Source organism: Clostridium tepidiprofundi DSM 19306, from assembly GCF_001594005.1.
GTDB classification, from domain to species: Bacteria; Bacillota; Clostridia; order Clostridiales; family Clostridiaceae; genus Clostridium_AC; species Clostridium_AC tepidiprofundi.
In genome coordinates, this window is sequence record NZ_LTBA01000008.1 from 1 (window position 1) to 89,978 (window position 89,978).

The 89,978-nt window shown below is 29.4% G+C and carries 84 protein-coding genes and 1 riboswitch; of the genes, 9 read left to right on the plus strand and 75 right to left on the minus strand.

Translation table 11 applies throughout. The features are described from left to right. The first annotated feature begins 226 nt into the window (after positions 1-226). Positions 227-970, plus strand: a complete 744-nt coding sequence (locus CLTEP_RS05195) for a tRNA 2-thiocytidine biosynthesis TtcA family protein (RefSeq protein ID WP_066823649.1) — start codon at positions 227-229, stop codon at positions 968-970. A gap of 566 nt (positions 971-1,536) precedes the next feature. On the opposite strand, the gene CLTEP_RS05200 is transcribed toward CLTEP_RS05195, so the two are convergent. Beyond that, the gene (locus tag CLTEP_RS05200) at positions 1,537-2,283 is read right to left on the minus strand and encodes a hypothetical protein (protein ID WP_066823652.1); all 747 of its coding nucleotides are present in this window, start codon (positions 2,281-2,283) and stop codon (positions 1,537-1,539) included. A 119-nt stretch (positions 2,284-2,402) separates the two neighbouring features. Here CLTEP_RS05200 and yyaC point away from each other — a divergent pair, with 119 nt between their 5' ends. Then, entirely contained in the window at positions 2,403-2,942 is a 540-nt protein-coding gene (gene yyaC / locus CLTEP_RS05205) for a spore protease YyaC (protein ID WP_066823656.1), read from the plus strand. Positions 2,943-3,000: 58 nt separating this feature from the next. Here yyaC and mreB read toward each other — a convergent pair whose 3' ends face one another. The 27 genes from mreB to CLTEP_RS15160 all read right to left on the minus strand — a co-directional run bounded on the left by mreB (position 3,001) and on the right by CLTEP_RS15160 (position 28,060). After that, positions 3,001-3,990, minus strand: a complete 990-nt coding sequence (gene mreB, locus CLTEP_RS05210) for a rod shape-determining protein (protein WP_066823658.1) — start codon at positions 3,988-3,990, stop codon at positions 3,001-3,003. 120 nt (positions 3,991-4,110) lie between these two features. Next, a complete protein-coding gene (spoIIID, locus tag CLTEP_RS05215) occupies positions 4,111-4,359 on the minus strand; it encodes a sporulation transcriptional regulator SpoIIID (RefSeq protein ID WP_066823659.1) in 249 nt (82 codons plus the stop codon). A 112-nt stretch (positions 4,360-4,471) separates the two neighbouring features. Beyond that, entirely contained in the window at positions 4,472-5,293 is an 822-nt protein-coding gene (locus CLTEP_RS05220) for a M23 family metallopeptidase (protein WP_066823661.1), read from the minus strand. Positions 5,294-6,464: 1,171 nt separating this feature from the next. Next, positions 6,465-7,538, minus strand: coding sequence for a stage II sporulation protein D (spoIID, locus tag CLTEP_RS05225; RefSeq protein ID WP_066823663.1), 1,074 nt, complete (start codon positions 7,536-7,538; stop codon positions 6,465-6,467). Positions 7,539-7,761: 223 nt separating this feature from the next. Further along, positions 7,762-9,021: a UDP-N-acetylglucosamine 1-carboxyvinyltransferase gene (gene murA / locus CLTEP_RS05230; RefSeq protein ID WP_066823665.1), complete on the minus strand. Its 1,260-nt coding sequence runs from the start codon at positions 9,019-9,021 to the stop codon at positions 7,762-7,764. A 29-nt stretch (positions 9,022-9,050) separates the two neighbouring features. Continuing rightward, positions 9,051-9,839: a hypothetical protein gene (locus CLTEP_RS05235; protein ID WP_066823667.1), complete on the minus strand. Its 789-nt coding sequence runs from the start codon at positions 9,837-9,839 to the stop codon at positions 9,051-9,053. A 315-nt stretch (positions 9,840-10,154) separates the two neighbouring features. Continuing rightward, entirely contained in the window at positions 10,155-10,415 is a 261-nt protein-coding gene (gene atpC, locus CLTEP_RS05240) for an ATP synthase F1 subunit epsilon (protein ID WP_242863875.1), read from the minus strand. A 55-nt stretch (positions 10,416-10,470) separates the two neighbouring features. Beyond that, positions 10,471-11,862: a F0F1 ATP synthase subunit beta gene (gene atpD / locus CLTEP_RS05245; protein WP_066823671.1), complete on the minus strand. Its 1,392-nt coding sequence runs from the start codon at positions 11,860-11,862 to the stop codon at positions 10,471-10,473. Positions 11,863-11,901: 39 nt separating this feature from the next. Beyond that, on the minus strand, positions 11,902-12,906 hold the full coding sequence (atpG, locus tag CLTEP_RS05250; protein WP_066823673.1) for an ATP synthase F1 subunit gamma: 1,005 nt from the start codon (positions 12,904-12,906) through the stop codon (positions 11,902-11,904). Positions 12,907-13,018: 112 nt separating this feature from the next. After that, positions 13,019-14,578: a F0F1 ATP synthase subunit alpha gene (atpA, locus tag CLTEP_RS05255; RefSeq protein WP_066823676.1), complete on the minus strand. Its 1,560-nt coding sequence runs from the start codon at positions 14,576-14,578 to the stop codon at positions 13,019-13,021. A gap of 12 nt (positions 14,579-14,590) precedes the next feature. Continuing rightward, entirely contained in the window at positions 14,591-15,127 is a 537-nt protein-coding gene (locus tag CLTEP_RS05260; protein ID WP_066823678.1) for a F0F1 ATP synthase subunit delta, read from the minus strand. Further along, the gene (locus CLTEP_RS05265) at positions 15,127-15,609 is read right to left on the minus strand and encodes a F0F1 ATP synthase subunit B (protein WP_066823680.1); all 483 of its coding nucleotides are present in this window, start codon (positions 15,607-15,609) and stop codon (positions 15,127-15,129) included. Before CLTEP_RS05265 ends, CLTEP_RS05260 begins: the two co-directional genes overlap by 1 nt. Positions 15,610-15,641: 32 nt before the next feature. Further along, positions 15,642-15,884, minus strand: coding sequence for an ATP synthase F0 subunit C (gene atpE, locus CLTEP_RS05270; RefSeq protein WP_066823682.1), 243 nt, complete (start codon positions 15,882-15,884; stop codon positions 15,642-15,644). Positions 15,885-15,971: 87 nt separating this feature from the next. Then, positions 15,972-16,655 carry a F0F1 ATP synthase subunit A gene (locus tag CLTEP_RS05275; RefSeq protein ID WP_066823684.1) on the minus strand — a complete coding sequence of 228 codons (684 nt, stop codon included), beginning with the start codon at positions 16,653-16,655 and terminating at the stop codon, positions 15,972-15,974. An 86-nt stretch (positions 16,656-16,741) separates the two neighbouring features. Further along, positions 16,742-17,149 (minus strand): ATP synthase subunit I, encoded by a 408-nt coding sequence (locus CLTEP_RS05280; protein ID WP_066823686.1) that lies wholly within the window; start codon positions 17,147-17,149, stop codon positions 16,742-16,744. Positions 17,150-17,369: 220 nt separating this feature from the next. Further along, the gene (locus tag CLTEP_RS05285) at positions 17,370-18,545 is read right to left on the minus strand and encodes an acetyl-CoA C-acetyltransferase (RefSeq protein ID WP_066823687.1); all 1,176 of its coding nucleotides are present in this window, start codon (positions 18,543-18,545) and stop codon (positions 17,370-17,372) included. A 296-nt stretch (positions 18,546-18,841) separates the two neighbouring features. Further along, a complete protein-coding gene (locus CLTEP_RS05290) occupies positions 18,842-19,870 on the minus strand; it encodes an MraY family glycosyltransferase (RefSeq protein WP_066823689.1) in 1,029 nt (342 codons plus the stop codon). A gap of 116 nt (positions 19,871-19,986) precedes the next feature. Beyond that, entirely contained in the window at positions 19,987-20,475 is a 489-nt protein-coding gene (locus CLTEP_RS05295; RefSeq protein WP_066823692.1) for a deoxycytidylate deaminase, read from the minus strand. Positions 20,476-20,852: 377 nt separating this feature from the next. Next, positions 20,853-21,482, minus strand: coding sequence for a uracil phosphoribosyltransferase (gene upp, locus CLTEP_RS05300; protein ID WP_066823694.1), 630 nt, complete (start codon positions 21,480-21,482; stop codon positions 20,853-20,855). A 19-nt stretch (positions 21,483-21,501) separates the two neighbouring features. Beyond that, on the minus strand, positions 21,502-21,951 hold the full coding sequence (rpiB, locus tag CLTEP_RS05305) for a ribose 5-phosphate isomerase B (protein WP_066823696.1): 450 nt from the start codon (positions 21,949-21,951) through the stop codon (positions 21,502-21,504). 46 nt (positions 21,952-21,997) lie between these two features. Then, on the minus strand, positions 21,998-22,453 hold the full coding sequence (locus CLTEP_RS05310) for a low molecular weight protein arginine phosphatase (RefSeq protein WP_066823698.1): 456 nt from the start codon (positions 22,451-22,453) through the stop codon (positions 21,998-22,000). Positions 22,454-22,578: 125 nt separating this feature from the next. Continuing rightward, a complete protein-coding gene (locus CLTEP_RS05315; protein WP_066823701.1) occupies positions 22,579-23,628 on the minus strand; it encodes an L-threonylcarbamoyladenylate synthase in 1,050 nt (349 codons plus the stop codon). 25 nt (positions 23,629-23,653) lie between these two features. Next, on the minus strand, positions 23,654-24,373 hold the full coding sequence (locus CLTEP_RS05320) for a ZIP family metal transporter (protein WP_201786592.1): 720 nt from the start codon (positions 24,371-24,373) through the stop codon (positions 23,654-23,656). A gap of 153 nt (positions 24,374-24,526) precedes the next feature. After that, positions 24,527-25,606, minus strand: a complete 1,080-nt coding sequence (prfA, locus tag CLTEP_RS05325) for a peptide chain release factor 1 (RefSeq protein ID WP_066823703.1) — start codon at positions 25,604-25,606, stop codon at positions 24,527-24,529. 105 nt (positions 25,607-25,711) lie between these two features. Next, positions 25,712-26,563 (minus strand): peptide chain release factor N(5)-glutamine methyltransferase, encoded by an 852-nt coding sequence (gene prmC / locus CLTEP_RS05330; RefSeq protein WP_066823706.1) that lies wholly within the window; start codon positions 26,561-26,563, stop codon positions 25,712-25,714. A 3-nt stretch (positions 26,564-26,566) separates the two neighbouring features. Beyond that, positions 26,567-27,469, minus strand: coding sequence for a DUF1385 domain-containing protein (locus CLTEP_RS05335; RefSeq protein ID WP_066823708.1), 903 nt, complete (start codon positions 27,467-27,469; stop codon positions 26,567-26,569). Between the two features lie 3 nt (positions 27,470-27,472). Continuing rightward, positions 27,473-28,060, minus strand: a complete 588-nt coding sequence (locus CLTEP_RS15160; protein ID WP_066823710.1) for a thymidine kinase — start codon at positions 28,058-28,060, stop codon at positions 27,473-27,475. 355 nt (positions 28,061-28,415) lie between these two features. On the opposite strand from CLTEP_RS15160, the gene rpmE reads away from it, so the two are divergent. After that, complete coding sequence (gene rpmE, locus CLTEP_RS05345) at positions 28,416-28,631, plus strand: 50S ribosomal protein L31 (protein WP_066823718.1); 216 nt, start codon at positions 28,416-28,418, stop codon at positions 28,629-28,631. A 149-nt stretch (positions 28,632-28,780) separates the two neighbouring features. On the opposite strand, the gene rho is transcribed toward rpmE, so the two are convergent. From rho to CLTEP_RS05440, 19 genes are all read right to left on the minus strand, one after another. Next, on the minus strand, positions 28,781-30,256 hold the full coding sequence (gene rho / locus CLTEP_RS05350) for a transcription termination factor Rho (protein ID WP_066823719.1): 1,476 nt from the start codon (positions 30,254-30,256) through the stop codon (positions 28,781-28,783). 393 nt (positions 30,257-30,649) lie between these two features. Next, a complete protein-coding gene (locus tag CLTEP_RS05355) occupies positions 30,650-32,248 on the minus strand; it encodes a CTP synthase (protein ID WP_066823720.1) in 1,599 nt (532 codons plus the stop codon). A gap of 369 nt (positions 32,249-32,617) precedes the next feature. Then, positions 32,618-32,911, minus strand: coding sequence for a ribose-5-phosphate isomerase (locus CLTEP_RS05360; RefSeq protein WP_084364668.1), 294 nt, complete (start codon positions 32,909-32,911; stop codon positions 32,618-32,620). 101 nt (positions 32,912-33,012) lie between these two features. Beyond that, a complete protein-coding gene (locus CLTEP_RS05365; protein WP_066823724.1) occupies positions 33,013-33,993 on the minus strand; it encodes a sigma-54 interaction domain-containing protein in 981 nt (326 codons plus the stop codon). A gap of 97 nt (positions 33,994-34,090) precedes the next feature. Continuing rightward, complete coding sequence (locus tag CLTEP_RS05370) at positions 34,091-34,522, minus strand: YwiB family protein (RefSeq protein ID WP_066823726.1); 432 nt, start codon at positions 34,520-34,522, stop codon at positions 34,091-34,093. A gap of 18 nt (positions 34,523-34,540) precedes the next feature. Then, positions 34,541-35,524, minus strand: a complete 984-nt coding sequence (locus CLTEP_RS05375) for a DUF814 domain-containing protein (RefSeq protein WP_066823728.1) — start codon at positions 35,522-35,524, stop codon at positions 34,541-34,543. 27 nt (positions 35,525-35,551) lie between these two features. After that, positions 35,552-36,583, minus strand: a complete 1,032-nt coding sequence (locus tag CLTEP_RS05380; RefSeq protein WP_066823732.1) for a D-alanine--D-alanine ligase family protein — start codon at positions 36,581-36,583, stop codon at positions 35,552-35,554. A gap of 297 nt (positions 36,584-36,880) precedes the next feature. After that, positions 36,881-38,260, minus strand: a complete 1,380-nt coding sequence (gene ypeB / locus CLTEP_RS05385) for a germination protein YpeB (RefSeq protein ID WP_066823734.1) — start codon at positions 38,258-38,260, stop codon at positions 36,881-36,883. Between the two features lie 158 nt (positions 38,261-38,418). Beyond that, positions 38,419-39,159, minus strand: a complete 741-nt coding sequence (gene spoIIR, locus CLTEP_RS05390; protein WP_066823737.1) for a stage II sporulation protein R — start codon at positions 39,157-39,159, stop codon at positions 38,419-38,421. Between the two features lie 89 nt (positions 39,160-39,248). Further along, the gene (locus CLTEP_RS05395) at positions 39,249-40,427 is read right to left on the minus strand and encodes a Ger(x)C family spore germination protein (RefSeq protein ID WP_066823741.1); all 1,179 of its coding nucleotides are present in this window, start codon (positions 40,425-40,427) and stop codon (positions 39,249-39,251) included. Continuing rightward, positions 40,428-41,519 carry a GerAB/ArcD/ProY family transporter gene (locus CLTEP_RS05400; RefSeq protein ID WP_066823871.1) on the minus strand — a complete coding sequence of 364 codons (1,092 nt, stop codon included), beginning with the start codon at positions 41,517-41,519 and terminating at the stop codon, positions 40,428-40,430. A gap of 14 nt (positions 41,520-41,533) precedes the next feature. Further along, positions 41,534-43,003 carry a spore germination protein gene (locus CLTEP_RS05405; protein ID WP_066823743.1) on the minus strand — a complete coding sequence of 490 codons (1,470 nt, stop codon included), beginning with the start codon at positions 43,001-43,003 and terminating at the stop codon, positions 41,534-41,536. A 22-nt stretch (positions 43,004-43,025) separates the two neighbouring features. Then, on the minus strand, positions 43,026-43,223 hold the full coding sequence (locus CLTEP_RS05410; RefSeq protein ID WP_084364669.1) for a CLC_0170 family protein: 198 nt from the start codon (positions 43,221-43,223) through the stop codon (positions 43,026-43,028). A 1,124-nt stretch (positions 43,224-44,347) separates the two neighbouring features. After that, entirely contained in the window at positions 44,348-45,190 is an 843-nt protein-coding gene (ispE, locus tag CLTEP_RS05415) for a 4-(cytidine 5'-diphospho)-2-C-methyl-D-erythritol kinase (protein ID WP_066823745.1), read from the minus strand. A gap of 241 nt (positions 45,191-45,431) precedes the next feature. Beyond that, the gene (locus tag CLTEP_RS05420; RefSeq protein ID WP_066823747.1) at positions 45,432-46,100 is read right to left on the minus strand and encodes a coiled-coil domain-containing protein; all 669 of its coding nucleotides are present in this window, start codon (positions 46,098-46,100) and stop codon (positions 45,432-45,434) included. 657 nt (positions 46,101-46,757) lie between these two features. Continuing rightward, the gene (locus tag CLTEP_RS05425) at positions 46,758-48,314 is read right to left on the minus strand and encodes a DUF3794 and LysM peptidoglycan-binding domain-containing protein (protein ID WP_066823750.1); all 1,557 of its coding nucleotides are present in this window, start codon (positions 48,312-48,314) and stop codon (positions 46,758-46,760) included. Positions 48,315-48,404: 90 nt separating this feature from the next. Further along, positions 48,405-48,641, minus strand: coding sequence for a Veg family protein (locus tag CLTEP_RS05430; protein WP_066823753.1), 237 nt, complete (start codon positions 48,639-48,641; stop codon positions 48,405-48,407). 194 nt (positions 48,642-48,835) lie between these two features. After that, positions 48,836-49,753: a sporulation peptidase YabG gene (yabG, locus tag CLTEP_RS05435; protein ID WP_066823756.1), complete on the minus strand. Its 918-nt coding sequence runs from the start codon at positions 49,751-49,753 to the stop codon at positions 48,836-48,838. Between the two features lie 508 nt (positions 49,754-50,261). After that, the gene (locus tag CLTEP_RS05440; protein ID WP_066823759.1) at positions 50,262-51,266 is read right to left on the minus strand and encodes a CotS family spore coat protein; all 1,005 of its coding nucleotides are present in this window, start codon (positions 51,264-51,266) and stop codon (positions 50,262-50,264) included. Between the two features lie 193 nt (positions 51,267-51,459). Between CLTEP_RS05440 and CLTEP_RS05445 the strand changes: the two genes are divergently transcribed. After that, on the plus strand, positions 51,460-52,584 hold the full coding sequence (locus tag CLTEP_RS05445) for a glycosyltransferase family 4 protein (protein ID WP_066823762.1): 1,125 nt from the start codon (positions 51,460-51,462) through the stop codon (positions 52,582-52,584). Positions 52,585-52,626: 42 nt separating this feature from the next. Here CLTEP_RS05445 and CLTEP_RS05450 read toward each other — a convergent pair whose 3' ends face one another. From CLTEP_RS05450 to CLTEP_RS05470, 5 genes are all read right to left on the minus strand, one after another. Further along, a complete protein-coding gene (locus CLTEP_RS05450; RefSeq protein ID WP_066823764.1) occupies positions 52,627-53,019 on the minus strand; it encodes a NifB/NifX family molybdenum-iron cluster-binding protein in 393 nt (130 codons plus the stop codon). A 106-nt stretch (positions 53,020-53,125) separates the two neighbouring features. Next, positions 53,126-54,139, minus strand: coding sequence for a CotS family spore coat protein (locus CLTEP_RS05455; RefSeq protein ID WP_066823767.1), 1,014 nt, complete (start codon positions 54,137-54,139; stop codon positions 53,126-53,128). A 13-nt stretch (positions 54,140-54,152) separates the two neighbouring features. Beyond that, on the minus strand, positions 54,153-54,905 hold the full coding sequence (locus CLTEP_RS05460; RefSeq protein WP_066823770.1) for a hypothetical protein: 753 nt from the start codon (positions 54,903-54,905) through the stop codon (positions 54,153-54,155). Positions 54,906-54,908: 3 nt separating this feature from the next. Then, positions 54,909-55,100 carry a hypothetical protein gene (locus CLTEP_RS05465; protein WP_066823773.1) on the minus strand — a complete coding sequence of 64 codons (192 nt, stop codon included), beginning with the start codon at positions 55,098-55,100 and terminating at the stop codon, positions 54,909-54,911. Next, positions 55,097-56,113 carry a CotS family spore coat protein gene (locus tag CLTEP_RS05470; protein WP_066823776.1) on the minus strand — a complete coding sequence of 339 codons (1,017 nt, stop codon included), beginning with the start codon at positions 56,111-56,113 and terminating at the stop codon, positions 55,097-55,099. Before CLTEP_RS05470 ends, CLTEP_RS05465 begins: the two co-directional genes overlap by 4 nt. A 140-nt stretch (positions 56,114-56,253) precedes the next feature. On the opposite strand from CLTEP_RS05470, the gene CLTEP_RS05475 reads away from it, so the two are divergent. Further along, positions 56,254-57,381 (plus strand): glycosyltransferase family 4 protein, encoded by a 1,128-nt coding sequence (locus CLTEP_RS05475; protein WP_066823779.1) that lies wholly within the window; start codon positions 56,254-56,256, stop codon positions 57,379-57,381. Between the two features lie 182 nt (positions 57,382-57,563). Here the strand turns inward: CLTEP_RS05475 and CLTEP_RS05480 are convergent, their stop codons facing one another. The 5 genes from CLTEP_RS05480 to CLTEP_RS05500 all read right to left on the minus strand — a co-directional run bounded on the left by CLTEP_RS05480 (position 57,564) and on the right by CLTEP_RS05500 (position 62,601). Continuing rightward, positions 57,564-58,040: a GNAT family N-acetyltransferase gene (locus CLTEP_RS05480; protein ID WP_066823782.1), complete on the minus strand. Its 477-nt coding sequence runs from the start codon at positions 58,038-58,040 to the stop codon at positions 57,564-57,566. A gap of 16 nt (positions 58,041-58,056) precedes the next feature. Continuing rightward, entirely contained in the window at positions 58,057-58,686 is a 630-nt protein-coding gene (locus CLTEP_RS05485; RefSeq protein WP_066823877.1) for an epoxyqueuosine reductase QueH, read from the minus strand. Between the two features lie 131 nt (positions 58,687-58,817). Next, on the minus strand, positions 58,818-59,963 hold the full coding sequence (locus CLTEP_RS05490; protein WP_066823785.1) for a Ger(x)C family spore germination protein: 1,146 nt from the start codon (positions 59,961-59,963) through the stop codon (positions 58,818-58,820). Between the two features lie 42 nt (positions 59,964-60,005). Then, entirely contained in the window at positions 60,006-61,124 is a 1,119-nt protein-coding gene (locus tag CLTEP_RS05495) for a GerAB/ArcD/ProY family transporter (RefSeq protein ID WP_066823795.1), read from the minus strand. Beyond that, a complete protein-coding gene (locus tag CLTEP_RS05500) occupies positions 61,117-62,601 on the minus strand; it encodes a spore germination protein (protein ID WP_066823798.1) in 1,485 nt (494 codons plus the stop codon). The genes CLTEP_RS05495 and CLTEP_RS05500 overlap by 8 nt, the downstream gene beginning before the upstream one ends. A 231-nt stretch (positions 62,602-62,832) precedes the next feature. Here CLTEP_RS05500 and CLTEP_RS05505 point away from each other — a divergent pair, with 231 nt between their 5' ends. Continuing rightward, complete coding sequence (locus CLTEP_RS05505; RefSeq protein WP_066823800.1) at positions 62,833-64,020, plus strand: class I SAM-dependent rRNA methyltransferase; 1,188 nt, start codon at positions 62,833-62,835, stop codon at positions 64,018-64,020. A 512-nt stretch (positions 64,021-64,532) separates the two neighbouring features. On the opposite strand, the gene CLTEP_RS05510 is transcribed toward CLTEP_RS05505, so the two are convergent. The 3 genes from CLTEP_RS05510 to CLTEP_RS05520 all read right to left on the minus strand — a co-directional run bounded on the left by CLTEP_RS05510 (position 64,533) and on the right by CLTEP_RS05520 (position 67,779). Then, positions 64,533-65,006, minus strand: coding sequence for a GNAT family N-acetyltransferase (locus CLTEP_RS05510; protein ID WP_341372115.1), 474 nt, complete (start codon positions 65,004-65,006; stop codon positions 64,533-64,535). 140 nt (positions 65,007-65,146) lie between these two features. Continuing rightward, positions 65,147-66,532: a radical SAM/SPASM domain-containing protein gene (locus CLTEP_RS05515; protein ID WP_066823806.1), complete on the minus strand. Its 1,386-nt coding sequence runs from the start codon at positions 66,530-66,532 to the stop codon at positions 65,147-65,149. 377 nt (positions 66,533-66,909) lie between these two features. After that, positions 66,910-67,779, minus strand: a complete 870-nt coding sequence (locus CLTEP_RS05520; RefSeq protein WP_066823809.1) for a YitT family protein — start codon at positions 67,777-67,779, stop codon at positions 66,910-66,912. A gap of 432 nt (positions 67,780-68,211) precedes the next feature. Here CLTEP_RS05520 and CLTEP_RS05525 point away from each other — a divergent pair, with 432 nt between their 5' ends. Next, positions 68,212-68,376, plus strand: a complete 165-nt coding sequence (locus CLTEP_RS05525; protein WP_066823814.1) for a small, acid-soluble spore protein, alpha/beta type — start codon at positions 68,212-68,214, stop codon at positions 68,374-68,376. Between the two features lie 128 nt (positions 68,377-68,504). Here CLTEP_RS05525 and CLTEP_RS05530 read toward each other — a convergent pair whose 3' ends face one another. The 11 genes from CLTEP_RS05530 to CLTEP_RS05580 all read right to left on the minus strand — a co-directional run bounded on the left by CLTEP_RS05530 (position 68,505) and on the right by CLTEP_RS05580 (position 79,398). Continuing rightward, entirely contained in the window at positions 68,505-69,008 is a 504-nt protein-coding gene (locus CLTEP_RS05530; RefSeq protein WP_066823817.1) for a DIP1984 family protein, read from the minus strand. Further along, positions 69,005-69,988 carry a TIM barrel protein gene (locus CLTEP_RS05535; RefSeq protein ID WP_066823820.1) on the minus strand — a complete coding sequence of 328 codons (984 nt, stop codon included), beginning with the start codon at positions 69,986-69,988 and terminating at the stop codon, positions 69,005-69,007. The genes CLTEP_RS05530 and CLTEP_RS05535 overlap by 4 nt, the downstream gene beginning before the upstream one ends. Before the next feature lie 20 nt (positions 69,989-70,008). Beyond that, positions 70,009-71,220 (minus strand): ABC transporter ATP-binding protein, encoded by a 1,212-nt coding sequence (locus CLTEP_RS05540; protein WP_066823822.1) that lies wholly within the window; start codon positions 71,218-71,220, stop codon positions 70,009-70,011. After that, complete coding sequence (locus CLTEP_RS05545) at positions 71,221-72,261, minus strand: FecCD family ABC transporter permease (protein WP_242863874.1); 1,041 nt, start codon at positions 72,259-72,261, stop codon at positions 71,221-71,223. A gap of 307 nt (positions 72,262-72,568) precedes the next feature. Further along, complete coding sequence (locus CLTEP_RS05550) at positions 72,569-73,591, minus strand: ABC transporter substrate-binding protein (RefSeq protein ID WP_066823828.1); 1,023 nt, start codon at positions 73,589-73,591, stop codon at positions 72,569-72,571. A gap of 149 nt (positions 73,592-73,740) precedes the next feature. Further along, a riboswitch (cobalamin riboswitch) is annotated at positions 73,741-73,913 on the minus strand. 55 nt (positions 73,914-73,968) lie between these two features. Then, the gene (locus tag CLTEP_RS05555; RefSeq protein ID WP_066823831.1) at positions 73,969-74,766 is read right to left on the minus strand and encodes a hypothetical protein; all 798 of its coding nucleotides are present in this window, start codon (positions 74,764-74,766) and stop codon (positions 73,969-73,971) included. A 211-nt stretch (positions 74,767-74,977) separates the two neighbouring features. Next, complete coding sequence (gene speB / locus CLTEP_RS05560) at positions 74,978-75,826, minus strand: agmatinase (RefSeq protein ID WP_066823835.1); 849 nt, start codon at positions 75,824-75,826, stop codon at positions 74,978-74,980. Then, the gene (gene speE / locus CLTEP_RS05565) at positions 75,813-76,667 is read right to left on the minus strand and encodes a polyamine aminopropyltransferase (RefSeq protein WP_066823838.1); all 855 of its coding nucleotides are present in this window, start codon (positions 76,665-76,667) and stop codon (positions 75,813-75,815) included. The genes speB and speE overlap by 14 nt, the downstream gene beginning before the upstream one ends. A gap of 28 nt (positions 76,668-76,695) precedes the next feature. Then, complete coding sequence (gene speD, locus CLTEP_RS05570) at positions 76,696-77,109, minus strand: adenosylmethionine decarboxylase (RefSeq protein WP_201786595.1); 414 nt, start codon at positions 77,107-77,109, stop codon at positions 76,696-76,698. A 272-nt stretch (positions 77,110-77,381) separates the two neighbouring features. After that, positions 77,382-78,833 (minus strand): aminotransferase class I/II-fold pyridoxal phosphate-dependent enzyme, encoded by a 1,452-nt coding sequence (locus CLTEP_RS05575; protein WP_066823845.1) that lies wholly within the window; start codon positions 78,831-78,833, stop codon positions 77,382-77,384. Positions 78,834-78,858: 25 nt separating this feature from the next. Then, positions 78,859-79,398 carry a helix-turn-helix domain-containing protein gene (locus CLTEP_RS05580; protein WP_066823850.1) on the minus strand — a complete coding sequence of 180 codons (540 nt, stop codon included), beginning with the start codon at positions 79,396-79,398 and terminating at the stop codon, positions 78,859-78,861. Positions 79,399-79,647: 249 nt separating this feature from the next. On the opposite strand from CLTEP_RS05580, the gene CLTEP_RS05585 reads away from it, so the two are divergent. After that, positions 79,648-81,543 carry a type I glutamate--ammonia ligase gene (locus CLTEP_RS05585; RefSeq protein ID WP_066823852.1) on the plus strand — a complete coding sequence of 632 codons (1,896 nt, stop codon included), beginning with the start codon at positions 79,648-79,650 and terminating at the stop codon, positions 81,541-81,543. A gap of 62 nt (positions 81,544-81,605) precedes the next feature. Continuing rightward, complete coding sequence (locus CLTEP_RS05590; RefSeq protein ID WP_066823853.1) at positions 81,606-83,036, plus strand: spore germination protein; 1,431 nt, start codon at positions 81,606-81,608, stop codon at positions 83,034-83,036. Positions 83,037-83,149: 113 nt separating this feature from the next. Here CLTEP_RS05590 and CLTEP_RS05595 read toward each other — a convergent pair whose 3' ends face one another. The 4 genes from CLTEP_RS05595 to CLTEP_RS05610 form a co-directional block, all read right to left on the minus strand. Then, positions 83,150-84,136: a lysylphosphatidylglycerol synthase domain-containing protein gene (locus tag CLTEP_RS05595; RefSeq protein ID WP_066823855.1), complete on the minus strand. Its 987-nt coding sequence runs from the start codon at positions 84,134-84,136 to the stop codon at positions 83,150-83,152. Between the two features lie 195 nt (positions 84,137-84,331). Continuing rightward, positions 84,332-85,510 carry a DegT/DnrJ/EryC1/StrS family aminotransferase gene (locus CLTEP_RS05600; RefSeq protein ID WP_066823865.1) on the minus strand — a complete coding sequence of 393 codons (1,179 nt, stop codon included), beginning with the start codon at positions 85,508-85,510 and terminating at the stop codon, positions 84,332-84,334. An 817-nt stretch (positions 85,511-86,327) separates the two neighbouring features. Continuing rightward, the gene (locus tag CLTEP_RS05605) at positions 86,328-87,539 is read right to left on the minus strand and encodes a WG repeat-containing protein (RefSeq protein ID WP_066823867.1); all 1,212 of its coding nucleotides are present in this window, start codon (positions 87,537-87,539) and stop codon (positions 86,328-86,330) included. Positions 87,540-88,064: 525 nt separating this feature from the next. After that, a complete protein-coding gene (locus tag CLTEP_RS05610) occupies positions 88,065-89,348 on the minus strand; it encodes a WG repeat-containing protein (RefSeq protein WP_084364673.1) in 1,284 nt (427 codons plus the stop codon). Between the last annotated feature and the right edge of the window lie 630 nt (positions 89,349-89,978).

Consider the following 89,978-nt stretch of genomic DNA (forward strand, 5'->3'; position numbering starts at 1 on the left):
AATTAGCTATATAATTTTGGTAATAATCAGAGGTTGGGACGACCTTGTTAGCTTGGGTAAACTTGCTCCATTGGGAGTATTGACCAAGAAGCCCCCACTTCAACGAAGTAAGTGGAGGGTAGTTCACACTCTATTAATATATTATATACTTGAATTTTTCTATTCACTTAGTGCAATAAATATATTATAATTATCTACTATAAACAATCTGTTATTGGAGGTAACAATGCAAAAATTATTAAGTAAATTAAGAAGATGTATTAATGATTACAAATTAATTGATGAAAACGATAAAATTGCAGTAGGTTTATCTGGTGGAAAGGATAGCCTTACTTTATTGCAGCTTTTAAAAGCTTATCAAAGATTTTCTCCAGAAAAATTTGATATTATTGCTATTACTTTAGATACAGGAAATGGTGCTGATTTCAAACCACTAGTTGATATGTGTAATAATTTAGACATTGAATACCATATTATCAAAACAGATATCAACGAAATTGTTTTTAATATCAGAAAAGAAAAAAATCCCTGCTCATTATGTGCAAAAATGAGAAGAGGTGCATTAAATGATACTGCAAAACAACTTGGATGTACAAAAGTTGCCCTTGGTCATAATAAGAATGATGCTATAGAAACTCTTTTAATGTCTATGTTCTATGAAGGTAGAGTAAGCTGTTTTTTACCTAAAACTTATTTAAGCAGAATTGATATTACTGTTATTAGACCTATGCTTTACATAAATGAAAGAGAAATAAATAGCCTAGCTAGAAAACGTAACTTCCCAATAGTAAAAAATCCTTGTCCTGCAGATGGAAACACCAAAAGACAATTCATGAAAGAACTAACATATAACTTAGAAAAAGATTTCCCTAATTTAGAAGATAGATTGCTCGGTTGCTTAACTAATACAAAACAACTTCAAATTTGGGAGAAACCTTCAAACAATGAGGAAACAGGTGATAGGAATTAGGCACTAGGACTTAAAGCAAGTTTGCTAGGCTGCTAGAGGGCTAGTGGGCTAGTGCAAATTTGTAACTTGAAAACTAGCATCTATTTAAGAACAAAGTTCTAGGTATTAGTTTTCATCAAAGTCACAATCTGCTCTGGCGACTGGTTACTGGTGATTGGCAACTATTTATTAGTCTCCAATCTCTAGTCCCCAGTCTCCAGTACAGATTTGCCATCTGTATACCAGTATCTGTTTTAGGTACTAAGAGCTAAAATAAGTTTGCTAGGCTGCTAGAGGGCTAGTGGGCTAGTGCAAATTTGCAACTTGAAAACTATTATCTACTTAAAAACAAAGTTTAAATATTAATATCCATCAAAGTAACAATCTGCTTTGGTGATTGGCGATTAGTGACTTTGTCTTAATCTCCAGTCTCCAGTGCAAATTTGTAACTTGATTACTATACACTTATAGCTAGCCACTAGCCAACTTGTAACTGGCAATCTTCTTTTTGAAGAAATTGCGTAGCAATTTCAACCTTTACTATTCACTATTCACTACTCTCTAATTTAAGTTCCCTATTCACTATTTTAGGGTTTTTTATTTTTTTGCTCAACCGCATCCATATCAATAAATCTATCTGCAATATCTCTTATCTTTTGGTAATCTTTATCTGATAATCTTATTTTCAACAGATGTAATGCATCTATTATACCTTGTTTTTGGTTTTGTGATTTTAATAGTTTTTCTATTCTAATATAATCCTGAACATTAAGTTTCTGTGCAATTTCAAATAATCGCATTTTATCCTTCATTGTTAAATTACCTATTATTTGTGAAGTCTGAACTTTAAAAACCGGTTTTTCTTCAGCATATTCATTTTTTATATTTTTAGCTGAAATATCATAATCATCTATTTTTTTCATTTTAGAATTTGTCTTATATTTTCTATATACATTACTTTTAGTGTTATCATAACCAGTATTTATCCCTATATGTGCTAATTTATTATGTGCTTTACAACCAAAATACTTTAATTCTTTATCTGAAATTATTAATTTAACATTCATTGAATCATAACTAATATATTTTACATTGTTTTGTGTATCTTTTGCATATTCACATTGATTTATACTATGCTTATCTACTTTATCTGACATTTTTAGCTGTTTATTATCCTCAAAAACCTTTGAATCTTTGCTCTTGTTCAATTTCCTCTCACTAAATTGTGAATCCGATCGATTAACTGAAAAATAATTAGCATCATTTTCTACTAAACAAGTTATACCTACTGTTATAGCAAACAGTAAAATTCCAACAAAAATATATTTTCTCATAACTACACCCCGTTTAAATTCTTATATAATTAATTATTCCATTTTTTATATTTTTTATACTTTTTTCATAATATAGTATTAATTATTTTCATATAGATTATAGAGGGAGGTGTAGTTCATTGAATAAAATCAAATGTCATTATAGTGATCCTTTATCATATTATAAAATAGCATATTTCTTAAAAGATTATATTGACAACAATACTTTAATTATGTGTATTGGTACAGATAGATGTATTGGAGATTGTCTAGGACCATTAGTAGGAACTTTTCTCAAAGAAAACTCTTTTCCTTTACCTGTTTTTGGTACCGTAAATAATCCAATACATGCTCTTAATATAAGTGAAAATGTAAAAAAAATAAGAACAAAATATACAGATTATAAAATAATAGGCATAGATGCTTGTTTAGGAGATGCTGATTCAATAGGGGAAATACAAGTTAGAGATTTTCCTATTCATCCTGGAAAAGGTGTTGGAAAGTCACTCCCTCATATAGGTGAAGTTTCTATAATAGGAATAATAGATTCTAGCGAAAATAATGAATTATTTTCGAACAGAAATATTCGTTTAAATCTTGTCATGAATATATCAAAAGTAATTACTCATGCTATAATACACTCATATTATTTATACTCTCTAAATAAAGAAACAAGCTAAAAGCAAATTATATAGCTTGATAGCTTGTTTATATTGATAACACACCATATTTAACTAATTAATAATTATTTTCTAAAGCCTTACCTGTTCCAAGTGCAACACATGAAATAGAATCTTCTGCAACATATACTGGAACTTTAGTATACTCTTGAATAAGTTTATCTAAACCATTGAGCAATGCACCACCACCAGTCATAACAATACCTTTATCTGATATATCAGCAGCTAATTCAGGTGGTGTCTTTTCTAATACCGAATGAGTACATTCAGCAATAGCATTAACTGCCTCACTTAAAGCTTCTCTCATTTCTTCAGAAGTAACTTCGATATTTTTAGGTAGACCAGTTATTAAATCTCTACCTCTTATCTCTTTTGTTTTAATTTCATCAGTTTTATAGGCGCTACCAATATTAATCTTTAAGTCTTCTGCCGTTCTTTCCCCTATCATTAATTTGTGTTTTTTTCTTATGTATTTAATGATAGCCTCGTCAAATTCATCTCCTGCCACCTTTATAGATTGTCTAACAACCATACCACCTAAAGAAATAACAGCTATATCAGTAGTTCCACCGCCTATGTCTATAACCATATTACCACTTGCTTTTGTAATATCCAAACCTGCTCCTATAGCAGCTGCGACTGGTTCTTCAATCAAATCTACTTTTTTAGCACCAGCATTTCTAGCAGCGTCTTCAACTGCTCTTCTTTCTACCTCAGTAGCCTCGCAAGGAACACAAATCACCACTCTAGGAGCAGATAATCTTCGTCCACACGCTTTTTGGATAAAATGCTTTAACATTTTTTCAGTAATATCATAATCAGATATCACCCCATCTCTTAATGGTCTTATAGCAATAATATTTCCTGGTGTTCTACCAATCATTTGCCTTGCTTCTTCCCCAACAGCTAATACCTTATTATTTTCTGCCTTGTTAATAGCTACAACCGAAGGTTCCTTAAGTATAATACCCTTACCCTTAATATATACTAAAACTGTAGCCGTTCCTAAATCAATTCCAACGTCAGTACCCATACCAAAAAAAAACATAGCTTTTCACTCCTGCTCTAATATATTATAATAATATACTCTCTTAGAACTATAAATTGTTCCTCTGTCTAATATTATATACGTTTTTTAGACTATAATAAACATATTTTATAAATTTTTTTAGAGCGATTTATATTTTAACTTTGTAGCTCTTCCACCTCTTATATGTCTTTCAGCTTTGTTTAATTCTAGTACGGATTTTGCTTCATGAGCAATCTGAGGATTTAATTTAGGAAGTCTTTCAGTCATATCTTTATGAATGGTACTCTTGCTTACTCCGAACACTTTAGCTGTTTTTCTAATTGTGGACTTTGATTCTATTATATATTTAGCTACTTCTAATACTCTTTTTTCAATATAGTCTTTCAAAGTACTTCCTCCTTATATATTCTACTACAATAATATGCAACAAGATAATTGAAAATACATTTCAAAATAGTCACTCTCCATAAAGTTACGGAAAGTGACTAAAAACTGAATATTATTTTCCCTTTTCTTCTTTTTCATAAGTTACATATTTAGCTGGATCAATAAATCTGTTTGCATTGCTCAGTTCTTCATAACTTCCCTTGCCTTGAAGTATGGAAAAATGAAGATGTGCACCATATTTTTCATATGCAGATCGCAAAGTTGTATTTCCAACTTTTCCTATTTCCTGACCTTTTTTTACTTTCTGTTTTTCCTTTACTTCTACATTTTTATCTAAATTAGAATAAACAGTTTTTAATCCATTTCCATGATCAATAACAACCATTGTTCCATAACTCTTTAGATTTTCACCAACCTCTTCAACAATTCCATCGGCAGCAGCAAATACTGGAGTTCCAACATCTGCTTTAATGTCTATTCCAAGATTCTCTCTATAAATAATGTTTCTTTCACTACTTCCAGTAGCATAGTATTCTGGAATCTCAGAATATGCTCTCGCCAATGTGCCTTTAACAGGATTGATAAATTCAAGCCTCAAAGGTTTTGAAACCGATGTTGTCTTTGGAAGAACCTTCCCGCTATTGTGAATTTCAATCTTAACATTAGCTTTTGTTTCATTATTTGCAACAGTTTTATCATTTTTATCAGTATTTTCTACAAGTAAAGCATTATCTGGTCTATTATTTATATCCTTTGTATTATTCTCAGATAATTGTTTATTTGTAGATGATGGATTAACTGCTACCTTTTTATTACCTATAGTTATTGCGGCTATCACAGCAACTACACATAAGCAAACAAATAAAATTACATAGAATCCTTCTTTCTTGAAAAATTTTTTACCTTGATTATTATTATTTGGTTTATTTTCCATTACAAACACCTCCTGTTTGTAATTTTGGCCATTTGTAAGCAAATAATACATGTATTATGAAATTTTTTTCTTTTTTTGCTTGTACATTTTTTTGTAAAAAAATAACCCGCACTTTAATAAGTGCTAGGACTTAAAGCAAGTTTGCCAGGCTGCTAGAGGACTAGAGGGCTAGTACAGATTCGTAACTTGATTACTATATACTTATAATCACCAAATGTTTTTATATACATTTAGGAAATCGTGTAACGATTTCAACATTAACTGGTAACTAGCCACCTGGAAAACTAGCACTCTTATATTAATTTTCATCAAAGTCACAATCTGCTTTGGTGATTGGCGATTTGCGATTAGTGACTTTCTTTTAGTCTCCAGTCTCCAGTACAAATTTGTAACTTGAGAACCAGTATCTGTTTAGATTCTAGGTGCTAGGAGGAAGAACAAAGTACTGGTATTTATTCTCCGACTAAATCACAATCTGCTTTGGTGATTGGTGATTGGCGATTAGTGACTTTGTATTAGTCCCCAGTCTCCAACCTCCATAGTACAGATTTGCAATCTGCATACCAGTATCTGCATTTAGGTACTAGGTACCAGGAGGTTAAAGAAGGTACTAGGTGCTAGGACTTAAAGCAAGTTTGCTAGGGTACTAGAGGGCTAGAGGGCTAGTACAGATTCGTAACTTGATTACTATATACTTATAATCACCAAATGTTTTTATATACATTTAGGAAATCGTGTAACGATTTCAACATTAACTGGTAACTAGCCACCTGGAAAACTAGCACTCTTATATTAGTTTTCATCAAAGTCACAATTTGCTTTGGCGACTGGTTACTGGAGATTGGCGATTTTGTTTTAATCTCCAGTAACCAATACAGATTTGTAACTTGACAACTAGCGTACCAGGAATTAGGTACTAAGTACTAGGTTAAATCCAGTTTGCTAGACAACTGGTCTGCTAGTGTAGATTTATAACTTGATTACTATATAATTATAATCAACATATGTTTTTTGTATTGTATTTAAGAAATCGTGTAACGATTTCAGCATTAACTGATAACTAGCCACTAGCCCACTGGTAACTAGCAATCTTTATTGAAGAAATTGCGTAGCAATTTCAACCTTTACTATTCTTTATTCTCTATTCACTATTATCTATTCAAGGTTTTTCCTATTCTGTTAAGTATTTAATATGCGTTATATCAACGCCTTTATAATAATGTTTTAATATTTCAATATAGTTCTTTCCACTCTTAGCCATAGCATTTGCACCCCATTGGCTCATGCCAACACCGTGGCCATATCCCTTGCATGTTATAGTCATATAATTAGAACTAAAATTTATATTAAAATTAGCAGAAGTAAGTCCAAACATATTCCGGAATTTAAAACCTGTTACTATGATATTACCTATTCTTATTTTCTTAACACTTCCGCCTTCTGATCTTTCTAATATTTTTACATTTTGAGGTAAATTGTATTTATAAATATTAGAATTAGAATAATATTTATTAATAGTTTTAACCACACTATTATAGCTAAATTTAAATATGGTATGATATTTAGGAGCATTTTCTTCACCAGGACTAGATACACTCCTTAAGTACGGTACATTAACCGAAAAAACTTCACTTGCATCTTCAGTTCTGCCACTACTTGTAGAAAAATAGAATGGCTGTCTCACAATTTTGTCATTGTAAGTTAAAATCATGCCCTTTGTTGAATCTACAGCTTTGCATATCTTATTCCAATATTCTTCTCGTTTATTCTTTGACCATGCTTTCATTATACTTGCTTTACTTATATAGGCTTGACAATTTACAGTATCATCTATATCTGCTCCTTTGGCTCTAGGATATTTTTTGCCTCCAGCACTTTCCATGTGGTCTAAAGCATAAGTTCTTGCCGCAATAGCTTGTGCTTTTAGTGCTTCTATTTCAAAGCCCGCAGGCATTTCTGCAGCAACAACTCCCTTAATGTATTCCTCTAAATTCATTTTTTCTATTCTTTTCTCTTTTGTTAAATATACTTCTATGACTGGATTTATAGTTAAATCACCAATACCATTATCTCTATATTTAACTGTGCTTTCCTTTATTTCAAAATTATTTTGGTTATATGAAATCGTTTTTTTTGTTCTGTATATTTTACTAAGTATTGATACCGATAAAAGGAATATCAGTATAACTATTAAACTTACTAACAAAGTATTTCTTATTCTGATATAATCATAATTATTTTTCATGTATTTCTCCTTTTAATGTTTTTAAAAAGATTTACTATATATAAATAATTATTTTTATATCGTATAAAATATTACAATTTCACTCCATTAAAATATTACAATTTCACTCCATTAAAATATTACAATTTCACTCCATTAAAATATTGCAATTTCATTCCATTAAAATATTGCAATTTCATTCCATTAAAATATTGCAATTTCATTCCATTAAAATATTACAATTTCATTCCATTATTCTTTCTATGTTTGCTCCTAAGCCTTTCAGTTTCTTTTCAATTTCAACATACCCTCTATCAATATGGTATATATCGTTTATTATTGTATTTCCTTCTGCAACTAATCCTGCCAATATCATTGCTGCACCTGCTCTTAAGTCAGTGGCTTTAACCTCAGTTCCCGTTAATTTATTTACTCCTCTGATTATTGCACTTCTTCCATCTATTTTTATGTCTGCACCCATTCTTTTCAGTTCTGGTGCATGCATGAATCTATTCTCAAAAATAGTTTCTGTAACAACACTTGTTCCTGGTAATACACTTAGCAAACTCATAATTTGTGCCTGCATATCTGTTGGAAAACCCGGATAAGGCATTGTTTTTATATCTACAGGCTTCAATTTTCTTGTTGCATCCACAATAACACTGTTACCATAAATGTTAAGTATTACCCCCATTTCGCTGAGTTTTGCAATTATAGGTCTCATATGCTCCTGATTTATTCCATTTATCTTTATAGCACTATTAGTTATAGCTGCTGCAACCATAAAAGTTCCTGCTTCAATTCTGTCAAATATAGGTCTATACACCACACCTTTTAATTCTTTTACACCAAAAATTTTAATAGTATCTGTTCCCGCCCCTATTATTTTTGCTCCCATAGCATTTAAAAAATTTGCCAAATCCTCTATCTCTGGCTCTGCAGCACAATTTCCTATAATAGTTTCTCCATCAGCAAGTACAGATGCCATAATTATATTTTCTGTTGCTCCAACTGATGGGAAATCAAGATAAATTGTGTTACCTATTATCTTGTTAGCCGAAGCATCCACAAATCCATGACCTAAATCAATCTTAACTCCTAAAAATGTAAAACCTTTCAAATGCAAATCTATAGGTCTTGTCCCAATATTACAACCTCCCGGCAAAGTTATCCTAAATTTTCCAAAACGAGATAGCATTGGTCCCATTATAAGAAATGAAGCTCTCATTTTTTTAACTAATTCACTAGGCGGTTCAATATTTTTAACATTTTCAGTATTAATTATTAATCTTTCATTTAAAATATCTATATTTACATCTGCATTTAATGTCCTTAAAACTTCACATAAAACAAATACATCTTCAAGCATAGGTACATTTTCAATAATATTAGTGCCTTTACACAATAAACATGCTGCTATTATTGGGAGTACTGAATTTTTTGCAGTACTTATTTTAACTTCTCCATTTAGCTTTTTACCACCCTTGACTAATATCTTTTCCACTATATTCATCCTTTCATAAATACTCAGCTTTAATAAGAAACAAAAATCTCTGGAACTCCAATTATCAAATAAATACCTGAATTATAATTACATACCGCAAGATTAATATCAATACAATGATTATCTATCTTTTCTCTTCTAAACATTTTTGTATACGCTGTTGTTGAATATCCATTATATAATTTCAAGCTTTTAATATTTAAAGCACCTACTTGCCTAAGTATTCTACAAATATTATTGTTAATACATTCAACATCACAATCTCTATTAATTTGCTTTGCTCGTATGTACCAATTAAAATCTAAATAATATTTTTCATTAACATTCAAAGTGCTTATTACATTATTTTTTAATGTTATCAAATCCTCTCCTGATATATGTTTAACAGTATTTGCGGAAACTGATTGAATATGTGTATTGCTCATTGGCACATGTTTTATAATTTCTATGGAAGTCTTATACATATTATTTTGTTTTATACATTCAATACACCCTTGTATGTTTTTGTTCTTAAATTGCAAACAATCACATATATTATTATTAATAATACTAGTAATATCACTCTTCCCTATATTTAAAACATTTTTCAATGCATCATATATAATTTTGGAATTATCACATGTTAAAAATTTAATTTTAATTCCATAATCAACAATATTACAATTGGACTCCCTAATAACGCTGTCTATAAAATTTACACTTTGTTGAATATTGCTTGAATTATTTCTTAAAGTGTTTTCTGATGCATTTGGCGAAGAATAATTTACAAAAATAATCATTATAACAAATAACAATAAAAAATATCTTGTTTTTTTCATTAATACCACCTGCCCTCTTTTAATTATTGTCATATTCAGCCAATTTATTCACTATTATCGATTTAGGCAATAACTATAAATGTGCAAATTTCAATCCATTAAATGTAAAATAACATTTTAGTGCGATTTTCAAGCATCATCTAGTACAGAAATTAAGTATTACAAATTGAGTTATAAAGTCATTTGTAACTTGTTGTAATGATTTTTGCTCATTTAAAGGCAGTAAAAATGATTATCCAAAATATTTTTATATTACCAATATATATATAGATGCTATAAAACGTGAAAAGTAAAACCGTAAAGAAACAATTTTCTTTACGGTTCAGACTTCCACTTACATTCATCACACAATATAACTATTTTATTATTAATAACTTTCAATATACCCTGTGATATTGAAAATTCTTTTTCTCCTCCATCTGAAGATACAAAACGCACTGTTGATGGAATCAATACTGTTATTAATGGAGAATGGTTTGGTAGTATACCTAAACTACCATTTATATCTGTTACAAAAAGTTTTGATATTTCTCCACTGTAAAAAGTACTCTGAGGTGTTAATACACTTATATCCATTTTTCCCAAAAGAACCACCTATTTCATTAATCTTTTTTTACTTCATTAATCTTTTTTACTTCTTTGACTTTGCTTTTTCAACTACATCATCTATGCTTCCTGCAAACAAAAAAGCACTTTCTGGTAAATCATCATATTTCCCCTCTAATATTTCCTTGAATCCTCTTACTGTTTCATTTATCTTTACATACTTACCTTTCATTCCAGTAAATTGTTCTGCAACAGTAAATGGTTGCGATAAAAATCTCTGTATTCTCCTTGCTCTGTTAACTACTTTTTTATCCTTCTCTGAAAGTTCATCTATACCTAAAATAGTAATTATATCTTGTAATTCTCTGTATCTTTCAAGAATATGTTTTACTCTTACAGCAGTTTCATAGTGTTCTTTGCCTACTATTCTTGAATCCAATATTTTTGATGTCGATTCAAGTGGATCAACAGCAGGATATATGCCTAGCTCAACTATACTTCTTGAAAGAACAGTTGTAGCATCTAAATGAGTAAATGTAGTAGCTGGAGCTGGATCTGTAATATCATCTGCTGGAACATAAACTGCTTGAACAGATGTAATAGACCCTTTTGATGTTGAAGTAATTCTTTCCTGGAGAGCTCCCATTTCCGTTGCTAGGGTAGGTTGATAACCAACAGCACTTGGAATTCTCCCTAACAGTGCTGATACTTCCGATCCCGCTTGAGTAAATCTAAATATATTATCTATAAAAAGAAGAACATCTTGACCCTGCTCTCTAAAGTATTCCGCCATAGTAACTCCAGTAAGAGCTACCCTCATTCTTGCACCTGGTGGTTCATTCATTTGTCCAAATACTAAAGCTGTTTTCTCAATTACACCTGAGGAAATCATTTCATTGTATAGGTCATTACCTTCTCTTGTCCTTTCACCAACACCTGTAAATACGGATAATCCTCCATATTCCTTTGCAATGTTATTTATAAGTTCTTGTATTAAAACTGTCTTACCTACACCAGCTCCTCCAAATAAACCTATTTTACCCCCTTTGGGATACGGAGCTAGTAAATCTATAACCTTTATACCTGTCTCAAATATTTCAGGCTTAACTGCTTGTTCTTCGAAAGATGGTGGTTTTCTATGTATAGAATAATACTCTTCTGTCTTAATATCTTCTTTGCCGTCTATTGTCTTGCCAAGTACATTAAATAATCTTCCTAAAACTTCTTTCCCTACTGGAACCATGATAGGTTTACCAGTGTCACAGGCTTTTACTCCTCTTTTTAAACCTTCTGTGCTTTCTAGTGCTATTGTTCTGACGATATCATCACCTATATGCTGTTCAACTTCAGTAATTATTTTTCTATTTCCTAAATCTATCTCAATAGCATTATATATATTGGGAAGTCCTTCTGATTCAAATTTTATGTCAATTACAGGTCCAACAATTTGTACTACATTACCTACCTGTTCATGCATAACCTCATCACTCCATCATATATCAATTTTAACTATATACTAGCTTTGAACCTCTGCTCCACCTATTATCTCCTCTATTTCTTGGGTTATTGTGTTTTGCCTTATTCTGTTATACCTCTTTTTAAGTTCATAAAGCAAATCGTTTGCATTTTTAGTACCTGACTCCATAGCCTCCATTCTAGAACTTTGTTCACTTGCTTTAGCATTAATCATAAAATTTAATAATTTCTGTTCTAAATAAGCATTTATTATATAATCTCCTGCTTTGTCATCTAAATCATTGTCATAAATAATCCGTATAGAATCGTTTTTCCCTTTTTCTTCCTCTTTATTATACTTGTTATCTTTGTCATGTCTGTTATTTTTGTTACCTTCATTATCTTCACTATCTTTATTATTTTTATTATTTTTAATATCTTTAATATCTTCAATATCTTTAATATCTTTGTAGTCATCATTATTAATAGGTAATATCTTTTTTAAAACAACTTCTCTTTTAATAACAGATAAGTATTTAGAGTAAATAACATATATCTCTCCAATTTTTCCTTCATCAAATAATTTTTTACACATTTCCGATATGGTTTTTGCTTCCTCTATGGTTGGAATATCTGGCACATCAACATACTCAGCAACAGTAGTATATCTAAATCTATTAAAAAATATCTTTCCTTTTTCACCTAACGTAATTATACTTGGAGCTTCTTTCAATTCTTTTAACTTGTAAATAGTAAAATTTAAAATACTCGAATTATAACTACCACACAACCCCATATCAGATGTAATAATTATGTATAACTTATTTCTTACACCATTGCCAAATACATAACGTTTTATTCCTTCATAATATCCTTGATTTGAAATTTCCATCATATCTTTCATTATTTCTTCCATATATTCGTTGAATTTATTATTGCTTTCAATATACTTCTCAATTTTTTTGACTTTTGATGAAGCAACCATTCCCATAGCATTTGTTATCTTTTTTATATTTTTAATGGATTTAATTCTCTTTTTTATTAAGTTTAGTTCTGAACCTGACATACATAATCATCTCATTTTTCTATGGTTTTTAAGTATTATTTTTTAATATCATTTTTTAATATTATTTTTTAACAACATCTTTATATATGTTACTTTTCCCATATTTTTTACATTACTTTTTTTCTATATTGCTTTTTTCTGTACTATTTTTTTCTATATCATTTCTTCGTAAAAATTCTTCCTTAAACTCTTTAATAATATCATTTATTTTATTTTTCATATCATCACTCAATTTCTTTTCTTTAATCAATGTTTCTTCAACATCTCTATAATGATCATCTACATAAACAAATAATTCATTTTTAAACTCTCTTATTTTTTTTACAGGTATATCCATTAAATAATCATGAATTGAAGCATATAATATAATAATCTGCTTATCAATCGACATGGGATTACCTTGCTCCTGCTTCAATATCTCCATCAATCTTTTGCCTTTTTCTAGCTTTTTTTTCGATTCATCATCTAAATCTGTTCCAAATTGAGCAAAAGTTGCTAGTTCTCTGTAGTGAGCTAGTTCTAATCTCAATGTACTTGATAGTTCTTTTATTGCTTTTATCTGGGCATTTCCGCCAACCCTCGATACAGAAATACCAGCATTAATAGCAGGTTTTTGACCAGAATAAAACAATTCAGATTCGAGAAAAATCTGACCGTCTGTTATAGAAATTACATTGGTTGGTATATATGCTGTTACATTTCCTTCAAGAGTTTCAACTATAGGAAGTGCTGTTATTGAACCCCCTCCTAATTCATCTGAAAGCCTTGCCGCCCTTTCTAATAATCTTGAATGAAGATAAAACACATCTCCAGGATATGCTTCCCTGCCTGGTGGTCTCCTTAATAGCAATGCCATAGTTCTATATGCTACAGCATGTTTCGATAAATCATCATAAACAATTAAAACATCCTTTCCATTGTACATAAAATACTCACCCATACTACATGCTGCATATGGAGTTATAAACTGAAGGGGAGCACTGTCAGCAGCAGTCGAAGAAACTACTATACTGTAATCCATTGCTCCATTTTTGTTAAGAGTGTCTACTATTTGAGCAACTGTCGATTGTTTCTGGCCAATTGAAACATATATACATACTACATCATGTCCCTTTTGATTCAATATAGCATCAACCGCAATTGCCGTTTTTCCAAGCTGCCTGTCTCCAATTATGAGTTCTCTCTGCCCTCTTCCTATTGGTACCATAGCATCTATGGCTAAAATACCTGTTTGAAGTGGCTCAGTAACGGACTTCCTTTGTATTACACCAGGTGCTTCCCTTTCAATAGGATATTTTTGAGAAGATTTTATATCTCCTTTTCCATCTAAAGGCTCACCTAAAGGATTAACCACTCTACCTATAAGAGATTCTCCTACTGGTACTTCAACAAGTCTGCCACATCTTTTTACTATATCACCTTCTTTTATTCCCTCTTCAGAACCAAGCAAAACACAGCCAACATTGTCTTGCTCTAGATTTAATGCCATACCATAAACACCAGTATTGAATTCTAATAATTCTCCTTCCATACAATCTTTTAATCCATATACCCTTGCAATTCCATCTCCAATTTGTATAATAGTACCTGAATCAACAATCTCAATTCCTACTTCATAATCTTCAATCTCTTTTTTTATAATTGACGTAATCTCCTCAGGTTTAATATGCATTCCATCATCTCCTCATATAGAGAGCATACTCTTCTTTATTGCATTAAGTTTAAATATTATAGTATCATCAATAACATCATTGCCTACCTTTAAATAAACACCACCAATGATATCTTTGTCTATTTTTTCTAAAATCATTATTTCCTTATCGTACTTTTTTTCTAATATTTTTTTTAAATTTTCTTTTTCTATTTCTGTAAGAGGTATTACAGTTATTACCTCTGCCTGCATCTTATTATGTCTTTCCAGATATATTCTCTCCATTTGCTCTAATTTTTCTTCAATAAACAAAATCCTTCCTTTTTCAATCAATATGAGTAAAAATGATAACAACTCATCATCAATATTACCTTTGAATATCTTTTTGAATATTTGTTTCTTTTTAGCAGTATTTATCTTTGGATGTTCAATCACTGTATGCAATTCTTTATTATTATTTATAAAATAAACAATATTTCTTAAATCATTCATATATTCTTCAACTTTTCCTTTTTCTTCTGCTATTTCATATAATGCCAAAGCATATCTTTTATCCAAATATTCATACATCAATGCATACCTACCTTATCTATAAACTCTTCTATTAATCTTCTATGTTCACTCTCGTTTAGCGTTCTTTCAAGTACTTTTGCCGTTAATACAACTGATAAATCTACAACTTGCTTTTTTATTTCACTCTTTGCTTTTTCCTGTTCAATCTTTAATTCTTTCTTTGTTCTCTCCATTATCAATTTTTGTTCTTCTTTGGCATCTTCAATAATCTGAGAATACACTTTTTCTGCCTTTTGTTTATAACTATCTAATATATCTCTACCTTCTTTTATTGATTTATTTAAATTTTCCTCACTTTCTCTTTTTCTCGCTTCTGTTTCACTCTTCTCTTTTTCTAGCTGATTATATTGATTTTCAATTTCTTGCCTACGCTGATTAATAAAATTACCTATCTTGTCAAAGAAAAAATGTTTAAGAACCAAAAACAATATTCCAAAATTAACTATTGCCGCAATAACTTTGCTTGGAACTATACTCATTTCCAAAAATCCCCTTTACCTATATATAACCACTATTTAACTCCAACAAATATCAAAAGTATTGATATTAATAAACTATATATGGCTGTTGCTTCCGATAATGCACCACCTATAATAAGCATAGTCATTATCTTACCACTAGCTTCAGGTTGTCTTGCTATACTCTCAACCGCTTTTGCAGTCGCATTACCAGTCCCTATTCCACCCCCTATACATCCAATAGCAGCTAATCCTGCCCCTAATGCAGTCATTCCTAAAACAAACTCTTTACCCATTATAATAATCGGCCACAGAAACTGTAAAAACTGTAACCTATCCTCCCTTCATTTATTTTGCTTTATATTTTGCAGTTTTTAGTCAATTTAATGTTCTGCTATAATCTTTAGATTTATCATTGAAAGCATCACAAAAATAACCATTTGCAATACACCATCAAACAAATCAAAATATGTATGAAGTATTACAGGAATACCCATTTCCATAAACCATGATAATTTTCCAAGTGCAGAATAAGATAAATCAACAATAATACTTGCTGCAAGCATATTTCCAAATAATCTTAAACTGAGTGATACTGGAAAAACAAATCTCTCCATAATATTTATTGGTGTAAGAACCCACAATGGCTTTACATATCCTGCAAAATACCCCTTTACCCCTACTCTTTTAATAGCATAGAATTGAATTACTAAAAAGCTTATAAGTGCCAATCCTAACGCTACATTATAATCTGCAGTTGGTGGTTTAATACCAAATAACCCTGTTAAATTCATAAAAAGAATATAAATTGCCATGGTTCCAAAAAAAGATACAAAACCAATATATTCTTCTCCAAGATTATTTACAATAACTTTGCTTATCGATTCATAAAATATCTCTGCAGCAGACTGCCCACACTTAGGTATTTTATATAAGCGTTTACTTAAAACAATTAAAATAATAATTATTATAGCCATGACAACCCATTGTGTAACCAAACTATATGTAATATCAAATGGTAATTTTCCAAATAATAAAATAGTTCTTATGGGAATTTCTGTTTCCATAGTATCACTTCCTAATACTTTTACATTACCTTTATAGTACCTTCACAATGCCACATTCACAGGATTTTTCCAATCTACTAATCTTTTTACATGACCTTTCTACTACCTAAAAATAAACCTATAAATTGAGAACTATAACCTGAAATATAAGGTATAATATTGTATTTGTTTTGCTTGATAAGCACAATTGCAACAATACAAACAATAACTACTCTCATAATAAATCCAGCTATAATATAGACTATTTCTGTTTTTTTATTGTTATTTTTTAGATTATTTTTGTTGTTCTTGTTAATTAATAATTTTTCAGTTACTGATACATTTATAAAAAACGTCACTAAACTCACCGATAACCCTAATACATAAGAATAGTAATAGTGACCAAAGAAATAAAACACCAATAATGTGATAATAATACCAATAATTAAGTTACTTAACACTACACTTTTCACCATATTATTTACTGAACTACTTACTGAATTTTTAAAATACATATACACCTCCAAATCATTTTCCTACTTTATTTTCTGCAAAAATTAATTATATATTCCTTTCCATACAAAAAAATCTCTGAATTTACATCAGAGATTTTTTTATTACAGTTCTATATTTAATGTTTATACCATAAATAAACAAATTTCATAAATGAGCAAATTTCAATCCATTAAATGTAAAATAACATCTTAGTGCAATTCTCAAAATTGATAAATGTATCTATCTTTCAATTATTATTGAAGTTCCCATTCCTCCTCCAATACAAAGCGTAGCCAATCCTCTTTTCGATTCTCTCTTTTGCATTTCATATAACAACGTAACAAGTATTCTTGCTCCAGAACATCCAATTGGATGACCAAGTGCTATTGCTCCTCCATTTACATTTACTTTATTCATATCAAATTTTAAATCCCTAGCAACTGCAATACTTTGTGCTGCAAAAGCTTCATTTGCTTCAATTAAATCTATATCATCAATAGATAAATTAGCTCTTTCAAGTGCTAACTTGGTTGCTCCAACAGGACCATACCCCATAATAGATGGATCTAACCCTTTAGAACCATAAGAAACTATCTTAGCTAATGGTTTTATACCCAATTCTCTAGCTTTATCTGCACTCATAATAACTAATGCAGCCGCACCATCATTAATTCCAGAAGAATTCCCCGCAGTAACAGTTCCATCCTTCTTGAATGCCGGTCTTAACTTTGATAATCCTTCTACAGTTGTTCCAAACCTAGGAAACTCATCAGTATCAAATACAATATCACTCTTTCTAGTTTTAACAACAACAGGAACTATTTCGTCTTTAAATTTACCCTCTTTTATTGCTTTTTCTGCTAATTGCTGTGATCTTGCAGCGAATTCATCCTGTTCTTTTCTAGAAATATTCCACTTTTCAGCAATATTTTCAGCCGTTATTCCCATATGGTAATCATTAAAAGACTCCCATAATCCATCCTTTATCATTGTATCGACAATTTTTCCGTCTCCCATTCTTTGTCCCCATCTAGAAGTTGGAAGCACATATGGTGCTAATGACATGTTCTCCATTCCACCTGCAACAACTACATCTGTATCTCCTGCTTTTATCATTTGCGCCGCTAATGATACTGCTCTCAATCCTGAACCACATACCATATTTAATGTAAAAGCAGGTGTTTCAACTGGTATACCTGCTTTTACAGCTGCTTGTCTGGCAGGACTCTGCCCTTGTCCTGCCTGAAGAACATTACCCATTATAACATTCTCTACATGTTCTGGCTTTATGTTTGCTCTCTTGATTGCTTCTTTAATAACAATAGTTCCTAATTCAATCGCTGGAACATCTTTTAATGTTCCTCCAAATTTACCTAAAGCCGTTCTAACTGCACTAACAATTACTACTTCTTTCATAATAAATTTGCCCCCTTTTATTTTAATTTTAAAAGTCCGTTAACCACTTATTTCACATTAATTATATCATTTTATTATTAAAATAGAAATATTGTTATAAATATAACGTACAGGCTTACCATATATATATTGCAAATCGTTAAATTATAAAATTCATATTCCTATCTAGTGCAACCTTTACTAAGGTAAATAAACTAGCTGAAGTATCTTATTTGCACATATGTTTTTTTGTTAATTTATATAATTATGAAAGTCTGCACTAGAAAATTATTCTTTTTTAAAACTTTGTAAATATACTATTCTTTATGCTGAAAGAAGTTGTTTTTCCATGCAACAAATGAAATAATCAGTATTACTATTGTCACCAAAAAATACGACCTTTGAGTGCTCATCTGCATAGCTATTATTGAAATTCCGCCTAATATAGCACTAATCAAATACATAACAATTACAGTTTGTTTTTGAGTTAATCCAATATCTAAAAGTCTATGATGCAAATGTCCCTTGTCAGCTTGCATTATAGGCTTACCATTTATTTTTCTTCTAATAATTGCAAATAAAGTATCGTAAATTGGCACTCCAAATATTAATATTGGTACTCCTAATGCAAATGCAGTTGCTGATTTAATAGTTCCTTCTATAGAAATCGCTGCAAGCAAAAATCCTAACAGTTGTGAACCCGTATCTCCCATGAATATAGTTGCAGGGTAAAAATTATACGGAAGAAATCCAATCAAAGCACTCGATAAAATAGATGTAAGTATAGCAGCTTCAACTCTTCCATTTAAAATTGAAATAATGAATAAAGTTACTGAAGCTATGAGTGCAATTCCTGCAGATAAACCATCTAAACCATCTATAAGATTAAAAGCATTCGTAACTCCCACAACCCAGAAAATAGTAAGTGGTACAGATAACCTGCCTAAATCAATAAAAAATGAAGTGCTGCTTACAGGATTCGTTACCTTTCCTATCCTAACACCATATATAATTAGTATAGTTGCAGCAAAAAGCTGTATAAAAAGCTTTAAAACAGGCTTAATATCTCTCAAGTCATCAATAAAACCACCAAAAGTTATTATGGTAGCACCTAATACAATACCAACCTCTGATGATGTCATGTGCCCATTTTTTAAAATCACTCCAATAATGAATGATATATAAATCGCAAGTCCTCCTAAAAGAGGAACTGGTTTTTTATGTATTCTTCTATTGTCCTTAGGAACATCAATTGCATTTATTTTAATAGCAATTCTTTGAACTATAGGTGTAACAATAAAAGAAATAATTGGTATAACCAATGTCATCATAGATAACTTATTCATAAAAATCATCCTGTCCTATTTAAATTTACACGGTCATCAAACTTTCTGTACTCTAGATTAATAAGTTATTGTTTTATATTCAAATTTAATAACCTATAGTTTAGTGAACTTACAGTCTAATAACCTATTTCTTCAGTCAAAGAATCATCATTTTCAATCCAATCACTTATTTCTATAATTCTATAATCATTATCAGTATCTCTAATAACAATCTTTTCTATTCCAGCATTGATTATCATTCTTTTGCACATAGTACACGAATTCGCATTTTTCACTAATTCCTTTGTTTTAGCATCTTTACCAACTAAATATAATACAGCTCCAATCATATCCCTTCTTGAAGCACTTATTATGGCATTTGCCTCAGCGTGTACAGAACGACATAATTCATATTGAGTACCTCTAGGTACATTCAATTTTTCTCTCATACAAACACCAATATCACAGCAATTTTTTCTTCCTCTAGGTGCACCAGTATATCCAGTAGAAATAATTTCATCATTTTTCACTATTATTGCACCATAATTTCTTCTCAAACATGTTCCTCTTTCTAAAACGGTTTCTGCAATATCCAAATAATAATTATGTTTATCTCTTCTACCCATTATAAGCACTCCAATCTTTACTATGACTTATCAAGTCATAAAATTCATATTTTTGTCTAGAAAATTATGCGATTTTAAGAACTTTGCAAGTATATATAATTAATCATTTCAAAAAAAGAACAAATTAAATGTAGTTATTTTTTTAATACCTTACATAATATCATAATTACAATGGTACCCTTGTGTCCTATTATGCCACCCAATAAAAAAAAGTGCAATACCCTAGAGATAATGCACTTAATTAATTATGTATGTCATACTAGCAACTTTTCTAAAATTATATTTGTAAACAAATTATAAATTTTAGAACTTGATAAGTATAGTCTAATATTTTATATTTTATATTTAATATTTTATATTTAATATTTTATATTAAATTATTTTGTACCAAAAAGTCTATCTCCTGCATCTCCTAATCCTGGTACAATATATCCATGTTCATTTAATTTTTCATCAATAGCTGCCACATAAATATCAACATCTGGATGTGCATTCATAACTGCTTTTACTCCTTCTGGTGCCGCTATTAAACACATTAATCTTATATATTTTGCTCCTCTTTTCTTTAATGCATCAATGGCATCTATTGCAGAGCCTCCAGTTGCAAGCATAGGATCTGTTACTATTACATCTCTTTCACTAATATCTTGAGGCAATTTACAGAAATATTCTACTGGCTGAAGAGTTTCTTCATCTCTGTACATTCCAATATGACCTACTTTAGCTGCTGGAATAAGCTTTAGCATACCATCTACCATTCCTAAACCTGCCCTTAATATTGGTACAATGGCAAGTTTTTTACCAGCTAACGTTTTACATTTTGTTTTACATATAGGTGTTTCTATTTCAATCTCTTGAAGCTGCATATCACGTGTTACCTCATAAGCCATAAGCATAGCAACTTCTTCAACAAGTTCTCTAAAATCCTTTGAACCTGTATTTTTATCTCTTATAAATGCTAACTTATGTAATATTAATGGATGAGCTATTTGTGTTACTTTACTCATATTGAATCCCTCCTAAAATTTATTTTGAATATTTTTTTTCAATTTCTGTTATTTTGTTAACTCTTCTTTCATGTCTTCCACCTTGGAATTCAGCATTTAAAAACGCATCAACAATATCAAGCGCAAGTCCAACTCCAACTATTCTTCCTCCTAATGCCAATATATTTGCATCATTATGCTCTCTTGTAGCATGGGCACTAAATGTATCATGACATAGTGCAGCTCTTATTCCTGGAACCTTATTCGCAGAAATACTTATTCCAATACCAGTACCACATACTAAAATACCAAAATCATAGTTTTTAGATGCTACCTCCTCAGCTACTTTTAATGCGAAATCAGGATAATCACATGATTCTTCTGTATAAGTACCAAAATCCTTGATTTCTATACCTTTCTTCTCTAAGTGTTTAATGATATCTCTTTTTAATTCAATTCCTCCATGATCACTGCCTAATGCAATTTTCATAATCACACCTCCATTTTTTGTATTATAAAAAAAGAAGACAATGGTATTACAAAATACTTTTATCTTCTTTCAACTTGTCTATTAGTAGCTCTAAGCTATTTTTTAAATCATTAAAAGTTTCTGAATATACTTCAATATCTCCTCCAAATGGATCTAGTATATCACCATTTTGTCCTATAAATTCCTTCAAAGTAAAAATCTTTTGTCTATATATCGAAAAAGAATTAATCAAAAAATACTTTATGCTTTCAGTCATAGTTAAAACCAAATCTGCCTTCTCCAGCATATCTGAAGTCAACTGTACTGAAACTCTATCACTAATATCTATATCAAGATTTTTCTGTATAACATATGCAGCATTATATGAAGTCTTACTGCCAGGAACTGCTGCGACCCCCGCTGAAAATGCTTCCATATTGTCATGCTCTATCATATTGTTAAATAAAACCTCTGCCATGCAACTTCTGCATGTATTTCCAGCACATACAAATAACACCTTCATATAACCCTCCAAAACAATATAGTTTAAAAATCAAACATACTACTCTTTTAAATATGCTCCTCTAATACATCTACAATAATATATCTCCAAAACTATACACTATAAAAATCAATATACTGTAAAAATCAAACCTGTATTATATCAAATCCAGCAGATTTTTTTAATCTATTCATAATTGCTGCACCAAATCCAACTTCTTCAAAAGCTTCTGATAAAATAACATCAACATCCATATCATCAAATTTCCTTAGTGCTGCAAATAGATTTTTGCCTATATCATCAATATTTTCTCTACTACCTAACGACACAATATTTCCACTTTTATAATAATGCCTAGTTTCATCTGTTGCCATAATTCCTACTCGTTTATTGCTATCTATATAATTTTGCACCATTTCATTAATTTTTGCAATAGTTTTTTGTAAATCACCACAAATTATTTTAACAGGTGCTTTAGGAGCGTAGTGCCTATATTTCATTCCAGGTGCTTTAGGTCTAAAATTATCTTTAGGCTTTGATAAAATAGCTTTATCATAATATACATTTTTATCAACTTCTTTTAACATTTCAATAGTAATTCCACCCGGTCTTAAAATACATATATTCTCAGAAGTACAATCAACAATAGTTGATTCAACACCTACATCACTGCTTTCACCTCCTAAAATATAATTTACTTTCCCTCCTAAATCTTCTATACAGTGCTTAACATCTGTTGGACTAGGTCTACCTGATATATTAGCTGACGGTGCTGCTATTGGAACTTTAGACTCTCTAATCAATTCTCTAGCAATTACATTAGATGGCATTCTAATTCCTATTGTATCCAATCCTGCACTAGTTGTATATGGAATTATATTTGATTTTTTTAATATTAATGTTAATGGACCAGGCCAAAATTTATGTATCAATTTATATGCAATTTCAGGTATTTCTTCTACATATTCACTTATATCAAAGTCCGATACATGAATTATTAGAGGATTATCTTGAGGTCTTCCTTTAACTTCAAATATTTTTTTTACAGCTTCCTCATTCAATGCATTCGCACCTAATCCGTAAACAGTTTCAGTAGGAAATACTACTAATCCACCAATCTTTATTACTTCTGACGCTTCCTTTATTGCTTCATAATCTATATTATATTCACTCATAATAGATACTTTTGTTTCCATAATAATCACCTCAAACTTTTTAATACTATATAATTTTTATTATAAATATTCCAAATATAATTCCTATCAATATACCTATTGAGCTTAATTTTTTTCCACATAATGTTTTAGATTCTATAAACATCTTCCTTAAAACAACATATAACATTATACCAGCTGCAATAGATAAGCAATTGCCTAAAATATAATCTGAAATGTCTCCTATAAAAATTCCAATCCAAGCACCTACAGCAGTCGGCAAAGCTGTCAAAAATGTGTATAATAATATTTTACTTCTCCTAATATTTGTAACCATCAAAGGTGCTGCAACTGCAATTCCTTCTGGAATGTCATGAATTGATATCAATATACTCATTTTCAATCCTAAATTATCACCTGCTGAAAATCCTAATCCCATGATAATACCTTCTGGAAAATTGTGCAACATGAGACCTAATGCAACTAAAAAAGCAATCTCTTTAAAAGTATTATTCTCATTCTTGCTAATATTGTCAACCAAAAATATTATTATAATACCAATTACCATAAAAAACACAGCATTTATTAAAGTAATTCTTTGAGTTGCTTCTGGAATCAATTCTATTATAGTTATGCTAAGCATTAACCCACCAGCAAAACCAATTGCACTACCTAAAAATTCATTTGATGGTTTTCTTATACTTATTCCAAACAATGCTCCTATCATAGTACCTACTAGTGAAACCGCTGTAGAAAAAAACACAATATATATTGTTCCTATTTTCAAAATAAATTCCCCCAAGAATAAAATATTTATAATATAAGTTTATTTCTATCCTTGGAAAATATTTCATAATGATATTTAATTTAATTAAAAAAGAGGCCATACTAAGTTAAAAATCATGACCTCTTAAAACACAAATACTTGTTCAACTAATTATTAAAATTCTGCATTGCCCAACGATTTCATTTTTTCAGATTGCTCTGCTGTAATCAATGCATCTATAACCTCATCTATATCTCCATTAAGGAAAGACTCTAATTTATACAAAGTCAACCCTATTCTATGATCTGTAATTCTTCCTTGTGGGTAGTTATATGTTCTTATTCTTTCACTTCTATCTCCAGTTCCAACCTGACTCTTTCTATCATCTGCAATTTCTTTATTTCGTTCTGCTTCCGCTATTTCAAACAATCTTGCTTTTAATACCTTTAAAGCCTTTTCTTTATTCTTAAGCTGTGACTTCTCGTCTTGACATGAAACAACTAATCCAGTTGGAAGATGTGTTATTCTAACTGCTGAATCTGTCGTATTAACACACTGTCCCCCATGACCAGATGCTCTAAATACATCAATTCTTAAATCATTTGGATTTATTTCAACATCAACATCATCAACCTCTGGAAGTACAGCAACTGTAGCTGTAGAAGTGTGAATTCTACCACTTGATTCAGTATCTGGTACTCTTTGAACCCTATGAACTCCACTCTCAAACTTAAACTTACTATACGCACCATTTCCCTTTACCATAAATACAACTTCTTTGAAACCACCAATATCAGTTTCATTTGCACTCATCATTTCCACTTTCCATCTATTTTTTTCAGCATATTTAAGATACATTCTGAAAAGATTAGCTGCAAATAATGCTGCTTCCTCCCCTCCGGCACCTGCTCTTATCTCAATAAATACATTCTTAGAATCATTAGGATCTTTAGGAAGCAAAAGCATTTTTAGTTCATTTTCTATATTTTCTTTATTTGCGGAAAGCTCTTTTATTTCCTGTTGAATCATTTCCTTCATTTCTCTATCCGATTCTTCTTTTAACATTTCTTTATTATCGTTAAGAGCTTCTAATGTATCTTTGTATTCTCTGTATTTTGTAACTATAATTTCTAATTCTGCGTGTTCTTTGCACAACTTCTGCCATTCTTTCTGATTAGCCATTATAGAAGGATCACTTATCTTATTTGAAAGCTCATCATATTTATTTTCTAAAAAATTCAACCTATCCAACATAGCATCTATCACTCCGTATAAAAATTTTCACATTCTTGTATTATATCATAGTATAGTGTCTTTCACAAGAATAGCACACCAAACTTTTAGAGAACCTATGAGTGTCTAGCTCTTAATTCCTATTACAACTCTATCATTGCCACTTAAATCCTTAACACATCTAATATCAACAAAGCCATTCGATTTAAGTATATTTTTAACTTCTTTATTCTGATCATATCCAATTTCATATGCAAGCACACCGTTTTTCTTTAAAACTTTCAAACTCTGTTCAGTTATCTTTCTATAAAATTCAAGCCCATCTTCACCACCACACAATGCAGTATATGGTTCATAGTCTTTGACATCATCCATGAGAGTTGGTATTACATCTTTCCTTATATAAGGTGGATTTGATACTATCATATCGAACTTCAATCCATTAACTATTGCCTTTTCCAATAAATCACTTATTTCAACTTTAGTGCTTTTAGCTAATTTTAAATTATTTATATTTTCTTTTGTCACTTCGTAAGCTACCTCTGAAATATCATATAATGTGACTTCTACATTTTTAAAATAATTTGCAATAGAAAGCCCAATAGCACCACTTCCACAACAGACATCACAAATGTTTTTGATACCTAATTCTTTAATATATTTCATTGCTTCCTCAACAAGTATCTCTGTATCAGGTCTTGGTATCAGTACACCTTGCTTAACTTTGAAATTTATACCCATAAATTCGCATTCACCCAAAATATATTTAACTGGCATTTTGTCTTTTCTAATATTCACTAACCTAAAAAATTCATCTTTTTCACGTTTTGAAAGTTCAAAATCTTTGTTCATAGTTATAAATAATTTATCTTTCTTAATAACACTACACATCAGTAATTGTGCATCAAGCATATACGTTTCAATATTTTGCTCTTTTAATATGTTATATGCTTTAATCAATGCCTCTTGAATTTTCATAAATTATTCAATCCCTTCAGCAGCTTTCAATGCTTTAATAGCTACTTCTAATTGTTCTAAATCCGGCTCTCTTGTAGTCAGTTTTTGAAGCATTAGCCCAGGATATGCAAAAAATTTGGATAATTTGCTTTGGCTCTTACCCATCCATTTAATAATTTCATAAGTAACACCAGAAATTATAGGAAGTAAAACTATTCTATATATTATTCTTTCCAAAAGAGAATTAAATCCAGTTACCGCAAAGATAATTATACTAACTATCATAACCAAAAAAAGAAAATTCGTTCCACATCTAGGATGCAGCCTTCCATATTTTGAAGCATTCTCTGGTGTTAACTCATCTTCATTTTCATAACAAAAAATAGTTTTATGTTCTGCACCATGATACTGATATACTCTATTTATATCTTCCATTTTACCAATAAAATAAATATACAAAATAAAAATTATAACCCTAATTACACCTTCAATAATGTTTAAAACCAATGTATTGTTTATGTTTATTTTTCTAAACAATCCTGCCGAAAATGTAGGCAATATAAAAAAAAGCAACACAGCTAAAACTAATGAAATAATTAATGAAAGTCCAACAATAACATCATTTGCCTTATCCTTAAATATTTTTTTGAAGTATTTATCAAATTTTGAAGGTTCATCAGTTTCCTCAAAAAATGATGCTGAATAATTCAGTGATTTTATTCCTATAACAAGAGACTCAATAAGTGTAACAAACCCTCTAATGATTGGTATACCAAAAAATTTATTTTTTTTAGTAATAGGCTCTATGTCCTCTTTACTAACAATAATGTCACCATCTTCTTGTCTCACTGCAGTTGCCACACCATATTTTCCCCTCATCATGACACCTTCTATTACAGCTTGACCACCAACATCGGTCTTCTTCATGTTTTATTCCTCCTCATCCATAGGAACTATATGACAATTTCTGCATCTTGCCTCATACGATTCATGTGCACCTATGAGTACTATAGGATCAGAATACTTTGCAGGTTTCCCATTAATCAACCTTTGGGTTCTCGTAGCAGGATTTCCACACACAACACATATAGCACTAATTTTATCAACATACTCAGCAATTGCTAATAATTTAGGAATATTGCCGAAAGGTTCACCCCTAAAATCCATATCCAATCCAGCACAAATAACTCTAATATTATTATCAGCTAATCTTTTTACAATTTCAATTATATTATCGTCAAAAAATTGAATTTCATCTATGGCAACAACTTTTGTATCTTTATCTAAATTTTTTATAAGTTCTTCACTATTCTTCACTGGAATAGCTTCTACTTTATCACCACAATGTGAAACAACATCTTCTTTGCTATACCTATTATCAACGGCATGCTTAAAAACCTGTACCTTCTGTTTAGCAATTTTAGCTCTTCTAACTCTTCTAATGAGTTCTTCTGATTTCCCACTATACATAGGTCCAACAATCATCTCTATTGAACCATAATTTGTAAATAAATGCATTTTACACCCTCCATATACTCAATTCTAATGCAACCATATCTATTGTAACAAATATTGATAATATTATAAAGCTGTTCATTCGTCAACCACAAAATTACTGAACTTCAATTCGTAATATGCAATATAAATATTTAATATCATATATTTTTTATTAATATTCACTATAAAAATCTCTGCATACTGCATTTTTTCGTTGTAATATGTATGATAAAAATCTAAATTACGAATTGAAGTTACTGAAAAAATAATTTGAAAAATAAAATTCGTATTATTGACTAAAGCTATATATACATGTTAAAATAAAATAGTTGACGAGACGGGTATACGATAATTTCTTGAAAAAGAGGTGAAGAAATTGAAACAGAATATCCATCCTGAATATCATGAAGATGCTGTTGTAAAATGTGCATGCGGTAACACTTTCACAACAGGCTCTGTTAAAAAGGAACTTAAGGTTGAAATTTGTTCTAAATGTCATCCATTCTTCACTGGAAAACAGAAAACTGTTGACGCTGGTGGAAGAATTGATAGATTCATGAAGAAATTCAACATTAAGATTGACGAAGAATAATAATCAAAAAGAAAAAATTTGTATTTTTTCTCAGATTGTTGGAAAGCCCATGTTCTTAAAAACATGGGCTTTTTTCATTCACGATAAATTATTTTTTATTATTAAAAAACTGTTGACAAAATTCATCTGTCAACAGCATAAAGCAAATATCAGTACCTATTTCTATTTTTATCCTTATCTTTATCTTTTATTAAAATTTCAATATTCTTACTTAATATTTCAATAAAATCTTTATTACTCCTAGTTTTTGATAATAAGTTAATTAACTTTTCAGTAACAACCTCTACACTTTCATTTCTATACATGTATTTTCTAATATTATATGCAACTTCATACTCTTCTTTTGAAAGCAATAAATCTTCTCTTCTTGTACCAGACTTATATATATCTATTGCAGGGAATATTCTTCTTTCTTGAAGTTTTCTATCTAGATGAACTTCCATATTACCAGTTCCCTTAAACTCTTCAAATATCATTTCATCCATTCTACTTCCTGTCTCCACAAGTGCTGTTGCAAGTATAGTTAAACTACCACCTTCTTCAATATTCCTTGCAGCTCCAAAGAATTTTTTTGGCATTATAAGCGCTCCTGGATCAAGTCCTCCTGATAATGTTCTGCCAGTAGGCGTTATAGTTAGGTTATATGCTCTAGCCAATCTTGTTATGCTATCAAGTAATATAACTACATCCTGCCCCTGCTCAACCATCCTTTTTGCCCTTTCCAATACCATATAAGCAACCTTTGTATGATGCTCAGGTTCTTCATCAAAAGTAGAATAGATTACCTCTCCATTTATGCTTCTTTGCATATCAGTAACTTCCTCTGGTCTTTCATCAATAAGCAATACTATAAGTTTAGTTTCAGGATTATTAGAAGTTATACTTTTTGCTATTTTCTTCAAAATAGTAGTTTTACCTGCTTTAGGTGGTGCAACAATCAGCCCTCTCTGTCCTTTACCAATAGGTGAAATAATATCCATTAATCTTGTTGATAAATCAATTGAGCTTGTTTCAAGTGAAAGTCTTTCTTGTGGATAGATAGGCGTCAATTTTTCAAAAGGTTTCCTTCCTATCGCTCTTTCAGGATTTTCTCCATTAACTTCTTGTACATACAATAGCGCTTTAAATTTTTCACCTTCTTTAGGTATTCTTACTTTACCTTTAACTTCATCTCCAGTTTTTAAATTAAATCTTCTTATCTGGGAAGGTGATACATATATATCATCAGAACTTGTCAAGTAATTCTGTCCTCTTAAAAATCCATAGCTGTTATTTTCAATAATCTCAAGAACACCTTTAGCACTATCAGAATCATTAATCATCTCTCTTAGTTCTTCTCTCTTGCTTGTTTCTTCCTGCCTGTATGAAGCTGTATCTTTAACATCTTCTTTAGTCTTATTTTCTCTTTCTATCAATTTCCCTTTATTTAAATCATCATTATCACTTTTTGAAGTAATCTTTTCCCTTAAAACCACTCCATCCTTAACAATAGCTATTGAAGATGTCCTATTAATTTCTTCTATTAATTCAGCTTTTTTATATTTAAAAACACTCTTTATTCCAAGCCCTTTCGCAATTTCTCTTAATTCACTTAAATTCTTTTTTGAAATATCTATTTGTTCCACTCATGTTACACCCAGAATAAAATCATAAGAAATTATTCAGGTGTTTCCTCCTCTCTACTTAAAATAAACATATCATACACTTAAACTGTTTTACTAATCTATAAGATTCTCAATTCTACAAATAGGAAATTGAAGCTTTTTGCTTCAATTGGAGTAGAGTCTCCATCTGAATTTCTAATGTTTTGCTTTAACAAAACAAACTTACTGGCGAATGATTTCATCAATTGATAAAATACCGGGAATCAATAAAAGATAAAAACAGAATCTTGAAATGCTATACATTTAAATTGTACCCTGTTATTATATTCTAATTCATAAATCTAAAAAAAACAATAACAAAATCAAAAATAGGCATATTTTTATGAAATATGCCTATTTTATAAATATCTATACTTATTTTTTTAACGCTGCAGCAATAAACTTTCTAAATAGTGGATGTGGTCTATTTGGCCTTGATTTTAATTCAGGATGAAATTGTGTTGCTACAAACCATGGGTGTTCTTCAATTTCAACTATTTCTACAAGTCTCTCATCTGGACTCAAACCTGTTAATTTCAATCCATTTTCCGTTAACACTTTTCTATATTCATTATTGAATTCATATCTGTGTCTATGTCTTTCATAAATATTCAATTCATCATATGCATTATAAGCATTACTAGAATTTAAAAGCTTACATGGATATAATCCTAATCTCATAGTACCACCTTTTTCATCAACATCCTTTTGTTCTGGCATCAAGTCGATAACAGGATATTGTGTATTAGGATTTATTTCTGAACTATTTGCTCCATCTAATCCAACTACATTTCTAGCATACTCAATAACAGCACATTGCATACCTAAACATATTCCTAAGAAAGGCACTTTATTTTCTCTTGCATATCTAATAGCTTCAATCTTACCTTCTATTCCTCTATCTCCAAATCCACCTGGAACTAATATACCATCTACATCCCCTAATATTCTTTCTGCATTATCTCTTGTAACATTTTCAGCATCTATCCATTTTATTTCAACATTTGCATCATTTGATATTCCACCATGATTGAGTGCTTCAACAACAGATATATATGCATCATGTAATTGAACATACTTACCAACAAGTCCTATTTTAACTTTTCCTGAAAGATTCTTTATCTTATCAACCATTTCAATCCAATCACTATTATCAATATCATTACAATTCAAATTAAGTTTCTTACAAACCAATCTATCTAATCCTTCATTATGTAATAAAAGTGGTACTTCATACAAATTATCCGCATCCAAATTCTGAATTACATCATTAGCACTAAGATTACAAAACAATCCTATCTTCTCTTTCATTTCTTGGCTTACTTCTTTTTCGGATCTACATACAATAATATCTGGCTGAATACCAATGCTTCTAAGTTCTTTTACAGAATGTTGAGTTGGCTTTGTTTTTAACTCTCCAGCTTTACCTAAATAAGGCACTAAAGTTACATGTATAAAACAAGTATTTTCTCTTCCAACTTCATATTTTATTTGTCTTATAGCCTCTAAAAATGGAAGTGATTCTATATCACCAACAGTTCCACCTATTTCTGTGATTACAACATCAATATCCTTCTCTTTTGCAACTCTATAAACTCTCTCTTTTAATTCATTGGTTATATGTGGAATAACTTGTACTGTTGCTCCTAAATAATCTCCCCTTCTCTCTTTAGAAATTACTGACCAATAAACTTTTCCTGTTGTAACATTACTATTTTTACTTAAGTTTTCATCTATAAATCTCTCATAATGTCCTAAATCCAAATCAGTTTCTGCACCATCATCTGTTACAAACACTTCTCCATGTTGATATGGACTCATAGTACCTGGGTCAAAGTTTAAATATGGATCAAATTTTTGTATAGATACCTTTAATCCTCTATTCTTTAGCAATCTACCTAATGAAGCTGCTGTAATACCTTTTCCTAGTGAAGATACTACACCACCTGTTACAAATATGTACTTAGTACTCATTTATATTACTCCTCCCTTTGAAATCATAATTTTTACAAGTTATAACATACAAAATACTACTAGTAAGCAAACTCGTTTTGCTAAAGCAAAACATCGGAACTTTCACGTTGAATTCTACTCCACATAAAGCAAAACACTTCAGTCTACCACTTATAGAAATATAAGTCTTATAGAATCGAACAAATCTATCAAAAAAATATGTAATTCTCTTGACAACTATCAAAATCGTTATTATAATAGTAACTACCCTATAAAATAGAATGGTGTTTTTATGTTCTTTTTTAAAACATATTAAACATATTAGCACATTTTTTTATATATGGCTAGTCTTTTTTTTGCTTTTTGAAAACTTTTTTGCAGTAAAAATATTTACTTCATTTGTTCTATTATTTTTTGTGTTTTGAAATACATTGCTCTAAAATCTCTATTAATCAATAATTTTTCCTCTGCCTTTTTTATACCATATGTGACTATCCTTTTATTCTTAATGTAAAAATCTTCATTCAATCTATTTACATCTAAACAATTATATTTTTTCATTAGGAAGAACATAAGATATCTGCAATTCTTATCTTCCAATATTTTGACTAACTCCTCTTCTCTTATACCCTTAATAGCACAAATAGCTTCTATTATCTTTTCATAATCATTTTTTATAAACACAATCATTATCCTCTCTATATTAAATTATAGAAACATATCTTAATTATTATCCAAAATTCTAATTTAATATACACGATTATGCATATATAAAAAGATATAGACTAAGAATCGCCTATATCCTTCACAAATAGGTTATATTTTTTAATTTTATATTGTAGAGTTTGTCTTGGTATACATAAATATTTTGCCGTTTCTGAAATATTATTATTACATATTACCAATGCTTCTTTTATTTTTTGCTTTTCAAATTTCATAATATCATATTTCAAACCTTTATTTTCACAATTATCAAATTCACCATATTTACATTTTTCAAAATCATTTAAATGTAAAATATCACCATCACATTCGTTAAAAGCAGCTTCTATATCATGTTCTAATTCTCTAATATTTCCATGCCATTCCCTTAGAATAAATTTCTCTAATACATTTTTATCTATACCTTTTATATTCATTTTAAACTTACAATTAAACTTGTCTATAAAGTAGTTAACCAATACAGGAATATCTTCTTTCCTTTCTCTAAGAGGCGGTAAATCTATTCTCACAACATTTAACCTATAAAACAAATCCTTTCTTAGTTTACCTTTTTCAACCAGAAATTCAGGATTTTCATTCACCGAAGAAATAATCCTAACATCAATTTTTTTTATTTTACTGTCACCTACTCTCATAATCGTGCCTTCTTGAAGGGTTCTCAAAAACTTAGCTTGAAGTTCAACAGGCATAGAATTTAATTCATCAAGATACAATGTCCCTCCATCGGCAGCTTCAAAAATACCTTTTCTTGCTTCAGCCCCAGTAAAACTTCCCTTTATAGTCCCAAATAGAACACTTTCAAACAATTCATTAGGTATTGCGGCACAATTTTGTGCAATAAATGGCTTATTTCTTCTACAAGAATTATTATGTATTGCTTGTACAAACAATTCTTTACCCGTTCCTGTTTCACCATAAATCAAAACAGGCGAATTTGTATTAGCTACTTTAAGTGCTTTATGTTTTGCATTTAGTATTCTTTCATTTTTACCTATTATATCCGTAAAATCATATTTACAATAATAAGACGATTTATCAAACATATCAATCCCAGCTCCCCTAGAAAAAACAAATTAATGAAGTTCCTTTTCTTCAAATCTGTTTACAAACAATAAGTCAATAATTATTTAGAGAAATAAATTAATTAAGTTCCTTTTCTTCTGCCTTAATTTCCACAACCAACTCTGTTGGTAATGGTTCCTGCCCCGCAACAGACATATTATATTTTGCTAAAATTTTCCCACCATTATCATTAACATCAATTGAGATATCATCAATATCTATCAAAAGTTCCAAAGTTCCATGAGGAGTATTGTATAAAACAACATCATTAAGATTTTTCTTAAAAGTCATTTTTGTATTCGTAGAACCTTTTCTCAATAATATAAAATTATCATTACTTATTTTTATTGTAGTAGTGGTTCCTTCCATCCCTGATATTTCTGTTTCTTCATATACAGCATAATAATGATTATCCTTTTTATAGAAACTCCCTGGCGTTACCACTTCTATAACATCATCTTTTTTATCATCCTGCTTACTTATTATTGATATTAGTGCCTTTTTTTTCATATAGTTCCTCCATATTCATTATTTTATTATATACCTATTTATTTCTTCATCTTTAGCTGGATTTATTTTTATTATATTATTTAATTCATTTGAGTAATTACCATATTTTATATACAAATTTTTTTCATCTTTTCCTTTTGAATACCTACCTGTTATCTTAGCTGCAAATTCTATGTCTTCTTTTGTTGGCTTACCAATAATTACAGACATAGAGCCCTTAAAATCTCTTGCAAGAAATATAATATCTTCTTTTGTAATATATTTCTTCAATTCCTCTGCTTCCAATGCTGTTCTAGTTGAAATAATTTTTGCGTTACGTGATACTCTAAAATGCCTTCCTAATTTCAGCATCTCAAGCTCTCTCTTGCTTATATTATCGTTGAATTTTAAAAGTTCCTCTAATCTTCTTGCATAGTTAGGCTCCGTTAGTTTGCATCCACCAGCTGGTGATGGATAGTCAACTATACCCCATTTTTCTGCTAATTCCATTTGCACTTTTCTATTTCTTCCAGATATATCAAGAAGCTTTTCTCTATCAACCAATCCCTTTAATTCCATTTCAGTTGGTTCCAAATTCTTAGCACACAATGGTCTTAATATTTTTTCTCCTATTCCCGATTCCTTCTTTACAAGATTCAATGATGCCTTGTTTTGAGACATTGGTCTTTGTCCAACAACCTCACCAGTAACAATAAAATCAGCATTATATTCTTTTAATAATTTACTACAATATTTCATCATCATAGCATGACAATCTATACATGGATTCATATTTTTACCATAACCATGCTTAGGGTTTTTTACCATTTCGAAGTGTTCCTTTGAAATATCTATTACTTTTAGAGGGACATCTATTTGTTTAACCATCCTTTTAGCATTGCTTTCATTAAAGAAGTACGATTTAAAACATATTCCTATTACTTCTATACCTTGATCTTTTATTAGTTTTGCTGCTAAAATACTGTCTAATCCACCAGAAATCATCGCTAATGCTCTTGTCATATGTATACTCCTTTCAAATTGTTCAAATCATATATTTTTAGATGAAATAGCAAGTTCAAATAATTCATCAATTAATACATCATATGGTTTTCCACTTGCTTCCCATAGTTTTGAGTACATACTTATCTTTGTGAATCCAGGTATTGTATTCACCTCATTAGTATATATTTCGTCAGTATTTTTATCAACAAGAAAATCAACTCTTGCCATTCCACGACAATCTAAAATTTTATACACTTCAATTGCTCTTTGCCTTATTTCATTTATCTTCTCATCAGACAATCTTGCTGGAATAATTAATTCTGAATCCTCGCTCTCATATTTTGCTTCATAATCATAAAACTCTTTAGACGGCTCAATCTCTCCAGGTATTGAAGCTTCTACACTTTCATTTCCTAAAACTGAAACTTCCACTTCTTTAGCATTTATAGCTTTTTCAATCAATACTTTACTATCGTATTTTAAAGCTTCATCAATACCATTGATTAACTCTTGCCTATTATGAGCTTTTGTTATTCCAACAGATGAACCACTATTTGATGGTTTAATAAACAAATCATATCCAATGTTTTTTTCGATATCATTGATTATATTATCTTTATTTTTAGTATATTCATAGCTTTTTATTATAAAATATTCCGCTTGTTTTATTCCAAATCTATCCAATAAAAATTTTGTATATACCTTGTCCATACATAATGCAGATGACAATACACCCGCTCCTACACATGGTATACTTAATAATTTACACATTCCTTGTATAGTTCCATCTTCTCCATATAATCCATGCAATACTGGAAAAACCACATCTACAGCTCTATCAAATAAGAGTTTTTGTCCATTCTCCACTTTGTTTTCATAATCATTTTCCCATGTGCCATTTTCAATATTTAAAATATTACCGTTATATTGAAACCATTGCCCATCTTTTGTAATACCTATAGGATACACAATATATTTATCGTAATCTATATTTCTTAATACAGAAGCAGCCGATAATAATGAAACCTCATGCTCTGTTGATTGCCCTCCAAATAAAATAGCTACTTTTTTTTTCATCAATACTTCTCCCTTCAAATTTTGTTATCCCTATAATTATATCAAAAAAAACATATCATATTACAATGAATTTAATACTATCTTCAATTCGTAATATACAATATTTATATTTAATGCACATATATTTTGTATTGATGTTCACTGTAAAAATCTTTACATGCTACATTTTTTCGTTGTACTGTATATGATAAAAATTCAAATTACTTATTGAAGTTAATACTATCTTCAATAAGTAATATATCACAACTTCAGGTGGAGACTCTACTTCACCTGAAGCAAAATTTCTCATCAACTACCTTATATGGTTAATTTTCCGTTAGGGGTATTGATTATTTCAATAATTTTTTGCTCATGACCAGTTTGTGCATTAATGTAAACAATAAAATTTTTTCCTTTATACTGGCCGGCAAATTCATAACATAAAACTTCTTTATTTGTTTCTGTAGGCACAATTGCTAACTTAACAGAGTTTATTTTTAATCTCTTACCTACCTTTTTGTATGCTTCACTTTTAGTAATTGTAGGCTCTGATATTTTTCTATTGTCTATATGCGATGTTAGATATTTTTCTGCTTCAACTCCTATAATTTCGCCATCATCTAATGCTATTTTTAATTTAATCTGATCAGGATAGACCATAATTCCATTCTGATTGTAAACATAGTTTATAACCTCATACTTTTTATAATTCAATGTATATGTTGAAACCATATTTTTGTATCCCATTCTCTCTAGAAAATTTTTTCCTATTTTAAGAGCCTCTTTCTCACTTATTTTGGGATTAGTAATAGTTTTATTATCAAGTAAATAAACTATTCTACCTCCATTTTTACTCACTTCACATATTACAGATGAATCATTCTTTTTTCGATTTTTCATATTTACATTAAATCTATACGAAGGTATATTGGTTTTTCCATCTGAACTAATAACTTTAATATTTGAAATTTTTTCTTTTCCTAAAACATATTTAACTATTTCAGATGCTTTATGCTGTGAAATTTTCTTTTGTTTTAATATTCTCGGTTTGATTTCCTGCACATTATCTGAGAATGGTCCATCATATATAAGTGCTGGATATTGTGCAATTTGCTTTTGAATTCCTTCAAATTTTTTTGATATTTGTTTTTCGCCACTAGTTTTAGCAAATACGCCTGTTACTTTTTTCCTAATCTCACCCCATTTAACATTACCTTCATTTATATCAGAAAGCACTTTATTAAGTTCAGCCTCTAATTGAAAGGATTCTTCTTCAAGCATATCTATTTTATTATAATCAGCATCAGTCAACTCCTTTCCTTTTGAAGCAGACGCTGCAAGTGAATAGCAAAAATCTCCTACACGTGATAAAAATGCACTCGTATCTCCTAATACTTCTTGAGAAATTGGAAGTGAATGTAGTTTATCATTAGCTATACTAGCATATCTAAATATTTCACTAAAAACAATAATATTTTGCTCACTAGAACCAATAATAGCTGACTTGCTTAAATTAGATCTTATATTTTGTACTGAATTAATCAAGTCATACATATTTTTACTATATTGTCCTTGCAAATAATTCCTATAATCCGTTCTTTCTAACGTCATAAGAATTGCAAATGTAGTAGTAAAAACCACAATAAGTGTTACAACACAAGTGTATACTATTCTTTTTTTAGTCATATTGGTCTTCATTTAAGTACTCCTTTCATAATTTACTAACATATAGTTTTTACCACAATAAACAGTTTTATGTATGCACATTGAAATAAAGAACTATCTGAAATTGCACTTATTCAAATAAATTATGCCTTTATGTACATACTAAAATAGAGAGCACACTCTATTGAATATTATGAGTGTACTCTCTTAATAATTTTATCTATTATTTCAACTATTTTAAATTTAACTTTAACTGTCTTATCATCTAACTTAACATAATCCTTATCAAAAGCTCTTTTTTCTATAGCTTTTTTTTCTATAGCTTTCTTTATTACTTCATCCCTTATCATTTTTTTAATTTTTTCATCTTTCATATTATTTATGAGATTATATTCATCATCAGTAAGAACACTTTTCATTAATTTTTCTGTTTCCTCGTAAGAAACTTCTGATTTAGTAATATCAACAAAACACAAAGGTGGAAACATAACACACCACCAATTATGTCCTTGTCCCTCTCCAATTATTATTCTATACGCTTCATATTTTCCAGGTGGAAGAGTAATATTACCATATGTTTTAATAGGAAAATTTTCATTAGAAAGAGCTACTTTAACACTATAATTATAGCCACTTTGTTTTATAATCTTTCTAGCCAATTTTATTATTTCATCACTATTATCAAGCAATATTTTCCTACATTCTTCAATATTACTGATTTTCTTAAGCTTCGGAGACATATAACCAAGCACCTCATCCCTAATCCTTAATTTTAGTGCTTGATCATTATTAGAATCACTATTTGCAATAACATGAAATCTTATTATTTTTGAAGCTATGCTCTCTTGTGTAGGTTTTTTATATATTATCATGCTTGATACAAATACAAAAATAATAATAGAACACAATATTGATAAAACTATTTTATTCAAGAATACACACCCCTATCCAACTTATCAATCATTTTATAAGCTATTTATGCTTGTATATGTAAATTATTGACAAGTTATTGGCATTCTATTCATTTAGTTATTCCAATTCTTCTTATTTTTGCATTTATATTAATTTTAACATAGGATGATGAAAATATTTCTTTCCAATCGTCTTTTATTTCTTTCCATAATTTTGGCTTAAATTTTTCAATATATTCATTCAATCCAAATAAATCAATACCAAACTTCTGTTGTGTCATTTTTACTATTTTCTCGCACTCTTGACTCAATGAATTATCAATGTTATTCTCTATTTCAGCTAAAACCTTTTTAGAAAACACTTTTTTATCTGTAGCATATTCCTTCATTCTTCCTTCTAATTTTATATCTATTGTAAATAATAATTTATCATCATTTATCTTTTTTACGCTGACCTTTCTTTCAATACCTTCTATCATATAATCAATTGGATGGCCATCTTTAATTATGACCTTTTTGCCACCTTTTAATTTACCTCTTATCAATTCTAAATCAGAAGTTTCTACTTGATTTAGTATACCTTTAATTTTATAATTTTCTATTACTACAGTACCTGATAGTTTTACTTCATTTTTCTCTTTATCTAGTTTTATTCTAGGAACAATAGCATTCCCATTCTCACTCAATGAAATAAGCAGTTCATTTAAAGTCACAGGGAATATAGATGCATTTCTAGTGCAATTTTCCATCAGTCCAGAAATATATGTTTCTATATTTTTCTCCATTTCTGGTTTGAATTTTACATAATCCTCTGCTTTACCTTCAGCAATCACTACAAGCATCATCCTATTTATTAATGGTTGTCTTTGGAAATAATCCACAACTTCTTTTACTATTTCGGGATACATCATTATTTCATTGCTTAGTATCAATAGTTTCATGTGCCCCAAATGAATATTTCTGCTACTTTTTGATATAGCATATGATATACCATCTTCAACTGAATATGCCTCTGTAACTATAGTCTTTTCCTCTGCACTTCCTTCCTTACCAGGTCCTAATTTGCTGATATTTGGATAACCAAAAGTAACATTTAATACTTTTAATCTTCTTTCAGGAAAAGGATCATTAGGATCAACCTTTTTTAATTCATCCACTTTAGAGATATCTTTACCTATATCAACACCAACAGTAGATACAAAGCTCTTCTTATCTATCTCAACTTTATCCCAACATCCTGTAAGCATTATTGAACATAAAACAATAGCCAATATATTTTTGATTTTCATCTACTTAACTCCCTTCATCTTCACCTTGCTAAAACCAAATAAAGTTAAAGGTATAATTACCACTGTTATTAATGAAAATATAGGCATTATTTTAGATTTAACATAATATACTTCAGCAATATTTTCTGGTATCAATGTTACTACATATATAAGCGGTGAAATAATTATTGGAGCTAAATTTATACTCCCTATATTGAAAACATCTTTAATTATTTCTGCCGAAAAATAATACGCATTTACAAATGTCGTAAAATAAAACATTATCCAAAATGACATAACTATGCCTTCCCATCTTTCCACAAAAGCACCCGGCATATCTATTGATTTAATCATAGATATTGTTGGCCATAGAAGAACTTTCGTTTGTTCTAGTGAAAAAACAAATAATGAAAATACAGTAACAACTATATAAAAAATAGATACGAATCCTATGCTTTTAACTAAAATTCTTGAAGTATTATCATCGTTTTTTATATATGGAATAATCAAATAAGCTATATTTATTCCTGTAAATGCAATTAAAGATACTGGTATAGCCTTTAAATACTCTATAGGCTTATTTTGTAATATTGGTAAAACATTTGTGAAATCTGCATTCTTGAGAGAAAAAAGCATTATTATAAATAGTGGAATAGTCATAATCCAAAACACTACTTGATTAAATCTTATTAAGTTACCAATTTTCCCTCTTATAAGATATGTACCCACTAATATCATACATATTATTATGAATTCTGTAGGTGTTTTTTCTAATAAAAACATCTTCAATACTTCATCAAAAATTCTCATACCTATAGAAATAAAAATTATATTGTTAATTACAAATACAATTGCAATCAGTTTACCAATAAATTTCCCAAAATTATTTTCTAGAATGTTTGTAAAAGTATCAAATTTGTTAAGTTTAACACATTTGTAGATTATATATAATAGTCCAAATGTTATTATTCCTGAAATAATAGTTATTAACCAACCATCATTTCCTATTGCATCAGCTAACTCTCTTGGATACGAAAATATTCCAACTCCCATTACGCTTACAACTATAGTAGAAAAAACTCCAAATCGTCCTATGAATTTTTGTTGTTGCATATCATCACCACTCATTATTCATTTCTAATTTTATCTCCAGTCCCCATAAATCTCGGTCTGTCTTTAAATTTTGATATAGGTGCTCTAATAAACATATCTTTAAAATCCCTAGTATTAGGGTTTACAATTGGAGATAAATATGGCACTCCAAAACTTTCTAGTTTTACTAAATGTATAATTAGAACCGTTAATCCAAGAATTATACCATATAATCCAATTATCGCAGATGCTATTATTAACAAAAATCTCACCATCCTGAGAGCCGATACAACTTCATAATTAGGCGTTACAAAAGTTGTAATAGCAGTCCATGATACTATCATTATCATTATTGGGCTCACAATACCTGCACTAACCGCTGCCTGACCTATTATCAGCCCTCCAACAATACCTATAGTTGCACCGATTGGTTTTGGCAATCTAACAACAGCCTCCATAAGCATTGCAAAACTAAATTCCATTATTATAGCTTCAATAAAAGCAGGAAATGGGACACCCTCTCTTGATGCTGCAATAGAGTATGCTAACTTTGTTGGTATTATTGATGTATGATATGATGTTACAGCAACATAAAGTGCTGGTAGTATCAATGATATTACTATTCCTACAAATCTCAGTATTCTTACAAGTGACGAATTTATCCACCTTTGATTGTAATCATCTGGTGTTTGAAAAAAAGCTGGCAAAGTAGCAGGTGCAATAATAGCAAAAGGAGAGTTATCGACAAGAATAGCAACTCTTCCTTCATACAATGCAGAGGCTACTACATCAGGTCTTTCTGTCGTCTGCAACTGTGGAAATAGTGACATTTTATTGTCCTCTATCAATTGCTCTACATAAGCACTATCTAAAACTGCATCAATATTAATATTATCTATCCTATCTTTTACCTCTTTCAATATATCTTTATTAACTATATCATCAATATACATTATCGCTATATCAGTCTTAGATCTTTTCCCTACAACTCCTCTTTCTTCCTTAAATCTAGTATCACGAATCCTTCGTCTCACCAATGCTGTATTAAACCTTATCGTTTCAGTAAAGCCATCCCTCGCTCCTCGTATTACTGTTTCACCTGATGGCTCTGACACCCCTCTCACCGGCCAATAACGTGTTGCTATAACGTAAGCAATATTTAAACCATCTATAAACATAAGTGTATCACCAGACAATGCTGCATTTACACCCTCACTCAGCTTTTTAACTTCTCTCATGTCTGTTACAGTTAATAGATTATCTCTTATGTCTTGTGGTTTGGTAACATCATTTATTGAAGAATATGTAATCATAAGTGGCTCTAAAACATATTCATTAAGCAAAATTTTATCTGCCATACCATCTATATAAACTATTGATGCTTTCCATTTACCAATATTAAATTTTCTAAATATTATATCTGAATTATCTTTCAAAAGTTCTTCTATGTATTCAAGATTTTCTTCAGCACTCAAGCTTATATTATCTCTTATCTGTTCTTTCAATTAAATTCACTTCCTTAGTTTTCTAAGCTATCTGCCTGGCAACAAATAATATTGTTGAAAGTACTATCATTATGATACCTAGCTTTTTAGCTTTATTAGCAACATTATGTTTTTCTTCTCTTGTATACTTCTTATGATCAACAAAAATCATAACAAATCCTTCTATGTACATCATAATCAAAAAATATATGTCAAATAAATCTAATATTTTCATATACATTAAATATCTCCCCTAAATAAATTCATTTTAATAAACTTTACTCATTATTTATTGAACTCAAAAACTTTGAAAGAACTTTACATTTCATCATCAATCTAAAAGACAACAGTACTCAATGCTCAAAAATACAAAGTCTACTATTTCTGTCAAAAGAATTTGCAGAATGCACAGTATATATTCAATGCACAAAAATATAAATTCTACTTTTAATGATATAATTGATACAAATGAAAATCTTTTCTAGTAAGTAGTCTTCGCTGCATTAGTATAAAATATACACGGGAATTTATAATTGAGAATAGAAAATAGTAAAGGTGGAAATTGCTTCGCAATTTATTTGAATGAGAGTGTCAGTTGGCTAGTTTGCTAGTGACTAGTAGAGGTTGAAATTGCTATGCAATTTCTTAAATAAAGATTGCCAGTTGGTCAGTTTGCTAGTGACTAGTTAATGATGAAATCGTTATACGATTTTTTTAAACAAGACTGCCAGTTACAAGTCGGCTAGTAACTAGTTATGGTAAATCTGTGCTGGAGACTGGGGACTAAGACAAAGTCACTAATCGCCAATCACCAAAGCAAATTGTTACTTTGATGAAAATTAATACTTAGAAGTTTGTTCTTAATAGATGCTGGTTCTCAAATCACAAATTTGTACTGGAAACTAGCCCTCTAACACCCTGGCAAACTTGCTTCATTTCTAGTACCTAAAACAGATACTGGTATACAAATGGTAAATCTGTACTGAAGACTAAAACAAAATCGCCAATCTCCAGTAACCAGTCGCCAAAGCAGATTGTGACTTTTATGAAAATTAATACTTAGGACTTTATTCTTAAATAGATAGTAGTTCTTAAGTCACAAATTTGTACTGGAAACTAGAGATTGGAGACTAAAACAGAGTTACCAACCACCAGTAACCAGTCGCCAAAGCAGATTGTGACTTTGATAGACATTAGTACCTAGAATCTTATTCTTAAATAGATGCCAGTTTTCAAGTTACAAATCTGTATTGGAGATTGGAGACTGGCGACTAGAAACTAGCCCTCTAGCAAACTCGTTTTAACCCTTAGTACCTTCTTTTCTCTCCTAGCACCTGGTACCTAATCCCTAGTCCCTTGACTAATTTAAATCGTTCTTGTAATAAATACATCATCATATTTAGATTTAAAAATATCATAGCATTTCTGAGCTTTAAGCATATCATCAAAAAAACCATACACAGTCGGCCCACTTCCACTCATAAGACTTCCTAATGCACCATACCTAATCATACCATCTTTTATATTTCTAATGGTATGATATTTTTTTAGGGTAACATTTTCTAAAACATTTTTTAAGTACTTACATGTTTCTCCTAATTCTTGATGACTGATACTTTCAATTAAAGCTTGTGTATTAACATGTTTTATTATTTTATTTATATCCAAACTCTTATATACATTTTTAGTTGATACTCCAAAGTTAGGCTTAACCAAGACCAATATATGTCCCTTAAACGCATTCAAAGGTGTTATAATTTCACCAATTCCTTCGCACAAAGCAGTCCCTCCCGTAATACAATATGGAACATCTGCACCTATTTTTAAACCTAGTTTCATAAGTTCTTGATTATTCACATCTACATTAAAAAGCTTTCTCATAGCTTTCAACACTGCCGCAGCATCTGTACTACCGCCAGCTAATCCTGCTGCAACAGGTATATTTTTATGTATATTTATGTTTACACCTGAATCAATCTTGTATGTATCTAGAAAAAGTTTTGCAGCCTTATATGCTAAATTTCTTTCATCTGTAGGAACATATTCTTTATTACATTTTATGCTAATACCTTTATAGCATTTTTCTATATTTATTAAATCATACAGTTCAATTTGCTGCATAATCATTTTTAGCAAATGATAACCATCATCCCTCTTCCCAACTACATCAAGTGATATATTTATTTTCGCATATGCTTTTATTTCCATTTTATCAGCTTCACCCCTATTTACTCACAATTATGTGAATTATATATTATAGAAATAGTATATTACAAAAACATTGAATAGTGAACTTTAATTAGGGAATAAAGAATAGTGTAGGCTAGTTGTCAGTTGATGATGAAATCGCTACACGATTTTTCAAAGGTTATCATTTAATATAAAGTTGTTATGCAATTTCTTGAACATAATAAAAAAACTCCATAGGGAGTTCTAATTTTAAAAAATACTATTTAACCAATTTCAAATGAGCTATATCTGCTAAGTTTTTACCGCTAATAGCTTCAACAAGAGTTAGTTCCTTAGATACATTATCAATTTTATCAAGCATTTCAGTATGTCTTGTTGCATTTTTAGACTCTAAATCATCAAATTTGTTTTCCAAATTATCCAATTTTGTCATAACTTCTTTATGATTATTATCTACCTTATTATTAATATTATCTACTTTAGTATTTAAAGTCACAATTTCTTTATGGTTATCTTCTACCTTAGCATTAAGTGCTACAATTTCCTTATAATTATTATCTACCTTATTATTAATATTATCTACTTTAGTATTTAAGGTCACAATTTCTTTATGGTTATCTCCTACCTTAGCATTAAGTGCCACAATTTCCTTATAATTATTATCTACCTTATTATTAATATTATCTACTTTAGTATTTAAGGTCACAATTTCTTTATGGTTATCTCCTACCTTAACATTAAGTGCCATAATTTCTTTATGGTTGTCTTCTACTTTAGCATTAAGTGCCATAATTTCTTTATGGTTGTCTTCTACTTTAGCATTAAGTGCCCTAATTTCTTTATAGTTGTCTTCTACTTTACTGTCAAGTGCCATTACCTGATTTTGTAATTGAGACAATATTTGCAATATCTTTTCTTCATTGTTCATTCGCACTCACTCCTCTCTTTGAGTATATTTCAACACATTTGAATACAAATTTCAATACATTTAATAGCTTACAGTCCACTCCTAACAAATTAATCTCAATATTATTATACACTAATTTATCAGCCTAATAAACTCAGAATATTTTTCCAATAAAAACAAACATCGATTCAGAAAACCTTACATAAAGAATAGAGAATAGGGAATAGGGAATAGTAAGGGTTGAAATTGTAGTGCAAGTTGGGAGTTGAGCAGTTATCAGTTGGATAGTTAATTTCGAAATTACTGTGTAATTTCTTCAAATAAAATTACTAGTTGGTCAGTTTGTTAGTGGGCTAGTGTCCAGTTAATGTTGAAATCGTTACACGATTTCCTAAATGTATATAAAAACATTTGGTGATTATAAGCATATAGTAATCAAGTTACGAATCTGTGCTAGCCCTCTAGCCCTCTAGCAGCCTAGCAAACTTATTTTAACGCTTAGTACCTAAAACAGATACTGGTTCTCAAGTCACAAATTTGTACTGGAGACTAGAGACTAAAACAAAGTTGCCAATCACCAATCGCCAAAACAGATTGTAACTTAGTTAGAGATTAAAACCTAGCCCCTAGTCCCTTCTTCTTTCTCCTAGCACCTGTAACCTTATCATCAAGTGTGTACTATATTATCGCTCTTCCTGGTATTAATAATTTTTGACCTATCATAATATTATCAGGATCTTCAATATTATTCAATTTAACCAAATCATCAATAGTAGTAAAATAACGTTTTGCAATTTTCCACAATGTATCACCATTCTGAACTACATAAATTGTAATACTTGCCTTTTTATTAGGAATATCACCATCACTCTGACATAGATCAACCAAAAATTCCTTGTGAACATTATAGTTTACCAATGCATAAACCTTTATTAATGCCTTAACTGCTATTGTACCCGCTTCTATATCAGCTTCAATATTCTCGAGACTTATCTTACACAAGCATTGCATATTTATTTTTACTCCAGGAATATCAAGTGCACACGTAAAAGGTATTTCATCCTCAACTGCAGAGATCTGTTTCCCTTCATCAACAGTCTTGTAGAGTACTGACGTTTTTGTTACCCCTTCTATTACTACTTTATCCTCAAGAATCTTCTTATCCGTAATGAATACATCTCCAGTACACATAATAACTTTTCTCGGCTTAGGTACGTCATTATCCAATTCAATTTCACCTTTTACAACCTTTTCGTCATTAACTGGTGTAAGCATCACATTCATAGTGTATTCTCTCTTATCCATATCAAGCAGCATAGATGGTGAATATGCATCTTCTATCATATCTATCTCTTCTCTATGCATAACCTTAATATTTGTTTTTACGAGTAAATCAACATCAACAATTCTACTTTCGCCTAAATCATCTTCTCTAATAGCAAAATCAACATTATACACATTAAAATCAGAACAATTCTCCATAAATGAATTTGCTCTATCCATTTCAACTTCTTTTTCTAATTCTGCTTCATCTTCAATAAAATATACATCACTGTCATTGTCCGATTTATACAATAATTTTATGCAAGCCATGGCCTCTATTTTAACTTTTTCTTCCATTACTTTAACATTTTTCTTATGAAGAATTATATCATATTTTATTATTTTATCTATTTCTGGTTTATCCATTGGAATTTTGATATGTTTTTGAGCAAGTATTTCTGTATTGATATCTCCAATAATTTTATCTATCATAGTTGGGTTCTTCCAGAATTGAATATCATCTGAATTGGTTACATCTTTTACAATTTCGTAATCATATTTCCTGTAGATATTACATTTAAGTTGAATTATTCCTTCTATGCATATCTTACGTTCATTAATAATATTGCATTCCATATGTTCAACATAACATTCCGGTTCGCATACATTGTCTTGAGACAGACTTTCACATTCAACTGAATTTGAAAATCCCGTCGAATAATTTACATTGTACACTTCCCTTTTGTCATTAACATTTGTAACATACAATAAATTATATTCTATCTGCCCTTCTAAAAGTATCTTATCGTCTAAAACCTCTTTATTTATTATCCTTGGTTTTGCATCTAACATTAATATCTCGATTACATCTGGATGAGTATCAGGTATTACATACTCATCTCTCACAATAGTATCTACTGAATTTTCCATCTGCAATTGTTCATATTCTATATTTTCTTTAACCAATTCCATGGATTTTCCTCCTTTATATAATACCTACTATTAATTTATATAGGTATTAAGAGGAAAATATGAGGCTTTATTAATTTTTTTTGTGTTAAATTACGATACTGAATATTCCAATTGAACTGTTTTAGTCAAAACATCTGAATAGCTGTAGGATATTCTTCTATGACTATCATTTAATCTTACAACAAAAATACTAGAATAGGTGTTTTCTATTATACCATCTTTAATAAACACCTTTCTTCTTCCTCCTATATCTTTCAACATGACTTTTTCCCCTACGTGACTTTCTATTTCTTTTTTTATTGTACTGAGCTGCTCGATTTTCTTCAATGCTTTCACCCTTTCATCTTTATTATTTATTTAAGCTAAAATAATCACCTACCTACATTATTCCTAAAACTCTAAATAATTATGCATAATTTTACAGTTATTTTAAACGCACTACACCTATATTTTAATTATTCTCGGTTCATTTCCTTTTTACCTTCTTTTTTCTAAAAAAAAGTAAGAAATATTAAAATTTCTTACTTTATATAAAGCGATTTAGGAAATCCCTCTCTATATTTGCCCCGTGTCTGCATTCCTCCAATGCCTTTTGTTCCCGTTATCGTATTATAAATTACATCTTTAATGGATACAACCTTATCTATATTGGTATAAGCTATTTTTTCACACACTAGTACAGGGTCAAGACAGTGAATCAAAACTCTATTAGGTGAACTTGCAAAATTAGCACCTGCATCAAGTATTGCTTCATAACATGATTGACATGCACCTGCAAAAATAACCAAATCGTCATAATCAGGTTCATATTGTCTTAATTGTATAACCGACTCTACGAAATATTTAGAATTCCTATAATTATCTATATCAATATAATTTTTTGCATTCCTTATCATTCCATCATGTCCAGTCAATACAACTATATCCGGTCTATATTCTTTTACTAGCTCGACTATTATTTCTGGCTGCCTATTTTCTGGAACAACCTTTCCAACCACATTAATAGATAATTCCCTATAAGTTTTTAAACATACTTCTAAATATTCTTTGTCACCATCTATATGAAGAACTTTTCCTGGTCTCCCAAAAAACATTTTTTCATCAAATTCTTGATTTACATTTTTCTTAAAATTCTTATTTTTTCTCATGATTTTGCTTTTTTTTAAAAGATCAGAATAAACCAAATACTCTTTTTCTCTTTGCCTTAATATTTTCTTAATACATCTAGTTGCATTTTCGTTAAAAATTTTATCCATCTTGCCCAAATAATAATTCGATACAATTTCCAAATCATCTAATGGAGCATCTGCTTCTATTCTTAGATTAACACCTTTTAGTATATAAACTTGCTCCCCACTTTCATTTTCCTTTATTCCAATTATCTTAAATGTTATATCTTCACCATACGATCTTCTAACAACAAAATCTCCAACTTTCATACATATCAGCTCCATACAATACTTAGATACTATTAGTATATGATTTTAACTCTATTCTGTGAAAGTGGACAAAGGCTAATTAGAAAACCTTAATCAGAGAATAGTGAATAGTGAATATAGAATAGTAAAGGTTGAAATTGCTACACAATTTCTTCAAATGAGAGTGCCAGTTGGCTAGTTTGCTAGTCGTCAATTAATGATAAAATCGCTACACGATTTTTTTAACAAGACTGCCAATTTTCCAGTGGGCTAGCTACTAGTTTTAGTTTGGAAATTACTGTGTAATTTCCCCTAAATAAGGCATTCGAAAGAAAATAACAAGTCAAAGATGCGACGTATATTTTGTGAAATACAAAGAGTTGGGTTCCTCTGATAGTAGGTTCTATCAACGGGTTCCAACGATGAAGTAGTTCGCAAAATAGGCTAGCATACTGACTAGTTATTTTTTTGAAAATGCCTAAATACTGCATAAATTCAATAATATTATTTATGCAGTACTTAAAAAACATTATTCAATGTTATATTCTTTTTCAAAATCATGAATGAAATTTATATATGCCTCCTGCTCATCTATCATTAAATTAATCTTCTTAATAAAAGTATTTTGTATCCAACTCGATTCATTATAATAATATCTATTACAAACTCTCCAAAAACGTTGTGGGAACAACAAGAATGCATAAAGTACTCTATATTCATTTTTATTTAATGGACTTATTTCATTATAAGCATCTATTATTAAATTGGCATATTTAATATTCCAATCTCTTCTTTTTAATACTTTTATTATATAATTAGCAATATCATATACTCTTATTTCTCTCTTACTATAATCAAAATCGACAACATTTACCTTCTGATTCTCTCCTATAATTATATTGTGATACGTATAATCGTGGTGACAGAAACTTTTTTCCTCTTCAGCCATTTCACATAATTTCATATAATCCGAATTATTAAGCACTTCCATAGCTTTTTTGCCCAATTCCTTGTAAAATTCCATGTTTTGAATATATTTGTAGTCGAAATCTGTCTTCCTATTCTTCTTTTTTCTAACCATATTACGCATCTTATCAAATGACTTAACCCTCTTTTCCATAAGGTGAGGCCATCTACCTAAATCAGTCTTTAATTTACTATTCTCTGGTGGTTCATACCCCTTAGAAGCCAAATGTAACTCCGCAAGATTTCTTGATGCTATTATCAAGTCTTCATCATTATGAAAATCACATTCTCTTCCGTCAATCCATTCCGATAACGTATAAATATCTTCATTAACGAGAGCATATGGTTGTCCTTCAGTGTTTAAATAGTATCTATCAACATTGGTATATCCATTTTTAATTAAATGCTCTTTTGCACCATATATAAATAATAATTTTTGAATACCATAATTAATTTTTTTTAGACATCTCTTACCATCATTTGTATTTAAAAGGTATATTCCCCTATTAGGAACCATACTTTCAATTACTATATCAAACTGTCTCTCTATTTCAAGTTCTCGCATCATTTTTGTCTACCTCCCTTATATTTTTTACGAATATTTAGTGCTATTTTCTAAATTATTAGCACTATTAATTTCTCCCCTTTACATTTATATGTGATTATTTTTTCAATTAGAAGAAGAATTTCAACATATTGTACTAACACATTTAACATATTGTTAATATAATAAATTATATTCATCATTAAGGAGTTTTATTATGAAAATTGGAATTGATTCTAGAGCAGCAGCGTGGTATAGGGGAACTGGAATTGGAACTTACTCATATCAATTGATAAAATCCCTCAACGAAATAGATTGTATTAATAATTATGTACTTTATTTACCCAAAACTTGCAATTCTAATGTTTCATTTAAAAATAATTTTCGAATTAAACATATTGAATATAAAAGAAATAATAATTTTTGGATAGACGTGAATAATACAATAAATATTTTAAATGATTCTCTCGATATTTTCCATGTACCTCAAAATGGAATAGGTTTATGTTATAATAAAAACTGTCGTTATGTGATAACACTTCACGATATCATTCCCGCAAAAATGCCTGAAACCGTCAGTGATACTTACTTAGAAATATTTAAAAAAGAAATGTCAAAAATAATTCCTCTTTGTGATGGTATAATTACTGTTTCAAATTATTCAAAAGAAGATATTTCAAAAGAGTTCAACTTTCCAAAAGAAAAAATATTTGTAACGTATCTTGCTAGCGAAGAAATATATAAACCTCTTAACATTGCACTAAGTAAAAAAATAATAAAAAAATATCATGGTATTTCTGAAGATTATATTTTATATATTGGTGGCTTTAGTCCTAGAAAAAATATACTTGGACTATTAGACGCTTTCAATATTTTGAAACATAAATACAAATCACAAATCAAACTTATAATCGCAGGGAAAAAAGGGAAATCTTATTATATTTATAAAAAAAGAGTCGAAAAATTGCATTTGGAGAATGATGTTATTTTTACTGGATTCATTCCTATGAAACACATTCCATATCTTTACAATGCATCGAAATTATTTGTATATCCATCATTTTATGAAGGTTTTGGACTTCCTCCTTTAGAAGCTATGGCCTGTGGTATTCCAGTAATAGCTTCTAATACAACATCAATACCAGAAATATTAAAAGATTCTGCTCTCTATATAGATCCATACAATATTGATGACATGTATAAAAAAATTTATAGAGCACTTGTCGATAATAAATTAAGAAGTGAATTAATTAAAAAAGGATTTAAAAGAGTTTCTGAATTGAGTTGGAAAAAAACAGCTGTTGAAACTTTAAATGCATACAAAAAAATTGTTCAACAATAGTCATAGGGCATCCTAAAGGATGCCCTGTATTCAACAACATTATTATTTTCTTAAAACTATATGTTTTCTTTCTTCCCCTTTGTTCCATTCATCAATTATCAAATCTAAATTATGAATAAGCTTAGTTAGTCCTTCTTCAATCATGTCTGTATTAACAACCACTGGAACAAATTTCTTCTTCATTCTATTAATATTAGCACCGAATTGTTTAGATAATAATATTTTGACATCTTCCTTTTTTAAAAATCCTGAAATACCTTTTGCTTTTTTAGGGTCTGCATGTACTTTCTCTTCTTCAGAAGTATTTTCAACCTTTTTTACATATTCAAAACCTTCTTCTGATATTTTATAGATATTATAGTAATTTGCATCACCAAAATGCCTATCAACAAAATTTTTACCATCGTCTGTTGCACAAGCTACTAATAATTCCATTTTTCTTACGCTCCTTCTCAATTAATATTCTTTATCAATTATGATATCATTTATTAATTATATTGTAAATGCACTCAAATATTAATCTATTATTAATCTATTCTGCTTAAGCCAAATTATTTAAAAATTCTTCTCTATCCTGTTTATAATCTACTTTTTTAATTAATCGCCTTATAAAAATATCTTCTGACCAATTTTTTCTAGTATCATAATAGTTTACACATATGCTATAAAAATCCTCAGGAAAATATAACATTCCATATAATACTTCCATTTCTCTATTATCTAAATTATCAAAGTTATTGTAATTAGCAATAATCTGATTTGTTTTTTCCATATCATAAGCAAAATTTTTAATAACCTTGTTTATAAAATTGCACAAATCATGAACCCTTAAATCCAATACTGAATAATCAAAATCTATAAAATACGCCTCTTCATCTTTTATTAATATATTGTGATGAGCCAAGTCGTGATGGCATAATACAATTTTATCCTCCTCACTACACAATTCATGATACTTAGAGTGTTCCAATATTCTTAAGCTCTCATTCATCTGTTTAATATAATAATCAACATTTTCTAAGAATATTTCATCAAATTTACTAGTGTTATCATACAGTAGAACCATTTCCTTAAAAAACATAATTTTATGCAATTTGCGTTCAAAGTTATCTATAATTTTATGCAAATTGTACCTACTTTTAATATTATATTCAAACCCAGAAGAAGCCTTATGCATATTACCTAATGCCCTTGATGTAATTGCTATATCGACTGGATTACTATACTCACATTCTCTCCCTTCTAAAAGATCCATAATGCAATATATTTCTCCATTCCATATAGTATATATATATCCTTCTGTTGTCTTTATGAAATTTATAACCCTATCAAAACCATTATTCTTTAAATATTCCATAGCTGTATAAATAAATCTTAAGTCATCTATAGAATAATCTATTTTCTTTAAGATTTTATCACCTTTATCTGTTCTAAGTATAAAAACTTTTCTTACAGGAACTACATCATAGACATATAAGTTAAATCTTTTAAATAATTCTATATCCAAATCATACAAATTCAAATATTCTCTACACTTATATTTTGAACTGTTCATTCCATCACCTCACCTATATTAAGCTTATATCAATTTCTCTATTAATCGCTTTTTCAAGTCTTTTAGTATATTTGCTTATTGTCCATTCCTTTTTATTTTCTCTATACCTAGCACAACATTTCATAAATTCAGAAGGATATGAGAGTAATGCAAAAATTATATTTTCACTGCTACTATCCAGCCCTTCCAATTCACAAAATACATGAATAACTTTTTCCCAATCAAAATTATATTTTTTTATCAATTTCTTTAATAAAAAATAGCAATCCATTTCAATAAAATTATAGCTACAGCTCTTATAACTTCTTATTTCAATTTCACCACTTACTTGCCCAATTCTCAAATTATTGATACCTCCATCAACAATACATATCTCATTTCTTTTCATACTTCTTCTCAATATATCATAATAGTTAGATTTATATATTATATCGATACATCTTTCTGCCTTTTTTAAAAACTTTTCACCATGGCAACTTAATTTATTTTCAAAACTATTCTGAGGTTTTCCCTTTATTCTTTTTAAATCTCTTTTAAGCCTTTTTATATCAATCTTAAAATTTTCAACAACCTTACCAGTATTATTTTCCAAATTATCTATTATTAATCCATCAAAATTCATAGTTCTTTTATGAAACTCTCTCAATATATTTAGTTGTTTTATTATAATTTCCTGACTTATATTCTCCGAATCCATATACTCATCAGTTATTATTATATTTTTTGAATAAAGAAAATCCTTAAATGAAACAAAATAACTGTACATAAGCTACCTCTTCTTTTTACTTATCTTTTTTAATAATTCTCGTTCTTCTTTTTTTAGCTTTTTTAATTTCTTCTCTCTTTTCTTAATTTTTTTTAATTTTTCTATATTCTCTTCCATTTCCTTTAATTCTCTGTCATAGTCTTCAACTTCTATTTCTTTTAATTCTTTTTCTATTTCTTGTAATTTTTTACTCAAAACAAATCCCTCCTAAAATTGATTTTTCTGATTTCATTAACAAACTCCTGTCTTTCATCAGCATCATCAATTATTCTCTTAAGTTTTTTAATAAAGAATTCTTCTCCCCAAGGCTGTTTTTCCCAATAATACTGAATTCCAATTTGCCAATATGCTTGGGGAAATTCTATAAAAGCAGCAATAATAGGAATATCCGATTGGTTTATACTATTAACAGAATTATAATTATTCAATATTTCTAAAGCATTATCGATAGACCATTTTCCATTCTTCATTTTGCGTATTATAAGACTTGCTAAATCATGAAGATGTGTATCGAGCATACAATAATCAAAATCAATAATATTAATGCTGCCATTACTTTCTATTAATATATTATGATTTGCATAGTCATGGTGACAAAAACCTTTTCTTTTCATTTCATTTTTCATTTTTATATAATAATCAGTTTCTAAAATATGTTGTATAGCTCTATTGCATCTTTTTATTTCATCATCCATAACTTTTATATATAAATCGTCAAATTCACTTTTAATAGTTTTTTCATTGATTCTTCTTTTAAAATCAAGTATTTCATTGTATCTAGTTCTAAATGTAGTAATCCATTTTAGCCACCCTACACGTGGTTTCATATATGATGTTACATTAAATCCCTCACTCATTTTGTGAAGTTCAGCCAATTTCGTTGTCGCTGCAAATAAATCTAAAGGATTATCAAAATTGCACTTTCTCGCATTAACCCATTCTGTTAAATAAGCATTTTTATCATTAAACCTTGTATATTCATCCCCTTTTATGTTCTTTATGAATTTAGGTATATTCTTAAAACCTTTATTCTGAAGATGTTTCATAGCACTATAAATAAACAAAAAATGCCCATATTCATATTTTATTATTTTAAAACAAAATAATTTTTTATCTGCTTCAACTCTATATACATTCTTTATTTTTTCAATATTATATACTGTAATAGAATAATTATCTTCAATGAATTTTTTAACCAAATTATCCACAACATACTCCAATGTATTACTATACTGTAATATATGAAATAAAAATTTAATTCGTTCTTTACATATCACATTTTCTAATTTCCCGTAATATATTAATATATGAATTGCTTTTATTCATCATTATTATAGGAGTGAAGTTAATGAAAATTGCAATTGATGGCAGAGGAATCAATTGGTATCATGGTACAGGAATAGGCACATATACTGAAAATCTCTTGAAAAATTTAATTAATATAGATAATAAAAATTATTATCATATTTACTGGTCAGGTAAGAATTATGACGAATACGTAAAAAAAAATACTAAAATAATAATGACATCAAAAAAGGAACATAGATATTTTCAATTAAGTTATTTCCCTGAAAATTTATCATGTGAAAATATAGATATATATCATGTTCCCCAAAACGGAATAGGACTTCTCCCTTCTATATCATGTAAAAAAATTGTAACAATACATGATTTAATACCCTATATTATGCCCGAAACAGTAGGCAAAAGTTATCTTTTAAAATTCTTAAAAGAAATGCCCTCCATTATAGTAAATTCTGACGCAATATTAACCGTTTCTGAATACTCAAAAAAGGATATTTTAAAATTCTTTCCAGTAGATGAAAATAAAATATTTGTAACTCCATTAGCTGCAAATAGCAATTTCAAACCACTTGATAAAGAAAAATGTAAATATTATATTAAACAAAAATATGATATTGATGATCCTTTCATATTATACTTAGGTGGATTTAGCGATAGAAAAAATGTAGGATTTTTGATAAATGCTTTTTCTAAAGTGTACAAAGATTTAGATAAAGAATATAAGTTGATAATTTTAGGTTCATATAAGGATAACAGTCGTAAGCTAATTAAATTGGTAGACAAACTGTGTATGTCAAAAAATATAGTTTTTACTGGATTTATAGAAGATAATGAACTTCCTATTTTTTATAATGCATCAGAAACATTTGTATATCCTTCACTATACGAGGGATTCGGACTTCCTCCTCTTGAAGCAATGAGTTGTGGTACTCCTGTTATAGCCTCCAATATCACTTCAATACCTGAAGTAGTTGGAAATGCTGGCATACTTATTAATCCATACGATATATCAAGCCTAATAACAGCATTAGGAAACTTATTGAATGATGAAACTTTAAGAAATGAATTGAGTAAAAAAGGATATGAAAGGTCTAAAAATTTTTCTTGGAGAAAAACCTCTATGAAGACACTAAAAATTTATACAAAAATTTGCACACAAACCCAAGCATAATTAGCGAACTCGTTTTGCTAAAGCAAAACATCGAGGCTTCAATCTCCCACTTATAGAAGTGGGAGTCTTGTAAAATCGATAAACAAGCTTCCATATACAACTCATATAGAAATGGAAGCTTATTTAACATAAACATATTATATATAAAGTTATTTCCCAATAACCATTTTTTAATATATTTCTTATTTCTGTTCTAACTTTAAAGTTTTAACATAGAATCCATATCTCTCATAGAATGATATAACCTGCTCATTTCCAGCTGCAACAATAATATGCTTTGTTGCAACATTATTTTCATCCATCCAATCAAGTGTTCTTTTCATTAGCATATCCCCTATGCCATATTTTCTATAATTATTTTCAACAAAAATAGATTCTATTTCTCCATACATGTTTTCATCAACTGTACTTTTAACAATTGAACTTATACAATAACCTATGTAAATATCATTTTCATTATCTTTTGCCAGTATAACTTTGATTTTTCCTCTTAATGCCTTTTCTTCTAAAAGTCCTCTTCTAAAATCAAAAGTAAATTTTTTGAACCTATCGGAAAAATGAATTGAATTCTCAATATGATGTTTATTCAGTTTTTCCCACAATGGTTTAACATAGTCCAATAATTCAATTCCACCATAAACAAGCTCTATATTACCCATATTTTTCCCCCTAAATTTAATCTAAATCTGGACTTAAATTTCTCCTTGAAAATACACATCCACAGTAATCCTGTCTATATAAATTATACTCCTTGCTTAGTTCAATAGAACGCTTATATCCATTTTTTTTCTTAAAATCAGAATAAAGAAACTTTATTCCATATTCTTTTTCAAGTTCTTGTCCTATTTCATTTATCTTTTGCGCATTCTTGTGTGGACTAATTGATAGTGTAGTAGTAAAATAATCAAAACCTCTTTGCTTAGCTAATTCAGCTGCTTTTCTTAATCTCATTTCATAACATTTAAAGCAACGTTCACCACCTTCTCTTACCTTTTCTAATCCTTTAGCCATATTAAAAAAGTGCTGTGGCTTGTACTCTCCTTCTATAAAACTGACTTTATTTTTCGTATTAAATTTTTTTATAAAATTTTCCTGCTCATTTACCCTTTTTCTGTATTCCTTCTCTGGATGTATATTAGGATTATAATAATAAACAGTTATATTAAAATATTCTGATAGGTACTCAAGCACATAGCTACTGCATGGAGCACAGCAACTATGCAACAACAAATATGGAGTCTTACCTTCATTGATAATCTTTTTTAATTCTTCATCTAAAACTTTTTGATAATTTACCTTGTTCACTATATCACCTTCCTTTCTCATTATTCATCTTTCAAATCATTTTTTAAGAGTTGATACGCAACTTCACACTATACTATTCTCCATTTATTATTCTTTGATTTCTAAAAAATTGTAAATCAATTTTCTAGAAATCAATAGTCTCCTCTTCCCATTTTCTTCACCTTAACATTAACATTAACTTTTATTTCTGTTTTGTTGCGATCTGTTATAATTTCATCCCAGTCAACACCCGTATGTCTTCCAAATTTAGCAGCAGCTACACGCCCTAGTTCAAGACAATCAACCTTATAATCATTTTGCATATTTTTAATAAAATTATAACACATTTTTTCTACATGTTTGCTCATATAAGTTTCAAATTTTTGCATTGTTTCCTTATTGCTTCGTATATCTTTAAACATCTTATTTTCAACTATTTCTCCATTTAATACTACGTTAATTGTAAAATAATATTTGCCATTTCTTCTTTCACATTTGACATTCCTTTTTGTTATAGTATAGTAACTTATATATTTTTTAGAGGATTCTTTTAATGCAAGTATTCCCTTAACTTTGTTTTCCCTTAATATGTTCATAATCCTTGAATCGTTTATATCTATTTTTTTTACCATTTTATCTTTTTTGAATAATGCCATTCCAGTAATTTTTAATTTACCATTTTCTAGTTCAATATATGGTAATACTATATTTCTTCCTTCTGCATCTAACCTCACAAATATATCCATAAGCTTATAATTGTCCGAAAAAAAATTAAATTCCGTAGATGACTCAATCATATCTGCAATGTAATCAGCTGCACTAGGATATTCAGGCACATTGTAACTTAATATTTCTTTAGTTTCCTCTTTGGTTACTGCAATTAAAGCAGTGTCATTTATATTAGGATTTTTAAATACAATATTAACCCAATTTATAATACCAAACCTAGCTAATTTTTCGCTAGATATAATTATCCTCTCATGACCTAATTTAAAATCTTTATTAGACAACAACTGTCTGTTTTCCCTCGTACCCGCTATTGTATCACTAACCCCTGTATGAATAAATCTAGTAATCTTTTTATCTGAACCATAATTATATATAGACATAGGCACACTAAATTCATCATCACTTATATCATTTCCTATTCCCGATGGAACACCAACTTCTTCAACAGGCAAATAATTTATTCCCGAGTGAAAATACACATATAATATGAGAATCACCAAAATAATCATGATATATTTTTTATTTGAAAATTTGTTTTTAAATGAATTGTTAATTCGCTTATTGTTCATGATACTTAACCCTCAATCTTTAATTTACAATTTCATGTTCTACTATTCTTTGTTTAAAGTTTTTTGATTAATATTGCTCTTTTGATATGCCTTTGATTTAATAAAAATTATTAATGCTAATAAAGTAATCAGTAATATATTAAAAATAACAAAACGTGGAACAGCAAAATTTAGAATTTTTTCTCTAAGTATATTATCCTTAAATTTTATAGGTAAATATAAAAATAATGGATACATTATTAAGCATACTCGCTTTATATCAATACCCGTCATGTTATTTATAATAAAAGCCGATGAAAAGTAATAATTTGACAATATTCTTATAATTATCAATATCCATGCAAACATAACCACATATCTAAAATTATTTATAACAGGTATATGTATACTTTCAAAAACCATTATAAACGACCAATAGCTTTTAGGTATTATATCTATTCCTAGATAATATATCGTTATAAATATAGTCCATATCCATATCGAACCAGCTATTAATACTGCTCTCAATCCTGCTTTTTTGACAGTACTAACATCATATAAAGATGAATAAAACAACAATATAGATTCAAACCCTGTATAACAATAACATGTCGATTTTATACCGTTTAATATATCTATAATACGTGTACCAAAAACAGGTTGCAAATTTAGCGTATCTCCATATTTACATGCCGCCACCGAAAAGATAATAATAAATATTAAAATGTATGAAATCAATTCACTTATTTTTCCTAAAACCTTTAATCCCTTATATGCGGCATATAAAGCCAAAGTTACACCAACAATACAAATTTTTATAGGAGTTAAAAATGCAACAATATACACCTCTAGTATTCTAATAAATTCTGAAGCTATTGTTGATGTATACAAAACAAACTGCAACATAAATATTATATTTAAAATATTACCTATTATATTTCCAAAATATCTTCTGCTCAATGTCAATATATTTTCTTTTGGGTGCTTCTTTGCAATATAACTGCTTATTAAAACAACATATAATGGATATATTAATGCAACAATACCCGAAATCCATGCATCTTGACCTGCCTCCTTCACTACAACATTTGGTAATCTTAAAAATCCAGGTCCAAGAGTAAATCCAGTAAGCAAAAATGTTAATTGATTTGTAGACAAAAGACTTTTTTTATCATTATTCATTTTTCTTACTCCTCATATTCTTTCTAAAATCGCTTTGTCTTACACTATTATTATTTGGAATAGCCTGCGGTCTTTTATTCATTTTCCATAGAGGTGCTCTTATGAATATATCCTTCAAATCACTACTTTTAATTGAAAAATACGGTACTCCAAAACTTTCTAATGAACATAAATGAATTATAATAAAAAGCCATCCAGCAGCTATTCCTAAAAAACCAAGTGTATCAGCTAAAACTAACATTGGAAATCGTATAAATCTTATGCTAAGAGACATTTCATAATTTGGTATCAAAAATGTAGCTATAACAGAAATACCCACTATAAGCAAGGTTGTGGGACTTACTATTTTAGACTGAACTGCCATGTTACCTATGATAATACCTCCAACAATACTCAATGTTGAAGCTATTTTAGGTGGCAATCTAAGCCCACCTTCTCTTAAAAAATCAACAAATATCTCCATTGATAATATTTCTAAGAACGGTGTTAAAGCAATTCCCTGTCTTGATTCAATGATAGGATTTATAAACTTAACAGGTATTAATTCAATATTGTAATTTATAAGAGTCAAATACAATGATGGTAAAGTAATAACTATAAATACAGCAATTAACCTAAGTATGCGCGAAAACGATGCTACTATTGTTCTATCATTATAGTCTTCAATCCCCTGAAAAAATTGAACAAAAACTGCTGGAACTGTAAGTGCAAATGGAGTTCCATTTAATATTATTGCAATCCTTCCCTCCATAATATCTGACTTAACTATATCAGGTCTTTCAGTAACATAAATCTGAGGAAATATTGAATAAGCACTATCTTCTATATATTGATCAATCATTCCCGTATCTGTAACAGAATCAACATCTATACTTGCTATTCTTTTTCTAACTTCTGTCAATACATCTTTATCGACAATATCATCAATATAGGCAATAACTAAACTTGTCTGAGATCGCCTTCCAACTTTAAAATTTTCTATAGTCAAATTTTTATCCTTTATTTTTCTTCTAAGTATGCTTATATTTGTTTCTAAATTTTCAACAAACCCTTCTCTTGAACCCCTTACAGCAGACTCATTTAGTGGGTCAGATATAGCTCTATGTTCACCCCCAGTTGTATCAAGTACAATAAACTCTTCTAAATCACCTATCAATACAGCTGTTTTACCAGATTTAATTGCCTCAACTACATTGTTGATATTTTCCTCTATTATTGTATTAGACATAGGTATATATCTTTTTGAAACATAGTCTACAGTATTTTGATCAATAACTAAATTTTCATTAACATGTAACATTAATGGATTCAATATATCTCTATCAATAGTGTCCTTGCTCACTAAACCATTTATATATATAGCAACAGCTTCTATAAGCTCATCTTTACCTATAAAAAATCTTTTAATTATTATGGGACTTCCATTACCAATTTGTTTGACAATAAAATTAATATTGTTTTCAAGCTTTATACCCATAGTCATTCCCCTATCAACTTAAATACTAGTTCTTATGCTTAATGTAAGCATTTTTATTGTTTTTATACATTCACTAAACAATTCATCTTTTAAAACCACTCAAAAAATGTTCCAAAATTCACACTTAGACTGTATACTATTCACTGATTTAATAATTTAGTTTCAATTAATAAGTGTAAATGATATAATTTTTGTGTAAAATAATAAATATTAATAGACAGGATGGTACTCATGAAAGAAATTAAACTTATTATAAAAAAGGAATTTAAAGATAAATATTTTAGAGGATACCCCTTAATTATGACGGAAGCGATACTTAACCCGCAAGATATTAAAGAAGGTAGAACAGCTATACTTTTCGATCAAAGCAATAGATTTATTGGTAGAGGTTATTTAGGCAACCAAAATAAAGGATGCGGCTGGATACTCACAAGAGGTAAAAAGGGATTAATAGATTATAAGTTATTCTATAATAAAATAAGAAATGCTATTGAAAAAAGAAGAAATTTTTATTTTTCAAAGGACACAAATGCTTTTAGAGTTTTTAATGGCGAAGGAGATGGAATAGGCGGACTTACCATAGATTATTTCGACGGATATTATTTAATCAATTGGTATAGTGGAGGTATATATTCTTTTAAAGATTTTATATTAAAAGTTCTCACAACCCTCGTACCTTATAAAGGAATCTATCAGAAAAAACGTTTCAATTCTGGTGGTAAATATATTGAAGAAGATAGTTTTGTTATGGGCAGAAAAGCTCCTAAACCTCTCATTATTAAAGAGAATGGAATTAATTATGCTATATATTTAAACGAAGGTGCAATGGTTGGAATATTTTTAGATCAAAGAAATGTAAGAAAAGCATTAAGAGATAATTATTGTAAAAATAAATCTGTGTTAAACACATTTTCTTATACTGGAGCATTTTCTGTTGCGGCAGCATTAGGTGAAGCTTCAAAAACTACTTCGGTAGACCTTGCTAGTAGAAGCTTAAATAAAACAATTGAAAATTTTACAATAAATAATATCGATCACACTAAGCATGACATTGTTGTTAAAGATATTTTTGACTATTTTACAGAATCTAAAAGGAATAATACTAAGTTTGATGTTATTATTTTAGATCCTCCTAGTTTTGCAACTTCTAAGAAAAGCAAATTTAGTGCAGAAAGTGATTATACAAATTTGCTAAAGCAAGCTATTGAAATAACAAATCAAAATGGTCTAATTGTTGCATCAACAAATTGCAGCAGTTTTAATATGAAAAAATTTAAAGGATTTATTGAAAAAGCATTTAATAGCTTAAATAGAAAATATAATATAATAGAAGAATACAGACTACCCTGCGATTTTGCAGTAATTGACGAATTTCCAGAAGGCAACTATTTGAAGGTCGTTTTTATACGCCTTGCATAAGAAGAAACCAGGGATTAGAGACTAGAAATGAAGCAAGTTTGCCAGGGTGCTAGAGGGCTAGTACAGATTAACAACTTGATTGTTATATATTTAAATCACCAAATGTTTTTATATACATTTAGGAAATCGTGTAACGATTTCAACATTAACTGGTAACTAGCCACCTGGAAAACTAGCAATCTTATATTAGTTTTCATCAAAGTCACAATCTGCTTTGGTGATTGGCGATTGGCGATTAGTGACTTTGTTTTAATCCCCAGTCTCCGGTACAAATTTGTGACTTGAGAACCAGCATCTTATTGGGTGCTAGGATAAAGCAAGTTTGACGACTGGACTGCCAGTACAGATTTGCAACTTGAAAACCAGTATCTGTTTATAGATTCTAGGTACTAGAATGAAAGAACATGGGCTAGAAAATAATGCTAGTTTGCTAGTCGGTCAGAGGACTAGGCGGCTAGTATTATGAAAACATCTTCATAAGAATAATCATTAGCTATAGCAGTTAGTATTGCTTAATTAAAGGTTAGCACTACAGCAGGAATAGCATTTCTCTCTATTTTAAGGCTTCCTACAAATTCACTAGCTATATGCATTGCATCACTTGCACTACCACCGTTCTCTATTAGTAAAACGTAGCCTCTATTCCAATAATCAAAATCAAATATATAAGATAATTCTGCATTGTTAGATGACTCATTTATATCAAAATTGAGAAAACCTATTGCCTCACTAGTTGTTTTTAATACAACTGTTAACATACCAATAATTCCTCGGTCAAATTTATCAATTCTTTTTTGTATAAATTTTTCTCTCTCAGAAAGTGTTGTATTTTTTATTCCACCTAAGAACATTTGTACATTCTCACTTTTGTCCATTTTTAATAATAATTGAGTATCAGAAAGCATAGTTTTTCTTATAATTAAGTTATCAGTTTCAAATGGAAGTAAATTAATTAATTCTTCATTATCAACCCGTCCTTTAAAAATATTTTATAAATTTATCTTTATAATTTTCATTTGCACTTTTATATATATAATCAAACAAATTTTCCAGTATATATTTTAGTTCTTTAAAAAAGCTGTTGACAAATTAAGTTTGTCAACAGCCTAAAGATTCCATATCTGGTTTAACCTTTTGCCATCTCGTAATTTCCTTGACCGTGGAAATCATCTTCATAAGCTTTATCGGCAACTGGCGCAAATTCTTCAGCTAACTTATTCAATCTTTCTTGGAATTCTTTATTATTAATCATCATTTCTGCACCTTTATCATCTGGTTTAGCACCTGTCTTAGCCACTATCTCTCTCATCTGTTCAGGATTATCTATCATCATACATGGCCTTAATAAATTATGGTTATACGGTTGTCTACTTCTTATTTCTTTAAAGAATGGTGTCTTAAATGCTTCAATTAATGGTTTACCCTTAAGATTATCTGTTGAAAAATGACTGAAAATACATGGTTCTAAATCCTCATTAGAATTTATATGACAGTAGTATTTTCCTGCAATACATCCTCCAACAAATGGAGCATCATTGAAAAAGTCTATGGTAAATATTTTTTTAGTTGTTCTTATCTTCCTTGTTCTTCTTCCAAGCTCAATTCTTTGTTCTGGAGTAAGCATCAAATCCATATCTTTTATAGGATCGTTACCAACTGGCATAAATATAAAATACCATATCATTCTTGCACCTTTTTCGATTAACATATCTATAAATTTATCAGAAGTAACATCATTAACATTATATCTAGTAGTAGCAGTCGATGCACCAAATGGAATTCCTCTCTCACCTAATAATTCCATTGCTCTCATAACAGTATCATAAACACCTTCTCCTCTTCTCCAATCGGTGTCCTCTTTAGTACCTTCAACCGAAACCATTGGCATAACATTTCCTAGTTCAGCTAACTTATCAGCCATTTTTTCATCGATTAATGTACCATTTGTAAATGGCATGAACATCATATCATCATATTTTTCATAAATATCAAGCATATAATTATTAAAGAAAGGCTCACCACCTAAAACAACAATATAGTATATACCTAAATCTCGAGCTTCACCAATGAGTCTATCTACTTCTTCGAACGATATATCATCTTCTTTGCTATAAGTAGATGCATAACAACCCTTACATCTTAAATTGCATCTCATTGAGGGACTTATAAGTATTGAAAATGGTACCTTTGTATCATTATCTTGCCCAACCTTTTCTCTCTTAGAAATACCATACCAAGTAGCATTACCTATGAAATTGGCAAAAAACTTTTTTAAACAATTCTTGTTAGTATTAATCAATATATCCTGAATGAAATCATGAACTGATGGCATTTCATTATAATATTGATATACTCTATCAACACGTTCCTTTGAAAAATCATCTCTAACAGATTTCTTAACTAATGAAAAGATTCTTTCAACGTTCTTTTCCGGATTTTTTTCAAGCAATTCTACACCGGTTTTAATCAATGTGGTTTTAGCTTTTCGTTCGATACTCTCCTTAAAACTCATTATTATTTCCCCCTTAAATATACAAATTACAATTATAAATTCTAATAATTTCTTTAAATACACATATTTATAGTATTTATATATTTATAGCATTTGTTATAATACATTATAAATCTAGCAAAATTATTGTCAATAGATTAACTTAATTATTAACATTATATTTATAAACTTACTAATATAGTTAATAATATTAATAATTTTGTTACATTTCTGATTGCACATTATGGTCCTCATAAACTCGTTTTGTTAAAATAAAATATAGAAACTTTAGGTGCACAAAATATTAAATTCTCCAATTACAAACATGGTAATATTTATAATTTAATAAATAAAAAGTAAAAGGCTTCTATATTATTTATATAGAAACCTTTTACTTTTTATTCCAATATACTTTTAAATCCATCTCCAAGAGTTTCATGTACATTCTGCACTTTTACAAACGCAGTTGGATCCGTTTCTTTTATATAATTTTTTAATCTTATAAATTGCTTTTTATCAACTATAGTATCTAATATTTCAATATCTTTACCTCTATAAGCACCCTTACCATAATAAAAAGTTGCTCCCCTATTCAAATCATTTATAATAAAATCTTTAATAATTTCGGTTTTGTCGCTTACTATCATAACTTCTCTATGTGCCGTTAATCCTTCAATTGCACTATCAATTACTAGTCCATTAATTATTACAGATAAGAGAGAATATAACCCCTGCGAAAGTCCAAATGCTACACCAGCAAAAAGCGTTACGGATACATCAATCATCAATAATGACTTACCTATATCTATATGAGTATATTTATTAAGTATTTTAGCAAGAATATCTGTTCCTCCTGTTGAAGCATTAGCATTAAAAACTATTCCCATTCCTACACCCTGAATTAAAATACCTAAAATAAGATTTAAAAGTACATCATTCGTCATTGGTGCGTTATGTGGACATATAACTTCTAATAACCAAATTCCTCCCGAAAGTGCAAAACTAGCATAAATTGTTTTAATACCAAAACCAACACCTATAACTATGAAACCAACAATAAACAAAATAACATTCATAATCAACATTAAACTACCTACTGGTAAAGCTGGTATAAAATGATTTATTACCATTGATAAACCATTTACTCCTCCCGCTGCAATATCATCAGGCATTAAGAAAAAATATAATGCACATGCTACTAGTGCAACTCCAAATGTAATCACAGCAAATTCCTTAATACTCTTCTTGATATCTACGTTTTTCTTCATAGACCTCATCCCCCTCACTGTAAAATTTATTCGCCTAGAATGAATATATTCATAATTAAAATTGCGTGAATATTTTTTTTCATTCATTCCCTCAAAACAATAAATATTATACTTGATTATTCTACATTTATCTAGTATTTTTATTATTTTTTTTGGTGTATAATCTGTCATAATAAAGAATTTTCATAAATATTATAAATAAATTAATATTTATACATTGATATTTTTGCTATTGTTTTTACTCATATATTTTTAATAATTGGATATACTATTGGTGAGCACAAAGAATTTATCACATCATTAAACTATGGGAGGTGAAATGCGACTTGCAATTTTAGTGTTTCTATTTATTCTATATGAATACCTTTTTTAATAAATATTCATTGTATAAATTTGAAAACTTTTTTAGTTATTAATGCAAGTCGATGTAAGATGTCTCACAAAAATAACAAAAACAATAAGGATAATAAAAAAGTAAATCAAAAAACAAAAAAAGAAGTTAGAAAGATGCAATTCGAAACATCTAATGAACTGGGTGTTTCAAATGAGTCTAAAAAACTTGGCAAGAAGTCTGGTAGAGTATTATTAGACGAATAATTATGCCTATCTGTATAAAGAAGATTATTTTAAGAACTGCATTATATATTATAGGCATATCAAAATTTTAATTTTAAAGTGGCATACGCCACTTTAATTGTTTTTCTGTATTGTTTACTAAAAAAAGTCTACACTAGCCTTTTAGAATTTTTAAAATCAACATTCCATCTAGTAGTCTTAAATTTTGTTTCTATTTCTTGATATTTTTTATTCAGTTCCTGCACCCTTTTTTCTATTACTGAAGCATCCACAGTATTTATATATTTAGTATCTGAACTATTATATCTATCATAATTAACATTCAATGCTTTTAGAAAATTTTCCATGATATCCTTTTCTACTGAAATTACTTCCCTTTCAGCTAGTACACTGCTTAATTCATTTCCATCTTTAGAAATATCAATCGATTTAATTTTATTTATTGTCTTTAGTACTTCTGAATACTCATCTAAAACAACTTCAAGCTCTTTTATAATCATATTAGGACATTCAACAGGAGTTTTACCTTCCTGTACCTTAGCACAACTTATCAATCTATTCTCTATGTTTTTTAACTTCCATCTAATTTCATTTCTATAAGCAATCTTTTCACTAATATCCATATCAACATTACCCTTTCCTAATAATATCAATAAATAACATCAATCAAATACTTATCTTGAATATCAACAAATTCTTTCAACTGCTTTAAAGAATCTGTTATAAATTCGTATATTAAAAAATCTAGATCAAGTTCCTTTATTATATCACACACTCCATTGTGAATAAAAGGTTTATGTTTATCTATATTGATAATATGAGAATAAACTTCTTTGTACATTCTAATAAAATCATAATCAATTTTATTATCAGTATACTTATTAATGCTTTCCATTACATATTTACCAGAAAGAGAATAATTTAAATGAATACCCTTAATATATCTTTTAGTTTCACCTAAATTCTTTAAAATATTTAATATGTACTCTACTGCTTGTTCAATATTTTCGATACCCGTATTCGTATTTATCAAATGTCCCGTATCTAACATTATACCTACATTACTATATTCTACTTTATCTATTAGCTTCTGCACAAGTTGTCTACTCTTTAATGTTAAACCAGGCCACCATAAATTCTCAAAGAGAAGCTTAAATGAATATTCACTACCATTAAAAATGGTATTTATCAAATCTATTGCCTCATCAATTATCTCCTCATCACTATATTTAAAATCATAAGTATAGCATTCTAAAATATCCACATGACATACATGAAATACAACATATTCAACATCTAATTTTTGAGCAATCTCTAGTTCTTTTTTGTATTGATTTACAATAGAAATTTTATCCATGCTTCCATAAATCATTTTGATATTTTCTTCATTTTGAAATTTTTTTATTAATTTTTCCTTATCCCCTCTCCAAAAGTCAATCCATATAGGATAAAACCTTAAATGAAGCCCTTTTATAATATCTTTAGGAATACTTTTATCGTTCCAAGGCTCATATTGAACTAATTCAATACCATCAAAATCATATTCCCTAAGAAACTCTCTTATATTTTCATAATTATTATCAAATCTTTTTAGTTCCCCATAAAAATTTGACATACTAATCAATTTATACATTTATTCATCTCCAGTTGCAATTAAACAAATTTTTGTAGTTCTTTAGATTTTATTACTTTTGCATTTTTCTTTAATTCATTGTATATATCTAAAGCTTCTCCTCCTGTAAAATCTCTATTCTCAATTGGAGTATCTTCAATTATAATTAAATCATTGCTATATCTTGCAGCAATAAGATTTGAAATATTTTGTTTTCCTATAAACATATTTGTGAGTATAGTTAAATCACTTTTTCTTATACTTTCAATATTTTTTCTTATTAATTCCTCGCTAATATCGTTAAAAGGCCTACATTTAATTATATCTATACCCATTATTTCACTATTTATAAAATCAGTATCTCCATATTGCAACACTCCACAAGACAATCTATATCCTTTTTCAAATAAGTAATGTATTATTTGAGAACCCGAGCCGCCACCACATATTACATGAATATTTTTATCTAAATTCTTTCTCTCATATGTATAAAAATCTATCAAGCTAGTAAAAGGATTTTCATAAACAAATGCTTCAACATCATATGCAATTTTAATATTCTCAGAAGTTAAAACCTCTTCGGGTATACCATCCGAAATTATTCTACCATCCTTAATAAGTATCAGCCTATCACAATATTTTGCGGCTATCCTCAAATCATGAACTGCTGCTATTACCGTCTTACCATTTTTAGACATTTCTTTTGAATATTTAAATATCTGTTCTTCGTGAGTTATATCCAAACTAGCCGTAGGCTCATCTAATAATATTATTTCAGTTTCCTGCACTAACACCTTTGAAAACAATACTCTCTGTCTCTCTCCTCCTGACATATTAGTTATAGGCTTATCTTTTAATATAAAAGTATTTGTAAACTTCATGTATTTATTCGCTATATCTCTATCCTTTTTACTAATTCTTTGCATTTTCTTAAGATGAGGATATCTTCCCATAAGAACTATTTCTTCTGCTGGAAATGGAAATCCAATTATTGTATTTTGATTCATAAGTGCTATTTTTAGCGCTATTTCTCTATCGGTAAGCTGATTAATATCATGTTGCTCTATTTTTATAGTACCCCTGCATTTATTTATGCCATTTATACTTTTTAATAAAGTAGTTTTACCTGATCCATTTGGACCAATAAGTCCAATAAATTCTCCTTTATACACATCTAAAATAATATTTTTGAGTATTTCTTTTTCATTTATATAAAAACTTAAATTTCTAATCTCAATTACCTTTTCCTTCATTTAAAGTGCCACCCCTTCTTTTCTTGCTTTATTCAATAAAAATAAGAAGTACGGTGCACCAACTAAAGATGTAACAATACCAACACCTATTTCAGATGGCATTATTATTGTTCTTGCTATCAAATCACAAATCAGCAGAAAAACGGCTCCTCCAAGAGCACTTAGTGGCAATAATATTCTATTATCAGGTCCAACTATAAGTCTTAAAATATGAGGAACAATTAATCCAACAAAACCAATATTTCCACTCACACAAACCGCTACTGCTGTTACTATAGATGAAAAAAATAATATTGTCCTCCTAGCTCTATAAGGATTTAACCCAATTGATTGTGCTTCTTCCTCTCCTAGTAGTAACACATTTAATTCCCTTGAAAAACTTACCAATATTATTATACCTATAAGAATTGGTACTGCTGACAAATTAACATGTTCCCATCTTCTTCCCGACAAACTTCCTATCGACCAAAACAAGTATTCTCTAACCTGATATTCTGCTATTCTACTCAATATTAAAGATGTCAATGCACCTATAAATGTACTAACAGCAATACCTGCTAAAATAAGAGTAAGAACTGGAACCTTACCCTTGCTTGAAGCAAGTCTATATATAATAAAAGCAGAGGTCAATGCCCCTATTATAGCAAATGCAGGCATAAAATAAAGACTAACTGTTGTTAAATTTAAAGCTATAGCTATTACTGCTCCAAAACTAGCTCCGCTTGAAATACCTATTATGCCCGGATCTGCCATAGGATTTCTAAATAATCCTTGCATAACAGCTCCACAAAGTCCCAATGCAGCTCCAACTAATGTTGCAACAATAACTCTTGGAAATCTAACATAAAAAATAATTGAATCAAATCTTTTATTAGCTATTTTGAAATGAGTTAATCCAAAATTATTTAGAATAATCTTCACTGTATCTAAAAAAGGTACTCGAACCGCTCCAATTGCTGTTGCAATTACCATACACAATGTTAGAATAAATAAAAAAGATATTATTATTGTACTATTTTTTGCTTTATTATTGGTATTCAAGACTATCTCCCCTAACAATGTTAATAACATTAATATATAGAAGCAAAATGGTCAGCTACCCCCGATATAAACAATGCTAATTTCTTTAACACAATTTCTATGAATTTTAAAAAAGCGAAGCCACGCTTCGCTTAAAATTGATTACATTAGGCATTTGAAAGAAAATAACAAGTCAAAGATGCGACGTATATTTTGTGAAATACAAAGAGTTGGGTTCCGCTGATAGTAGGTTCTATCAACGGGTTCCAACGATGAAGTAGTTCGCAAAATAGACTAGCATACTGACTAGTTATTTTTTGAAAATGCCTTATTTAAATAAGTCTGGATAAACAGCCTTAGCTAAATCCTCAACACCTAAAGTTATGTATTGAGAAACGCAATTCATATGCTTATCTGGCAACATATACACCCTCTTATTTTTAACCGCTTTGACCTCTTTTAAACTCTTATCATTCAATACTGAATCTGCAAAATCTTTAGGATTTTTACTCTTATCATATGACCAAGCAGGTACAATGATTACATCAGGATTCATTTCTATTATCTTTTCCTTAGAAACCTGTGGCCATAACTTTAAGCCAGCTTCAGAAGCAACATTTATACATCCTGCTTTTTTAGCTATATCATCAAAAGTAGTACCCTCTGCATTTGTTGAGCCAAAAGAATTGTAGAATAACACTCTTACCTTATCTTTATCTTTTAAACCTTTAAGCTTACTTGCAACATAATCTAATTTTTTATTCATTTCATCTACTAATTCTTTTCCTTTTTGCTCTTCATCAACTATTTTAGCAATTTTCTTTATAACATCTTCTTGCTGCTCTATTGTACTTACTGAACCAACACAATACACATTAATTCCAGCATCTCTCATCTGTTGAATCTGTTCTTTTTTCATCCAATTTGCTGTAAATACCAAATCAGGATTTAATGAAATAACCTTTTCAATATTTCCTTCAGCTTTGTCAAAGTTTTTAGCTTTATCAGCAACATTAGATATTCCTTCATCCTCAGCAATCTTTCCAGAAAGAGCTGCAATATTTTTATCATCAACTAACGATAATAAAATCTCATCACTTCCAAGCGTTAATGAAACTATCTTTTCTGGTTTTGATTTTATAGTAATCTCTGTACCAAGACTATCCTTTACAGTTAAAGGATATACAGAAACCTTCTTATTCTCTTTTGAACTATCTTTTTTGCTCTCTATAGTAGTCGTTTTTGTATCATTTGCTTTTGTACCTTCTACCTTTGTTGAATTTGAAGTACATCCAGCAAATATGAATGCCAAAAACAACAATGGAATTAAAATCTTTCCTATTCTTTTCATGCCAACTCCTCCTCAAAATATATTTAAAAAAATATATAATGATGCAAGGTTCTCCTGAGAAATAAATAAACTCCTCATAACCTACAAATGGTCAGAGAAGCAGAATAAAGATTTCACTCAGCTTAAATACCCTCCATCACTCGTAGAGTTACTGGTACCATCGATAGGCAGGTCTCCTGACTAAAGCATATACATCGACAAACCTTCCCAGTTTCCCAGTGGTATACATGCCGACTACACTCTCACAGTGGCGGGACCGTGTAGGACTTTCACCTCGCTTCCCTTTTAATCAATCACTTGAACCTATCAAAAATATCCAATTGTACTACACTGTCATTATACATCAAATTCATATATTGTCAACAGATTTTAAAATGTCAGTTTTTGTTCTTAACCAAAATAAATCCTTTCCATTTTTTGTTTACTGCATATAAAAAATTACTGCTTCTATAATACCTATCTTTGCCCTTAAAATCACCTTTATAATATTTAGCATAATTGCTAGTAGGATCATAAGTTTCAAAGAAAAGATTGTCATCTACTATTCTATATCCTTTTACTATTATAAAGTATCTACTCCTCCCAAAATAAAACTTACCTATTCTTTTCTGAAAGAATTTTTCCTTTTTAGGTGCATTCTCAAGATATCTTGAATCCATGCAAAATATCAAAATATTCCCATTATCAATATTCTTTTTGATAATTTCTTCATCAACATTCTCACAAACATCATAGTCAATTTTATATTTAGCTAAATAATTTTCAACATCTTCATGTGTCCACAATTCTCCTAGATCTTTGCAATCTTTTCTAGCATCAATAACCGCATTCTTACCCCAATATTTATCATTATCATATTTAGCATCAAAATTCTTATTTGCCCATTTCGCTGCCATTACAGCACATGCTGGTCCACTATTGGTTTTGGAATATATACCTGTATTGCCTTTATCTATATACCAATCATAATTCCTATTACAACTCGAATGTGCTGTTTCATGCTTACCAAGTCCCCATCTTGGATCAATATTGTAAACACCCAAACTCATAAGTATAGTATCCTTAAAGAAAAATATCAGTGTAATAAGCACAATTACACCAACCATAATCATTAACATTTTGAATATAAGTCTATCCCTTTTCTTTCTCCACGATTCATTTACATCACCTAGCATAACATACCCCCTTGATTATGACCCATAATATAAATTTTACCATACAATTCTTACATTTTCATTACTTAAATATTACACAATCGTAAGGAAAAAGAGCCTAAAACAAAACCCATGCTGTTTTAAACTCTTAAATGTGAAATATCTTTGATAAAGCAAAAAGCTAAAACTCCCACCTATATTAAGTGGGAGCATTATAAAACTAGTAAATATATTAAATTGCTAACACTAACTCTCTTAAAACTTTGCATGCAACAGCAGTAGATGTACCACTTGCATCATAATGAGGTGATAATTCCACCACATCTGCACCAACTATATTTAATACTTTTATCTTTCTTATTGCTTCCATCATATCATTAAATGAAATACCACCTGGTTCAATAGTACCAGTTCCTGGAAATATAGAAGGATCCAATATATCTAAGTCAATTGTGACGTATACAGGCTTATCACCTATCTCCTTAATAGCTTCTTCTATACCATTACAATTAAATTTATTTAATATAGTGTGTTCATTAGCCCAATCAAACTCGTACTTTTCTCCGGATCTAATACCAAATTGATATATTCTCTTATCTCCAACAAAATCCCAAACTCTTCTTATAACAGATGCATGAGATAGTTTTTCACCTAAATAATCTTCTCTCAAATCCGTATGAGCATCAAAATGTATAACATACAATTCTTTGTATTTATCGTAAACAGCTCTAACTGCTGGAAGAGTAACTAAGTGCTCTCCTCCAATCATAACAGGTATTTTATCATCTTTTATAATATCTTTAGTGAATTTCTCTATCATATTAAGAACTTTTTCAGTATTTCCAAATGGAAATTCTAAATCACCTGCATCAAATACTTTTACTTCTTCTAAATCTCTATCCAGATATGGACTATATGTTTCAAGACCATATGATTCATTTCTCATTATGCTTGGTGCAAATCTAGTTCCCGGCCTAAATGAAGTTGTTCCATCAAAAGGACTTCCAAATACAACTATATCTGATTCTTCGTATTCATTGTCAAATCCTATAAATGTAAAAACATTCTTACACAGTTTCATCTTCTAGCATCTCCTTAACAAATGTCGGTAATGCAAATGAACCCACATGAATATCGGTATTGTAATATTTTGTTTTAAGTCCTAATGCATTCCATTTGTTAGCATCTAAGCCTTTAATAGGATCAATTCCTTTCGAAGCAAATCCAAATAACCAATGTCCTGATGGATAAGTTGGAATATGAAACTGATATACCTTTGAAACTTCAAATACATTCTTAATCTTTCTATGAGCTCTTTTCATTTCTTTTGAATCACGTTCATAGTAAGGACTCTCATGTTGATTTATCAAAATACCATTCTTAGTTAATGCTCTGTAGCAATTTCTATAAAATTCAATTGTAAACAATCCTTCTCCAGGACCAACAGGATCTGTAGAATCAACGATTATAAGGTCATATTCATTTTCTTTATCTTCAACAAATTTTATACCATCTTCAAAATAAAGCGAAACTCTCTCATCATTCAATTTACATGCTGTTTGAGGAATATATTGCTCACATGATCTAACAACAACCTCATCTATCTCAACCATATCTATCTTTTTTATATTTTTATATCTTGTAAGTTCTCTTACAGAACCACCATCCCCACCACCAATTACTAATACATTTTGAATATTAGGATTTACAGCCATTGGCACATGTGATATCATTTCGTGATAAACAAATTCATCTTTTTCAGTTACCATAACAAGCCCATCTATTGTAAGCAGCTTTCCAAATTCGTAAGTCTCAAAAATATCTATCTGCTGGAAAGGACTCTTCTTAGAATAAATGTGTTCTTTAACTTTAATAGAAAATTTAACATTATCAGTATGATTCTCAGTATACCATAGTTCCATATTATCACTCCTATATGTGTATTTTGCTCTATTTATCCATATCAGGTTTAAACTTTACTTCGCTATATTGTCCATTTGAAAAATGCTTGATTTTATCAACGATTCCTCTTGCAACTTCAGTTGTTTCACTTTTTTCAGCTTTTAAAACATCATCTAGAAAATCAAATGCTTTCCACGGATCAACACTATTTCCACAAGTAAACAAATCAACTGCTGCATATCCATATTCTGGCCATGTATGAATTGTTAAATGCGATTCTTGAATAATTACTGCTCCACTTACTCCCCATGGATTAAACATATGAAAACAACTCTGAACAATAGTAGCATTGGCTCTTTTAGCTGCTTCATTCATATATTTTTCTATTAAATCATGATTGTTTAATATATCCTTATCACAATTATAAAATTCAACTAAAATATGTCTGCCTAATTGCTCAATATTCATCTCACATTTCTCCTTTAATATATTTATATTTAAAATTTCTTTCCATAAGTTATTTTTGAAAGCTCTCAACCACATATGCTTTTAAAACAAAAATCCAAGTTTAAGAACCTAATAAATATAACTTAAAAATGTTTAGTAAACTTAAACTTAAAGTTTACATATAATTAATATAATATTTTTATATTCTTGTCAATAAAAAATGTATTAATTTTATCAATTTTGTAAGATTTCAATTTCTTATAAGTGAAAAATTAAAACTTTTCACCCTAGCTTCCTAGAACCTTAATATATTCGACATCAGGATCTGCTGTATCTGTAAGCATACTATGTTGCTTCTTTAAAAATTTAATATATTCTATCATTCTCTTAGTAATCCTCTCACCAGGAGCAACTATTGGAATCCCTGGTGGATACGCCATTACAGATTCTCCACTAATTTCACCTTCAGCTTCTTCAAGTCTAATTATTCTTTTTCTAGCATAAAATGCATCTCTCGGAGATACTATTACTTCTGGATTCTCCAATATAACCTTTTCAAATTTCTTTTTATTTCCTTTATATTTTATACTCATGTCTTTCAATGCCATTACCAAACTATTCAATGATTCTTCTGTATCTCCCACACTTACAATTGCAAGAATATTGTACGCATCTCCAAGCTCTACTTGTATATTATATTTATCTCTCAAAATATCATATGCCTCAAAACCCGTTATCCCTAAGCCTGTAACATTTACTCCTAATTTTGTTTCATCAAAATCATATACACCTAACTTTCCAATCATTTCTTTTCCGAAAGCATACAAACCCTCAATATTATTTATTTGATTTCGAGCATTTCTTGTTATACGCAATATATCTTCAAATATCCTATTTCCCTCAACTGCCAATCTTTTTCTAGCTACATCAAGACTGGTCATTAAAATATATGAAGCACTTGTTGTTTGTGTCAAGTTTAATATAGTTTTAACAGTATTTTTATCAATCATACCTTCATTTAATAAAAGTACTGAACTCTGCGTTAGTGAACCTCCAGTTTTGTGTAAACTTACTGCTGCCATATCTGCTCCTAATTCCATAGCATCCTTAGGAAATTCTTCGTGAAATTTCAAATGAGCACCATGTGCCTCATCAACCAATACGCTCATTCCATTTTTATGAGCTATATCTATTATATTTTCAATTTCTGAAACAGCACCATAGTAAGTTGGATTTACTAAAAACACTGCTTTTGCATCAGGATTATTAATTATAGCTTCTTCAACATTTTTAGCAGTAACACCATTTGCTATACCTAATTCGTAATCAGTTTCTGGTTGTATATAGACTGGTATAGCTCCGCTCAGTATTAATCCATTAGTCGCAGATTTATGAGCATTTCTAGGTATTATAATTTTTTCACCCGGCTTACATACACTCATTATCATAGCTTGAACTCCAGAAGTTGTCCCGTTAACCAAAAAGAATGCACAATCAGCAAAATATGCCTCTGCCATTAGCTCTTCAGCCTCTTTAATTACACTAATAGGGTTACTAATATTATCAAGTGGTTTCATTGAATTCACGTCAATTCTCATCAATCGCTCACCAACAAACTCCGTGAATTCAGGCAATCCTTTACCATGTTTATGGCCCGGAACATCAAATGGTACAACATTTTTACTATCATATTTTTTTAAAGCCTCAAATAATGGAGCTATATTTTGATTTCCACTCAATTCCACTCACCTCTTTTATTTAATACTAAAAATTTGGTGGAGTAATTACCCATAAAACTTTTGCTTTACTCTTTCCTGAATTAGAAATAGTATGCACAAAATTAGCTTTATAATAAAAGCTATCTCCTTTTTTAGCTCTATATTTTCTACTCCCAATATGTATGAATACACTTCCAGATATTACATACCCAAACACTTCTCCTTCATGAGGTTGAATTTCTTTATACTGACCTTCTCTATCTAATTCTAAAAGAATTGGCTCCATTGCATTTTTTTGAGCATTAGGTATAATCCAATTCACAATGTATTTATTTTCACTATCTTCATTAACAAAAATATCATCTTTGGAAAACACTATTTTTTCTTCAACCTGTTCATTAAAAAAATCTCTCAAATTTGTTCCAAGGCTTTCTAAAATATCAACTAATGTAGCTATTGATGGGGATGTTAAATCCCTTTCAACCTGCGATATAAAACCTTTAGTAAGCTCACATCTATTAGCTAATTCTTCTTGAGTTAATCCGTTTTGAACTCTAAGTTGCCTTATCTTTGTACCGATTTTCAAAAAATCACCTCTATTATAATGTAATTAGCCATTAATAACAATTGTTTATAATTATAAAACTATATGTTTATAAAAACTAAACTCTAACTTGATTTATTATACTTCTTTTGTTTTATTAAATCAATATTTTTTTACACTTTATTTTAATGAAATTTTATTTTGTAATATATTTCATTTTTCAAAAAATTATTGACATTTTATTATTGTTGTAATAGAATTTAAAATTATTATGAAATGGAGGTAACTGCTTTGATTAAAGATTTAGTATACGTTATTCCAAAAGAAAAACATTCTGAAAAGGATATAAGGTCTATTTTAGAACGTCATAGTGAAATAAAATTTGTTTCTCTAGTTGGTGTTGATTTGTCTGGAAATGACACCGATGAAAAAATACCTATAAAAATATTTTTAGACGATATATATGCTTTCCTTAAAGGTGCAGTCCAAACAGATGGTTCATCAGTCGTTCTCCCTGGCATAGCTACACTAAATGATGCAAAATTGGATATGGTACCTGATGTAGATTGTAATTGGTTTATTGACTATAATTATGAAAATATTGACCCTAAAACAAATAATCCCATAGGCACGCTCAAAATACCTTGTTTTTTATATCATAACAACAATGCCGTAGATTCTAGGTCAATACTTAAAAATTCAATAAAATATTTCAAATCCAAATTACTACATTTGTTTAAAACTCATCCTCATTCACTCAAAGCTTTTAACATAAACTATGATGATATAGAAGATATCTCTCTAACTTCAGCAACAGAACTTGAATTTTGGGTTAAAACACCTAACGATGAAGCTCATGTAGAACAACTATCTACATCTCAGGTCTTGAAAGAACAGTACTGGACAAGAACAAAAGGCTCTGTTAGAACTGCACTTGAACAGTCATTGATACTCCTAGAAAACTATGGACTTGAACCTGAAATGGGTCATAAAGAAGTTGGCGGTGTTAAAGCTCAATTGGATAAATCAGGAATGCTTACACACATAATGGAACAACTTGAAATCGATTGGAAATATTCAAACGCTATTCAAGCTGCTGATAATGAACTATTTGTAAGAAACATAGTAAAAGAAACATTTAGAAGAAATGGATTGGATGTAACTTTCCTTGCAAAACCCATTAATAATGTAGCTGGAAGCGGCGAACATACTCATATAGGAGTTGCTGCAAAACTCAAAAATGGTAAAATAGTTAATTTATTCACTGCACCTAAAGACCAATATATGAGCATTATAGGATATGGTGCATTAATGGGAATACTTAAAAATTATGAAATAATAAATCCATTCATTTCTGCAACAAATGACTCCTTAAGAAGACTTAAGCCTGGATTTGAAGCACCAGTTTGTACAGTTACCTCAATAGGTTATTCGCCAGAAGTTCCTTCTAGGAATAGAACTGTACTCATTGGACTTATAAGAGATATGGAAAATACTCTAGCTTCAAGATTTGAATTAAGATCTCCTAATCCTCATACAAATACCTATTTGGTACTTGCTTCCATGTACATGTGCATGATAGATGGTATTAATTATGCTATTTCAAGTAACAAATCTGAAAATGACTTGCTAACTGAACTGTCAAAAAATTATGGTGAAAATGCTGATTATTTAGAAAAAAATAGAGCATACAGAAGTGAAAAAGATATTTTTGAAGATTTTACAGATGAAGAACGCACAAAACTATTCGGAAAAGCTCCTCAAACAGTTTTTGAAAATTTAAAATCACTTGACACTTTGCATGACAAATTAAATGTTTTAAAACAAGAAGATATATTTAATGAAAATATATTAAATAGCTATAAATTAGCAATACTAACTAGATGGATTACCGAGATTTCAAATAGAATTATAAATGACTATAGAGATGAAATCAGAAAATGTAAAATGCTTCATAATCCTGAAAAAGCAATTGATTTAGATGCAATAAACTGGCAAAAAATAGATACTCTAAGGCACTATATAATGAAGGATACTTATTCAAATAAAAGCCTATTTACCAGAATTAATGAAGCAATCGACTCAAGAGATTATGAACTTACTTCAATACTTCAAATAGAATTGGATAACAAAATGAACGAACTTAGACATCTTTATGATATATATGTCAAGAATCTTTTGCTTTAATATTTTTTATATGGGATATTTGATTATCATTGTGGTTACAATATGCTTGAGGTGATATTGTAATGCAATTATCCACTAAACTAGCCTATAATAAGCAAACTTTAAGCAAAAGGCTTCCTATAGGAAAAAGCTTTGACATAGTAGGAAGAGATTTTAATATTGGAAATATAAGTGCATATTTACTATTTATTGATGGATTTGTTAAAGATCAGATTTTGCTTTTTATTATTGAGAGGCTTCAAAATCTTAGTATAAACAAACTAAATTCTGAAGATATTAAAAAACTAATTCAAAAAGAAATTGCTTATATAGAAATAACAACATTCAACAATTTTGAAGATATGGAAACACCTCTTCTTTCAGGTGCTGTTGCACTATTTGTTGATACTCAGGATAAAGGAATAATTTTAGATGTTAGAGAATATCCTGTCAGAGGACCCCAGGAACCAGACCTTGAAAAAGTAACAAGGGGTCCTAGAGATGGGCTTGTAGAAACAATTATTTTTAATACAGCCTTAATAAGAAGGAGAGTTAGAGATCCAAATTTGATTTTTGAAATCACAAATGTTGGTACACAATCAAGAAGTGATGTAGCTATTGGTTATATAGATAACGTAGTTGACCATGAGCTATTAAAACAAATAAAAGATAAACTAAACAATATAAATGTGAATGCTTTGGTTATGGCAGAAAAAACATTAGCAGAACTATTAATTGATAAAAAGTGGTATAATCCTCTACCTCAAATTAGATTTACAGAACGTCCTGATGTTGTAGCTGCTCACCTTTATGAAGGTCATATTGCACTTATTGTAGATACATCACCAAGTGTAATGCTCTTGCCTGTTACAATATTTCATTTTACGCAGCATGCAGAAGATTACTATCAATATCCTATGGTGGGCACATATTTGAAATGGATTCGTTTTATAGCAATGTTTTTAGCTTTCATAATGACACCTTTATGGCTTTTTTTAGTATACAATGTAGATAAATTACCTTCTTTTTTACAGTTTATAGGGCCTAAAAAGTCAAGTTCAATACCACTATTACTTCAGTTTATAATATTAGAATTTGGCATTGATTTTTTAAGACTTGCTTCGATACACACTCCTAATGCATTAACTACACCAATGGGCATCATAGGAGGGCTGTTGCTTGGTAACTTAGCTGTTCAAGTAGGTTGGTTTGTTCCTGAAACAATTTTATATATGGCAATAGCTGGAATAGGAACATTTGCTTCACCATGCATAGAATTCGGTATGGCAATTAGAATGTTCAGATTATTCCTTCTTGTATTAACAGGTTTATTCAAAAATATAGGGTTTGTAACAGGTATTATCATAATCTCAATAATTGTATGTACAACTAAAACATTTGGCAAACACTCATATTTATGGCCTCTTATTCCTTTTGACAAATCAGCATTTTTAAATGTATTTTTAAGAAGACCTATACCTGAAATGTCTAAAAGAAAATCAACTAAGCAATGATTAAAACAATAATCTAAAAAAGAAAGGCTATTCACCTATTCACGAACAAATAGCCTTTCTTTTAATCATTTACAAGTGAATTAACCCTTTTGATTTTCATATTTCTATACCTTTCATTTTCTTTTGAAATTCCAAGTAAAACCCTCTCTGATTTTCTGTAAAACCATTAATATTGTTCCTAAAAAAAGAGGTATAATATAATAAAAAACTCTATATATCAGCAAAATAGCCAATGCCTGTTCTGATTTGATTCCCATAAGTTCTAATCCTAATATCGCAATGAAATCAAATGAACCCAACCCTGATGGAATAAGACTCAATATGCCTGCTGTTGCTGCAACACTAAAAATCCCTAATATCTGTTCAATTCTAATGTGACCTGCAATTAAAGTACTTATAAAGTAAAAAAAACTACCAGCTGTAAACCATTCTATAATAGATGCAAAAAAAAGATCAAACTTTAATCGAGGCGATGAATTTATGTTGTTAACTTTTGAAAATATTTTATTCTTTAAAAATGTAACCTTATTAATAAAAAAATATACAGGCATATATAATGAAAATATCACAAGCCCAATTGTAAGCCAACGATAGCGATTCAGTATTGGCTCAACATCAAAAACATGTACTATATCCAATAATGTCATAACAGATAATCCTGTTATGCATGCAGGAATTATTAGCAAATTAAAATAAGCTAGCTTTTTGGAATCAATATTTTCATCTTTATACATCATAGTTCTTAGTGTAGCTCCTGCTATTCCACCTAGCCCAACAGCATTATTAAATGTATTTGCTACCCAACCAACATTGAAAATTTTAAACATTGAAATTTCTTGTTTATACTCCCTCACAACTGCAAAGTCATACAATGACATTGTACTAACTGCAACTATACCACCTAAAAATAAAAACACTATGTTCGATATACTCATATTATGCAATATTTCAAAAGCTTCATTTATGTTAATGCTCTTTAACTGATGAATTCCTATTGTTAATATTAAAACTATTATAAAAATAGGCATAACCATTTTTATAATCTGTTTTTTATGTGTGCCACAAAAATGCCTTATGCTAGTAAATACCTTAAAAATCAATCTCATTACCTCCAAACATTTTCATTGTTTGATATATGTCATCGATATACATTTTAATTAATTTATAACATTTTATTATGTCAGATATAAACCATTATAACATATATATTTCATTTTTTAACAAAAAACTAAAACCTACTATATTGGAGTAAGTTTTAGTTTCCACAATATTAACATATTGTATTTTTATATTATCTAAATCATTTTTTCTACACACTTTATAACTTCTTCTACAATATACTTTGCATCATTCAAATCAAGTTTTGAATACAATGGGAGTGAAATCTCATTCTTGTATTGATTATATGCATTTGGATAATCATTTATTGAATATCCTATATTTTTATACAATGTAAACATTGGAAGAGGTGTAAAATGAACATTGGTTGCTATTCCTATTTCAGCAAGCCTTTGTATAACTAAATCTCTTTCGCTTTCACCAAATCCATTTATTCTAAGTGGATAGAGATGATATGATGTTTCATTATTCTCATTTTTATCAAATGGAATAGTAGCCCATTCTTTATTTTTTAAAGCTTCATTATATATGTTAAATATTAATTTGCGTTTTTCAAGAATGTCATCATATCTTTCAAGTTGAGCTAATCCAATTGCTGCATTTATATCTGTCATGTTGCATTTAAATCCATCTGTTATAACATCATATTTCCATGCTCCTGCTTTCATTTTAGATAATGCATCCTTCGACTGTCCATGGAGAGAAGTTATTTTAAGCTCTTTTTTGAGCTCTTCTTTACCTAAGAAATTATTATTATTAAATGTAATTGCTCCTCCTTCTGCAGTCGTTAAATTTTTTACAGCATGAAATGAAAAAATATGAAAATCAGCTTGACTTCCAACTCTTTCTCCTTTATACTTGGCTCCAAAAGCATGTGCTGAATCCGACATAAATATTATGTCTTCTCTTTTCTTATCCTTCAAAATTTTTCTTACAGCATCATAATCCACAGGAACACCAGCAAAGTCAACTGTTATTACTGCCTTCGTTTTTGGAGTAATAGCTTCACTAAGTTTTTCTAAATCAATCAAGAAACTATCTTTGTCAACATCCACAAATTTAGGCTTAATTCCTCTATGAAGTATTATATTTGATGTAGCTGTATATGTATATGGTGTTGTAATAATCTCATCTCCATGCGATATATTAAAAACTTTTAAAATCAATTCCATACCAGCAGTAGCACTTGAAAGAGCAACAACATTGTTGACATTTAAGTATTCACCCATTTTTTTTTCAAATTCTGATGTCTTAGGTCCTGTTGTAATCCATCCTGATTCTAATACATCCATTACCATTTTTTTCTCCAAATCTGTTATATCTGGTGGAGAAAAAGGTATCTTTTTTCCTGTCATTATATATACTTCCTTTCATACTCGACTTATAAATAATATTATATTAACAATATTATTTTGTGAACTACTTCGACCACAAGGGTACGAAGCTTCTTTATAGAAAGTTTGCTGTTTAAGTTTCCTCTAACAAAAGTTAGATAGCCTTATTTCTATGGGCGAGAACACTTGCCCTTATCCCTCATAACGTAAGCTAACTTGGGAATACATTAGGTTGCGATACCTTGTATATTTTACGCATAGAAGGATTACTCTATGCAACCTTACATATACAGTTATCAAAGAACTATAATACCAACGATTTAGTATTTGTGCCAGTGACCTAATCTTGCATAATGTATGTCAAACGTTGGTATGCCAACATCCATAATAGCAAAGGCTATCCCTTATTTTTCAAAGGGCAAATTAGCTACCTGCATACAGGTGTTAGGGTGACACTTATATTATAACAGTTTTCTTAAATAATAACCATATCGAATGGTTATTATTTAAAGTCCTTACATCCACAGGCACAAGGCACAGTGGTTTTACGGACTAAATTATAAAAAATGAGAATACAATGGGAAGTATTAATTTATATTTTTTCATTTGATGTCCCTCCTTCTATTGAATAAAAACAGCATCAATATTACCTGTTTTTATAGCTTCTAATACTTTACTTTTATCATTTTTGCTTAATTGTAACATATAACTATATCTCTTTAGAATACTATTAGTCTATATGTTTAATTCTACAAAAATTTTGAAAACCATTTTTAAAAATAAATATTTCAAGAAAAAATCATATTCACTAGCTCTAGAAATTATTAGATCAAAATTTTTAATTTATTCCATCTATTTTTTCAAATCCCTTACTAAAATCAGCATCCATTTTTTTTATTAATTTTCCATCTTTACTAAAATACCATATTCCACTTTTTGTCATTATACTTATAAGTTTATTATCATAATTCAAAGGAAATACTTTGCCTAATTTATATTTATGCTTTATATTTAAGCTTTCATCTAAAAAGTAAATCGTATCCCTGTCCATAAAAATTTTGTGATTACTGTGCCAAATAAATAAAGTATATTTAGGTTCTATTGTTACTTCTCCGGTAAGACTAACTACCCCATATAACTTTTTTTGCCTAAAAATAAAGCCACTTTTATCAAATCCATCAAAATATATCTCATCATACTTAGTTCCAATAATAAAATGTCCTTTTTTATCTATGATTCCTTCTTTTAAATTATTATTTGAATCATATTCTCCTACTATCGAATATCCTTCTTTAAATATGCTTGCCTTTTGAAAAGAAGGTTTTATAACCCATTTACCACTTTTATCCACATAACCCCATTTTCCTTTTAACTTTACTGCAGCTAAGCCCTGTGAAAATTTTTCTGCATCTTCAAAAGTAGGCCTAATAATCCACTTTCCACTTTTATTTATAAAACCACATTTTGCATTTACCCATACTGCAGCTAATCCTTCTGAAAATGATTGTATCTTCTGGAAAGTAGGTTTTATAATCCATTTGCCATTCTTGTCCACAAACCCCCATTTCCCGTTTTCTCTTACTGCAGCTAATCCTTCTCTAAATCCATAAGTAAATCCATACTTAGGTTCGATAACCCATTTCCCTGTTTTATCTATATAGCCCCATTTATTATCTATACGCATCAACCATAATCCATCATAAACCTCTACATACCGCCCTTCTACCCTACTTATTTTATTCTCATTTTTATCAATTAGATATCCATTATCATTATTATCTTTTACATAAGCTACCCCATTAATAAAGCTAGAAACTCTTTTATATTTAGGTTCTATAACCACCTGTCCATTCTTATTCATAAAACCATATCGAACTAACCCATCTGTATATGTACCATTTCCACCCTTGCTTATTATATATAATTCGCCATCTTCAATCGGTTTAATATTTTTACTGTTTTTACTTGAAATTATTACAACTCTTAATCCTACTATACATAATAGAACAAATATTAGAATTAATGTTATTATTTTTTTATTAATTGACATTTCTACTATTTCCTCCTGTTAAATAAGCGTATATCAATTTTATCTCTTTCGAAAATATATTCCCCATTCAATTCTACATCCACACAAAACATTACCAATAGAGTATTAATAATGACATTATACCATACAGTCCCTATTATTAACATCCTAAAAATACCAAAAAGAAGAGTTCCAGGCTACCGCCTTCATAATATAATAGGACGTTTCATTTCCTATTGGGTTTTTTCCATTTTTTACTTTTATTTCCCTTGTATATTTTACATGCTGAAGGAATTGCTCAGCACAACCTTATATATACAGTTGTCGAAGAACTCTCATACTACCGTTGTAATATTTGTGCCAGTAACCTAATCTTGCATAATTGGTATTTACAAGCTACATAGAATAGCTTGTAAATACTGGATTGATTCATCCACTGAGACAAGCAACGGAGGTTTTACGAGCTATTTCTATAAATAATAAAAAAGGAGTTATCGTACTAAATGATTAGTATTATAACTCCTTACTCTCTAAAGAAGCTTTGAATTATCTTACATATTTGCCTTTTAAAAAATAATAATCTTTCCATATGTAGTTTCCATTAATATCTATATAACCTTGAGTATTACCATTGATTCTAACATACGCCAATCCATCTTTAAAATCATCGGCATGATCAAATTGAAGATTAATTACTATTTCGCCCCTATTATTTATATAACCATATTGCTTAAATAGGGTTTCATCATTTCTTATACCTACTACCGCTAAACCATCTGAAAAATCACCTGCAAAATAATATTTTGGTTCTACTAATATATTACCATTATTATCTATATAACCAAAATTTAGTCCCCCATCTTTTTTATTTTTCCCTATAACAGCTATACCATTTGAAAAATCCTTTGCAAAGTCAAATTTAGCATCTATGACTATATTTCCATTCTTGTTTATATATCCTTCTTTATAAGCTTCATTTTCAAAAACGGCTAATCCCTCTGAAAAATTACTGACATTATGAAACTTAGGTTTAATAACAACATTACCTTTTTTATCTATAAACCCATATTTTTTTTCACTATCTTCATCGACAGCTATAGCAGCTAACCCCTCTGAAAACTTTTCTGCATCTATATATTTAAAATCTATTACTATATCACCTTTTTTATTTATATATCCGTATCTTTTAATACCTCCTTCTTTGATTGCAACAGATGCTAATCCCTCTGAAAAATCTTGTGCTTTATAAAATTGTGGTTTGATAACCATCTTTCCTTCTTTATTTATATACCCATACTTTTTTTTGCCGTCTTCTTCAACAGCTACAAATGCTAATCCCTCTGAAAAATTACCTGCATCAACATATTTAACTTCTGTTATTAGGTTCCCTTTTCTATTCACATAACCATAATAAAATTTAATATTCTCATTTATATTTCCAACTTTAGCTACGCCTTCTTTAAAATCTTCTGCAATACTAAACTGTGGTTTAATAACTTCTTTTGCTTTTCGATTTATAAATCCATATTTAATAGAATTTTTATCTTCAACAGCAAATGTTGCTAAATCCTCTTTAAAGTTACCCACTCCACAGAATTTAGGCTCAATAACTATATTGCCTTTTTTATCAATATACCCGTATTTTTTAATACCATCTTTCGTATCTTTAGATATAATAAATAAAGTCTTTTCTGATTTATTATTATTCGTTTTAGGAGAAGTTATATTGCTAGAATATGATATATTACTTGCTTTTTTACATCCTCCAAATAATGCAACAATTATAATCATTATCACCATTAAAAATATCTTGTTTAAATTCTTAACCATTATTTATCCACCTCATTTTCATATCATATACGCACAACTTTACTTTTTTAAACACACTAATACGATAGTCATTTCAACATCCTAAAAATACCAAAAGAAGAGTTCCAGGCTACCGCTCTCATAATAGTATGTCCAAGAATTGTGTTTTTTTGTATATAAACCTAAGACTTCTCCACACAACAATATTATTGTAAAATAATGTATTTTTTGGCACTTTCTATGGTTTCATTTTACTTGTAAAAAGGAAATAATTCAAGTGCTAATAGTTTTAAGTATTTTATATTTTGCAAATATTCTAAATTTGAAAAAATAAGTTGGCTATTTAATATTTCTTGTGTAGAAAAACTTTACAAATAAAAAATGCATTTGCTATTATTGTAGTGAGAACAGCAATAATACCCCAACAAAGGAGAAAGCAAATGCAATATAATTATATCAAAATTTCATTAGACTTACCAGAGTTTCATATTAAATGCAGAGATTTCGCATCAAAATTCCAGTTAAAAATTTGTTTTTACTAAAATTTATTTTTTTTACATTTACTTAAATAACTGGGAAGCCTGCAAACCGATAGGCCTTAAAAATAGTTACACCTCCCCCTACCCCAAGAAATTTTAATGATTAATTTCC

Coding starts and splice junctions, on each gene's coding strand:
- CLTEP_RS05195 (WP_066823649.1), top strand. CDS start 227: ATGCAAAAATTATTAAGTAAATTAAGAAGATGTATTAATGATTACAAA.
- CLTEP_RS05200 (WP_066823652.1), bottom strand. CDS start 2,283: ATGAGAAAATATATTTTTGTTGGAATTTTACTGTTTGCTATAACAGTA.
- mreB (WP_066823658.1), bottom strand. CDS start 3,990: ATGTTTTTTTTTGGTATGGGTACTGACGTTGGAATTGATTTAGGAACG.
- CLTEP_RS05220 (WP_066823661.1), bottom strand. CDS start 5,293: ATGGAAAATAAACCAAATAATAATAATCAAGGTAAAAAATTTTTCAAG.
- spoIID (WP_066823663.1), bottom strand. CDS start 7,538: ATGAAAAATAATTATGATTATATCAGAATAAGAAATACTTTGTTAGTA.
- CLTEP_RS05235 (WP_066823667.1), bottom strand. CDS start 9,839: ATGAAAAAAACAAGATATTTTTTATTGTTATTTGTTATAATGATTATT.
- atpC (WP_242863875.1), bottom strand. CDS start 10,415: ATGGATATAAGTGTATTAACACCTCAGAGTACTTTTTACAGTGGAGAA.
- atpD (WP_066823671.1), bottom strand. CDS start 11,862: ATGCATGAACAGGTAGGTAATGTAGTACAAATTGTTGGACCTGTAATT.
- atpG (WP_066823673.1), bottom strand. CDS start 12,906: ATGTCAGGTTCAGAACTAAACTTAATAAAAAAGAGAATTAAATCCATT.
- atpA (WP_066823676.1), bottom strand. CDS start 14,578: ATGCATATTAAACCTGAGGAGATTACGTCAATTATAAAAAAAGAGATT.
- CLTEP_RS05260 (WP_066823678.1), bottom strand. CDS start 15,127: ATGTATGAATATTTGGATAAAAGATATGCTTTGGCATTATATGAAATA.
- CLTEP_RS05265 (WP_066823680.1), bottom strand. CDS start 15,609: ATGAGTATAGTTCCAAGCAAAGTTATTGCGGCAATAGTTAATTTTGGA.
- atpE (WP_066823682.1), bottom strand. CDS start 15,884: ATGGGTAAAGAGTTTGTTTTAGGAATGACTGCATTAGGGGCAGGATTA.
- CLTEP_RS05275 (WP_066823684.1), bottom strand. CDS start 16,655: ATGGAAACAGAAATTCCCATAAGAACTATTTTATTATTTGGAAAATTA.
- CLTEP_RS05280 (WP_066823686.1), bottom strand. CDS start 17,149: ATGTATTTTAAAAATTCAGTAAGTAGTTCAGTAAATAATATGGTGAAA.
- CLTEP_RS05285 (WP_066823687.1), bottom strand. CDS start 18,545: ATGAAAGAAGTAGTAATTGTTAGTGCAGTTAGAACGGCTTTAGGTAAA.
- CLTEP_RS05290 (WP_066823689.1), bottom strand. CDS start 19,870: ATGAATAAGTTATCTATGATGACATTGGTTATACCAATTATTTCTTTT.
- CLTEP_RS05295 (WP_066823692.1), bottom strand. CDS start 20,475: ATGGGTAGAAGAGATAAACATAATTATTATTTGGATATTGCAGAAACC.
- upp (WP_066823694.1), bottom strand. CDS start 21,482: ATGAGTAAAGTAACACAAATAGCTCATCCATTAATATTACATAAGTTA.
- rpiB (WP_066823696.1), bottom strand. CDS start 21,951: ATGAAAATTGCATTAGGCAGTGATCATGGAGGAATTGAATTAAAAAGA.
- CLTEP_RS05310 (WP_066823698.1), bottom strand. CDS start 22,453: ATGAAGGTGTTATTTGTATGTGCTGGAAATACATGCAGAAGTTGCATG.
- CLTEP_RS05315 (WP_066823701.1), bottom strand. CDS start 23,628: ATGGAAACAAAAGTATCTATTATGAGTGAATATAATATAGATTATGAA.
- prfA (WP_066823703.1), bottom strand. CDS start 25,606: ATGTTGGATAGGTTGAATTTTTTAGAAAATAAATATGATGAGCTTTCA.
- prmC (WP_066823706.1), bottom strand. CDS start 26,563: ATGAAAATTCAAGAGGCATTGATTAAAGCATATAACATATTAAAAGAG.
- CLTEP_RS05335 (WP_066823708.1), bottom strand. CDS start 27,469: ATGAAGAAGACCGATGTTGGTGGTCAAGCTGTAATAGAAGGTGTCATG.
- CLTEP_RS15160 (WP_066823710.1), bottom strand. CDS start 28,060: ATGCATTTATTTACAAATTATGGTTCAATAGAGATGATTGTTGGACCT.
- CLTEP_RS05355 (WP_066823720.1), bottom strand. CDS start 32,248: ATGAGTACTAAGTACATATTTGTAACAGGTGGTGTAGTATCTTCACTA.
- CLTEP_RS05365 (WP_066823724.1), bottom strand. CDS start 33,993: ATGTTTGATAAATCGTCTTATTATTGTAAATATGATTTTACGGATATA.
- CLTEP_RS05370 (WP_066823726.1), bottom strand. CDS start 34,522: ATGAAAAAAAAGGCACTAATATCAATAATAAGTAAGCAGGATGATAAA.
- CLTEP_RS05375 (WP_066823728.1), bottom strand. CDS start 35,524: ATGACAAGAGCATTAGCGATGATTTCTGGTGGATTAGACAGTATTTTA.
- CLTEP_RS05380 (WP_066823732.1), bottom strand. CDS start 36,583: ATGAAAAAAAAAGTAGCTATTTTATTTGGAGGGCAATCAACAGAGCAT.
- ypeB (WP_066823734.1), bottom strand. CDS start 38,260: ATGAAGACCAATATGACTAAAAAAAGAATAGTATACACTTGTGTTGTA.
- CLTEP_RS05395 (WP_066823741.1), bottom strand. CDS start 40,427: ATGAAAATCAAAAATATATTGGCTATTGTTTTATGTTCAATAATGCTT.
- CLTEP_RS05400 (WP_066823871.1), bottom strand. CDS start 41,519: ATGCAACAACAAAAATTCATAGGACGATTTGGAGTTTTTTCTACTATA.
- CLTEP_RS05410 (WP_084364669.1), bottom strand. CDS start 43,223: ATGTATATGAAAATATTAGATTTATTTGACATATATTTTTTGATTATG.
- ispE (WP_066823745.1), bottom strand. CDS start 45,190: ATGGAAATAAAAGCATATGCGAAAATAAATATATCACTTGATGTAGTT.
- CLTEP_RS05420 (WP_066823747.1), bottom strand. CDS start 46,100: ATGAACAATGAAGAAAAGATATTGCAAATATTGTCTCAATTACAAAAT.
- CLTEP_RS05425 (WP_066823750.1), bottom strand. CDS start 48,314: ATGGAATTGGTTAAAGAAAATATAGAATATGAACAATTGCAGATGGAA.
- yabG (WP_066823756.1), bottom strand. CDS start 49,753: ATGAAAGTTGGAGATTTTGTTGTTAGAAGATCGTATGGTGAAGATATA.
- CLTEP_RS05440 (WP_066823759.1), bottom strand. CDS start 51,266: ATGATGCGAGAACTTGAAATAGAGAGACAGTTTGATATAGTAATTGAA.
- CLTEP_RS05445 (WP_066823762.1), top strand. CDS start 51,460: ATGAAAATTGGAATTGATTCTAGAGCAGCAGCGTGGTATAGGGGAACT.
- CLTEP_RS05450 (WP_066823764.1), bottom strand. CDS start 53,019: ATGGAATTATTAGTAGCTTGTGCAACAGACGATGGTAAAAATTTTGTT.
- CLTEP_RS05455 (WP_066823767.1), bottom strand. CDS start 54,139: ATGAACAGTTCAAAATATAAGTGTAGAGAATATTTGAATTTGTATGAT.
- CLTEP_RS05460 (WP_066823770.1), bottom strand. CDS start 54,905: ATGTACAGTTATTTTGTTTCATTTAAGGATTTTCTTTATTCAAAAAAT.
- CLTEP_RS05475 (WP_066823779.1), top strand. CDS start 56,254: ATGAAAATTGCAATTGATGGCAGAGGAATCAATTGGTATCATGGTACA.
- CLTEP_RS05480 (WP_066823782.1), bottom strand. CDS start 58,040: ATGGGTAATATAGAGCTTGTTTATGGTGGAATTGAATTATTGGACTAT.
- CLTEP_RS05490 (WP_066823785.1), bottom strand. CDS start 59,963: ATGAACAATAAGCGAATTAACAATTCATTTAAAAACAAATTTTCAAAT.
- CLTEP_RS05495 (WP_066823795.1), bottom strand. CDS start 61,124: ATGAATAATGATAAAAAAAGTCTTTTGTCTACAAATCAATTAACATTT.
- CLTEP_RS05500 (WP_066823798.1), bottom strand. CDS start 62,601: ATGGGTATAAAGCTTGAAAACAATATTAATTTTATTGTCAAACAAATT.
- CLTEP_RS05505 (WP_066823800.1), top strand. CDS start 62,833: ATGAAAGAAATTAAACTTATTATAAAAAAGGAATTTAAAGATAAATAT.
- CLTEP_RS05515 (WP_066823806.1), bottom strand. CDS start 66,532: ATGAGTTTTAAGGAGAGTATCGAACGAAAAGCTAAAACCACATTGATT.
- CLTEP_RS05520 (WP_066823809.1), bottom strand. CDS start 67,779: ATGAAGAAAAACGTAGATATCAAGAAGAGTATTAAGGAATTTGCTGTG.
- CLTEP_RS05525 (WP_066823814.1), top strand. CDS start 68,212: ATGTCTCACAAAAATAACAAAAACAATAAGGATAATAAAAAAGTAAAT.
- CLTEP_RS05535 (WP_066823820.1), bottom strand. CDS start 69,988: ATGTATAAATTGATTAGTATGTCAAATTTTTATGGGGAACTAAAAAGA.
- CLTEP_RS05540 (WP_066823822.1), bottom strand. CDS start 71,220: ATGAAGGAAAAGGTAATTGAGATTAGAAATTTAAGTTTTTATATAAAT.
- CLTEP_RS05550 (WP_066823828.1), bottom strand. CDS start 73,591: ATGAAAAGAATAGGAAAGATTTTAATTCCATTGTTGTTTTTGGCATTC.
- CLTEP_RS05555 (WP_066823831.1), bottom strand. CDS start 74,766: ATGCTAGGTGATGTAAATGAATCGTGGAGAAAGAAAAGGGATAGACTT.
- speB (WP_066823835.1), bottom strand. CDS start 75,826: ATGAAACTGTGTAAGAATGTTTTTACATTTATAGGATTTGACAATGAA.
- speE (WP_066823838.1), bottom strand. CDS start 76,667: ATGGAACTATGGTATACTGAGAATCATACTGATAATGTTAAATTTTCT.
- CLTEP_RS05590 (WP_066823853.1), top strand. CDS start 81,606: ATGCAATTATCCACTAAACTAGCCTATAATAAGCAAACTTTAAGCAAA.
- CLTEP_RS05600 (WP_066823865.1), bottom strand. CDS start 85,510: ATGACAGGAAAAAAGATACCTTTTTCTCCACCAGATATAACAGATTTG.
- CLTEP_RS05605 (WP_066823867.1), bottom strand. CDS start 87,539: ATGTCAATTAATAAAAAAATAATAACATTAATTCTAATATTTGTTCTA.
- CLTEP_RS05610 (WP_084364673.1), bottom strand. CDS start 89,348: ATGGTTAAGAATTTAAACAAGATATTTTTAATGGTGATAATGATTATA.